This is a genomic window from Microbacterium sp. P26 (genome assembly GCF_023712585.1).
In the GTDB taxonomy this organism is placed as follows: Bacteria; Actinomycetota; Actinomycetes; order Actinomycetales; family Microbacteriaceae; genus Microbacterium; species Microbacterium algihabitans_A.
On record NZ_JAMAXZ010000009.1, the window covers coordinates 55,573 to 170,915 of the forward strand.

A 115,343-nucleotide genomic window follows, 5' to 3' on the forward strand; every position below is an offset into this window, starting at 1 on the left:
CGCGTGCCTCGGCCGCGCGTGCCTGTCTTCCCGCGCGTGAGGGGTCGAGAAGTGTCGCCTGGCGCACGCCTCGGCCCCGCGTGCCTGTCTTCCCGCGCGTGAGGGGGCAAGAAGTGTCGCCTGGAGCACGCCTCGGCGACATTTTCTGACCCCTCACGCGTTGACGAGGGCCCCGGACCGGAGTCCGGGGCCCTCGTCAACAGGGAGCTCAGGCCGTCTGGCCGGAGTGCTTCCCCTCGGCGACCTCTTCGACGAGCTTCGCGTTGAATGCGGGCAGGTCGTCGGGGTTGCGGCTCGAGACCAAGCCCTGGTCGACGTGCACCTCTTCGTCGACCCAGGTGGCGCCGGCGTTGCGCAGGTCGGTCTGCAGCGTCGGGTAGCTGGTGAGCGTGCGGCCCTTCAGCACGTCGGCCTCGGTGAGGATCCATCCGCCGTGGCAGATGACGGCGACCGGCTTGTGCTGGTCGAAGAAGCCGCGGGTGAACGACACGGCGTCCTTCACGATGCGGATGTCGTCGGCGTTCTGCACGCCGCCGGGGAGCACGAGCGCGTCGAAGTCGCCCGCAGAGGCACCGGAGACCGAGAGGTCGACCTTCTGCTCGTGACCCTTCTCGCCGCTGATGCTGCCGTCGTTCGGGGAAACGAGCACGGCCTCCGCGCCGGCGGAGGTCACGGCCTCCCACGGGCTGGTGAGCTCGCTGTCTTCGAATCCGTCGGTGGCCAGGAACGCGATGCGCTTTCCGCTGAGATCGGTCATGTCGAACGCCTCTCTTGTTGTCGATCGGGGGTGATCCCACGCTAGGAACGGCCGCCGCGGGCGAGGCGGGGGTTGCGGATGCCGCGGGGCGGCGGTAGTCCCGCGCGGCGGCCCTCGCGCTCTCGCGCAGGCGTAGGATCGAGCGCATGTCCGGTGAACTCACGTCCGACACGGCCGTCGCATCCAAGCCGCTGATCACGCTGCTGAACGCGCCCGCTGTCGAGACCGACGACGACAAGCCCTCCGCCTCGCAGTGCTGCGGCGGCGGCTCCTGCTCGATCTGATCCGGCGCTGACGCGGCAGCCCAGCCGCGGAAGTTCGTTGCGCTCCGTCGTGCGGACGGTTCGGCTCCCGCCTGACCGCGGCGACGCCAAGACGGGCCTGAGCCCGCCTCGAATCCGCCTTGGTGCGCAGTGGCCGGAGCACCTCCGTCTCCGCCTCGGTAGGCGATAGCCGAGCGTCCGACTCCTTCGCCTCGTTCCGCGTCAGGGCTCGGTGGCCGGTGCGCCGACCTCCTGCGCCCCCGCCTCAGTGCGCGATGACCGGAGCGTCCGACTCCTCCGCCTCCGCGGGCTTGCGGACGAAGCACGCGAGGACGACCGCGGCGGTGGCGATGACCGCGCCGACGAGGAACGACACGTGCACGCCCGACGCGACGGCGCCGGGCTGATCGGCGCCACCGGCGAGGGCGGTGCTCGAGAACACGGTCATGATCGCGACGAAACCGGCCGTGCCGGCGGCTCCTGCGACCTGCTGAGCCGTGCCCACCACGGCACTGCCGTGCGAGTACAGCCGACGGGGGAGCGAGCCCAGCGCCGAGGTCATCAGCGGGGTGAAGACGAGTCCGAGTCCGAGATTCAGCCCGAGGTACACGGTGACGATCCACCAGATGGGAGTGCTCTGGTCGAAGGTGAGTGCCATCGTCCACAGCACGGCAGCCGCGATGACCATGCCGGGGATGACGAGGGGGGTCGGCCCGAAACGGTCGAAGAGGCGGCCGACGATCGGCGCCATGACACCCATGAGCACGCCGCCCGGAAGCAGCATGAGGCCGACGGTGAGGCTGGAGAGGCCGAGTGCCTGCTGCAGGAAGATGGGCAGCAGGATGAGCGAGCCGAACAGCGCGGCCATCACGATCGCGACCAGCGGGACCGCGAGTCGGAACGACGGGCTCTGGAACACGCGGAGGTCGAGCAGGGCGGCATCCGAGCGCTGCAGTCGCAGCTGACGGATCACGAAGACGGTGACGAAGACGGCGCCGACGGCGAGGGGGATCCACACCGGGACGGACGCGTGTCCGGATGCCGATTCTCCGATCGCGCTGAGGCCGTAGACCAGACCGCCGAAGCCGATCGCCGACAGGATCACGGAGAGCACGTCGAATCGTGCGTCGGGACGGGTCTGGGTGACGTTGCGGACCCACCGAGCGCCGAGCGCGATGGCCACGAGGGCGATGGGGAGGATGAGCCAGAAGATCGCGTGCCAGGTGAGCGCGGACAGGATGAGGCCGGAGACCGTCGGGCCGACCGCGGGGGCGACGGCGATGACGATCGTGACGACGCCCATGACGCGGCCGCGCTTGTTCGCGGGGACCAGGTTCAACACGGTGGTGAACAGCAGAGGCATCATCACGCCCGTGCCCATCGCCTGGATGATGCGCCCCACGAGCAGCACCCCGAACGCCGGCGCGATCGCGGCGACGAGCGTGCCCACCGCGAACACCCCCATCGCGGCGAAGAAGACGTTGCGGATCGGGAAGCGCTCGAGGAGGAAGCCGGTCAAGGGGATGACGACGGCCATCGTCAACAGGAACGCCGACGTCAACCACTGACCGGTCGCGGCGCTCACGCCGAAGTCGGCCATGATCGCGGGGAGCGCCACCGACATCGTCGTCTCGTTGAGGATGACGACGAACGCGGCGACGACGAGGAGGGCGATCACCGGGCCGGAGCGGTGCGACGAGGCCTCCGGAGTGGGCGCGGAGTTGGGCCGAGAGACGGGGACGGTGCCGGTGGTGGCCATGACGAGGTCCTTTTCGAGACGGGGGGCTTCGTGGCGCCACGCGGGCGACTGCAGGGAGGGCAACGGCGGCCGCCGGTGGGATATTCCGACATCGAGACATTTCTCGTTCCGGACGCCGCGGCGGGCGCGCCGAGTCTATCGAGAGGCTCCGACATCGAGGCCTCGCGAGCCGGTGTCGGTGGTCGGACGTAGGCTGGCCCGCATGAGCATGGGCGGGATGAGCGGGAGCATGTTCCGCGGCGTGGACGCCGAGTCGCAGCGTCGCCGCAACGCGCAGGCACCGCAGGTCGCGAACCTCGGTCGTCGCGTGGTCGAGCTCTTCCGGCCCTACCGGTGGCGCATCGTCTGGACCGCCGTACTGGTGGTCGTCGGTGCCGCCGTGGCCGTGATCCCCCCGCTGCTCGTGCAGCGCATCTTCGACGACGCGCTCTTCCCCGTCGACGGCTCGAGTCCCGATCTGCGGCTGCTGGCGACGCTCGTCAGCATCATGATCGTGCTGTTCCTCTTCTCAGCGGGGCTCAACGTCGCCCAGACGTGGCTCACCGCCACGGTCGGCAACCGGGTGACGGGCGACCTGCGCACCCGTCTGTTCGACCACCTGCAGTCGATGGAGCTCGGCTTCTTCACCCGCACCAAGACCGGCGTCATCCAGTCCCGTCTGCAGAACGACGTGGGCGGGGTCTCGGGGGTGCTGACCAACACGGTCACGAGCATCCTCGGCAACGCGGTGACGGTGATCGCCTCGCTGGTGGCGATGATCCTCATCGATTGGCGCCTGACCCTCATCGCGGTCGCGCTCATGCCGTTCCTCATCTTCGTGCAGCGCCGCGTCGGGCAGGTGCGCGCGCGCATCGCCGGCGAGACGCAGGAGTCGCTGTCGGAGCTGTCGGCCATCACGCAGGAGACACTGAGCGTCAGCGGCATCCTGTTGTCGAAGTCGTTCAATCGCCAGCGCACCGAGTCGGCACGCTTCGACGCCGAGAACGACAACCAGGTGCACCTGCAGGTGCGTCGGGCCATGAGTGGTCAGGGCTTCTTCGCCGTCGTCCAGGTCATCATGTCGAGCGTCCCGGCGATCATCTACCTCGTCTCGGGCTACCTCATCGGCGGGGGCGCCGGAGCGATCACCGCCGGCACGATCGTGGCGTTCACCACCGTGCAGGCGCGCCTGCTCATGCCGCTCATGGGCCTCATGCGCGTCGCCCTCGACGTGCAGACCTCGTCGGCGCTGTTCGCCCGCATCTTCGAGTACCTCGACCTGCGTCCCGCGATCGTCGACGTGCCCGACGCGAAGCCGGTGTCGGCGGCGCCCGGGCCGGTCGGGCGGATCGAGTTCCGCGACGTCGAGTTCCGCTACCCCGACGCCCCCGAACAGGCGCGTCCGACGCTCGACGGCGTCTCGTTCACGGTCGAGCCCGGTCAGCACGTCGCCTTCGTCGGCCCGTCCGGTGCGGGTAAGACGACGATCCTGTATCTCACCCCGCGCATGTACGAGGCCAGCGGCGGGGCCGTGATGTTCTCGGGCGCCGACGTGCGCACCCTCGACCGCGCGTCGATCATCGACGAGATCGGCATCGTCTCGCAGGAGACCTACCTCTTCCACGCCACCGTTCGCGAGAACCTCCGCTACGCCCGCCCCGACGCGACCGACGACGAGATCGAGGCCGCCTGCCGTGCGGCGAACATCCACCACGTCATCTCATCGTTCGAGGCCGGGTACGACACGGTCGTGGGCGAGCGCGGCTATCGCCTCTCGGGCGGCGAGAAGCAGCGCATCGCCATCGCGCGCGTGCTGCTGAAAGACCCGCCGGTGCTGCTGCTCGACGAGGCGACGAGCGCCCTCGACACCGTGTCGGAGCGCATCGTCCAGGAGGCCCTCGAGACGGCGTCGCACGGCCGCACGACCCTGTCGATCGCGCACCGCCTGTCGACGGTGATCGGCGCGGATCAGATCCACGTGGTGGATGCCGGCCGCATCGTCGAATCGGGAACGCACAGCGAACTGCTGGCCCAGGGCGGCCTGTACGCGAGCCTCGCCGCCGAGCAGCTGGCCTCGTCGTTCGTGCTCGCGGAAGAGCAGCTCGACGCAGCGGGTCTCGCCCGCGCGGCCCTTCCCTCGCGCCGCGCCGACGAAGCTCCGGACTGACGCGCGGCAGGACCTCGCGTCGCGACCGGTCACGGGGGCTTCGACAAGCTCAGCCACCCGGGCGCGACCCCGGGTGAAGGCGGGACTCTGAGCCCGAAGGGGCCGCTGCGCGGGGGAGGACCCTGAGCTTGTCGAAGGGTCTGGGCCCCGCGGCGTGCGTCGTGTGCGCAACGGCGGGGGCTTTTCGCGGAGACGCCGGGTGTCGGCATCCGTTGTCGGTGTGTCGTCCACGGGGCCCGCCGTTGTGTACGAGGCAGAGACCTCGCGCCACGTCCGATCACGGTGGCTTCGACACGCTCAGCCACCTCGCGCGGGGGGCCCGCAGAGGTGTCTAGCGCGCGAGAATGCATCTCGCTGACAAGAGGGTGTCAGCCTGCAACCGACATGTCAGCGAGATGCAGTCTCGCGATCCCAAGCCCGGGCGGCGCAGGGCCCCGGCGCGCAGGGCCCCGGCGCGCAGGGCCCGGGCGGCGCAGGGCCCGGGCGGCGCAGGGCCCGGGCGGCGCAGGGCCCGGGCGGCGCAGGGCCCGGGCGGCGCAGGGCCCCGGCGCGCAGGGCCCGGGCGGCGCTCCGCCGCGCTTCAGCCGGGCAGCGTCGCCGTGAACGACTCGAGCGCGATGCGGTACGCCGGGTCGGGGTGCGTCCGGGCGAGGCGCTCGAGCGGCGGCAGGTCCAGCGTGCGGATCAGCGCCCCGCGTTCGCGCACGGCCGCGTCGGCTCCCGCGGCGCGCAGTACCGCGATCCCCTCGCCGAGGGCTTCGAGGTAGTCGCGCAGCACGTCGACCTCGCCGAGGCGCTGCGTGATCGAGCCGCCGTCGCGCCGCTGACGCCACTCGACCACCACGTCGGGGATCGTGTCGAAGGCGGGCGCCAGCGTGTACATGCGCTGCGCGAGCACCTGGTCTTCGTAGTAGCGGCCCTCGGGGAAGCGCAGGTCGTGCTCGCGCCAGAAGTGAGTGCGGCTGAGCTTCGACCACGCGACGATGTTCCCGGATGCCGCGGGGTGCTGCTCCAGCGAGACGCCCTCGCGTGCCGGGTCGGTGGCGGCCGTCACCCACGGCTGCACCTCGCTCGCGGTGTAGCCCGGGCCCTCGGCATCCGGACGCAGACGCACGTACGCGCCCACCACGAAGGCGCTGCCGGTGCGGTCGAGCGTGTCGGCCAGGCGCGAGAGGGCGTCGGGGCGCAGCACGTCGTCGGCGTCGAGGAACGCGGTGTAGGGCGCCTCGACGAGTGCGAGGCCGGAGTTGCGGGCGGCGCCGAGTCCGCGCTGCTCGTCGTGGCGGACGAAGCGGAAGCGCGGGTCGTCCGCCTCGGCGTCGGCGAACAGGCGGGTGGTGTCGTCGGTGGAGCCGTCGTCGACGAGCACGGCCGTCCAGTGCGGGTGCGTCTGCGCGCGGAGGGAGTCAAGGGCCTCCTCCGCGTACTCGGCGACGTCGAAGCCGGGGACGATGACGGTGACGGCGGTGGAACTCACCCGCGCGATCCTACGGCGGTGACGGCGGCGGCGACGGCATCCGCCACGTCGTCGAGAGAAGCGGTGAGGCCGTGCGGCAGCGTGAAACGCACGGCGGTGCGGGCGTCGTCGGGGGCGACGCCGATCGCGAGCAGCACGTGCGAAGCTTCGTCGCTGCCCGCCGCGCACGCGGATCCGCTCGATGACACGATGCCGTGCCGTTCCAGCTCGAGCAGCACGGTCTCGCCATTGGTGCCGGGGAACACGAAGCTCGCCGTGCCGGGGAGGCGATGCGCGGGGTGACCCGTCACACGGGCGGTCGGTACGAGGGCGAGCACGCGGGCGATGAAGGCGTCGCGCAGGGCGCCGACCCGGGCGGCCTCTTCGGCCCTCTCGGCTTCGGCGAGGGTGAGGGCGGTCGCGATCCCCACGGCTCCCGCGACATCGGGGGTGCCCGAGCGGCGGCCGCGCTCCTGCCCGCCGCCGTGCAGCAGCGGCTCGAACGGAAGGCGTCCGCGGACGGCCAGGATCCCCGTGCCCTTCGGGGCGCCGATCTTGTGTCCGGCGATGGTCACGGCATCCGCCCCCGTCCCCGACAGCGGCAACCACCCCGCCGCCTGCACGGCGTCGAGGTGCAGGGGCACTCCGCGGGCGTGCGCGACGGCGGCGAGCGCGGCGGCGTCTTGCACCGTGCCGATCTCATTGTTGGCGTAGCCCACCGACACGAGGGCGGTGTCGTCGCGCAGTGCCGCGGCGAGGGCATCGGGGGTCAGCGTCCCCGTCTCGTCGACGGGAGCATGGGTGACCTCGACGCCGTGCAGGCGCTGCAGGTAGTCGGCGGAGGCGAGGACCGATTCGTGCTCGATCGCGGTGGTGACGAGGTGCCGCCGGCCCGACCCCAGCACGATCCCCTTGATCGCAGCGTTGTTCGACTCGGTGCCGCCCGAGGTGAACAGCACGTCTCCGGGACGCATGCCCAGCACCGCGGCGACGCGGCGGCGGACGTCGTCGAGGGCGGATGCCGCGGCCTCACCCACCTCGTGATGGCTCGACGGGTTGCCGAAGTAGCGGGTGAGGTACGGGGTCATGGCCTCGAGCACCTCGGGGCGCACGGGGGTGGTGGCGGCGTTGTCGAGGTAGAGGCTCACGCCGTCTCGATGCGAATGTCGAGCCCGAGGTCGAGGGCGGATGCCGAGTGGGTGAGGGCTCCGACCGAGATGACGTCGACGCCGGTCTCGGCGATCGCGCGGACGGTCTCGAGCGTGACGCCCCCGGAGGCCTCCACCTGCGCGGCGCCGGCGATGCGGGCGACCCCGGTGCGCAGGTCGTCGAGCGAGAAGTTGTCGAGCATGATCGTGTCGACCCCGGCCGCGAGCACCGCGTCGATCTGGTCGAGGCGGTCGACCTCGACCTCGACGTGGGTGGTGTGGGGGAGCCGCGCGATGGCGCTCTCGAGGGCCTGAGTCACCGACAGTCCCTGAGCGGTGAGCACGGCGAGGTGGTTGTCCTTGGCCATCACGGCATCCGACAGCGAGAACCGGTGGTTGTGACCGCCGCCGTCGCGCACGGCCTGCCGCTCGATTGCGCGCAGGCCGGGCGTGGTCTTGCGCGTGTCGACGATCCGCGCGCCGGTGTGGGCGACCTCGGCGACGTAGCGGGCGGTGAGGGTCGCGATGCCCGACATGCGCTGCACGAAGTTGAGGCCGATGCGCTCGGCGGTCAGCACCGCGCGGGCGGGACCGGTGACCACCGCGAGCGTGTCACCGGGGGCGAAGTGCTCGCCGTCGGCGACGCGCTGCTCGACGGAGGTCGAGGGGTCGGTGAGGGTGAACGCGGCGGCGAACACCGCGGCTCCGCTGAACACGCCCTCGACCCGCGCGACGAGCTCCGCGCGGGCGACGGCGGTCTCGGGGATGAGCGTCTCGCTCGTGAGGTCGCCCCACGGGGCGTCTTCTTCGAGGGCGGCGGTGACGACTCGGTCGATGGCGGAACGGCTCAGCATGCGAGGACCTTTGAGGGGGAGGGGGCGGATGCCGCGGCGGCGATCGCGCGGGCGGATGAGGGGTCGCGCGGGTCGCCGTCGGTCGCGGGGGCCTCGACCGGAGCGGAAGCGGCGGTGGCGCGAGTGTCGGCGCCGGCCGCCGGGGCAGCGACCGAACCGGTCTCTGCGTCGGAGCGGAAGTGCGCACCCACGGATGCCGTGCGCCGCAGCGCTGCGTCGACCACGTGCGACGCGACGAGCAGGAGGTTGGCGTCTTCGACACCGAGGGCTGCGCCGGCGGTGCGCCACGCGGCGAGGATACCGGCGGCCCGGGTGAGACCCGCGGCGTCGCGCATGAGTCCGGCGTCGGTCCACATCAGTCGCTGGAGCGCTGCGCGCGTGAAGGGTGGGGCCGCGGCATCCGAAACCTCCCGAAGGGGGACGGGCGCGACGGCTGCGACGGACCAGACCGTGTCGCGAGCCACCGCCTCGCCGGCGCGCGCACCGAACACGGCGCCCTCGAGCAGGGAGTTCGAGGCCAGGCGGTTGGCTCCGTGCACGCCCGTGCGGGCGGTCTCGCCGACCGCGTAGAGCCCGGGCACGGTGGTGCGCCCGTCGAGGTCGGTCACGACCCCGCCCATCAGGTAGTGCGCCGCGGGGGTCACCGGGATCGGCTCGCGGCCCCAGTCGAGCCCCCGCTCGCGCACGGCGGCGTCGATCGTGGGGAAGCGCCGCGCGAGGCGCTCGCCGCCGATCGCGGTGGCATTCAGGCGCACCGGTCGACCGCCCTGCGCGGCCATCGCGCGCGCGTTGGCGCGGGCCACGACGTCGCGCGGGGCGAGCTCGCCGTCGGGATGGGCATCGAACGCGAAGCGGCGGCCGGAATCGTCGATGAGGGTCGCGCCCTCTCCGCGCACGGCCTCCGACACGAGGAACGGCGCACCGACGGCGAGGGCCGTCGGGTGGAATTGCACGAACTCGAGATCGGCCACCGCGGCGCCCGCGCGGATCGCCGCGGCGATGCCGTCGGCGGTCGCCCCCAACGGGTTCGTGGTGTGGGCGTAGAGCTGACCTGCCCCGCCGGTGGCGAGGATCACCGCATCGGCGGTGAGGCGCTCGCCGCCGTCGAGCTCGATGCCGACGACGCGGCCGTTCGCGAGCAGCAGGTCGCGCAGGAGCGCGTGCTCGCGCAGCTCGATGCCGGCGGCACGGACGGCCGCCCCGAGAGCCGCCTGGATCTCCGCTCCCGTCGCATCGCCGCCCGCGTGCAGGACGCGGGCCACCGCGTGAGCTGCCTCCAGCCCTCGCGAGAAGTCGCCGTCGGGGGCGCGATCGAATTCGACGCCCCGCTCGACGAGCTCGGCGATGCGGGCCGGACCCTCGCCGACGAGCACATTCACGGCATCCGGATCATTCAGTCCCGCGCCGGCCGTCAGCGTGTCAGCGGCGTGCGAAGCCACGGTGTCGGCGGGGGAGGTGACGGCCGCGATCCCGCCCTGCGCCCAGCGCGTGTTCGTCTCGGGGAGCGCGCCCTTGGTCACGACCGTGACGCGGCATCCGTTCTCCGCCGCGTGCAGCGCCGCCGTGAGACCGGCGATGCCGCTGCCCACCACGACGACGCCGGTCACTTCACCGCGCCGTTCGGCTTGGCCGCGAGCATGCGCTCGAGCGCGACGGTGGCGGGCTCGGCGACGTCGGCCGGGACCGTGATGCGGTTGACGACCTCGCCCGCGACGAGCGACTCGAGCACCCAGGCCAGGTAGCCGGGGTGGATGCGGTACATCGTCGAGCAGGGGCAGACGACCGGGTCGAGGCAGAAGATCTCGTGCTGCGGGTACTGGGCGGCCAGGCGCTGCACGAGGTTGATCTCGGTGCCGATCGCGAAGGTCGTGGGCTCGGTCGCCGCGGCGATGGCCTTGCGGATGATGTCGGTCGATCCCGCTTCGTCGGCGGCGTCGACGACGTCCATCGGGCACTCGGGGTGCACGATCACGCGCACTCCTGGGTGCTCGGCGCGGGCCTTGTCGATCTGGTCGACGGTGAAGCGGCGGTGCACCGAGCAGAAGCCGTGCCAGAGGATCACGCGGCTGTCTTCGATCACCTCGGCCGTCGAGCCGCCGAGCGGCTTGCGCGGGTTCCACATCGGCATCTGCTCGAGGGGCACGCCCATCGCCTTCGCCGTGTTGCGGCCCAGGTGCTGGTCGGGGAAGAACAGCACGCGACGACCGCGCGCGAACGCCCACTCGAGCACCGTCCGCGCGTTCGACGAGGTGCAGACGATGCCGCCGTGACGGCCGACGAAGCCCTTGATGGCGGCAGAGGAGTTCATGTAGGTCACCGGGATCACGGGGACCAGGCCCTCGGCATCCGGGGTCTCGAGGTCTCCGAGCACGTCTTCGAGCTGCTCCCAGCACTCCTCGACCTGGTCGATGTCGGCCATGTCGGCCATCGAGCAGCCCGCGGCGAGGTTCGGCAGGATCACGGCCTGGTCGGGGCGAGACAGCAGGTCGGCGGTCTCGGCCATGAAGTGCACGCCGCAGAACACGATCGCTTCGGCCTCGGGGCGCTCCTTCGCGGCGTTCGCGAGCTGGAACGAGTCGCCCACGTAGTCGGCGTGACGCACGACCTCTTCGCGCTGGTAGAAGTGCCCGAGCACGACCACCCGGTCGCCGAGCGTCTCTTTCGCCAGGCGGACGCGGGCGTCGAGCTCGTCGTCGGACGCGTCGCGGTACTCCTGCGGCAACTCGCCCTGGCGCGGCGCCCCCGTCGGGATGACGTCGCCCATCGACGAGCCGGGGCCGTAGCCGGGGCGCGTGTCGAAGTCCCAGGGGCCGACGGCGAGGTCGGTCGTGCAGGTCGCATCGGTCGAGGCGCCCGAGACGATCGCCTGGATCGCGTGATCGACGCTGGGGTCGATCGCGGGGCGGGGCTGCAGGGTGAGAGGCGTGGCGGACATGGGCGTTTCCGATCAGTGACGGGACGGGAGCGGGCCGCGGTCGGCCAGCTCCACGTCGCGGTTGTAGCGGTAGAGGCGGGCGGGTCGGTGGCTTCCGGTGCGGAAGCGCTCGGTCGGGATGAGGGTGTCGGACGTGTCGACCTGCCGGCGGAAGTTCGCCGGGTCGAGGCGCTTGCCGAGGATCGACTCGGTCACCTCGCGCAGGTCCGCGAGCGTGAACTCGTCGGGCAGCAGGCCGTGCGCGATGCGGCTGTAGCCGACCTTGTTGCGCAGGCGCCACAGCGTGTACTCGACGATGTCGTTGTGGTCGAAGGCGAGGGTCGGCAGGTCGGTCGCATCGAACCACTCGACGTTCTCGGGGGCGTCACCCTCGCGGGCGTGCGCGGCGACCTGGGCGTCGACCTCGTCGGAGCGCAGGAGCGCCCAGTACACGATCGAGACGACGCGTGTGGGGGAGCGGTCGACCGCTCCGAACGCGTACAGCTGCTCGAGGTAGCTGGGGGTGAGGCCGGTGGTCTCGGCGAGGGTTCGGGATGCCGCGGCGTCGAGCTCTTCGGTCGCGTCGAGCCAGCCGCCGGGCAGCGCCCACCGTCCGTCGAAGGGGTCGCGCGTGCGGCGCACCAGCGGGAGTGAGAGGACGGGCTCGTCGTCGGCGTCACGGCGCACGCTGAAGATCACGGTCGACACCGCGACGCGCACATCGGCGTCGCGGGACTCGGGCTGAGGGGTTCGTGTCATGGTGACCATATCTCCGGTGTCGATCTTAGTGTCGTTTCGACTCGAAGGGCGAATTGCGCGGCGGTGACGGGCGCGGGCGTGGGAGGGGAGGGGCGGGGTGCGCGGCGTGGCCCCGGGCCACCGCCCGGCCGCGCCGCCCGGCAGCACCGCCCGGCAGCACCGCCCGGCCGCGCCGGCCCGCGCGTCGAAAGCGTTCTCTCAGATGCGCGTCCTAGCCTCGAAGGGATTCAGGAGGTCCGGATGCCGATCGTCGACATCGCCCTGATCGTCCTGCTGGCGATCGCGCTCGTTTCAGGCCTCTCCCGAGGCTTCCTCGCCACCATCGGCTTCTTCGCCGGCCTCGCGCTCGGTGCGCTCGCCGCGTACTGGGCGACGCCGTTCGTCGGGCAGTGGGTCACCGACTCCTCGTGGCGCGGACCCGCGATGATCGCCGCGGGTACCCTCCTGCTGTTCCTCGGCGCGTTCCTCGGCGGCAGCGTCGGCAGCTTCTTCCGCCGCGGCGCCGACCGCATCAAGCTGCGCGTTCCCGAGCGGCTGCTGGGCGGGGTGGTCAACGTCGCCGCGGCCAGCCTCGTCATCTCGTTCGTCGCGGGCGCGCTCACTCCCGTGGGCCTTCCGGTCGTGTCGGCGGCCCTCGGCTCGTCGGTCGTCGTCCGCACGATCGACGACCTCACCCCGCCGCCGGTACGGACGGCTCTCGGCGACCTGCGCGGTCAGGTGTTCGCCGGGGGCATTCCGCGCTTCCCCGACCTCATCCAGATCGGGCCCGTGCCCACCACGCCCTCGATCGCCCTCGACGACCCCGCGCTCACGCAGGCGGCGCAGTCGGTTGCTCGCGTCTCGGGCACGGCCTACGCCTGCGGTGTCACCTCGAGCGGGTCGGGCTTCGTCGTGGCCGATGACCGCGTGGTCACCAACGCGCACGTGGTCGCGGGCGTCGACGCGCCCCTGGTCGAGTTGCCCGGCCAGCCGGCGCGCGAGGGCCGCGTGGTCTACTTCGACCCGATCGACGACATCGCGGTGGTCTCGGTCGACCAGCTCGACGCGCGGGCCCTGCCGATCTCGTCGGCGCTCGCCGTGGGGTCGGCCGCCGTCGTGCAGGGCTACCCCGGTGGCGGTCCGTTCACCTCGGGCAGTGCACAGGTGATCTCCGAAGGGACGGTCCCGGTCCCTGACATCTACGACGACAGCTCCGCTCCCCGTGACATCTACGCGATCGCCGGCATCGTGCGCCCCGGTAACTCCGGCGGGCCGTTGCTCACCACCGACGGCCAGGTCGCGGGCATCGTGTTCGCCCGCTCCGACACCGACGACAACGTCGGCTACGCCATGACCCCCGCCGAGCTCGAGCCGGTGATGGCCCAGATCGACGCGTTGTCGACGCCCGTGGCATCCGGGACCTGCACGCGGGAGTAGCGGCGCCGCGTCGCGCGGTGCACGACCCGGAGGTTCAGGCGGTCGCGGCAGCGGCGACGACTTCTCGCAGTTCGTCGCGCCCGCTCACGCCGAGCTTGCGGTACACGGCGGAGAGGTGGTTCTCGACCGTGCGGTGCGAGAGGCCCAGACTCTCGGCGATCTCGCGATTGCGGGCGCGGGTGGCCGCGACGCTGGCCACCGCCCACTCGCGCGCGGTGAGCAGGTCGGCGATGCCCGATCGCGCCGAGGGGGCGGGGGAGAGCACGGCGCCGACGCGCGTGACGATCACGCGGGCGAGACGGGCGGCGGATGCCGCGTCGGGGTGCGCACCGAGGGCGAGGGTCTGGCGGGCCGCGTCGTAGGCGGCCGCGAGGAAACCGGCCGTCTCGAGTCCCTGCGCAGCCGCGACGAGAGCGGAGGGATCGCCCTGCTCGAGCGCGTCTCCGTAGGCGAGGATGAGGCGCACGGTGGCTCCCGTGTGCCGGGCGGGCAGGCGGCGCAGCACCGCGCCTACCGCCGAGGGCTGGCCCATGCGGATGGCGCTCAGCGCCGACAGGGCGAGCCACCAGTCGTGGTGCCGCCCCTCGGCGGCCTCGACGGCGCGCTCGACCGCCGCGGCGGGCGACGGCTCACCGGCACGGAACGCGAGCCACGACTCGGCCTGGGCCGCTTCGAGGTCGGTGATGACGAGGGCGCGCATTCCGGGGGTCAGGCGGGCGAGGCACTCCTGGGCCTCGTCGGGACGGCCGAGCCACGCGGCGATCGTGGCGCGCGTGCCGATCGCGAGGCCTTCGAAGGCGAGCAGGTCGCGCCACGCAAGCTCGTGCGTCGCCTCGCGGGCGTGGACGAGGGCGCCGTCGGCGTCGCCCTGCATGAAGGAGGTCCACGCGACGCCGAGCGTCCAGATCCCGATCGCCTCGCTGACGCGGTGTCCGGCGTGCGCGCGGAAGGAGTCGCGCGCTGTCGCGAGGTCGCCGTCCGCGCAGTCGGCGAACGCCTCGGCGTAGTCAAAGAGCTCTTTCGCATGCCGGATGACGGCGAGTGCGGCCTGCGCGTAGGGGCGTCCGGTGGCGATCGCCGCGCGTGCCGTGGCCGTGTCGCCCGCGAGACACGCAGCGAGCGCGGCCGACAGCATCGGATCGAGCGACGCGACGGCCGCACCCGCGCTGTCTGGGCCGAGTCGACCGCCGGCGAGGGGGTCGCTCGGCAGGTCGCCGAGCATGATGCGCCACTTCGTCATGCTGGTGGACAGGAACGCCTTCGCCTCGCGGTCGTCGAGCCGCTCGAGAGCGTCTCCGGTCACGCGGTACGCGCGCGGCGGATCCTGCCGGCGCAGCGACCAGTACGAACCCGCGCGGGAGGCGGCGAGCGCGAGCGAGGCATCGTCGTCGGCGACCTCCACGGCTGACTGCATCGCCACATCGGCGTCGTCGTGCCGACCGAGCAACCAGAGCGACTCCCCGCGCAGGATCACCGCGTCGACCGGCACCGGCTCCTCGCGCTCGGCGGCCAGCTGCAGCGCGCGCGAGCCCAGCGAGACGGCGAGCGCGTGATGCCCCATCGCGGTGGAGGTGCGGGCGGCCCAGGCGAGCTCGGCGGTGGGCGGGGGCGTCTCGTCGTCGAGGGTGAGGACGACGCGCGTCACTCGGCTCTGCGCGTCGTCGTGACCGGCCAACCGTTCTGCGGCGCGGGCTGCGCGGGCGCGGCGCCGGTCGATCGGCATCCGTTCGGTGATCACCTCGCCCACGAGGGGGGTGACGATCCGCACGCGGTCGGGGGTGCCGATGGCGAGCCCCGCCTCGGTGAGGGCCGCGACGCTGCCTTCGGGGAGGGCGTCGCGGGGGAGGACGGTCGCGACCGAGAGCAGTGCGAGCGGTTCTCGATGCGCGTCGGCGACGAGATCCGCCCAGTCCGCGACGAGTTCGCGGAGGCGGTTCGGTGGCGCCGGGCGGCCCAGGTCCACGCCGAGCGGCGTCGGGCGGGCAAGTCCCGAACGCAGCGACTGCTCGGCGAGAAGCGCCAGGAACAGCGGGTGCGTGCCGGCCCGATCGAGCAGGGCGACGAGGCTCGGGGCCGCGACGCGGCGGCCGACGACCCGCTCGATCAGCGCGACCGCTTCGTCTTCGGTCGGGGCCGGGACTCCGAGGCGTTCGAGCAGCCCCTCATCGCCGAGGCGTCGGAGGGCTGCGGGCAGGGGCTGGCCGATGCGGGCCGTCAGCAGCACCCGGACGCCGTACGAGCGGACGAGCTGGTGAACGGCCGCTGCCGAGACCTCGTCGAGCCAGGCGGCTCCGTCGATCAGGAGGACCGTGGTCTTCGCGGTGCCCGCGAGTCGGGTCGTCACGCGCTGCAGGCGGTGCGCGGGCTGCTCGTCGACATCTCCGCCGGGCTCGCGCGAGACCAGGGGGAGGAGGGCGGCGAGCGGGATGCCGCTGAGCTCCGGCATCGCCGAGGTGCGCACGACATCGAAGCCTCGTCCTTCGAGCAGGTCGGCGATGCGCCCGACCAGGCGCGTCGCGCCGGCGCCGGGAACCCCCTCGACGAGCCAGGCGCGGCCTCGACCGGCGACGATGTCATCGGCGAGGAGGGCGGCCCGGTCGCCGCCGGGGGCACCCGCGCTCATCACGTCGATCAGTATGCCGTGCGGCGGAGGACGGTCGGCGCAAAGACGGCCGGTTCGCGTTGAAACCCCGTCACCCAGAGGGCCACCCACCAGTAGGTGGATTCCACCTAGGGGTTGACAGTCCGCCGCCAGCGAACATGAGCACATGTTCTTGGGTGCCTTGCGTGATTCCGGTCGAGCCATCGCGTCTTCCTGGTGGCGGCTGCTTCTCGTCCAGGTGCTCGTGGCGTTCGCCGCCGGTACAGCCCTGCTCGCGCTGAGCGTGTCGGCGCGGGCCGGAGCGACCGGGGTCTTCGCGTGGATCAGCGCGGATCCCGCGGCCAGCGACGACCGCGTCTCGGCCGCGGGGTTCGCCCTCGCTCTGCTGGTGGCGGCGATCGGGCTGCCGCTCTTTTCGGCGGGGACGGCCGCCCTCATCGTGCTGGTCGACGAGGGCGCGGCATCCGGGGACCCCCGCCTCGCGAACGCTCTCGCGCGAGGAATCCGCTCCGCGGTGCGCGCGGTCGCCGCCCTGGTGCCCGCCGTGGCGGCCGTGGTCGTCGCGTTCGTCCTGGCCCCCGTGATCAGCGCCGTCGGTCTCGTCGGACTCGTGGTCAGCGGCGCGGTCTTCGCCGTGCGTCGCCGCACCCGGCCGCAGGCGCGGTGGGCGTGGCGCGCGTGGACGATCATCGCGGTTCCGTTCGGGGTGCTGTGGTTCGTGTTGCCGCCGGCGATCCTCGCGGTGCCCGCGGCCGTCCTCGATCGCGCGTGGCCCCGCGTCGCCCTCACCCGTGCCGCGCAGGCCTCGCGCGCTCGCCGGGGCATCGTCCTCGCCGTGTGGGTGCTGTCGGTCGCGCTCTTCGCCGGGGCGCTCCTGCTCACCGCGACCGCCGCCACGCCGGGAGGCTCGGCCCTGGTCTCGTACGCGACCGGCATCGCGCAGCTCGTGCTCGCGCCCCTGCCCGTGATCGCGGCGACCGTGCTCTACCGGCGTGCGGGCGGGCCCCGGCCCGCTCCGGCGTCGGCGCTGAAGTCGTCGGCTCCGTCTCTGCTCGCCGCGCCCTCCGGGGTTCTCGCGCGGGTGGCGACGGTGACGGTCGTCGCCCTGCTGCTGCCCCTCGGCGTGGTCGCGTCGGGGAGCGCGGCGTCGGCCGCCGGCACGACCGCGGCCCGTGAGGTGTTCGTCGTCACCTCGGATGAGGACACGACGGATGCCGCGGCCCTCGCCGCCCAGCAGGACGCGTGCACCACCGGCTCGGGCGCGTGCACCTTCCGCGCAGCGGTCGCCGTCGCCGAGTCGCTGGCGCGCGCGGGGGCTCCGCGGGCGACCGTGCGCTTCGACGGTCCGCGCACGATCGCGCTCTCGGCCCCGGTGCGCTTCGAACCCGACACGGCGCCCTCGACCGGCGGCGGCGGCGACAACCCCGGCGAGGAGACCCCGCCGGGCGAGACGCCTCCCACCGAGCAGCCTCCCACCGAGCAGCCTCCCACCGAGCAGCCCCCGACCGAGCAGCCCCCGACCGAGCAGCCCCCTACCGAGACGACCCCGACCGAGCAGCCCCCTACCGAGACGACCCCGACCGAGCAGCCGCCGTCGGAGACCCCGCCGACCGAGCAGCCGCCGACCGAGACCCCCGCTCCGCTCGACGAGCAGCCGCAGAGCGACGAGCAGCCGCAGAGCGACGAGCAGCCGCAGGCCGACGAACGCCCGCAGGGCCGTGCCGTCGACGCGGTCGTGGGGGCACCGGCATCCGTCTCCTCCGCTCCCTTCGCCGCGGTGACCGAGGTGCGCGGCCTCCTCACGATCGAGGGCGCCGGATCGATCCTCGACGGGCAGAACCGGACGCAGATCCTCCGGGTCGCGAGCGAGAAGTGGGACCTGAGCGTCTCCGACCTGACGTTCCGCGACGGGGCCTCCGCCGATTTCGCGGGCGGTCTGCTCGCCGGGGTGGCGCAGACGACCCTCGTGCGCACGGTGTTCCGCGGCAACTCCGCCCCCTACGGCGCGGGCGCCCTGTTCACGCAGCGTCTCACGGTCGATGCGAGCGCCTTCTTCGGCAACTCGGCGACCGGGTGGGGCGAGACGACGTGGGGCGGAGCGATCCGCGCCGCGGGCGACACCCGCATCACCAACACCACGTTCTCGGCCAACCGCATCGGCGACAGCGTCGGCGCGTCGCGCAACCAGGGCACCGACGTGTACGCCGAGACGGCCATGACCGTGGTCAACTCGACCTTCGTCGACTCCGTCGGCGGATCGCTGACGAGCCCGAACGGCACCTCGACCGTGCGCAACTCGGTCTTCTCGGTCACCGACGGCATCACCCCGGGGCTCGCGTGCTCGGGGAGCCCGTTCGTGCTGTCAGACAACCTGCACCAGCAGGGCGACGGCAGCTGCGTGACCGGCGACACGCACGCGCGCCTGCCCTACACGATGCTCGGCCAACTCGATGAGACCGGGCCCGTGCCGTTCTACCCCCTGCGCCTGACCGCAGACAACGGAGCCCTCGGCGCGGGAGCGGACTGCCCCTCGAGCGATGCGCGCGGCAACGCCCGCCCGGCTCAGGGCTGCGACCTCGGTGCGGTGCAGGCCGACGGCGGCTCGAGCCTGCGGGTCACCGCGACCGCCGACGAGCAGGTCGGCGCCCGCGCGACCTTCCGCGCCACCGTCGCCGGTGTCTCCGGCGCCCAGCCGCGCGGGCAGGTCACCTTCACCATCGGCGACCGCACCGTCGGCCCCCTCGAGCTCACCGAGAGCTCCGCCCCCGCGCAGCACGGAGTCGACACCGCCGTCGCCGTCGTCGACGATCTCCCCGTCGGCAGTGCCGTCACCTGGTCGGCCGCCTTCACGGGGGCCGACGGGTTCCGCGACAGCGTCTCCACCGCGCAGAGTCTCACCCTGACCCCCGTCGGCACCTTCGTCACCCTCACGTGCGCCGCCGCGAACGGCACGGGCGTGTGCGCGGGCTCGGACTGGCCGGTCGCGAGCGGCGCCACGCTGCAGCTCGACATCGCCGTGTCGGACACCCGTGCGGGCACCGTGGTCATCGCGAGCGACGCCGCGGGCACGACGACCCTCGGCGACCGGGTCGCGACGGTGGACGGTCGGGCGAGCATCGGCATCCGCTCCTCCGCTCTCCCCGACGGTCGCACTCCGCTCTTCGCCGTGTTCACCAGCGACGACGGCCGTGTGCAGGGGGCCTCGCTCGCCGGCCCCGCGGCGACGAAACGCGCCGCGGCCACCGTCGAGGTGAAGCTGAACGCCGCCCAGGCGACCTGGGGCGACGCGAAGACCGCGCGCGCCACCGTGACGGTGACGGGAACGGGCGCGACGCCCACCGGAACCGTGTTCGTCAACGGCGCCGGCACGATCGCCCTCGACGCGACCGGTCGCGCCGACGTCGACCTCAGCCTCGCCCCCTTCGCCACGACCTCGTTCACCGCGCAGTACAGCGGTGACGGCGTCTACGCTCCGGTCACCTCCGCTGCGGCAGGGCCGTTCCGTTTCACCCCCGCCGACGTGAGCGTGCGCATCACGGGCACCCAGCCCGCGTCCCCCGTCGTCGGCAGGCCTTTCGTGGTCCTGGTCGAAACCGAGTCGGTGGCCCCCAGCACGACGGTCCACCCCCTCGGCGACCTCACCCTGCTCGTCGACGGAGCGCCGGTCCCGGGCGCGACGGCCACCAGCGGCGGCGGCGGAACCGGCCCCCTGACGACCTGGACCGTGACCCTCCCCGCCGACGCCCTCGGCACGGGCGAGCACACTCTTCGCGCGGTCTTCCGCGGCGGAACGGGATTCACGGATGCCGAGAGCACCACGGTCTCGAGCAGCATCGGGCTCGCCGGCACCACCACGACCCTGGTCGCGACCCCCGATCACGTCGCGTTCGACGGCACCATCACCCTCCGCGCGACGGTGACGGCCGCGGGCGATTCCCGCACCCCCGCCGGCGAGGTCGTCTTCTCGCGCGGCGACACCGTGCTCGGCACCGTCGCGCTCGCCGGGTGCGAGACACCCGCGGGCTGCGCTCAGGCGTCGCTCGGGGTGGCCGCCTCGACGATCGACGTCGGTGATCGCACCGTCACGGCGCGCTACGTCGGCGGCGATCTCTTCGCCCCCTCGGTCACGGCGCCCGTCGCGGTGACCGTGACGCCGGCCGCTGCCGTGGTGCAGCTCAACCTGCCGCGCGAGCTGGCCTTCGGCGTCGGGGGCGGTTTCACCGTCTCGGTGGCGGCCGGCGCGACGCGTCCCGCTGCCGGAGTGGTCACGGTGACCGCTCTCGCGGCCGACGGCTCGCGCCTCGACCTGGGCACCGTCTCGCTGCGCGACGGTGTGGGAACCCTCACCCTCGTCCCCGGTGCGCTCCCCGTCGGCTCCTACACCGTGACCGCCGCGTTCGCGGGCGATGCACGCTTCGCGGCGGCGAGCGCCGACCGCCCGCTCGCCGTGAGCTCGGCGAAGACCGTGATCGGCCTCGACGCCTATGTCGACCGGACGCTCACCTGGGGCGGGACGCATGATGTCGGCGTCACCGTCTCGACGACCGGTCGGCTCGGACCCGAGGGCGAGGTCGTCCTGCGCTGGCGCGGACACGAGGTCGGCAGCGCGACGCTCAGCTCCGCCGACGACGCGGGAGGGGGCCGCCGGCACGTCGTGGTCACCGCGCACTTCGATTTCGACCCCGACGCGATCGGCTCGGGCGCCCTGACCGCGGTGTTCCGCGGCGCCGACGGCTTCGCGGGGGCGTTCCCCGGTGAGGGCGGCAGCCCGGCCGACAGTCAGTCGATCTCGGTCGTCCCGATCGACGCGGTGACCGGCATCACCAGCAGTATCGCCTTCGGGCAGCGAGCGGATGCCACGGCCACCGTCACCGTGCCGGGTACCGCCCTCGTGGCGCGGGGCACGGTCACCTTCACCCTCTCCGCGCCCGGTGTCGCCGATCGTTCGGCCACGACGTCGCTCACGGACGGTCGGGCCTCGCTGCACGACACCGAGCTCGGCGGCGTCGTCGTGGACCGCGCGGGCTTCTGGGTCGTGTCGGTGAGGTACAACGGCCCGATCGGCGATGCCCGCTACGTCGCCCGCGCTCCGGGTGATTTCGCCTTCGTCTCGGTCAACCTGCACTCGACCTCGGCCGTCGTCACGGCGACCCCGACCGCCTCGAGCGTCGAGGCGCGCGGCGTCCTCTCCGCCGATATCCGCGTGACGGCCCCCACCTCTCCCGGCGGCACGGTGCGACTGCGCAGCCAAGACACCCGCGTCGAGGGTCCGGCCGTCGCCGTGGTGAACGGCGTGGCACGGGCGACCTTCCCGATGCCGGCCGACTGGGCCGACAGCGACCGCGCCTTCGTCGCCGAGTACTCGGGTGATTCGGCGCTGTCGTCGGCGACCTCGGCGGCGTTCACGGTGCGCGTGGTCCCCACGGCCACTCGTGTCGTGGTCGAGGCGACCGATCCACTCGCCCCTGTCGCGCTCGTCGGGTCGACGACGTCGTTCACCATCCGTACCTCGGCCGGTTCGGCGCCGACCCCTGAGGGCTTCTTCACCCTCTCGCGCGACGGTCGGGAGTTCGCCCGGGCGCCCATCGGCGCGAACGGGGCCACGCGCGTGAGCACGACGGTGCGCGAGGCCGCCAGCGGTCCGATCACGGCGACCTTCACCCCGCTCGAGGCCGGGTACGCGCCGAGCACCGGCACGACCTCGCAGGACTGGGCCCTGGCCCCCGTCACGGTCACCGTCCGCAGCGACGGCGCCACCGTGGGGCGGTCGGCCGCGGTGTCGGCATCCGTCGCCTATGACGCCTCGCGCTACCCGACGCTCGGCCTCGAGGGTCTTCCCGCGTCGGCTCCGAGCGGGACCGTCCTGCTCGACGCCGGATCGGGCATCCGCTGCACGATGGATCTCGTCCCGGATGCCACCCGCCCCCACGCCTCGACGGGCTCGTGCGACCTGCTGTTCCGCACGGCCTGGCACCACCCGATCACCGCGACGTACACGGCGGCGAACGCGTGGGAGTCCCGCAGCGTGCCCGCGATCGTGGTCGTCACGACCGGCCAGACGGCGGTGAGCCTGTCGGCTCCCACCGACGCGTGGGTCGGACTCTCGACGATCCCGGTGCGCTGGAGCGTCGCCGGACCCGCCGCGGGCACCGTTTCGGTGCTGCTCGCCGGCACCGAGGTCTGCACCTCGGCGGCGATGAGCGGCTCGTGCTCGGTCGCATTGCCGGCGTCCGCCGAGGCGGGCGCGGCCCTCACCCTGCGGTACCGCGGGGGAGGCCTCGACTGGTCGGATGCGGATGCCACCGTCCAGAACCAGGTCGTCGCGTGCGTCCCGACGCCCGCCACCGACGTTTCTCCGTCGGGGACGGGGACGGTCACGCTGCTGACCGCGCCGACCTGCGGAGCCGGCGCCGGCTACCGCGTCGACACCGACGTGCTGGTGCAGGCGACCACGCCCGACGACTCCGTCGTGACCGGTCTGACCCTCGACACCGTGCCGGTCGCCGACGTCGCGACGGGAGGGACCACCGCCCTGACCACGCTGCGTCTGCCGCTGCGCGTGATCGACGGCTCCACGCCCCTGCGCTCGCGTCTGCTGGCGACCACCGGGGCCCGATGCGTTCCCGTGGGCATCGGCACCTCCGGACTCGACGATCGACTGCTCGCCGTCAACATCGTCGAATGGATGCCGCAGGCCGACTGCGGTCGCGAGACGCGCGTCGCCGACGGTCGGCCGGTGGCGATGCTGCGGGTCGGCTCCGACTTCACGGTGTCGCTGCGCACCGACCGCATCCCCGCGCACACCAAGCTGCTCACCTGGGAGCAGACGGCGGGGACGCAGCGCAGCTTCCCCGAGGGCGATGCCGCACGCGCGTCGACCTGGACCGTGCGCGTGGCCGCCGACACGAAGGACGTCCGCGCCCTGTTCGGGCCCGTCTGCTACGGCCTGCCGACGGTGGTCCAGCCGACGAACGGACGGATCACCCTCACCCCGCCGGCGCAGAACTGCGGCGATCCGTACACCGGGCTGAGCGGATGGCTGCGGGGGACCACGGTCTCGGGAGAGCTGCAGGATGCCACCGCGGGCACCCGCACCTACTTCGACGGGTGGGCGGGTGACACCTCGCGATTCACCGATGTGAGCTCTTCGTCGCGCACGACCACCCACGCGCTGCGGTTCACCGTCTCGGAGCGGCCCTTCACGATCGCGGCGACCTACGCGGCCTGCGTGGCGCTGAAAACCGACGTGATCGGCAAGAGTCTCAACGGTCGGCCGCCGGGGATCGTCTCGGTCGCCACCGAGTCGAACTGTCCTGCGGGCACGGGCACGAAACAGGACTGGTGGTCCCGCGACAGTGCCGGCGGCGGGGAACGCTGGTTCCGCAGCGGAACGAGCGTCACCCTCAGCTCCACCCTCGCGGCGAACTCCCCGAAGGCGACCTCGTTCCTCGGCTGGACGGGGATCACGGGCGGCGACGCCGCGCAGGCGACGACCACCACGACCCTCACTTCCGACGCGACGGCCGTGGCCGCCTTCGGCAACCGGCAGAACTGCATGCCGGTGCGCATCCAGACCGCTCCGGCGGGAGCGCTGAACGTCGCGGTCGACTGGGGGTCTGACGGCAACGTCTGCGACCCCACCGGCTCGCGTCCGCTTTCCGACGGGCGTTACGACCAGGGCACCGGCGGCGCGCTCCTGAATGCGGTGACGTCGCCTGCGAGTCCTCTGGCGGAGGGAGCCGACATCGTCTGGGCGTGGTCGGCCCAGCAGGCACCGGCGCCCGGGGAGGCGCCCGCCGCCCTCTCCAGCCTGTGGGAGGAGACCCCCGCGCTGCAGCAGGGTGTCTACGGCACGGTGAACGCGGTCGCCTACGCCTGCAACCGCGTCCTGGTGGACGCGTCGGTGCGCGCCCCCGACGGCACCGTCGTCCGCGACGCCGGGGCGAGCAACATCGCCCCCGCGGGGGACACGAAGCTCAGCGGCTTCGTCGGACTCCCCGCCGCCGACTGCTCCGTCGGCGCGAACCCGCGATCGGGGCGGTCGGGGTACTCCTGGCAGGTGGGCACCCCGCTTCTGCCCGTCGTGCTGGCCGACTCGGGGGCCTACCGCTTCACCGGGTGGAGCGGAGACGTCACCGGAACCGGCGACACCCCCGACCAGCCCCTCGTGCTGGGCGGTGTGCCGCAGCCGGCGAGCGGACTGCAGTTCCACCACCGCATCACGGCGAACTTCACCGCGATCTGCCACCGATTGACGATCGGATCGGATGCCGCGCAGCTGAAGGTGCACACCGCGCCCAACTGCCCGGGGGTGGACGCCTCGCAGAACATGTACCTCGGCAACACCTCCGTGGTGGTGCAGGCGGTCGACGGCGACGCGTTGTTCCGCCACTGGGTCAGCGGATACGACACGGTCTCGACGGCCGACGGGCACTGGGCGACGGTGAAGATGACCGACGACCGCACGGTCATGCCCTACTTCTCCTCCAAGTCGCCGGGTGAGGTGGTCAGCTCGGTGGCGACCGCGGTGGGCGATTACGCCGCGGTGTCGTCGAAGAAGCTGATCGGCTTCGTCAGCGCCGGGGCTCTCGCCTTCGTCAAGACGCTCACCGCCCCGATCGCGGCGGTCGGGACGGCGCTGGGCGGGCTCGCCGACATGTTGGAGTACTTCAACGTGCGCGGCTCGTTCGTCGACGGGCTGCACGACACGGCGGCCGTGGTCGAGTCGATCCTCGCGATGGTTTACTCGCCGATGGAGTGCATGACCCAGTGGTCGTCCGGCGGAACCAACAGCATGTTCTACGGCATCCAGAACGTCGTGGGCGGGATGGCGGTGGGCGTGCTGACCGCCGATGCGGCGGGTGCGGCGAAGACCGTCAAGACGGCCGAGAGCAAGTTCGCCGCCGCCGTGGATCAGGCGAAGAAGATGAAGGCGGCGGCGGATGCCGCGAAGGAACGAGCCGAGCAGACCCAAGACGTCATCGACGCCGCGCGCGCGGCCTCGGCATCGGTCGACAACGACACCGCTGGCCTGGAGAGCACCGCCTACGAGGCGTGGGGGACGCAGAAGGGGGCATCGGTGTTCTCATCGTGCATGTCGTCGACGATGGGTGCCGGGCTCGACCGGCTGTCGGGGCGATAGCGCAGCCTTCGCAGACCTGGTCGCCGTCCTCGCCCTCGCGGGTGGGGGCGGCGGCCCCCGACCAGGGCAGCGTCTGTGCGTCTCCCGCGGTGCGCCGGCGCTCCGCTAGGCTGACCCCACAAGTCCACACCGGCCCCATGATCGATGCGGGAGAGCTCCGGCGAACGCAGCCGGGCACCGAAGGAGCAAGCCTCCCCGCCAATCTCTCAGGTACGCGTACCGCGTCGATCGGGCCACTCTGGAAAGAGGTTCGGGATGCCACGTCCCCGAGCCCGCCGACGGTGAAAGCCGCGCGAGTCGCGCGGTGAAACTCTCAGGCCCATGACAGAGGGGGAGTTCTTCAGGCGCCGCCCGGCGTCTGTCCGTCATCGCGAACGGCAGAACTCATGACCGAAACCCCCGCTCCACCGCGCACGTCGCCGCTGAACGATCGGCACGAGGCCCTCGGCGCCTCGTTCACCGACTTCGGCGGCTGGAACATGCCCGTGCGCTACACCTCCGACCTCGCCGAGCACCGCGCCGTGCGCGAAGCCGCGGGGCTGTTCGACATCTCGCACATGGCCGAGTTCCGCGTCGAGGGCGAGGCCGCGGCCGCGTTCCTCGACCACGTGCTCGCCGGGCGCTTGTCGACCATGAAGATCGGCAAGGCGAAGTACTCGCTCGTGCTCGCCGAGAGCGGCGGCATCGTCGACGACGTGATCGTCTACCGCCTGGGGGAGCAAAGCTTCCTCGTCATCTCCAACGCCGGCAATCGGGATGCCGTGGCCGCGGCGTTCGACCTGGCTCAGCGCACGTGGGTCCCCGCGTCGGACGCTTCGACAGGCTCAGCGACCGTCGCTCGCGGAACCCTCACGGTCGCCGACGTCACCGACGACTACGCCCTCATCGCCCTGCAGGGGCCCGAGGCCCGCGGCATCCTGAGTTCCACCCCGGGTGTCGAGATCACCGGCACCGCCCTCGACGAACTGGGCTACTACGCCTGGACCGAGGGCACCTTCGACGGGGCGCCGCTGTTCGTCGCCCGCACCGGGTACACGGGTGAAGACGGCTACGAGCTCATGATCCCCACCGCGCAGGCGTCCGCCCTGTGGGACGCCGCGCTCGCCGCGGGCGCCGACCGGGGCCTCGTGCCGTGCGGTCTCGCCGCGCGCGACACCCTGCGCCTCGAGGCCGGCATGCCGCTGTACGGCCACGAGCTCTCGCGCGACATCGTCCCGGCGCAGGCGGGTCTCGGCCGCGTCGTCGCCGTCGACAAAGAGGCGTTCGTCGGCAAGGACGGCCTGTCGTCCGGTCCCGCCGACGCCCCCGTGCTCGTGGGTCTCGTCTCGGAGGGCCGCCGCGCGGGCCGCGCCGGTTATGCCGTGCTGCACGGCGACGACACCGTCGGCGAGATCACCAGCGGCGCCCTCAGCCCCACCCTCGGCCACCCCGTGGCCATGGCGTTCGTCGCACCCGCGGCATCCGCCATCGGAACCGAACTGTCCATCGACGTGCGCGGAACCCGCATCCCCGCGACCGTCACCGCCCTTCCCTTCTATCGGAGAAACGCATGACCGACCTCACCGCCCTCAGCTACACCTCCGAGCACGAGTGGATCGCCCTCGAGGGCGACATCGCCACCGTCGGCATCACCGACTTCGCCGCCGACAAGCTCGGTGACGTCGTCTTCGTCGAGCTGCCCGGCGCCGACTCGGCCGTCTCGGCCGGTGACGTCTGCGGCGAGATCGAGTCGACCAAGTCGGTCGGAGAGCTCTACGCGCCCCTGAACGGCACGGTCGTCGCGGTCAACGACGCCGTGGTCGACGACCCCTCGCTGGTCAACGCCGAGCCGTTCGCCGGCGGGTGGCTCATCAAGATCCGCGTCGAGGGCGACCTTCCCTCCGACCTGCTCGACCGCGCTGCCTACGAGGACCTCACCGCATGAGCACTCTCCTTGCTCCCCGCACGGACGCGGGCACCCCGGCCGCCTTCACCGACCGCCACATCGGCATCGGGCCCGACGCCCAGGCGCACATGCTCGAGGTCGTCGGCCACGACAGCGTCGAGGCGCTCGTCGAGACCGCGGTCCCGGCCTCGATCCACGTGCGGGCCCGCGCCACCAGCGCGATCCCGACCGCGGCCACCGAGGCCGAGGCCCTGGCGGAACTGCGGGAGCTGGCATCCGCCAACCGCTCCGCCCGCCCCATGATCGGTCTCGGCTACTACGACACCTTCACGCCGTCGGTGATCGCGCGCAACGTCCTCGAGAACCCGTCGTGGTACACGGCGTACACGCCGTACCAGCCCGAGATCTCGCAGGGCCGGCTCGAGGCGCTCATCAACTTCCAGACGATGGTGACCGACCTGACCGGTCTCGCCACGGCGAACGCGTCGATGCTCGATGAGTCCACCGCCGTCGTCGAGGGCATGCTCGTCGCCCGCCGCGCGTCGAAGGCCAAGACCGACCTCTTCCTGGTCGACGTCGACGCTTTGCCGCAGACCAAGGCGCTGCTGCACCACCGCGCCGCGGCCGTCGGCATCCGCATTCTCGAGACCTCGTTCGAGGGCGACCTGCCCGAGGCGTTCGGCGCGTTCGTGCAGTACCCCGGCGCGACCGGTCGCATCTGGGACTTCTCGGCCGTGGCCGAGACGGTGCACGCCGCGGGTGGTCTCGTCGTGGCCGCCGCCGACCTGCTCGCCCTGACCCTGCTGCGCTCGCCCGGCTCGCTCGGCGCCGACGTCGCAGTGGGCACGACGCAGCGCTTCGGCGTGCCGCTCGGCTTCGGCGGACCGCACGCCGGCTACATGGCCGTGCGCGCGGGCCTCGAGCGTCAGCTGCCCGGTCGCCTGGTCGGCGTCTCGCAGGATGCCGTGGGCGCCCCCGCCTACCGCCTGTCGCTGCAGACGCGCGAGCAGCACATCCGCCGCGAGAAGGCGACCTCGAACATCTGCACCGCCCAGGTGCTGCTGGCCGTCATGGCGGCGATGTACGCGGTCTACCACGGGCCCGACGGGCTCCGCGCGATCGCGACGCAGGTCGCGCGCAAGGCCGACGCCTTGGCATCCGCTCTCCGCTCCTCCGATCTGACCCTCGCGAGCGACGCCTTCTTCGACACCGTGCGCGTGCACGTGCCGGGGCGGGCGCAAGACGTGGTCGACCGCGCCCGCGAGCGCGGCTACCAGCTGCTCTGGGTCGACGACGCGACGGTGGGCGTCTCGGTCGATGAGACGACGACGGATGCCGATGTCTCGGCCATCCTCGACGCCTTCGGTCTCGCCGCGGAAACGCTCCCCGAGGGCGAGGCGCTGCGCGGGATCGATGCGGCCCTGCACCGCGACGACGAGTTCCTCACGCATCCCGTCTTCCACGCGCACCGCAGCGAGACGGCGATGATGCGGTACCTCAAGACCCTCGCCGACCGTGACTACGCGCTCGACCGCGGCATGATCCCGCTGGGTTCGTGCACGATGAAGCTCAACGCGGCCACCGAGATGGCGGCGGTGTCGTGGCCGGAGTTCTCGCGCGTGCACCCCTTCGCGCCCGAGGCCGACGTGCACGGCTACCTCGAGATGATCGAGCAGCTCGAGCGCTGGCTGGCCGAGGTGACCGGCTACAACGCGGTCTCGCTGCAGCCGAACGCGGGTTCGCAGGGCGAGCTCGCGGGGCTCCTCGCGATCCGCGGCTACCACCTGGCGAACGGCGACACCGAGCGCACCGTGTGCCTCATCCCGTCTTCGGCGCACGGCACGAACGCCGCCTCGGCGATCCTCGCGGGCATGAAGGTCGTCGTCGTCGCGTGCGACGAGGCCGGCAACGTCGACCTCGGCGACCTGCGCGCGAAGATCGCGCAGCACGCGGCGGAGCTCTCGGCTCTGATGATCACGTACCCCTCGACCCACGGGGTGTACGAGCACGACGTGCTCGAGATCACGCAGGCCGTGCACGATGCGGGCGGCCAGGTGTACGTCGACGGCGCCAACCTCAACGCGCTGCTGGGCTTCGCCCGCTTCGGCGACCTGGGCGGCGACGTGTCGCACCTCAACCTGCACAAGACGTTCGCGATCCCGCACGGCGGCGGAGGACCCGGTGTCGGCCCGGTCGCGGCGAAGGCGCACCTCGCGCCGTACCTGCCCTCGCACCCGTTCTCGCAGCGCGCGGACCACGCCGGTGGCGTGTTCGACGGGGGACCGGTCTCGGCCGCGCCGCACGGCTCCGCCGGGATTCTGCCGATCTCGTGGGCGTACGTGCGCATGATGGGCGCCGAGGGCCTTCGCCAGGCGACGGCCGCGGCGGTGCTCTCGGCCAACTACATCGCCACGCGCCTGCGCGAGCATTACCCGGTGCTGTACGCGGGTGAGGGCGGACTCGTCGCACACGAATGCATCCTCGACCTGCGTCCGCTCAAGGAGCAGACCGGTGTCACCGTCGACGATGTCGCCAAGCGTCTCATCGACTACGGCTTCCACGCCCCGACGATGTCGTTCCCGGTCGCCGGCACCCTGATGGTGGAGCCGACCGAGAGCGAAGACCTCGCCGAGCTCGACCGTTTCGTGGATGCCATGATCGCAATCAAGCACGAGGCCCTCGCGGTCGCGGCGGGGGAGTGGCCCGCCGACGACAACCCGCTGGTCAACGCCCCGCACACCGCCGAGACGGTCGTGGTGGGCGAGTGGGAGCACCCGTACTCGCGCGAGACCGCGGTGTACCCGGTGCGCTCGCTGATCCGCGGCAAGTACTGGCCCCCGGTGCGCCGCATCGACCAGGCCTACGGCGACCGCAACCTGGTCTGCTCGTGCCCGCCTCCGGAGGCGTTCGCCTGACCCGCGAACGGCGTCGACTCCCCGGCATCCGGGGTCGGCGCCGCGCGGGGTCGGCGGGGTCCGGCGGGGTCGGCGGGGTCCGGCGGGGTCCGGCGGGGTCGGGCGGGGTCGGCGGGGTCGGCGGGGTCGGGCGGGGTCGGGCGGGCCCTCCGCGGGCCTGTTGGCCCCGCGAGACTGCATGTCGCTGACAACTCCGTTGCAGCCTGACGCAGGTTTGTCAGCGAGATGCAGTCTCGCGCTTGATTGCGCCGAGGCCCGGGGCCGCGAGATGTCGCGCTGCCCCGCGCACCGCCGCCCCGCGCACCGCTGCCCCGCGCACCGCCGCCCCGCGCACCGCTGCCCCGCGCTGCACGCGCGCCGCCTCGGGCCGCATTGCGCCCCACCGGGCGTCGAGACTGCATGTCGCTGACAACTCCGTTGCAGCCTGACGCAGGTGTGTCAGCGAGATGCAGTCTCGCGCTTCGATGACCCCCGAAGGACGCCCCGAAGCGAGGCCAAACGGCCCGGATCGGGGGTGTGCACGATCGGTACTCCGGCGCCCCGCAGCATCGCGCGCAGGGAGTCTCCCTCCGCGACGTCGTCCCACGTCCAGTGCACGACGGTGCGAACCCCTGCGGCCAGAAGGCGTCGATCACGTTTCTCGCGTGCCCGAAGCGCCTCCAGCGGATCGCCGAAGCGTCCGTCGTACTTGTGATGACCGTCCGATTCTCCGGCGACCCTCTGTTCTGGCCACCAGAGATCGACGCGGTCCGGCCCGTCGTCCGTTCCCGGAAATCGCTCCTGCAGTTCGGGAGCCGGAAATCCCAGCCACTCGGTCGAGGCCCTGCTGATCGACTCGAGAACGGACTCCGCCGCCGGTTCAGCGCGATGAAGCGCCCACCTCGCTTGTCTCCTGCCGCGAGCCGATGATCGTTCCTCGTTCAGCACGACGAGGGCGAGCTCACGCAGCGTGGGGTCGCGGCGCACCGTCGCGTCGGCGACCGCCAGTGCGAGAGCCGGATGCCGTGAACGCGCGATGTCGATGCACGTGTCGGCAAGCGATGTCATCCGGATGCCGTCGACCTCAGCGAACGTCCGATCCGGGGCTGCCGTCGTGTGCACGCGCACCCCGCCCGAGCGCCGAGAGGTCGCGCCGTGCTCGGCGAGGACGTGGATGTCATGGTCGCCACCCACCACCGGAAGCCCCAGAAGGACGGCGGCCGACTCGAGACAGAACACATCATCCGGATGCCACATCGCGTGCGCCTGCACACGGAGCCCGTACCGCTGCCATGGCGCCAGGGCGTTCCATTCATCGCGCCGGGCGTACACGCCCCGATTGAGACGGAGCACCTCGCCCCTTCGCCGGCTCCGCGTCGAGTGCACCAGAGTGCCGGCGGGGAGCAACGTCGCGGGGAGCTCGAGAGAAGACATGAGATCCACCGTGCTCGCGCGACGCCGTCCCCGGGGCACGCGACGAGCGATCCGTGGAGAACACCGCGCACCGGCATCCGGTGCAGAAGGCGCACGATGATCGACTGCCCTGGCTGCACGCCGGAGAGGCCCGCTGTCGGTCGTCGTCTCGCACGCCCACGCGTGCAGGTCGCGCGCCCTCGCCCCACATGCGCCGAGACTGCATCTCGCTGACAACGCCGTTGCAGCGTGACGCGGGTTCGTCAGCGAGTTGCAGTCTCGCGCGAGATCGGCACCCCGCGAACCATCACGCCCGGCGGTCGCGGTCAGAGGCGTGCCCGCGCGTAGACCCGCCGAGACTGCATCTCGCTGACAACGTCGTTGCAGCGTGACGCGGGTTCGTCAGCGAGTTGCAGTTTCGCGAGAGATCGGCACCCCGCCAACCATCACGCCCGGCGGTCGCGGTCAGAGGCATGCCCGCGCGTTGACCCGCCGAGACTGCATCTCGCTGACAACGTCGTTGCAGCCTGACGCGGGTTCGTCAGCGGGTTGCAGTTTCGCGAGAGATCGGCACCCCGCCAACCATCACGCCCGGCGGCCGCGGTCAGAGGCACGCCCGCGCGTAGACCCGCCGAGACTGCATCTCGCTGACAACGCCGTTGCAGCGTGACGCGGGTTTGTCAGCGAGTTGCAGTCTCGCGACAAATGAGACCCGAAATCGGCGCGCGCACAGGGCCGACCCCCACCCGGCGGGCCCGAGGAGATCCCCAGGGGGCCTTTAGTAAAGTGCCCCTGTGCACCACGGGCTGAACGACGTTCCTCGACCGAATCGACGACGCCGCGGAGTCGGCGGCCTGCTCGCGATGGCCGCAGCCGCCGCCGTCGTGCTCGCCGGGTGCTCCGCGCCTGAGACGAGCCCCGCGCCGCGCGAGGAAGAACCCACCACCCTGACCCTCGGTGTGGTCGGCTCGCTCACGAGCTTCAACGCGGCCAGCGCCACCGGCGACACCGACGCGAACCGTGCCGTCGCAGCCCTCCTCGACGAGAAGCTCGGCTCTCTCGACGGCAACCTGCAGGTCGTTCCGAACGACGGCCTCGGCCGCATCACCCGCGTGCAGGGCGACCCGCTGAAGGTCAGCTACGAGCTCTTCAGCGACCGCGTCTGGTCCGACGGCACGGAGGTCAGCCTCGACGACCTGCTGTTCGGCTGGGCCGTGTCGTCGCACTACTTCGACGACGCCACCTACGACGCCTCGGGACAGCTGGTGTCGGGCACCCGCTACTTCGACACCGCGACACCGGCCGATCCCAACGCCGCGACCACGCGGCCGAGTCTCGACCGCGCCAACGACACCCTGACCCTCACCTACGACCAGCCGTTCGCCGACTGGAACCGGCAGTGGCTGCTCGACCGGCCGATCCACGTGGTCGCGCAGCGCGCGGGCGTGAGCGTGAAAGACCTCGTGACGGCGATCATGACGACCCCCGCGGGCGACCCGGCGGCACCGCGCGAGCCGAACCCGGTGCTCGCGGCGGCCGCGAAGGTGTGGAACACCGGGTTCGACGTGGCGCCCGGCACGACGCCCGATCCCGCCGGCGTCGTCTCGTCGGGACCGTGGAAGGTCAGCGCCATCACCGCCGACACCCTCGAGCTCGCGCGGCGCGACAGCTATCAGGGCGGTCACTTCCCGGGGCTCGAGAGTCTGAAGGTCCGCTTCTTCGCCGACCGATCTGCGCAGCTCTCCGCCGTCGAGGCGGGGGTCGTCGACGTCGCGAACGTCGGTGACATCGACGCCACCGAGCTCAAGACGCTCACCGATGCCGGGCTGCAGGTCAGCACCGGACCGACCACGCAGACCCTGCAGCTGCGGTTCGCCGACGGCACGGCATCCGCCCTCCGTCGGGCCACGACCCTCTCGCTCGATCGCTCCGCGATGGTCAAGGACGTGCTGGGCGACGTGCGCCCCGACGCGCAGCCGCTGCAGTCGTTCCTCTCGTCGCCGGCGACCGGCCAGCTCTACAACGACCTCGTGTCGGGCAACGGCGCTCCAGGAACCGGGAGCGACGTCGACGGAGCCCGCTCGGCGCTCGACGACCGCGCGGCCGTGCTGCGCGTCGCCTACGACAGCACCGATGAGGTGGCGTCGAGGGTGTTCGCGCGTCTCGTGACGATGGCGGCCAAGGCGGGCATCGCGGTGCGCGCGGCGGCGGCCGACGACGTTCCGGATGCCACCTTGGCCTGGGTGGGCGAAGACGAGAGCCTCTACCGCTCGGCGCGCGACCGCATCGCGGAGGGAGTCGACGGCGAGAACACCGACGAGCTCTTCGACGAGCTGACCGTGCACACCGATCCGGTCGACGTGCTCTCCGAGGCCAAGGAGATCGACCGCTCGCTCTTCACCGCCTTCGCGGGCGTGCCGTTGCTGGAGCGCACGGGTGCCGTGGTCGCCGCGGCCGGCGTCGGGGGAGTGGCCTACACCTCCGAGCCCGACGGCGTGCCCCCGGCGTTCTGGACCTGGTCGCCGCCGCAGGGCTGAGCGACGTTCCCGATGCCGGGAGCCCGGCGTCCCAGACGCGTCCGCCGTGTGCGCAGAGGGGGGTTCCGGATGCCGAGCCCCGGCGTGTCCGTGCCGGTTCGGGGCATCAGCTCGACGGCGTCGGTGCCGGCGTGGGTGCGAAGATCCCCGGCCACCAGGCCGCGGCGAGCGGGTAGCCCACGAAGGCGACGATGTCGATGATCGTGTGCGCGATGACGAGCGGCATGACGCGCCCCCAGCGCTTGTAGCACCAGCCGAACACGAGCCCCATCACGACGTTGCCGAGGGCCGAGGGCCAGCCCTGGTACAGGTGATAGCTGCCGCGGAGCAGGGCCGTCGACACGATGATCCCGGTCCACGACCAGCCGAGGCGGCGCAGGCGATCGAAGAGGAAGCCGAGGAAGATGACCTCTTCGGTGAGGCCGGCGCGCAGCGCCGCCAGGATCAGGAGCGCGATGACCCACCACGACGAGTCGAGCGGGGCGGGGACCACCGCGATGCTCTGTCCGATGGAGCGGCCGATCGCGTAGACGCCGATGCCGGGTGCCCCGATGACCACGACGAGCAGGACTCCCCGCAGGAGGTCGCCGCCGAAGCGGCGGAAGTCGAGTCCGATGCGACGCAGCGCGTTGTTCGCCGGCTCCCACAACAGGTAGACGGCGAGGGCGACCAGGGCGAGCGAGAAGAAGATGTCGAGGAACTGGTAGATCGCGTCCCACAGCGGCTCGGCACTGCGCGACGGGTTCAGCTGCGTCTGCTGCTGCGAGATCGGGGCGCGGGTGGCTGCACGCACGAACGACACGACCGAGTAGATGGCCGACTGACCGACGCTGACGAGCAGCACGATCGCGATCTCCCAGCCCAGACGCCGGCGGTTGTACCGGTCGGCGGGGGAGAGGGCCGGAGGATACATCCAGTCGGCTGGACCCTTCGACCGCCCCGGCTTGTCAGATTGCTCCATCGAAGCCCTTTCGAGTAAATGCTGTGTAACGTTTTTCAGTGAAGTTTGGGGCACCTGGGTAAACGTGCCTAGTGTGTTCTCATCCTGCCCGACGGATCTTCCCTTCAGCTTGTGCTGCCTGGAAGCGCTGCCAGGGCGATGATCATCCCTTCCCTGGAGGAACTGTGAAGCGCAACAAGATTGCCCTTTCCGGTCTCGCCCTGCTGGGAGCTGTCGGGCTTATGCTCGCCGGCTGCGCAGGCGGAGACACGGACAGCGGCTCTGCATCCGGCAGCGGCGACGCGTCGGCGATCATCCGGACGAACGGCTCCGAGCCGCAGAACCCGCTGATCCCCACCAACACCAACGAGGTCGGTGGCGGAAAGATCCTCGACTCGATCTTCGCGGGCCTGGTCTACTACGACGCAGACGGCGCCCCGGTGAACGACATGGCCGAGTCCATCGTCACCAACGACCCCCAGAACCTCACGGTCACCCTGAAGAAGGGCCAGAAGTTCACGGACGGCACCGAGGTCAAGGCCGACAACTTCATCAAGGCCTGGAACTACGGCGCTCAGCTGTCGAACAACCAGCTCAACAGCTACTTCTTCGAAGACATCGTCGGCTTCAGCTACGACGCTGACTCCGAGCTCACGGGTCTGAAGAAGGTCGACGACTACACCTTCACGATCGAGCTGTCCAAGCCCGCCGCCGACTTCGCGCTGCGCCTCGGCTACTCGGCGTTCTTCCCGCTGCCCGACTCGGCCTTCGCCGACATGGCCGCGTTCGGTGAGAACCCGATCGGCAACGGCCCGTACAAGCTCGCCAGCGACAGCGCGTGGCAGCACAACGTGCAGATCGACCTCGTCAAGAACGAGGACTACCAGGGCGGCCGCACCGTCGCCAACGGTGGTCTGACCGTCGTCTTCTACGCCTCGCAGGACGCGGCCTACGCCGACCTCCTCGGTGGCAACGTCGACGTGATCGACGCGATCCCGCCGGCATCGCAGGCGACCTTCACCTCCGACCTGGGCGACCGCGCGGTCAACCAGCCGGCGGCCGTGTTCCAGTCGTTCACGATCCCCGAGCGCCTCGCGCACTTCAGCGGTGAAGAGGGCAAGCTGCGTCGTCAGGCGCTGTCAATGGCCATCAACCGCGACGAGATCACCAAGACGATCTTCCAGGGCACTCGTACGCCCGCCAGCGACTTCACGTCGCCGGTCATCAACGGTTGGTCCGACTCGCTCGAAGGCTCCGACGTGCTCAAGTACGACGAGGCCAAGGCGAAGGACCTGTGGGCCCAGGCCGACGCCATCTCGCCGTGGACCGGCACCTTCCAGATCGCGTACAACGCCGACGGCGGACACCAGACCTGGGTCGACGCGGTGACCAACTCGATCAAGAACACCCTCGGTATCGACGCGTCCGGCGCGCCGTACCCGACGTTCAAGGAAGCCCGCTCGGCCATCACCGACCGCAGCATCCAGACCGCGTTCCGCACCGGTTGGCAGGCCGACTACCCCGGTCTGTACAACTTCCTCGGACCGCTGTACGCGACCGACGCCTCGTCCAACGACGGTGACTACTCGAACCCCCAGTTCGACCAGCTCCTGAGCGACGGCATCGCCGAGACCGACGTCGACACCCAGAACCAGGACTTCCAGAAGGCCCAGGAGATCCTCCTGCAGGACCTCCCGGCCATCCCGCTCTGGTACTCCAACGTGACCGGTGGCTTCGCCGAGGGCGTGAACAACGTCAAGTTCGGCTGGAACTCGGTTCCGCTCTACTACGAGATCACGAAGTAACCCTTCCGATCTCTGGCCGCGAGGCGGTGACGGATTCGTCACCGCCTCGCGGTCTGCCAGCCAGGCCTCATCACGACGTGTGATAAAACGGCACGGGCCCTTTCGCGGCCCTGCCCCCCACGAAACGTCGGATGAGGCGTTTCCCACGTTCGAAAAGAGAGCGGATGCTCGGCTACATCCTCAGACGTCTGCTGCAGGTGCTTCCCGTGTTCTTCGGGGCCACCCTGCTGATCTACTTCATGGTCTTCGCCATGCCGGGAGACCCGATCCTCGGGCTCTTCGGTGACAAGACCCCCGCCCCGCAGGTCGTCGAAGCCTTGCGGGCCCAGTACCACCTGGACCAGCCCTTCATCGTCCAGTACTTCCTCTACATCGGCGGCATCTTCCAGGGTGATCTCGGAACCACGTTCTCGGGTCAGTCCGTCAACGAGGTCCTCGCGCGCACGCTCCCCGTGACGGCGCGTCTGGCGATCATGGCCCTGGCGATCGAGTTCGTGCTCGCCGTCGTGGTCGGCACGATCTCGGCCATCCGCAAGGGCAAGCTGTTCGACAACGTCGCGCTGATCATCGCGCTGCTGTTCGTGGCGCTGCCGATCTTCGTGGCCTGCTTCCTCGCGCAGTACTTCCTCGCGGTCCAACTCGGCTGGTTCCGCCCGACGGTCGGTGCCCAGAACAACTGGGGCGATCTGATCCTGCCGGCCATCGTGCTGGGCTTCAGCCTCTTCGCCACGAGCATGCGCCTGATGCGCGGGTCGGTCATCGACACGCTCAACCAGGACTGGGTGCGCACCGCCTACAGCAAGGGCCTCTCGCGTCGCCGCGTGATCCCCGTGCACGTGCTGCGCAACTCGCTCATCCCGGTCATCACCAACTCCGCGACCAACTTCGGCGTGCTGCTGGTCGGCGCGACCGTCACCGAGGGCATCTTCAACATCCCCGGTGTCGGTAACACGCTGTACCAGGCCACCATCCGCGGAGAGGGCCCCACGGTCGTGTCGTTCGTGACCGTCTTCGTCATCATCTACGTGCTGGTCAACCTGGTCGTCGACCTCCTGTACGGCCTTCTCGACCCGAGGATCCGCTATGTCAAGTAGTCAGTTCCCGGCGCCGCACTACGTCGCGCCGATCAAGACCGAAACGATCTCCGTCGACGCCGTCCGCGTGGCGGCGCGCAAGAGCAACCTGTGGCTCGACGCGTCGCGCGACCTCCGCCGTCGGCCCACCTTCTGGATCGCCCTCGCCGTCATGTTCGTCGTGATCCTCATGGCGATCGCTCCGACGCTGTTCACGCAGGTCCCCCCGAACAACGACTGCCAGCTGTCCAACAGCAACGGCGGACCGCAGGCGGGTCACATCCTGGGCTTCACGTTCCAGGGCTGCGATACGTTCTCGCGCATCGTCTGGGGTGCCCGCACCTCGCTGTCGGTGGGTCTGCTGGCCACCGCGATCGGCACGATCATCGGCCTCATCATGGGCGCACTGTCGGGCTTCTACGGCGGATGGCTCGACGCGGTGATCTCGCGCGTCGGCGACATCTTCTTCTCGATCCCCTACATCCTCGCGGCCATCGTCGTGATGAGCGTGTTCTCGCAGTACCGCAACGTGCTGACCCTCGCTTTCGCCATCGGCGGGTTCGCGTGGGCCTCCACGGCTCGCGTGGTGCGCGCCGAGGTGCTGCGCGTGCGCCAGGCCGACTACGTCGCGGCCTCGCAGGCGCTGGGGCAGACGAAGTTCAAGACGCTGCTGACCCACGTCATCCCGAACGCCATCGCGCCGCTGCTCGTGGTCACCACGATCAGCCTCGCCGCGGCGATCGTCGCCGAGGCGACCCTGTCGTTCCTCGGCGTCGGCCTCGGCGGCAGCACCATGTCGTGGGGCAACGACATCAGCCAGGCGCAGCAGTCGCTGCGCGTGGCACCCGCGGCGCTCATCTGGCCCTCGGTCGCCCTGACGGTCACGGTGCTGGCGTTCATCCTGCTGGGCGAGCTCATCCGAGACGCCATCGACCCGAGAGCGAGGGCCCGCCGATGAGCGACGCCACCATGACGCCTCTGCTGTCCATTCGCGACCTCAAGGTCGCCTTCGAGGGCGAGGGCGGATCCCGCCAGGTGCTCCACGGCGTGAGCCTCGACGTCTTCCCCGGCCAGACCGTCGCCATCGTCGGCGAGTCGGGCTCGGGAAAGTCGACGACCGCGTCCGCGGTGATCGGCCTGCTCCCCGGCACCGGTCACGTCACCGGCGGCAGCATCACGCTCGACGGGCGCGAGCTGACCGACCTGAGCGCGACGCAGTTCGAGTCGGTGCGCGGCAAGGACATCGGCTACGTCCCTCAGGACCCGATGTCGAACCTCAACCCGGTGTGGAGCATCGGCTTCCAGGTGAAGGAGGCGATCCGTGCGAACGGCATCGCCACCGGTCGCAAGGAGGTCGAGAAGCGCGCGATCGAGGTGCTGAAGCAGGCCGGCCTCGCCGACGCCGAGCGTCGCCTGCACCAGTACCCGCACCAGTTCTCGGGCGGTATGCGCCAGCGCGCGCTCATCGGCATCGGCCTCGCGGCCGACCCGAAGCTGCTGATCGCCGACGAGCCGACCTCGGCCCTCGATGTGACCGTGCAGCGCGTGATCCTCGACCACATGGCCTCGTTGACGCGTGAGCGCGGCACCTCGGTGCTGCTCATCACGCACGACCTGGGACTCGCCGCCGAGCGCGCCGACACCATCGTCGTGATGAACCAGGGCGAGATCGTCGAGTCGGGTCCCAGCCGCGAGATCCTCGAGAACCCGCAGCACCCGTACACGCAGCGCCTCGTCGCCGCCGCGCCCAGCATCGCCTCGCAGCGCATCCAGGCGAAGGTCGCAGACCGCGGCATCCTGCGCGAATCCGACATCGACGCCCCGGCGACCGTCAAGGTCACCGACCTGGTCAAGGAGTACAAGATCCGCCAGGGCGGGTTCCGCAGCGAGCAGTTCCGCGCCGTCGACGGGGTCTCGTTCGAGATCCCGCGCGGCAAGACGCTGGCTCTGGTGGGGGAGTCGGGCTCGGGCAAGTCGACGATCGCCAAGATGGTGCTCAAGCTCGAGGAGCCCACGTCGGGCTCGATCGAGGTCGACGGGGTCAACACCGGCAAGCTGAACGCGAAGGACACCTTCAACCTCCGGCGCCGCATGCAGCCGGTGTTCCAGGACCCGTACGGTTCGCTCGACCCGCTGCGCAGCATCGGCAACCTGATCGCCGAGCCGCTCAACATCCACAAGGTGGGCGACAACGCCTCACGTCGCGCCCGCGTGGAGGAGCTGCTCGAGCAGGTCGCCCTGCCGCAGGAGCTTGCCTCGCGCTACCCCAACGAGCTGTCCGGCGGGCAGCGTCAGCGTGTCGCCATCGCGCGCGCCCTGGCGCTCAAGCCCGACATCCTCGTGCTCGACGAGGCCGTCTCGGCCCTCGACGTGCTGGTGCAGGCGCAGGTCCTCCAGCTGCTGGCGGAGCTGCAGTCCGAGCTCGGTCTGACCTACCTGTTCATCACGCACGACCTCGCCGTCGTCCGCGTCGCCGCCGACCTGGTGTGCGTCATGGAGCGCGGCAAGCTCGTGGAGCAGGGCACGGTCGACGAGATCTTCGCGCAGCCCTCGCAGGAGTACACGCAGCGTCTGCTCGACGCGATCCCCGGCGCCTCGCTGTCGCTGGGTGGCGCGTGACGCGCGACGAGCGATTCCGGGGCACGGAACACCCGCGGGTGTTCCGTGCCCCGTCCGCGGTCGTCGGGCTCGTGCTCGGGGCCGCGCTGGCGGTCGTCCTTCTCGGCGACGCCGCGATCCGGGCGGGCATCGGCGAGATGCTGCTCATCGCCCCGTGGGTGCTGTTGGCGCTCTGGGGCGTGTACGCCCTGCTGTTCGCCCCGCACGTGCGGATCGATTCGAACGGCATCCGGATCCACAACCCGCTGCGTGTCAGCGACATCGCCTGGGCGCGTGTCAGCGACATCGACATGCGCTGGCAACTCGAGGTGAAGACCGACGAGCCGCGGGTCTACAAGGCCTTCGGCGGGCCCGTCGCGGGCCGCCCCGGTCGACCGCCGCTGCGCCGCGGTGACGACGACCGTGCGCGGCGCGAGCCGCCCGCCATCCGCGACCTCCAGATCATCCAGGACGCGTGGGAGTCGGCGCGTCCGACCGCCCCGAAGGACGGCGTCGTCCGTCGTTTTTGGGACATACCCTCGGCGATTTCCCTCCTGGTTCTGATCGTCTGGGTTATTATCGCTTTGTTCATTTCCGGCGGTATCCGCTGAGCGCAGTGCTGCGCTCGAGCCAGCCGCTCGTGACAAACCGCCATGTAAGGGGTTTGTTACGTTCGTGAAAAGTGTGTTCCCCCGGCACACCTTCTGCGAAAAGCCGACGTAGGGTCGCTGAAGATCCTTAGCCAGGCGAAAGAATCGGCGGGGGATCTCGAAGGCGAGAGGACCACCATGATGCACACCCCTGAGACGTTCCGGACGGGCATTCGCGCGTCATGACGTTCTACGTTCTGCGCCGGTTCCTGAACTACGCCGTTCTCAGCCTGCTCGCCACGTGCCTCGCGTACGTGCTCGGCAGCGCGCTGCTGCGGCCCCAGGACCGCTTCTACGGCATGAACCCGCGGCCGCCCCAGGAGTCGATCATCGCGAGCCTCGACGCTCTCGGGGCCAACCCCGACGTGCCGATCATCGTGCGCCTGTGGAACTGGCTGGTGAACCTGTTCACCAACTTCTCGCTCGGCACCACGATCGGCGGCCAGGACGTCATGACCGAGATCGCCACGCGCGCCGGCACGAGCCTGCGCCTACTGTTGATCGGCTCGATCCTCGGCGCCATCGTCGGCGTACTCATCGGCGTGTGGGGGGCGGTGCGCCAGTACCGCGCGAGCGACCAGGTCACGACCTACGCGTCGTACCTCGTGTTCGCGACCCCGACGTTCGTGATCGGCGTGCTGCTGATGATCGCGGCCACCGCCTTCAACAACGCCCTGGGCACCCAGGTGATCCGCTTCACCGGCGAGTACACCGCGGGAGTCGAGGGCTTCGGACCGATGCTGGCCGACCGTGCCGTGCACCTGCTGCTGCCCACGATCGCCCTCGTGCTCATCAGCGCCGCGTCGTTCTCGCGCTACCAGCGCAGCATGATGCTCGACGTGCTGGGGGCCGACTACATCCGCACCGCCCGCGCGAAGGGCCTGCCGCGCACGCAGGCGTTGTTCCGCCACGGCGTGCGCATCGCCCTCATCCCGATGTCGACGTTCTTCGCCTACAGCTTCGGCACCTTGATCGCCGGGTCGGCGATGCTCGAGATCGTCTTCTCGTGGCGCGGCATGGGGCAGTTCCAGCTCAACGCCGTGACGCAGCAGGACATCAACGCGGTCGCCGGCTCGACGCTCTTCGTCGCCGTTCTCGTCCTGCTTTCTTCGACCCTGTCCGAAGTGCTCTACGCAGCCCTCGACCCGAGAGTGAGGAGCTGACATGACCATGCAGGAAGACGCCCTCGACGGCACCCTCGTCGCCACCAGCCCGGTCACCCGCGCCCGCAAGCCGCTCTCGCGCGGTGCGCTCGTGCGCGCACGTCTGCGCAAGATGCCCCGCTTCTGGGTGGGCGCGAGCGTGCTCGTGTTCATCGTGCTCTGGGCCTTCATCGGACCCCTGCTCTCGCCCTGGGACGCCACCCAGCGCGACTTCCTCAACGTCGGCCTCGGCCCGACGCAGCTGCACTGGTTCGGCACCAACGGCATCGGGCAGGACATCTACGCCCAGACGCTCGTGGGCCTTCAGAAGTCGCTCATCATCGGCGCCCTCGCGGGCGTCGGCGCGACCCTGATCGCCGCGGCGGTGGGCTCGGTCGCCGGCTACCTCGGCGGCAAGATCGACGCCGTCATCGGCTGGATCATCCACCTGCTGCTGGTGGTGCCCTCGTTCTTCATCCTCGTGCTGCTGAGCCCGCTGACGCGTGGCCTGTCGTGGCTGGCGCTGACCTTCTTCCTGGCGGTGTTCAGCTGGATGATCCTCGCCCAGGTGGTGCGCAACCAGACCCGGTCGCTGCGCAACCGCGACTTCGTGCGGGCGGCGCGCTACATGGGCATGCCGACCCGGCAGATCCTCGGCCGCCACATCATCCCCAACATCGCGTCGCTGCTGATCATCGACGCGACCCTCGGCATCGTCGCGGCCATCATGGCCGAGACCTCGCTCAGCTACTTCGGCTTCGGCGTGCAGGCGCCCGACGTCTCGCTCGGCACCCTGCTGTCGGCGGGAACCTCGGCCGCCGTCACCCGCCCGTGGCTGTTCGTGTACCCCGCCGGCGTGCTGATCGTGCTGCTCCTGGCCATCAGCCTCATCGGCGACGCGCTGCGCGACGCCATCGACCCCACTTCGGGAGCGAACCGTGACTGACACCCGTTCCGCCACCCTGCTGTCCTCGACCGGACGCCAGCCGCTGCTGTCGGTCCGCGACCTCAGCGTGACCTTCCCCCAGCGCGAGGGCAACGCCGTCCGCGCCGTCCGCGGCATCTCCTACGACGTGCACGAGGGCGAGTTCCTCGGCATCGTCGGAGAGTCCGGTTCCGGTAAGAGCGTGTCGTCGCTCGCGGTGATGGGACTGCTTCCCTCGAACGCCCGCGTCGAGGGCGACATCGTCTATGACGGCCGGTCGCTGCTCGCGATGAACGACGGGCAACTGTCGAAGATCCGCGGTGCCGAGCTGGCGATGGTCTTCCAAGACCCGCTGTCGGCGCTCACCCCGGTCTACACGGTGGGTGACCAGATCTCCGAGGGCCTGCGACTGCACGACAAGGCGCTGTCGGCCCAGGCCGCGCACGCCCGCTCGGTCGAGCTGCTCAAGCTCGTCGGCATCCCGGATGCCGAGCGTCGGGCCCGCGCGTACCCGCACGAGTTCTCGGGCGGTATGCGCCAGCGCGCGATGATCGCCATGGCCATCGCCAACGACCCGCGCGTCATCATCGCCGACGAGCCCACCACGGCGCTCGACGTGACGATCCAGGCGCAGATCCTCGACGTGCTGCAGAAGGCGCGCGAGGTCACGGGCGCCGCCGTCGTGCTCATCACGCACGACCTCGGTGTCGTGGCCGGTCACGCCGACCGCGTCGCGGTGATGTACGCGGGCAAGCTCGTCGAGCGCGGGTCGGTCGACGAGATCTTCCACGACCCGCACATGCCCTACACGGTGGGCCTGCTGCGCTCGGTGCCCAACATGCAGACCGCCGGCTCGCAACGTCTCGTGCCGTTGGAGGGACGCCCGCCGTCCCTCGCGAACCTGCCGAAGGGGTGCCCCTTCGCGGCGCGCTGTCCGATCGCGATCGACGCCTGCAACGACATCGAGCCCGAGCTCGCGATGCACGGCACCGACCCCGACCACGTCTCCGCCTGCATCCGCGCCGACGAGATCGCCTCCGGCGCCCTCGCCCGCCCTGAGATCTTCCCCCGCCCCGAGGCGCTGGGCGAGATCCCGCCGCTGCGTCCCGACGTGACCCCGGCGGTCGAGGTCACTGATCTGACCAAGCACTTCCCGTTGATGAAGGGCTCGGTCTTCCCGCGCCGCGTCGGCACGGTGCGCGCCGTCGACGGCATCTCGTTCTCGATCCAGCCCGGTCGCACCATGGGCCTGGTGGGGGAGTCGGGGTGCGGAAAGACGACGACGATCCTCGAGATCATGGAGATGGTCGCCCCCCAGAGCGGCAGCATCCGCATCAACGGCACCGACGTGGCCACAGTGAGCCGCAAAGACAAGGCGACGCTGCGCAAGGGCATCCAGATCGTCTTCCAAGACCCGATGGGCGCGATCGACCCGCGCTTGCCGGTGGGCGAGGTCATCACCGAGCCGTTGCTGGTGCAGGGCGTGCCCCGTGCCGAACGCGACCGCAAGATGACCGAGCTGCTCGAGCTCGTCGGCCTCGACCCCAACATGTCGGACCGCTATCCGCACGAGTTCTCGGGCGGTCAGCGTCAGCGCATCGGCATCGCCCGCGCCCTCGCGACCGACCCCGCCGTCGTCGTGCTCGACGAGCCGGTCTCGGCCCTCGACGTCTCGATCCAGGCCGGTGTCATCAACCTGCTCGAAGACCTCAAGGAACGCCTTGGACTGTCGTTCCTCTTCGTCGCGCACGACCTCGCCGTGGTCCGTCAGATCGCCGACGACGTCTCGGTCATGTATCTCGGCCGCATCGTCGAGCAGGGTCCCGTCGACGCGGTGTTCGACGACCCCCGGCATCCGTACACCAAGGCCCTCATCTCGGCCGCGCCCATCCCGGATCCGCGCATCGAGCGCGCGCGCACCCGCATCCTGCTCGACGGCGACCTGCCGAGTCCGACGCAGGAGATCTCCGGATGCCGCTTCCGCACGCGGTGCCCGCTGTACCGCCTGCTGCCCGACGCCGACCGGCGCCGGTGCGACTCCGACGACCCCGGTCTGCGCTCTTCGGCGCGCTCCGAGGTGGCGTGCCACTACGCCGAACGCTCCGACCTCGTCCTCGAGACGGCGTCGGTCGCGTCCCCCCGAACGTCTTCGATCGACGGCACCACGTCGGCGGAGACCCTCCCCGATCACCAACGAGAGGACTGATCACATGAAGATCCGCAAAGCGAAGGGGCTCGGCGCCCTCACGCTGCTGAGCGTCGCCGCCCTGGCGATCGCCGGCTGCGCGCCGGGCAACACGGCAGCTCCGTCCGCCAACCCCGAAGACCAGAACTCGCTGCCCTCGACCGCGTGGGTCCGCGCCGACGCCGGCGACGTGCAGGACGGCGGCACCCTGACGCTGGCCGTCGACTCGATGCCCGTCAACTGGAACAACTTCCAGATCGACGGCAACGAGGCCAACACCAACGACATCATCTCGGCGATGCAGGGTGGCCCCATCAAGATCGACGAGTCGGGCAAGCCGGTCGTCAACGAGGACTACGCCTCGTCGGTCGAGCTGACCAACGAGAGCCCCCAGACGGTCGAGATCAAGCTGAACCCGGATGCCGTGTGGGAGGACGGGACGCCCATCACCGTCGCCGACTACCAGGCGACCTGGAAGGCCAACAACGGCTCGAACCCCGAGTACGTCGTCATCTCCACCACCGGCTGGGACCAGATCGAATCGGTCGAGCAGGGCACGGACGAGTTCGACGTCATCATCACGTTCTCGTCGGTGTACGCCGACTGGCAGGGTCTGCTGGGTCAGATCCTCCCCGCCTCGGCCGCGAGCGACCCGAACACCTTCAACACGGGCTACCTCACCACGGCCCTCCCCTCCTCGGGTCCCTTCCTGCTGGGCTCGTTCGACTCGACGGCCGGCATCGCCACCCTCGAGCGCAACCCCAAGTGGTGGGGCCAGGCGCCCAAGCTCGAGACGATCGTCTACCGCGCGGTGAGCCAGGACCAGCAGGGCACCTCGTTCAGCAACGGTGAGATCGATGCGCTGAACATCAGCGCCAACGCCGACCTCTACCAGACCGCTCAGAACGTGCAGGGCGCAGAGATCCAGGCCTCGAACGGTCTGACCTGGACGCACATCACCATGCGCGCCTCCGACGGTCCGCTGGCCGACGTCAACGTCCGCAAGGCCGTGGCATCCATCGTCAACCGCGAGCAGATCGCCAACACGGCGAACTCGCCCGTCGGCGTCCCCGCCATCACGCAGGGCAGCTACGTGTTCATGCCCGGTCAGGACGGCTACACCGACGAGGCGCTGCCCTACGACACCGACGCCGGTGCCAAGTACCTCGAAGACGCCGGCTACACCAAGGACGGCGACTCCTGGGTCAAGGACGGCACCCCGCTGAAGTTCTCGGTCACCGTCCCCGCCGACACCGCCACGAACATCCAGCGTGCCGAGCAGATCCAGGCCGACCTCAGCGAGTTCGGCATCCCGGTCGACCTCAACACCGTGCCCGTGGGCGGCTACTTCAGCGACTACATCATCCCCGGTGACTTCGAGATGGTGACGTTCTCGTGGCGCGGTACCGCGTACCCGATCTCGTCGAGCGAGTCGCTGTTCTCGCCCGTCGACTCGGCGCAGAACTACACCGGCATCACCGACCCGCAGCTGGCGGACCTGTGGCAGAAGGCCAACACCGACCTCGACCCCGACTCGCGCCTGCAGACGGCCGAGGAGATCGACAAGGTGCTGTGGTCGTACGTGCCGATCATCCCGATCGCGCCGCTGCCCAACGTCTACGCCGTCAAGCAGGGTCTCGTGAACTGGGGCGCCACCCAGTTCGAGACCGTCGACTGGACGATCGTGGGCTTCCAGAACAGCTGACGCACGTCGTGAAAAGGGGGGGCGGGGTCCTGCGGGATCCCGCCCCTTTCGCGCGTCCGGGCCGTTCCTGAACGTCAGCTGCCGGGAGTGTCGGCGCGGGCCGGTAGACTAGAGACGCCCGATTCCGGGCACCACCCCGAATTTTCCTGGAGACCCTCCATGGCGCACGCCCTTCGTCCTGACCTCCGTAACGTCGCGATCGTCGCGCACGTCGACCACGGCAAGACGACTCTCGTCGACGCCATGCTCCGCCAGACCGGCTCGTTCGGCGACCACGCGCACGTCGAAGAGCGCGCGATGGACTCGAACGACCTCGAGCGCGAAAAGGGCATCACGATCCTCGCCAAGAACACGGCGATCACCTACAACGGTGTGCACACCGAGGTTCCGGTCACGATCAACGTGATCGACACCCCCGGCCACGCCGACTTCGGTGGCGAGGTCGAGCGCGGCTTGTCGATGGTCGACGGCGTCGTGCTGCTCGTGGACGCGTCCGAGGGCCCGCTGCCCCAGACGCGCTTCGTGCTGCGCAAGGCCCTCGAGGCCAAGCTCCCCGTCATCCTGCTGGTCAACAAGACCGACCGCCCCGACGCGCGCATCGCCGAGGTCGAAGAAGAGGCGCACGACCTGCTGCTGGGCCTCGCATCCGACCTCGTCGACGACGTGCCCGACCTCGACGTCGACGCCTTGCTCGACGTCCCCGTCGTGTACGCCTCGGGCCGCGCCGGCGCCGCGTCGCTCAACCGCCCCGACAACGGCTCGCTGCCCGACAACGAAGACCTCGAGCCGCTCTTCGGTGCGATCCTCGAGCACGTTCCGGCTCCCGCCTACGACGACGAGGCCCCGCTGCAGGCCTGGGTCACCAACCTCGACTCCTCGCCGTTCCTCGGTCGCCTCGCGCTGCTGCGCGTGTTCAACGGCACGCTGAAGAAGGGTCAGACCGTGGCCTGGGTGCGCGCCGACGGCACCACCAGCAACGCCCGCATCACCGAGCTGCTCAAGACCCGCGCCCTCGAGCGCTACCCCGCCGAAGACGCCGGCCCCGGCGACATCGTCGCCATCGCCGGTTTCCCCGACATCACCATCGGCGAGACCATCGCCGACCCCGACGACGTGCGCCCGCTCAAGGCGATCACCGTCGACGACCCGGCCATCTCGATGACCATCGGCACCAACACCTCGCCCCTCATGGGCAAGGTCAAGGGTCACAAGCTCACCGCCCGCATGGTGAAGGACCGCCTCGACCGCGAGCTCATCGGTAACGTCTCGCTCAAGGTCGTCGACATCGGACGCCCCGACGCGTGGGAGGTCCAGGGCCGCGGCGAGCTCGCGCTGGCCATCCTCGTCGAGAACATGCGTCGCGAGGGCTTCGAGCTCACCGTCGGCAAGCCCCAGGTGGTCACCAAGCGCGGCGAAGACGGCAAGCTCAAGGAGCCCTTCGAGCACCTCACCATCGACGCTCCCGAAGAGCACCTCGGTGCGATCACGCAGCTGATGGCCGCCCGCAAGGGCCGCATGGACAACATGACGAACCACGGCACCGGCTGGGTGCGCATGGAGTTCGTCGTGCCCTCGCGCGGTCTCATCGGCTTCCGCAGCGAGTTCCTCACCATCACGCGCGGCACCGGCATCGCGAACGCGATCTCGCACGGCTACGACGACTGGGCCGGCTCGATCACGACCCGTCAGAACGGCTCGATCGTGGCTGACCGCATGGGTGTCGTCACCCCCTTCGCCATGATCGCCCTGCAGGAGCGCATGAGCTTCTTCGTGCAGCCCACCGAAGAGGTCTACGAGGGCATGGTCATCGGCGAGAACTCGCGCGCCGACGACATGGACGTCAACATCACCAAGGAGAAGAAGCTCACGAACATGCGTTCGTCGACCTCCGACTCCTTCGAGTCGATGACGCCCCCGCGCATCCTCACGCTCGAGGAGTCGCTGGAGTTCGCCCGCGACGACGAATGCGTCGAGGTCACGCCCGAGAAGGTGCGCATCCGCAAGGTCGAGCTCGACGCCACCGCGCGCGGTCGCTCCGCCTCGCGTCTGAAGCGTCAGGACGCCAACGCGTAAGCATCCCCGTCCCGAACGGCCCCGCCCAGCCTCGTGCTCGGCGGGGCCGTTCGCGTTTCGGGCGGGGGTGCCGGGTTGCCCGGCGCAGGTGGCTGAGCCTGTCGAAGCCGCCGGTCTCGCGGCTCAGGTGGCTGAGCTTGTCGAAGCCTCCGGTCCCGGCGCAGGTGGCTGAGCTTGTCGAAGCCTCCGGTCGCGCGGCGTAGGTGGCTGAGCTTGTCGAAGCCTCCGGTCCCGGCGCAGGTGGCTGAACGTGACGCAGCCCCCGGTCCCTTCGACGGGCTCAGGGACCTCCGCCGGTCGCGCGACGCGACCTCACCCCTGGGCGGCGGGGGCCGGCGCGCGCATCACCTTCGCGAGCGCCTTGCCCTTCGCCAGTTCGTCGACCACCTTGTCGAGCAGGCGGATGCGGTACATCAGCGGGTCGTCGATCTGCTCGACCCGCACTCCGCACACCACGCCGGTGATCTCGGACGCCTGCGGAGTGAGGCGCGCGTCGTCGAAGAACTCGCGGAAGGTTGTCGTCCCCCGGGCATGACGGGCGAGCTCCGCCTCGTCGAACCCGGTCAGCCAGCGGATCACGGTGTCGAGCTCGTCGACGGTGCGCCCCTTGCGCTCGACCTTCGCGACGTACAGCGGGTAGACCGACGAGAACGGCATGTCGAAGATCCGGGACATGCCTGCACGATAGCTTCGCCGCCCGCCGCTGTCGACGCGGGCTTCGCTCGACGGCGGCGGATTCGAGACCTCTCGCGCGTCCAGAACACTCCGCTGGCCGCTGACCCCAGACGGGCGCGGCGTGTTCTGGACACTCAACGAGGGGGCGGGGCGTCAGCGCGACTCGACCACGCACACCGCGCTCATACCGGGCGTGAGCGCTTCGAACACATGCGGGGCGTCGCCCGGGTACGACAGGTAATCGCCCGGCGAGAGCTCGAAGGGGTCGTCGGCCGGGCCGACCATTCCGCGCCCCGATACCATGACCAGGTGCTCGATCGTGCCGCGCGGGTGCGGGTCGGACCGTCGCGGCGTGCCGGGCTCGGCCGACAGCAGGTAGATGTCGCGGCGGGCGTGCGGCGGGCTCGCCGACAGCAGCACGGCGATGTAGTCGGATGCCGACGAGGCCACGGCCGTTCCGGCTTCGCCCGCGCGGATCAGGGTGGGGGAGTGCACTCCCTCGTCGACGAAGTCGGCGAACGGGATCTCGAGGGTCGACGCGAGAGCCCACAGCGTCTCGACGCTGGGATTGCCGCCGCCGTTCTCCAGCTGCGACACGGTCGCCTTCGCCACGCCGGCGCGCCGCGCGAGCTCGCTGACGCTGAGGTCGCGCCTCTCGCGCTCGCGCCGGAGGGTGGTCGCGATGCGGTCGCCGAGCTCGGTCATGCGTTCATTATGCTCACCGATTGTTCGACTTGACGAACGACGGTCCGATCGTTCACGATGATGTCCATGCGTTCGATTCACCGAACACCCGAGGGGGTGGCCGCCCGACAGGGGCTCGCCGTGGCCCTCGCCACGAGTGCCTACGGTGTCTCGTTCGGCGCCGTGTCGGTGGCATCCGGACTCGACGTGTGGCAGACGTGCGTGCTCAGCCTGCTGATGTTCACCGGCGGCTCGCAGTTCGCGTTCGTCGGGGTGATCGCGGCGGGAGGACTCGCAGCCGCCCCCGCAGCCATCGCGTCGTCGGTGCTGCTCGGTGTGCGAAACGCCGCGTACGCGATGCGCATGGCGCCGGTCGTCGGTGGGGGAGGGTGGCGCAAGGCCGCCGCGACGCAGTTCACGATCGACGAGTCGACGGCGGTCGCCCTCGCCCAGACCGAGCCGCGTGCGCGTCGGACCGGATTCTGGGTCACCGGCGTCGCGATCTGGATCGGCTGGAACCTCTCGACCCTGCTCGGCGCGCTGCTGGGCGACGTCTTGGGTGACCCGCGCACCTACGGCCTCGACGCCGCAGCCGCCGCGGCCTTCCTCGCCCTGCTCTGGCCGCGTCTGCGCGGACGACAGCCCCTCGCCGTCGCTGCGGGTGCCGCCGCCGTGGCGGCGCTGCTCACCCCGTGGCTCATGCCCGGCATCCCGGTCATTGCCGCGGCCGGCGTCGCGATCGCGGTCGGACTGTTCGACCGGCGCCCCGCAGCGGCGCCGTCAGAGGGGCGGATGCCATGACCCTGTGGACGGCCGTGCTCTTGGCATCCGTCATCTGCGCCGCCCTCAAGGCCACCGGCTATCTGCTGCCCGCGCACTGGCTCGACAAGCCCCGCCCCGCCCGCATCGCCGACCTGCTGACCGTCGCGCTGCTCTCGGCCCTCGTCGTGGTGCAGGCCCTGGGTGCAGGTCAGGCGATCGTCGTCGACGCGCGGGTGCCCGCGGTCGGCGTCGCCGCCCTGCTGCTGTGGCTGCGCGCCCCATTCCTCGTCGTGGTGGTGGGCGCGGCGGTGACGGCCGCGCTGCTGCGCCTGTGGGGCTGGGCGTCCTGAGCCTCGGGTGGCGCATAGCCCGCGCTCCTAGACTGACCCGATGGGTTCCACTGTGCTTCGGATCGTCGGCTGGGCGGTCGCTCTCCTCGTCGGCGCCTTCTACGGAGCGGCCGGAACCGTCGGGCAGGCGTTCATGCTCGGCCCTGTGCCGGTCGGCCTGGTACTCGCGACGATCGGCAGCGCCGCGCTGCTGATCGCTCTGCGCACGCTCACCGGCGACCGCGTCAACGCGCTGTTCGGAGGCCTGGGCATCACGGCGGCGACCTTCCTGTTCTCGCAGGTGGGGCCTGGCGGCTCCGCGATCGTCGCCGCACCGACCCCGGGCACCGAGTGGGTTCCGCTGCTGTGGACGATCGTCGGCCCCGCGCTGATGGCGCTGGTGGCGTTCTGGCCCGACCTGTCGCACCTGCGTGCGCCGGCGGCCTCCGCCCAGTCCTGAAGGCGGGCGCGCGTGGGTCCGGTCCCTTCGACAGGCTCAGGCACCTGGGCGGCGGATCATAGGTCAGCGGCTCGGCGGCGAGGCCGGGTGCCCGGTCGCGATTAGACTGAGCGGGTGACTTACGTGATCGCCCTCCCGTGTGTCGATGTCAAAGACCGCGCCTGCATCGATGAGTGTCCTGTCGACTGCATCTACGAGGGTGAACGATCGCTCTACATTCACCCCGACGAGTGCGTCGACTGCGGTGCGTGCGAGCCGGTCTGCCCCGTCGAGGCCATCTACTACGAAGACGACCTTCCCGAAGAGTGGTCCGACTACTACAAGGCCAACGTCGAGTTCTTCGACGACATCGGCTCGCCCGGTGGCGCCGCCAAGGTCGGCGTGATCGCCAAGGACCACCCGGTCATCACCGCGCTGCCCCCGCAGGCGCACTGACCCGTGGGCGTCGCCGACCTCGCCGACTACCCGTGGGACGCGGTCGCCCCCTACGCGGAGCGCGCCCGACGCCACCCTGACGGCATCGTCGACCTGTCGATCGGATCGCCCGTCGATCCCACGCCGCAGGTCATCGCTGAGGCTCTGGCCGACGCGACCGATGCGCACGCCTACCCGCAGACCTCGGGCACCCCGGCTCTGCGCGAGGCCATCGCCGAGTGGTACGAGCGCCGTCGCGGGGTTCCCGGCCTGAGCGCGGCGAACGTGCTGCCGACCGTCGGCTCGAAAGAGCTGGTCGCCCTGCTGCCGCTGCTGCTCGGCCTCGGCCCGGGCGATACCGTCGTGCACCCGCGCGCCGCGTACCCGACCTACGAGGTCGGCGCGCGTCTCGTCGGCGCCGAGCCCGTGGCATCCGACGACCCCTCCTCATGGCCTGCGAACGCTCGGCTGATCTGGATCAACTCCCCGGGCAACCCCGACGGACGCGTGCTCTCGACGGACGAGTTGGCGGATGCCGTGGCGCGAGCCCGCGAAATCGGTGCGGTCCTGGCATCTGACGAGTGCTACGCGGAGCTCGGGTGGGACGCCCCGTGGGATCAGCAGCCCGTACCGAGCGTGCTGGATCCTGCCGTCGTCGGCGACGACCTCACCGGCGTGCTGTCGGTGTACTCGCTCAGCAAACAGTCGAACCTCGCCGGGTACCGCGCAGCCTTCCTGGCCGGCGACCCCGCGCTTGTCGCGCGCCTGCTGACCGGGCGCAAGCACCTCGGCCTCATGCCTCCCGCCCCCGTGCAGCGAGCGATGACCGTCGCGCTCGGCGACGACGAGCACGTGGCCGCGCAGCGCGAGCGCTACGCCCGCCGTCGTGCGGTGCTCAAGCCCGCGATCGAGGCCGCCGGCTTCACGATCGACCGCAGCGAGGGCGGCCTGTACCTCTGGGCGACCGAGGGGCGCGACGCCTGGGAGAGCCTCGACCGGCTAGCCGATCTCGGCATCCTCGTGGGGCCGGGGCACTTCTACGGCACGCACTTCCCGCAGCACGTGCGCTTCTCGCTCACCGCGACCGACGAGCGCATCGCGGCCGCGGCGGAGCGCCTCGCGCGCTGAGCGTCCGGCGTCCTGAGCGCCTCGCCCGCTGAGCGCCTCCCGGGCGGGGTCGGCGCGCGCGACACACGCGTGCGGCGAGGGGTCCGCCTCGGTCATTCGGGCCGCTGATCAGGAGGATCCCTCCATTCGATGGGGTCATCCTTTGGCGGTGTCATCTGTACGCCCCCGGGCCTACTAGGCTGTAAAAGCACTGTGTGGGGGCCATCTCTCGCACGCCGTGCCGACCCGGATGCCATACCCGTGGCATCCACCGGTCGAGAAGACCGCGGGTGCCCCCGCTCCCGCGATCTAACCCAAGGGCGACCAGAAATCGCAAGGAGGCGCGGTGAGCGACGCGGGCACGCAGCAGGACAAGGCCACTCTGACGGTAGGGGGCTCCACCGCCGAATTCCCGGTCCTGCGAGGCACCGACGGCGTCCCGAGCATCGACATCGCGTCGCTGACCAAGCAGACCGGGCACACCACGCTCGACTACGGCTTCGTCAACACGGCGTCGACCAAGTCGGACATCACCTACATCGACGGCGACCAGGGCATCCTCCGCTACCGCGGGTACCCCATCGAGCAGCTGGCGAAGAACAGCACCTACCTCGAGGTCGCGTGGCTGCTCATCTACGGCGAGCTCCCCTCGGCATCCGAGCTGGCGTCGTTCGACGAGCGCATCCGCCGTCACACCCTGCTGCACGAAGACCTCAAGAGCCTCTTCTCGGCACTGCCGCCGACGGCTCACCCCATGTCAGTGCTGTCGGCTGCGACCGCCGCCCTCTCGACGTATTACGAGTCGGAGTCCGACCCGCACAACCCCGAGCACGTCGAGCTCAACACCGTGCGCATGCTCGCCAAGCTCCCCGTGATCGCCGCGTACGCGCACAAGAAGAGCATCGGGCAGGCATTCCTCTACCCCGACAACTCGCTGTCGTTCGTCGACAACTTCCTCAAGCTCAACTTCGGGGTGCTGAGCGAGGGCTACCAGGTCAACCCGGTCATGACGAAGGCGCTCGACCTGCTGCTCATGCTTCATGCCGATCACGAGCAGAACGCCTCGACCTCGACCGTGCGTCTGGTCGGCTCGACCGGCGCCAATCAGTTCGCGTCCATCTCGGCCGGCATCCAGGCCCTCTCGGGCCCGCTGCACGGTGGAGCGAACGAGGCCGTGCTGCAGATGCTCGGCCGCATCCGCGACTCCGGCGAGAGCGTCGAGCGCTTCGTCGAGCGGGTGAAGAACAAAGAAGAGGGCGTCAAGCTCATGGGCTTCGGCCACCGGGTCTACAAGAACTACGACCCGCGCGCCAAGCTCGTCAAAGAGGCGGCCGACGAGGTGCTCGAGGCCCTCGGCGTCAGCGACCCGCTTCTCGACCTCGCCAAAGAGCTCGAGCAGATCGCCCTCGAGGACGACTACTTCAAGGAGCGTCGCCTGTACCCGAACGTCGACTTTTACACCGGCGTGATCTACAAGGCGATGGGCTTCCCCACGCGCATGTTCACCGTGCTGTTCGCCATCGGGCGTCTGCCCGGCTGGCTCGCGCAGTGGCGCGAGGCCATCACCGACCCGCAGACGAAGATCGGCCGCCCGCAGCAGCTGTACACGGGTGCCGCCGAGCGCAACTACCCCGGCGTCTGATCCGGCCAGAAACGCCCCGTCCCTCTCGCGAGGGGCGGGGCGTTTCGCCGTGTGCGGCGGGTGTGTGTCCCACTTCGTGCTGTCTGGGGCGCCGCCAGGTAGCCGATTGTGGGACATGGTCTGCGCACACGGGGACATGGTCGGTGAGGGCGGTTTGACCTGTACCCATGTCCCACTTCGTGCTGTCTGGGGCGCCGCCAGGTAGCCGATTCTGGGACATGGTCTGCGCAGATGGGGACATGGGGAGCGCCGGAGAGGCCGGATGCCAGGCGCCGATGCCGACGCCGATGACGCGACCAGTAGGGTCGGGGCATGCCGCGTCTGTTGGTCCGTCGTCCGTCGCCCCGCCTCGCCGAGGGCGAGCTCACCCACCTCGACCGCGTGCCGGTCGATGCCGATCTCGCGCTGAAGCAGTGGCGGGCATATGTCGATGTCTTCCGCACCCGCGGGTGGGAGATCGTCGAGATCGACCCGGCCGACGACCAGCCCGATGGGGTGTTCGTCGAGGATGCCGTGGTGATGTTCGGCGACCTCGCCGTGCTGTGCCGGGCCGGCGCGGCCTCGCGGCGGGGCGAGGCGGAGAGCGTGCGCGCCGGGGTCACGGCATCCGGAATCGCCCTCGAAGAGATCGCGGAGCCCGGAACCCTCGACGGGGGCGATGTGCTCAAGGTCGGCCGGACCGTCTACGTGGGCGCGTCGTTGCGGACGAACGCCGAGGGCATCACTCAGCTGCGGGCTCTGCTCGAGCCGCGGGGGTGGGAGGTGCGCGAGATCCCTGTCACCAAAGTGCTGCACCTGAAGTCGGGGGTGACGGCGCTTCCCGACGGCACGGTCGTGGGTTTCGAGCCGCTGGTCGACGATCCGTCGCTGTTCCCGGTCTTCGCGGGCGTCCCCGAAGAGCACGGCACGGCTGTCGTGGTGCTCGACGACGACACGGTGCTGATGTCGTCGGACGCCCCGGCGACGGCCGAGGAGCACCGGTTCCGCGGCCTCGACGTGGTGACCGTCGACGTGAGCGAGTTCGAGAAGCTCGAAGGGTGCGCGACCTGCCTGTCGGTGCGGGTGCGCGACTGAGATGGAGGCCGACGAGGTCGAGGGCGGTCCCGGGTGGGTGATCGGGGCGGACCTGCGTCCGCGCATCACGGATGCCGAGGCCTTCCGACGCGGCATGACCGGTGACCCCCTGGCCGATGTCGTCGAAGCGCTGTGGAGTGGCGACCCCGGACGAGCGCTCCGACTGCTGGGCCCGATGACCACGCTGCGGGCCCGCGCCCTGCGTGCTGACTGCCGCTCCGCGCTCGGCGAGATCGCCGCCGCGCGGGCCGAGTACGACGAGCTGGTGCGCGAGACGGAGGGCACGAGTCGTGAGGCCGTGATGCGTCAACACCGCGGCAAGGTGCTGCTCGCCGCGGGGGAGACCGAGGCGGCGATCGACGACTTCGCCCGCGCGCTCGATCTGCGGCGCGACGGCGACCCTGCCCTGCGCGCATCGTCGGAGCAGGCGCTGCGCGCGGCTCGGCGGCGCCTTGACGAGGGGTGAATCGAGCGGCGTGTGTGGTCGCCCACGCCACGCATGAACGCGATCCGCGCGCATGAACGCGTGCAGATCGCGTTTATGCGCGCGAGAAGCGTTTATGCGTGCGGGAGGGGCGGGGCCTTCGCAGCGCGGACCGGATGCCCGCCCCGCCTCAGGCGTGCAGCGCCTCATTCAGCGTCACGCCGACGCCGGCGCGGGCCGAGGCCTCGACGGCGCCGGTGAGGGAGTTGCGGCGGAACAGGATGCCGTCGCGGCCCGACAGCTCGCCCGCCTTGACCGTTTCGTCGCCGACGCGCACCTTCGTACCCGCGGTGACGTAGAGGCCGGCCTCGACGACGCAGTCGTCGCCGAGCGAGATGCCGATGCCGGCGTTCGCGCCGAGCAGGGTGCGGGCTCCGATCGAGACACGGTGTGTGCCGCCGCCCGAGAGGGTGCCCATGATCGAGGCGCCGCCGCCGATGTCGGTGCCGTCGCCGATCACGACGCCCTGCGACACACGACCCTCGATCATCGAGGAGCCGAGGGTGCCGGCGTTGAAGTTGACGAAGCCCTCGTGCATGACGGTCGTGCCGGGGGAGAGGTGCGCGCCCAGGCGCACGCGCGAGGCGTCGGCGATGCGCACGCCCGCGGGCAGGACGTAGTCGGTCAGGCGAGGGAACTTGTCGAGACCCTGCAGCTGGATGCCGTGACGCTTCAGCTGCGGCAGCAGGCGCGCCGCGTCGTCGGGGTGCACGGGGCCGGCGTTGGTCCATGCGACGTTGGGGAGGTGGCCGAAGATGCCGTCGAGGTTGATCTCGTTGGGTCGCACGAGTAGGTGCGACAGCGCGTGCAGGCGCAGGTAGGCGTCGACGGTCGAGGTGGGCGCGGCATCCGCGTCGATCTCGAGCGTGACGGTTTCGACCACGACGCCGCGACGCTCGTCCGGACCGGCCGACGACTCCAGCGCCGCAGCCTCGGCGGCGAGGTCGTCCGCAGCGCCCAGGCGGGGGCTCGGGAACCAGGCGTCGAGCACCGTTCCGGCGGTGGCCCGCGTCGAGAGTCCGGCAGCACTGATGCGTCGTTCGTTGCTCACGGCTCCAGGCTACCGGCGGCATCGCGTGTGAAAGGATCGGGGCATGGCCGCGCTCGATCTGACCTCCTCCTCCGTCGCCCTCACGCGGGCCATCTGCGACGTCCACAGCGAGTCGGGCGACGAGACGACCCTGGCCGACGCGATCGAGGCCGCGGTGTCGGCCTACCCCCACCTCGAGGTCATCCGCGACGGCGACACGATCGTCGCGCGCACGAACCTCGGGCGCGAGCGCCGCGTCGTGATCGCCGGGCACATCGACACCGTTCCGATCAACGCCAACCTGCCCGTGCAAGACCGCGAGATCGACGGCGAGGCGTTTCTCTGGGGCCGCGGCACCGTCGACATGAAGGCCGGTGTGGCCGTGCAGCTCAAGCTCGCGGCCGAACTCTCGGCACCCCCGGTCGACATCACCTGGATGTGGTACGACCACGAAGAGGTCGACTCCTCGCTCAACGGCCTCGGTCGCCTCTCGCGCAACCGCCCCGACCTCTTCGCCGGCGACTTCGCGATCCTCGGAGAGCCGAGCAACGGCGAGGTCGAGGGCGGCTGCAACGGCACTCTGCGCGCGCTCGTGCGCACCGACGGGGTGCGCGCGCACAGCGCCCGTTCGTGGATCGGCGAGAACGCCATCCACAAGGCGGCGCCCATCCTCGCCCGCCTGGCCGAGTACCGTGCGCGCGAGATCGAGGTCGAGGGCCTGGTCTACCGCGAGGGACTCAATGCCGTGCGCATCTCGGGCGGGGTCGCCGGCAACGTCATCCCCGACGCCTGCGAGGTCGAGGTCAACTACCGGTTCGCGCCCAGCCGCGATGCCGCGGGTGCCGAACGGGTCGTGCGCGACGTGTTCACCGGCTTCGAGGTCGAGATCGTCGACGTGGCCGAGGGCGCGCGCCCGGGGCTCGACGCGGCTCTGGCGAAGGAGTTCGTGGATGCCGTGGGCGCCACGCCCAAACCGAAATACGGCTGGACGGACGTGGCCCGGTTCTCGGCTCTCGGCATCCCCGCCGTCAACTACGGCCCCGGCGACCCGCACCTCGCCCACCACGACGAGGAGCGCGTTCCGCTCGCCCAGATCGACGCCGTCGAGAGCGGCCTCCGCGCCTGGCTGAGCGGGTCGTGACCGCCGAGGCCACGGCATCCGCTCCCGTCCGTCGATGGGAGCGCCTGCCCGTGGCGGCGCGCATCGCGATCGTCTACGTCGCCGCGCGGCTGGTGACCACCGGCTTCTTCCTGCTCGCCTCGGCGCTGTCGGGTCCGGGCTCGCGGTACGGCGTGGCGCCTTCTCTCGGTGAGCTCTCGCTCGGCTGGGACGCGCAGTGGTACTGGCTGGCCGCGGTGTCGGGATATCCGGCCGACCTGCCGATCACCACGACCGGCCACGTCGCCGAGAACGCCTGGGCGTTCATGCCGCTGTACGCCTACTTCGCGGCGGGCCTCGGAACCCTGCTCGGGTCGTGGGGCGCGGGCGCCGTCGCCATCTCGCTCGCCTCGGGTTACGGCGCGTGCGTCATGCTGCACGCGCTGCTGCGCGATCGCATCGGCGGGTCGGCCGCGATGTGGGCGGTGGTGTTCTTCGCGAGCGGGCCGCTGGCGGCGATGTTCCAGGTGGGCTACGCCGAGGCGCTGTTCCTCTTCCTGCTCTTCGCAGCGCTGTGGTGCGTCCAACGGCGTCGCTGGGGCTGGCTGTACGTGCTCGTTCCCGCGATGGGGTTCACCCGCCCCGGCATCCTCGCGTTCGCGCTGTTCCTCGGGCTCTACGGCATCCACCGCTTCCTCCGCCGCCGTACCGATGCCCTGCCGACGCGCGAGATCGGGCACATCGTGGCGCTCGGCGCCGTCTCGACGGTCGTCGGTTTCGCGTGGCAGACGATCGCGGCGGTCGTCACCGGACAGCCGGGGGCGTACCTCTCGACCGAGCTGGCCTGGCGACGCAACTGGATCCCCGGCGACGGCGGCACCTTCGTCCCCGTCGAGGGCTGGGTGCAGGGTGCTGGCTTCTGGTTCACGCAGTGGGGTCTCGGTCCCGTGGCGGGATACGTCTTCCTTGCGCTGCTGGTGATCGCGGTCGTGCTCGCGCTCGTCACGCTGCCGCAGGTGAAGGCCCTCGGCATCGAGGTGCGGCTCTGGTCGGCGAGCTATCTCGTCTACCTCCTGCTGGTGTTCTTCCCGCAATCCAGCATCTTCCGGCTGCTGCTGCCGGTGTCTCCGCTGGTGGGAGCCCTTGCCGTTCCGCGCTCGCGTGCGTGGCGTGCGGGCGTGCTCGCGGCGGCGCTGCTGGGGCAGTGGTGGTGGATCTACAACATGTACGCACTGGGCAACACGTATTGGCAGATCCCCTGACGCGCATCGCCCTGTGCGTTACCCGATAAACTGAGTGCAAGACCAACGAGGAAAAGGGGGCCGCGATGGCAGCCATGAAGCCGCGTACCGGCGACGGACCGATGGAGGCCGTGAAGGAGGGCCGGTTGATCATCGTGCGCGTGCCGCTCGAGGGCGGTGGGCGACTCGTCGTCTCGGTGAATGACGCCGAAGCGAAAGAGCTCTACGACGTGCTCGGTGGTGTCGTCTCCGCCTGACGACCATCCGTTCGCGAAGGCCGGTCCCCTCGGGGGCCGGCCTTCGTCGTTCGCGGCGCGGCCAGGTTCCTGAGCGTGTCGAAGGGCCCGGGACCCGACGAAACGCCTCGGCCGTTCGAGGCCCAAAAGATCCGGGTTACGGATGCCGTGGCATCCGCCCCTCGTCAGACCTCGCTGGGTCGCGTGGTGAGCTGCAGGAGACCTTCGCCGGTGGTCGACAGGGCGCCGATGACCGCGGGGGAGGACTGCACCTCTTGGATGAGCGAGCGGTAGGCCGTGGTGATCGCGTCGCGACGCACCGGGTCGGCGACCGCGCCGTGCGACAGGACGCGCGGGATGAGCACGGTTCCACCGGCGCGCACGAGACGCAGGCCGTGCTCGACGTACTCGATCACGCCCTCCGGGTCGGCGTCGATGAAGACGATGTCGTACGACGCCTCGTTCATGCGCGGGAGGACATCGGATGCCCGGCCGGTGATGAACCGCGCGCGAGCGGGGGCGATGCGCGCGTCGGCGAAGGCCTGACGGGCGGCGCCGAGGTGCTCGGGCTCGCTGTCGATCGTCGTGATCGTGGCGCGCGGCGAGCCGTGCAGGAGCCACAGGCCCGAAACGCCGCCGCCGGTGCCGACCTCGACGATGTTGAGGGCACGCGACGCCGCCGACAGCACGGCCGTCTGGGCGCCGATGGCGGGGCTGATGGGCGCCGCGCCGAGCTCGAGTGCGTGGGCCCGGGCGCGAGCGATGTGCTCGGGCTCGACCGTCGACTCTTGCACGAACCGCTCGTTCGCCTCATGACCGCTCACGTGGACCTCCTTCTCTCAGGCTAGACGGCCGGGGGTGCCTCGACCTCCAGGCGCGGCCGGTAATCTGGACGCATGTTCTTCGGCCTCACGATCGAGAAGCTGATGCTGATCGGCGTGATCGCCGCCCTGCTCGTCGGCCCCGAGCGACTTCCGCGGTACGCCGAGGCGCTCGCGAAGTTCACCAAGCGCGCGAAGGAGACCCTGCAGGGTGCCCGCACGCGCATGCGTGACGAGATGGGCCCCGAGTTCGACGACGTCGACTGGAAGAAGCTCGACCCGCGTCAGTACGACCCGCGCCGCATCATCCGCGAGGCGCTGCTTGACGACACCCCCACCGCGACCATGCGCGCGGCCGGTGCCGCCGCCCTCGCGGCCCGAGAGAAGCCCGACACGACGCCGTTCGTGGCCGGTGAGCGACCTCCGTTCGACGACGAAGCGACCTGACGCGCGAGGTCCTCGAGGCGGCGGAGGTCCCTGAGCGTGCCGAAGGGACCTGGCGTGCGCGGGTTGCGGTGGCTTCGACGGGCTCAGCCACCTGGGTTGCGGAGGTCCCTGAGCTTGTCGGAGGGACGGACCTGGCGCGAGGCTCCGGTGGCTCCGACAGGCTCAGCCACCTTGTGCCGGGCCTGCGCGGGTTGCGGTGGCTTCGACAGGCTCAGCCACCTCGGTGCGACGGCCTCAGCCACCTGGGCGGCCGCGCGCGTCAGACGCTGAGGCGCAGCGGCTTGCCCGAAAGCCCACGCGGGCGCACGGCCAGGGCTGCGGCCGCAGCGTCGATCGCGCGAGCGGCCGGGTCGCCGGGATCGGCGAGCACGACCGGGCGGCCGTCGTCGCCACCGGTGCGCAGCGCGGTGCTGAGGGGAACGGATGCCAGCAGGGGCACCTCGACGCCGTCGCTCGAGAGTGCGCGGGCCACCTCTGCTCCGCCGCCGGAGCCGAACAGGTCGAGCACGGTGCCGTCGGGGAGGGTCAGTGCGGCCATGTTCTCGATGACCCCGATGGGGCGCTGGCCGGTCTGACGCGCGACGAGTCCCGAGCGCACGGCGACCTCGGCCGCCGCGGCCTGGGGCGTGGTGACGACGAGCACGTCGGCGTGGGGGAGCAGCTGGCCCACCGAGATCGCGACGTCGCCGGTGCCGGGCGGCATGTCGAGCAGCAGCACGTCGAGGTCGCCGAAGAACACGTCGGTGAGGAACTGCTGCACGGTGCGGTGCAGCATGGGCCCGCGCCACGCGACCGCTCCGGCCGCTTCTTCACCGGGTCGGCGCAGGAACATCCCGATCGAGATGACCTTCACGCCGTAGGCGACCGGCGGGAGGATCAGGTCGTCGAGCTTGGTCGGCGCGGGCGGCAGCCCGTCGGCGTCGACGAGGCCGAGCAGACCCGGGATCGAGAACCCGTGCACGTCGGCGTCGATCAGACCCACGCGCAGCCCGCGCGCGGCGAGGGCGACGGCCAGGTTCGCCGTGACGGTCGACTTGCCGACCCCGCCCTTGCCGCTGGTCACGGCGATCACGCGGGTGAGCGAGTCGGGGCCGAAGGGCATCTCGCGCTTCGCCCGTCCGCCGCGGAGCTTCTCGGTCAGCGCCTTGCGCTCGTCGGGCGACATCACACCGACCCGCACGTCGACCGCGTCGATGCCGTCGACCGAGGCCGCGGCATCCGCCACGTCTCTTTCGATGCGGTCGGCGGCCGGGCATCCGACGATCGTCAGCGCGATGCCCACCTCGGCCGTGGTGCCCGAGACGGTGATCTCGCGCAGCATGCCGAGCTCGCCGAGCGGGCGCCGAAGCTCCGGATCGGTGACCGCGGCGACGGCGGAACGGACCCGCTCGGCGAGGACGATGCTCACGAGCCGGGCCGCGCGGGCTCGGAGTGCGTTCCGCGGCGGGTCTCGCCCCGAGCGGCATCCGTCCGCCCCGAATCGGAGCGCGCGGTGTCGTCGTCGTCGAGACGCTCGAGCGCCGCCTTCAGCTCGGCGCGCAGCGTGTCCTTCGTGATGACCTCGTCGGTCAGATCGCGCACGGCCATGCGCAGCGCTACGATCTCGCGGGCCAGGTACTCGGTGTCGGCGAGGTTGCGCTCGGCACGCTGACGGTCCTGCTCGATCTGCACGCGGTCGCGGTCGTCCTGACGGTTCTGCGCGAGCAGGATCAGGGGAGCGGCGTACGACGCCTGCAGAGAGAGCACGAGGGTCAGGGCGGTGAAGCCGATCGCCGCCGAGTCGAAGCGCAGCTCGTCGGGCATGAGCGAGTTCCAGCCCATCCACAGCACGCAGAACAGCGTCAGCGACAGCAGGAACGTGGGCGTGCCCATCGCGCGGGCCACCCACTCGGTGAAGCGGCCGAAGCGGTCACGAGAGGGCTGCGGTGCCCGCGGGGCGAGCACGCCGGTGCGGCCGCGGGGCGCATCGAGGGCGGGGGTGCGGTTGTTGCGTGCCATCAGCGCCTCCTCGGGGTCTGGGGGATCTGGGTCGGAATGCTCGACGTGTGCGTGGGTCTGATCGTCGCCTTGGGTTTCGGATCATCGCTGTCGTGCGTGCGCCAGTCGTCGGGCAGCAGGTAATCGAGCACGTCGTCGACGCTCACGCAGCCGACGAGGCGGTGCGCCTGATCGACGACCGGCAGCGACACGAGGTTGTAGCTCGCGAGCAGGCGCGCGACCTCGGCCGCGGTGGCGTCGGCGGGCACGGGCTCGAGCGTGTCGTCGATGATCGCGCCGAGGCGCTCGTGCGGGGGGTAGCGCAGCATCCGCTGGAAGTGCACGGTGCCCAGCAGGCGCCCGGTGGGCGTCTCGTACGGCGGGAGGGTGATGAACACGGATGCCGCGAGGGCGGGGTGCAGCTCGTGCCGGCGGATCAGCGCGAGGGCCTCGGCCACCGTGGCATCGGCCGACAGCACGATGGGCTCCGGCGTCATGAGGCCACCGGCGGTGTCGGGGCCGTACTGCAGCAGGGCGCGCACGTCGTCGGCCTCTTCGGGCTCCATGAGTTCGAGCAGCTGCTCGGAGCGCGACTCGGGCAGCTGGCCCAGCAGGTCGGCGGCGTCGTCGGGCTCCATGGCGTCGAGGATGTCGGCGGCGCGCTCGTCGCCGAGCTGCTCGAGGATGTGCACCTGCTCGTCTTCGGGCATCTCTTCGAGCGCGTCGGCGAGGCGGTCGTCGCTGAGCTCTTCGGCGACCTCGATGAGGCGCTCTTCGGGTAGGTCGAGCAGGGTGTTCGCGAGGTCGGCCGGCTTGAGCTCGGAGTAGGTCGCCACCAGCTGCTCGGCCGACTGGGCCTCACCGGGGGCCTGGTTCTCGCGCACTTCGGTCCACGCGGCGAAGGTCGTCGCGCCCTTGGCGAAGGGCGACGCGCTCGTGCGGGGGCGACGCAGGAACAGCTGCCCCACGTCCCATTCGCCGAGGCGGTTGCGCTCGATCGCGACGTCTTCGATGACCGCGGTGCCCGAGCCGTCGACGAGGCTCACGCGGCGACCGAGCATCTCGGCCATCACCCGCACCTCGCCGCCGCGCTGCTGGAAGCGGCGCACGTTGATGAGGCCCGTCGTGATGACCTGGCCCGACTGGATCGAGGTGACGCGTCCGATGGACACGAACACATGTCGACGGCCGGGGATCTCGACGACGAGGCCCACGACGCGCGGCGCCGCCGACGCGCGGTAGATCACCACGACGTCGCGCACCTTGCCCAGACGGTCTCCCGCCGGGTCGAACACCGTGCAGCCCGCCAAGCGGGCGACGAAAACCCTTTGCGTGCTCACCGGTACAGCGTAGTCCGCGCCTCGTCTGCAACACCTCGGGAACGGTCAGGCGCGCGTGACAGGATGGTGAAATGAGTATGTTCGCGCAGCGTCCGGGTGCCGGACGCGACGAGGTCGGCGACAAGATCGCCTCGTTCCCCACCTATGAGCAGGCGCAGAAGGCGGTCTCGTCGCTGATCGCCGGCGAGGTGCCCGCGCGCGACATCGTGATCGTCGGGTCGGGCCTGCGGTCGATCGAACGCATCACCGGCAAGCTCGGCTATGCCACCGCCGCCCGCTCGGGTGCGCTCAACGGCCTCATGCTCGGTCTGCTCTTCGCCTTCATCTTCGTGCTGGGCACCCCGACGGTGCAGATCTCGGCCTTCATCGGCGTGCTGCTCGTCGGCATGGCGCTCGGCATGCTGCTGAGCCTCGGCACGTACTCGATCGTGCGCCGCCGCCGCGACTTCGCCTCGGTCATGCAGGTCGCCGCCGACCACTACGACGTGTGCGTCGCATCCAGCAGCGCGCAGAAGGCCCGCGGGATCGTCGGGCCGACCGGCTCGGGTCAACGCACCGTGGTCTCGCGTCCGACGTCGACGGATGCCGCTCCGCCCCAGTACGGCGAGCGTGTGGCGCCCGGCTCGCACGCCCCGTCGGCTCCTCCGCGTCCGCCCGTGCCCTCGTCGACGCCCACGCACGACGACGAGCCCCCGCGCTATGGCGAGCGGATCACGCCGAAGCCCCCGGTGACGCAGCCGCGCCCGAGCGAGCCGCGTGCTGACGAGCCGCGGGCTGAAGAGCCGCGCCGGGCCGAGCCGCGCCGGGCCGAGCCGCGCCCGGCCGAGCCGCGCCCGGCAGAGCCGCGCACTGACAAGCCCCGCTCTGACGAGGCGCGTGCCGAGGAGCCGCGCCCGGCCGAGCCGCGCTCGGCAGAGCCGCGCGCTGACGAGGCGCGTGCCGACGAGCCGCAGGGCGAGCAGCCCCGCGAGGCCGCGCCCGACGGCTCCCACCCGACCGAGCGGTGACGCCCGAGCCCGCGCCGGTCGCCGCGCCGGTCCGCATTCCGGTCGCCCTGCCGACCGGGGCGACGGAGGTGTCGGGCTTGTGGTCCGCGGCATCCGGAACCGATGCCGTGGTCGCCCTCGCCCACGGCGCCGGTGCGGGCATGAACCACCCGTTCCTCGCGGGTCTCGCCGATGCGCTGGCCGCCGCGGGAGTCTCGGTGCTGCGCTTCGTCTTCCCCTACGTCGAGGCGGGGAGACGCATGCCCGGGCCCGCGCCGCACGCGGTGGCGACGTGGACCGGCGTTGAGGCCTGGCTCGCCGCGAACGCTTCGGGCCCGTACGCGGCCGTGGGAAAGTCGTACGGCGGGCGCATGGCATCCGTGGCCACGGCGGAGGGCGTGATCGCTCCCGCCGGTCTCGCCTACCTCGGGTATCCGCTTCACCCGCCCGGGCGGCCCGACAAGCCGCGCCGCGAGCACCTGCCCGCCGTCGCCGTTCCGCAGCTGTTCGTCGAGGGCGAGAACGACCCGTTCATCGATCCGCGGGCGCAGTTCGACGAGGTCGTGGCCTCGTGCCAGAACGCCACGGTGCACTGGATCGCCGGCGGCAACCACTCGTTCGAGGTGAAGGGCGCGCGGCGCCCGGCCGATGAGATCGGTGCGGCGCTGGCCCCGGTCATCGCGGAGTTCGCGCGCTCGCTCTGACGCGCTGGACGTCGGCGCTCCGCCGCGGCGGGCGTAACGCAGGAGTTTCGACGTCGGTGCAATGCACGACTCCAGCAATCTCGCGCCGGGGAGGGCGCGGAGGCCGCTGGTGCGTCGAATCTCCGGAGTTGTGTCCGGGCCCCGCGCCCCTGACTCCGCCCGGCGCCGACCCTGACGCCGCCCGGCGCCGCCCGGCGCCGCGCCTTGCCGCGGCGGGCGTAACGCAGGAGATTCGGCGTCGATGCAGTGCACAACTCCTGCAATTTCGCGCCGGGGAGGGCGCGGAGGCCGCTGCTGCGTCGAAATCTCCGGAGTTGTGTCCGGGCCCCGCGCCCCAACTCCGCCCGGCGCCGCGCCCTAACTCCGCCCGGCCCCGCGCCCTGACTCCGCCCGGCGCCGACCCTGACTCCGCCCGGCGCCGACCCTGACTCCGCCCGGCGCCGCGCCTCGTCGCGGCGGGCGTAACGCAGGAGTTTCGGCGTCGGCGCGGTGCACGGCTCCTGCAATTTCGCGCCGGGGAGGGCGCGGAGGCCGCTGGTGCGTCGAAATCTCCGGAGTTGTGTCCGGGTCCGCGTCGCCCCTGCCGGGTGCCGCGGAGAGTCGCAGCTTCAGGCGTCAGCGCCCCGGAGTCCGTCCGGCGCCGCGCGGGGGTTTCACGGGCGCGAACGTAACGCAGGAGTTTCGGCGTCGGCGCGGTGTACGACTCCTGCAATTTCGCGCCGGGGAGGGCGCGGAGGCCCCGCGTGCGTCGAAATTTCCGGAGTTGTGTCCGGGTCGCCCCTCCGCTGCCGCCCGGCGCCGCCCCCGCCACAGCCTCGCGTCGCGCCGCATCACGCCCCTCCGCGTCAGCGCCCGGCCGCGTAGCCCTGCGCCCCGCGGGGGTTCGCCGCGGCCCACAGCACGCCGTCGGCTCCGCGCCCGACGGCGGTGACGCGGCCGAGGGCCCAGTCGCCCGCCCGGCGCACCCGATGCCCGCGCTTTTCGAGAGCCTCGATGACCTGCTCGCCCAGCCGGTCCTCGACGGCCACCCCCGCGGGCACCCACGTGCGCGGCCAGAACGAGTCGATGAGCGCGGTGATATTCAGGTTCGGCGCGTCGATCGCCTGCTGAGCGCTGTATCCGCCGACGAGCATGCGCAGCAGCACCGTGAGCTGCCACTGGTCCTGCTGGTCGCCGCCGGGGGAGCCGATCGCGATCACCTCGTCGCCGCGCGACACCAGGGTCGGGGTCAGCGTGGTGCGCGGGCGGCGGCCGGGAGTCAGCGAGGCCGGGTGCCCCGGCACCAGCCACGTCGCCTGCAGGCGCGTGCCCAGGCAGAAGCCCAGCGACGGCACGGTCGGAGACGACTGCAACCAGCCGCCCGACGGGGTCGCCGAGATGACGTTGCCCCACCGGTCGATCACGTCGAGGTGGCACGTGTCGCCGCGGGTCTGCCCCGATCGGTCGACCGTGGGCTCTCCGGTCGAACCGTCGGTGCTCGCGTGGTCGGTGCGCAGCGGCGGGAGCACCGGGTCGCGACCCTCGGGGGATCCCGGATGCCACGCGGCCGAGGCCTCGCGCCCGATCAAGGCCCGCCGGGCGGCGATGTAGTCGTCGGCGAGCAGGGCGTCGATGTCGACGGCTCCGCCCGCGTCGCCGAACCACGCGTCGCGATCGGCGTAGGCGAGCTTCTGCGCCTCGAGCAGCAGGTGCGCTCCCTCGATCGACGACGGGTCGAGGTCGTCGGCGTCGTCGATCAACCGAAGGGTGTGCAGCAGAGCGGGTCCCTGGGTCCAGGTTCCGGCCTTGAACACGTCCCACCCACGGAAACTCGTCGACACGGCGGGCTCGAAGGACGCGCGCCAGGTGGCCAGATCGTCAGCATCCAGGATGCCGGGATGATCGGCGCCGTCGGCGTGCCGGTGCGGCTGCGCGATGAAGGCCGCGGCCTCGGGCAGCACGGTGGTCATCCAGTGCTCACGGGCCGCGTCGATGCGCGCGGCACGGTCGTCCGCCCGCCCCGGGGCGCTTCGCCTGGGCGTGTCCGAGGCGTGCCCGCCCGACGCGTGGCCGCGCGACGCGCGCGTGTCAGACACGTGGCCGTCCGACGTGTGCCCGCCCGACGCGTGGCCGCGCGACGCGCGCGTGTCAGACACGTGACCGTCCGACGTGTGCCCGCCAGACGCGTGCCCGCCCGAAGCGTGGCCGCGCGACGCGCGCGTGTCAGACACGTGACCGTCCGACGTGTGCCCGCCAGACGCGTGCCCGCCCGACGCGTGGCCGCGCGACGCGCGCGCGTCAGACACGTGACGGTCCGACGTGTGCCCGCCAGACGCGTGCCCGCCCGACGCGTGGCCGCGCGACGCGCGCGTGTCAGACACATGACCGTCCGACGCGTGGCCGCGCGACGCGTGCGTGCCTGACGCGTCGCCGCCCTGCGCTCCCTCGCCCCGCGCCCCCGCCGCGACCAGTCCGTCGAGCACGTCGGCGTACGCCGGGTTGCGCACCAGCGAGTCGGCGGCGGGAGGCGTGCCCTCCGGCATCCACCGCTCCGCCGAACTCGGCCAGTGGTCGCGGAACAGCTCGGCGACCCGGGCGATCGTCGCCGCGGCCCCCGCCACGAGCGGGTGCCCATCGCGGGCGTACCCGGTCGCGTAGGCGAGCACGTCGCCGAGCTCCCACGTGCCGTGATCGCGCAGCAGCAGCAGCCACGCGTCGACGGCTCCCGGCACGGCGGCGGCGAGACCTCCCGCTCCGGGCACCAGGTCGAGGCCACGGCCGCGGAAGTGCTCGATCGTCGCGCGCGCGGGCGCCGGGCCCTGGCCCATGAGCACAACGGGTTCCGCCGCGCCCGCGGGCCGGATGAGGGCGACGAGGTCGCCTCCGGGGCCGTTCAGGTGCGGCTCGACGACGTGCAGCACGAACGCCGCGGCGACCGCCGCATCGAACGCGTTGCCGCCGCGCTCGAGCACGGACTGCGCCGTGGCGGTCGCCGTCCAGTGCGTCGAGGCCGACATGCCGAACGTGCCCCGCAGGGTCGGCCGGGTGGTGAACGCTGCCACCGGCGCGAACGTCATCGCTTGAGCCGGGCGATCCACTCCTCGACCTCGTCGGCCGTGCGCGGAATGCCGGCTGAGAGGTTGACGGGTCCGTCGGCGGTCATCACGATGTCGTCCTCGATGCGCGCGCCGATGCCGCGGTACTCCTCGGGAACCGTGAGGTCGTCGATCTGGAAGTACAGGCCGGGTTCGATCGTGAAGACCATGCCGGGCTCGAGCAGTCCGTCGTAGTACATGTCGCGCCGTGCCTGCGCGCAGTCGTGCACGTCGATGCCGAGGTGGTGGCTCGTGCCGTGAACCATGTACCGGCGGTGCTGGCCGCCGTTGTCGGCGTCGAGTGCCTCTTCGGCGGTGACGGGCAGCAGGCCCCATTCGGCGACGCGTGCGGCGATGACCTCCATCGCGGCCTCGTGCAGGCGGCGGAACGGCACGCCCACCTTGGCTGCGGCGAACGAGGCGTCGGCCGCCTCGCGCACGGTCTCGTAGATGCGGCGCTGGATGTCGGTGAAGGTACCCGACACCGGCAGCGTGCGGGTGATGTCGGCGGTGTAGAGGCTGTCGACCTCGACGCCCGCGTCGAGCAGGATCAGATCGCCCGGCTTGACGGGTCCGTCGTTGCGCGTCCAGTGCAGGTAGCAGGCGTGCGGACCCGAGGCGGCGATGGTGTCGTAGCCGACGCTGTTGCCGTCGCTGCGGGCGCGCTGGTGGAACACGCCCTCGACGATGCGCTCACCGCGCGGGTGCTCGATGATGCGGGGGAGCTCGGCGATCACGTCGTCGAATCCACGGCCGGTGACCTCGACGGCGAGGGCCATCTGGGCCAGCTCGTACTCGTCCTTCACCAGGCGCAGCTCCGAGACGAAGCGCGTCAGCTGATCGTCTTCGCCGACGGTGCGGTCGTCGTCGCCGGCGACGAAGTCCGACAGGTGTGCGGTGGCCAGGCCCAGGTCGGCGGCCACGCCGTCGAGCGCGGGGCGCGGGCCGATCCAGAACTCGCCAATCGAGGCATCCGAGTAGAACTCCGACGTCGTGCGGTCGGCACGCTCGCGGAAGTACAGCACGGCCTCGTGTCCCTCGTCGCGCGGCTCGAAGACGAGCAGGGCGTCGGGCTCGGCGTCGCTGCCCCAGCCGGTGAGGTGCGAGAAGGCCGAGTGGGCGCGGAAGGGGTAATCGCAGTCGTTGCTGCGCTGCTTGAGGCCTCCTGCGGGGACCACGAGACGCTGGCCGGGGAAGGCCGCCGAAACCTTCGCGCGTCGGCGCGCCGTCCACGACGCCTGCTCCCGCGGCTCGGGGAGCGCGGCGGGGTGCTCGGCCCAGCCCGTCGAGATCGTGTCGAGGAAGCCGCGGGGGAACGGCGCCTTGCGGTTGCTGGGGGCGTCGAGCTTCTGCTCGTCTGCCTGGGGCTCGGCGGTCGTGGCGACGGCGGTCTGCGTGGCGGTGTCGGTGGAGGAGGGGGCGTCCATCGTTCCAGTCTCGCACCGCCGCGCGCGTTGTGCACGGATGCGCGGCCGTGGTGAGAACGCGGCGCCGGGCGGGTGGCATCCGGAGCCTCGTGCGAGGGCGGGTCGCCTCAGCCGCCGGTGCGCTCGAGCTGCACGACGATCGGACGGTGATCGCTGCCCGAGCCGTCGAGAGTGCGCATGACGACGGAGCCCGACACGGCCCAATCGGGGGTGGCCATCACGTGGTCGATGGGTGCGCCCAGCAGGGCCGGGGCGTTCGTGGGCCAGGTGCCGACGCCGCCGTTTCCGCTGTCGGATGCCGTGTCGTGGCAGCGACCGAGGGTGCCGCCGTCGACGCCCATCCCGGTCATGTGGTCGAGCGTGGCGTTGAAGTCACCGGCGAGGATGACGTTGTCGCTCGCGCACTGATCCGCCAGCCACTGCAGGTCGCTGCGCCACTGCGTCATGTACTCCTCGCGGGGGGCGACGGCGTGTGCGGCGACGATGATCGGCCCGTTTCCCGAGACGGGCATGGCGACCGCGCTCGGCACGGTCGAGGTGTTGCTCGAGCCGTCGAGCGACGACTGGATCACCGAGTAGTCGCCCAGCTCGGGCTTGATGAGCACGGTGGTCGAGGTGGCATCCCACCCCGTGATGCCGTACTCGCCGTACTCGGCGTGGTGCGCCCACATCGGCTGCCCCATGTCGCGCATCAGCTTCGCGACCTCGGCGCCGGTGTCGATGGTCGTCTCGGGCAGGGTCACCACGTCGGCCTGCATGCCGACGGCGAACTGCGCGATCGATTCCGCCGAGGTCGCCGAGCCCGCGGTGTTCCAGGTCATGACGCGCAGGCTGGTGTCGGTCTTGGCCGGCAGGGTCTCGGTGCCGAGGCCGCGCTGGTTCAGCAGAGCGACGTTGACGCCGCCCGAGACGCCGAAGATCAGCGCCAGCACGAGCGCGAGGGCGCGGATCGGCCGGATGAGCGCGAACAGCAGCATCAGCAGGGTCGCAGCCAGCAGCGCGGCGGCGATCGGGGCGCGGAACGAGATGATCTGGGCGAGCGGGAAGGTGCGCTCGAGCCCGAACGCCGAGGGCCACGTCAGCACTGCGGCGCCCGCCGCGAAGGCGAGCGCGACCAGGAGACCGAGCAATCGACGCACGCACCCGACCATAGGTGAGCCGTCTGGGAGATCGGCGGATGCCGCCCGGGTGGCACCCGAGTGCCGGGCCGCTGCGCGGGGTGCTTCGGAGGTTCGGGGCGGGATTCGCAGATTGGGGCGCGACATATCCGCCCCGAACTGCAGAACCTGCCCCGAACCGCGCCGCTCGCCCGTCCCGCGCCGCTCGCTCGTCCCGCGCGTCGAGGGCGGGCGCGATACGCTCGACGGGTGCCGCAGCATCGTCGATTCGAGGGACCGACCGACCTGCACCTGCACTCGTCGCACTCCGATGGCACCGAGCCCCCGGCCGAGGTCATGGCCGCGGCGCACCGGCACGGTCTGCACACCGCGGCGCTCACCGACCATGACACGACGTCGGGGTGGGCCGAGGCCGCCGAGGCTGCGACATCTCTCGGCATGACGTTCGTGCCGGGCATGGAGCTGTCGGCCCGACACCGCTGGCGCAGCGTGCACCTGCTCGCTTACCTCGTCGATCCCGACGACGCCGACCTGCGGGCGATGACCGATCGCATCCGTTCATCGCGTCTGGACCGCGCGCAGATCATGGCCGAGCGCATCTCGCACGACTACGACATCGCGTGGGACGACATCGTCGCCCAGACCACCGACGGCGCCACGGTCGGCCGCCCGCACATCGCCGACGCGCTCGTCGCCCGGGGCATCGTGGTCGATCGGACCGAGGCGTTCGCGAGCATCCTTCACCCCTCGGGCGACTACTACGTCGCGTTGTACGCGCCCGATCCCGTCACGGCGGTCGAGCTCGTCGTCGGCGCGGGCGGAGTGCCGATCATCGCCCACCCGGCCGGCCGCGCCCTGCTCCCCGACAGCGTGTTGACGGCGATGCTCGATGCGGGCCTCGCCGGCTTCGAGCTGCACCACCGCGAGAATCTCCCCGAGCCCACGGCGCTGCTCGCCGACCTCGCCGCCGAGCGCGATCTCATCGTGACCGGCTCGAGCGACTACCACGGTCTCGGCAAGCCCAACATGCCGGGCGAGAACACGACGGCCGACGACATGGTCGCGCGCATCTTCGCCCTCGGCCGCGGCACGGCACCGGTCTTCCCCTAGGCGGCGGCGCTCCCGGCGCAATCCAGATCCCGGATGCCGGGACCCCGCCGCCACGCGAGACGGCGCCGACCCCCGCGGTGGGGATCGGCGCCGTCTCAGCGTGCGTCGCTCAGGAGACGGGGGCCGTGGGGGCGCCCGACGAACCGCCGCTGCGGCGGCGACGGCGGCGACGCGGAGCCGCGTTGCCGTCGTGGTGCTCCTTGCCCGCACCGTCGTGCGTGCCGCCGCCGCCCTCGGAGCGGTCGGCTGCGCCGGCGTCGGTCGAGGTCGCGCCACCCGTCGCCGAGTCGCCACGGCGGCGACGACGCGGACCGCGGGAGCCCTCCGCATCCGGAGTCTCGTTCTTCTTCTCGACCTGCTTGGGCGCGACGGCCTTCGGCGCGGTGACGAGGCGACCCTTGGTGCCCTCGGGGATGTCGAGGTCGGTGTACAGGTGCGGGCTCGACGAGTAGGTCTCGGTGGGCTCGGGCTGGCCGAACTCGAGGGCGCGGTTGATGAGCGCCCACTTGTGCAGGTCGTCCCAGTCGACGAACGTGACCGCGATGCCGGTCTTGCCGGCGCGGCCGGTGCGACCCGCGCGGTGCAGGTAGGTCTTCTCGTCGTCGGGGATCGTGTGGTTGATCACGTGGGTGACGTCGTTGACGTCGATACCGCGGGCGGCGACGTCGGTCGCGATCAACACGTCTTTCTTGCCGGCCTTGAACGCGGCCATCGAGCGCTCGCGCGCTTCCTGGCTCATGTCGCCGTGCACGGCGGCGGCGTTGAAGCCGCGGTCGCCGAGCTCATCCATGAGCTTCTGCGCGGCGCGCTTGGTGCGCGTGAAGATGACGGCCTTCTCACGACCCTCCGACTGAAGGATGCGGGCGATGACCTCGTCTTTGTCGAGCGAGTGCGCGCGGTAGACGAGGTGCTTGATGTTCGCCTGCGTGAGGCCCTCGTCGGGGTCGTTGGCGCGCATGTGGATGGGGTTCGACATGAAGCGGCGGGCGAGCGCGACGATCGGTCCGGGCATCGTCGCCGAGAACAGCTGCGTGTGACGCACCGGCGGGACCTTCGAGAAGATCTTCTCGATGTCGGCGAGGAAGCCGAGGTCGAGCATCTTGTCGGCCTCGTCGAGAACGACCTCGGTCGCGTGCGACAGGTCGAGCAGGCGCTGGTTGGCGAGGTCGATGAGGCGACCGGGGGTTCCGACGACGATCTGCGCGCCGGCCTTGAGCTGGTCGATCTGGCCCTCGTACGCCTTGCCGCCGTAGATGGCGACGACGCTGGTGGGGCGGTTCGAGGTCAGCATGTCCATGTCTTCGTAGACCTGCACCGCGAGCTCGCGGGTGGGGACCACGATGAGGGCCTTCACGCCGGGCTCGGGGGTGGGTCCGAGGCGCTGCACGACGGGGATGCCGAAGCCGAAGGTCTTTCCGGTACCCGTCTTGGCCTGACCGATGATGTCCTGGCCGGGAAGGCCGAGGGGGATCGTCTGCTCCTGGATGGGGAAGGCATCGGTGATGCCCTTGGTCGCGAGGGCGTCGACGATGTCCTGGTCGACGCCGAGATCGGCGAAAGTCGTCATAGTGCGTGCCTGTTCCGGCGGCGAGAGACCGCCTGGGGGAGTCGTATCCACGCCGTCACTCGTCCACAGGCGCGGGGTCCCGATCCATCGCCGGGACTCCTCCACTCTACCCGGCGTGTCTCGCGGGCCCCCGACGCCTAGGCTGTGGTCTGTGTTCGAGTGGTTCCGTCGTCGTCAGCGCCCGGTGGGCCGCACGCTGCAGTTGCGCTCGCGCGGAGACCTCGGCGAGGCCATGCGGGTCGACTTCGCGGAGCTCGCTCCCGAGGTCGAGACCTTCCTCGGACAGGCCGCCTATCTGCAGCTCGGTTTCTTCGAGACGCTGAGCGAGCTGATCGCGCTGACGCCCGAGCTCGCCGAGAAGGAGTCGCTGTCGCGCGCGGCCGGCGCGGCGCTGATCAAGCATCAGGAGCTCGTCGCGGTGATCCGCGAGCGTGGGGCCGATCCGACGCAGCTGATGCTGCCGTTCCGCGAGTCGCTCGACGCGTTCCGCCGCAACACGCACGGCATCCGCCCGCAGGAGACCATGCTCACCGTGCACATCACGGCGGGCATGCTCGACGACTTTTATCTCGCGCTGTCGTCGAGCTACGGAGAGACCGGCCGTCGCGTCGCGCGCATCCTCCAGGCCGACGACGACCGTCAGGCGATCGTCGACATCCTCGGCCAGACGATCGAGAGCGACGAGGAGTGGCGCTGGCTGCTCGCGCTGTGGGGCCGTCGACTCGTCGGAGACACGCTGCTCGTCGCCCGCGCGGCGCTGCGCCACGGCCACCTCGACAGCGCCGAAGAAGCCAAGGTCGAACCCGTCTTCAGCGAACTGATGGGTGCGCACGCACGGCGCATGGATGCCATGGGGCTCGCGGCCTGAGAGCGGAGTGGCTCTGCGGGTCGGGGCGTGGCCCCGTCGTGAGGCGGAGTCCTTCTCTCAGCGGGTTCGGCGCCGATCTCGCAGCAGCTTCGGCTCAGGCCCCACGCCGGGGGCTTTCGTCAGCTCAGGCGGCCAGGCGCACGCGGTCGGCCTCGTCGCGAGCGAGGCGAGCGCGGCTGACGAGAGTGACGAGCACGACGCTCGTGAGCGCCGGCGCGAGCACGGCGACGATCCACAGGATCGGGGAGTCGACGCCCAGACCCGCCCAGGTGAGCGCCGTCCAGACGACGGCCGCGGCCGCAGCCCCGGCGAGGGGCGCGAGCGCCGCTCCGCGCAGCGAGCGGTGCGGCAACGCGACGTGCGCCGCGAGGCCGACCACCGCTCCGAGGATCACACCGAGCAGGATCTGCACGGTCGTGGGATCAGGCGACGAAGCCGACGCGGCGCGACTCTTCGGTGCCGAGCTCGACGAAGGCTAGGTTGGCGGTGGGGACGAGGTAGGAGTTGCCCTTCACGTCGGTGAAGGAGACGTGGCTGGCCGAGTTGTCGAGAGCGGCGGCCACGGCCGACTTGACGGCGTCGGAGCTCTCGTTCGTCTCGAAGTTGAGCTCGCGGCCGGTGTTGGTGATGCCGATGCGGATCTCCACGATGCGTCCTTTCCCCGCGGGCCGCGGTCGGCCCGGCGCGTGATTCGACTCTAGGGCAGGGTTCCGACACCGCGTCCCGGAGCGGGCCCCGCTTCGCGGACGGCGAACGCGCGGATGCTCGGGGCCGTTCCCGGCGGCCTCCGGGCGTCGCGCGACCCGATGTCGGAGGTCGCGTTTAGCGTGGAGACATGCAGATCCCGGATGCCGCTGAGCTCGATGCCTCCGCCGTCGACGGGCACGCGCTCGACGACGATCAGCGCGCAGTCGCGGCGTGGGCGCCCGAGGCGAGCGGCGTCGTGGTGGGGGCGCCGGGGTCGGGCAAGACGACCGCTCTGCTGGCGCGGGCGCGCGGGCTCGTGGCATCCGGAATCGACCCCGATCACCTGCTCGTGCTGACGCCGACGCGGCCGGCGGCGACGGCCCTGCGCGACCGGCTCGCGCTCGCGGTCGGCCAGGCCACCGCCGGTGCGCTCGCGCGGTCGTTGGCGTCGTTCGCCTTCCAGCTCGTGCGCGGAGCCGAGGTGCGCCGCGGGGGCGAGCCTCCGCAGTTGCTCACCGGCGGCGACGAAGACCAGATCATCCGCGACCTGCTCGACGGCGACGCCCTCGACGAGGCCGAGGGGCACTCGCGCTGGCCGGCCTGGCTCGGGTCGGCGATCCGCGCGACCCGCGGGTTCCGTGGTGACCTGCGCGCGTTCCTGGCGGAGTGCACCGATCTCGGAGTCACCTCCGCCGACCTCGCCGAGCTCGCCGTGCAGCACGAGCTCCCGGTCTGGGCCTCGCTCGCGTCGTTCGCCGACGAATACCGCGCGGTGCGCGCGGCCATGCGCGGCGCGCACCGCGACGCGGCCGACCTGGCGCGCGAGGCGGTCGCAGTTCTCGACGAAGCGCTCGTCGATCGCGACCTGCTCGGCCGTTTCGCCTCGCTGAAGTGCGTGCTGGTCGACGACGCGCAAGAGCTCACCTCCGGCGGAATCGACCTGCTGCGGGCCTGTCGGGCGCTCGGCATCGGGGTCGTGGCCTTCGGAGACCCCGACGTGGGGTCGGGCGCGTTCCGCGGCGCGACCCCCGAGAACTTCGCCCGGCTGGCGCGTGAACTCGGCACGACGGTGGCGCTCGGCACCCCGCATCGCGGCACCGCCGAACAGGTCGACCTCGTTCGGCAGGTCGCGTCGCGCATCGGCGCGGCCGGGGTCGTCGCGCATCGCCGAGCGCCGCTCGGCGCGCCGGTCGAGGGTTCGGTGCGCACCTACCTGTTGCGTTCGCCCGCCGAAGAGGCCGACGCCATCGCGCGCCTGCTGCGCGAGCGTCACGTGCTCGACGGCGTGCCGTGGGGGCGGTGCGCCGTGATCGCCCACGATTCCCGACAAGTCGCCACGCTTGAGGCCGAGCTGTCGGCGCGGGAGGTGCCGGCTCGGGCCAGCGGTCCGGGTCTCGCGCTCGGCGTGCAGCGTCCCGTGCGCGATCTGGTCGCGCTGGTCGAGCTCGGCATGCGCGACCCCGAAGAGTGGGCTCCCGAGCAGGTGGTCGACGCACTCCTCGGCACGTTCGGCGGGCTCGACCCCATCGAGCTCCGGCGCCTGCGCACGGCACTGCGTCACGACGAGGTCGGGGCCGGGGGAGTCCGCTCCGCCACCGAACTGCTGGTCTCAGGGGTCCGCTTCCCTCTCGAGCTCGAGACCATCGACTCGCGCGAGGCCCGGCGGGCTGTGCGGTTGGGCGAGACGCTGGCCGCGCTCCGGGCTCAGGCCCTGCAGCGCGCGACGGCGCACGAACTGCTCTGGACGGCGTGGGAGCGAAGCGCGCTCGCCCGCACGTGGCGCGAGGCCGCCCGCGGTCACGGGCCCGTCGCCGAGCAGGCCGACCGCGACCTCGATGCGATCGTGGCGCTGTTCCAGGCCGCCAAGCGCTTCACCGAGCGCGAGCCCGACGGCGAGGCGTCGGTGTTCCTCCGCGGCGTGCTCGACAGCGACGTGGCCGAAGACCGCATCGAACAGCCCGCGGTGCTCGACACCGTGCGCGTGCTGACGCCGGCCGCGGCCGCGGGAACCGACTTCGACACCGTCGTGGTCGCCGGAGTCCAAGAAGGCGTGTGGCCCAACACGCGCCTGCGCGGCGGGCTCCTCGAGACCTGGCGTTTGGCCGACGCCGTGCAGCACCCCGACCTGCCGGCCGCCGGCATGCTCGATCGGCGCCGCGCCGCCATGCACGACGAGCTGCGGCTCTTCGTCCGCGCGATCAGCCGCGCCGACGCCCGGCTCATCGTCACCGCGGTCGACGACGACGACACCGGCCCCAGCGTGCTGTTCGAGATGCTGCCGGCGCCCCAGCCCGCGGCATCCATCCCCGAGCACCCGCTGTCGCTGCGCGGACTCGTCGCGCGCCACCGCCGCTCGCTGACCTCTGCGCGTGTTCCCGCGACCGAGCGCACGCACGCCGCCGGTCAGCTGGCGCTGCTGGCCGCCGCCGGAGTCGCGGGGGCCGCTCCCGAGCAGTGGTACGGCGTCGTGGCGCCGAGCTCATCGGCCCCGCTGCGCGACCTCACGCGCGAAGACGTGCGCGTATCGCCCTCGCGCCTCCACGCGCTCGAAGAGTGCCAGCTCGACTGGGTGATCGCCGACCTCGGCGGCGACCGCGGCGGCACGACCGCCGGAATCGGAACGATCATCCACGCGGCGCTCGAGACCGCGGCCTCGTCATCCGAAGAAGACCTGTGGGCCGTCGTCGACGAGCGCTGGGGCGAGCTGGTGTTCGACGCCGCGTGGCGCGAGAAGGCCGAGCGCACGCGTGCGCGCGACCTCGTGCGACGCCTCGCGACCTACCTGCGGCGCTTCGACGACGCCGGCGGTCGGCTCGTGGGTGCTGAGCGGCACTTCGAGGTGCCGATCCCCATTCCAGATGTCGGCGGGCAGCGCGCCGACGGTGTCGACGACGGCCCGGCCGTGCCCGACGGTGCCACCGTGCACGGCGCCGTGCTCAGCGGTGACATCGACCGTGTCGAGGTGACCCCGGCCGGAGAGGTCGTGATCGTCGACCTCAAGACGGGTAAGAACGAGCCGCAGACAGACCTCAAGGTCGCCGACAACCCGCAGCTCGCGGCTTACCAGTTGGCATTCTCGTCGGGGGCGATCGAGCAGGTCGAGGGGCTTCCCCCCGGCGGGGCCAAGCTGCTCGTGCTGCGCCCGAGCGCGGCGAAGAAGGACTACGCCGAGCCGACGCAGCCGCCGTTCGACGACGCGCAGCGCGAGGAGTTCGTCGGGCGCGTGCAGCGTGCGGTCGACGTCATGCGCGGCACGAGCTTCGCGGCACCGTACGAAGTGCACTGCCGCGACGAGTTCTCGTACGGGCTTTGTCGCATCCACACGGTGTCGGCGGTGAGCGCGTCGTGACCACGTTGTCCGCCGCGACGATCGCGGCCGCCCTCGGCCAATTCCCCCCGACCCTCGAGCAGACGGCCGTCATCGAGGCGCCGCTCGAGCCCGCCCTCGTCGTTGCCGGTGCCGGCAGCGGCAAGACCGAGACCATGGCCGGCCGTGTCGTGTGGCTGGTCGCCAACGGGCTCGTGCGCCGCGACGAGGTGCTGGGCCTGACCTTCACGCGCAAGGCCGCCGGAGAGCTCGCCGAGCGCATCCACCGGCGTCTGCAGCGCCTGTCGGAGTTCGAGGCCCGGGGGCTTCTGCCCGCACTTCCCTCCCTGCACGAGGCGGGACGCCTCGCGGTGTTCGCCGAGCTCGCGCAGCTCGAGGGCGCCAGCGCCGACGCCGCGCGTCGCGAAGCCCTCGACGCGTTGGCCGCCGAGGTCGGCGCGGGCGAAAGCGTGCCCGACGACGGCGACCAGCTCTTGCACCGTCCGACGGTGTCGACCTACAACAGCTTCGCCGACGCCATCGTGCGCGAGCACGGCCTGCGCATCGGGCGCGACGCCGAATCGGCGGTGTTGTCCGAGTCGGCAGCGTGGCTGTTGATGCGGCGCGTGGTGTTCGCCTCCGACGACCCGCGTCTCGAGGAGCGCCAGGAGTCTCCGCGCACCCTCATCGACGCCGCGCTGCGGATCGCGCGCGACGGCGTCGACAACCTCGTCGACCTGGATCGACTCGCCGCCTTCCCCGAGGAGTTCGCGCGCATCACCGAACGCCCCTCGACCACCGCGCGCGTGACCGTCTACAAAGAGGTCGGCGACGCCGCGGCCAAGGTCTCGGCGCTGTCGCTGCTCTCGGCCCTCGCGGCCGACTACAACCGCGAGAAGGCGCGCTTGGGCGTCATGGACTTCGCCGACCAGGTCGCGGGAGCCCTGCAGATCGCGACCGAGCACCCGGCCGTCGTCGCCGAGCTGCGGGCCCGGTACCGCGTGGTGCTGCTCGACGAATACCAAGACACCTCGGTCGTGCAGACCGACCTGCTCTCCACGCTGTTCGGCGGCACCGGCGTCATGGCGGTGGGCGACCCTCACCAGGCCATCTACGCCTGGCGCGGGGCGAGCGCCGGCAACCTCGGCGGTTTCCCCGCCGCGTTTGCGCCCGAGGGCGGATGCCGCCAGTTCGCTCTGCTGACCAGCTGGCGCAACAGCGAACGGGTGCTCGACGCCGCCAACGCGGTGCTCGCCCCGCTCGCCGATCGGGCGGCCGTCGCGGTCGAAGAGCTGCGCTCCCGTCCCGGTGCGCCCCAAGGCGTGGTCGAGATCGTGTTCGAGAACGATCTCGACGCCGAGGCCGATCGCGTGGCGTCGTGGTTCGCCGGTGTCCGCGCCGCGCGCGCCGCCCAGGGCAAGGCGACCACCGGGGCGGTGCTGTTCCGCAGCAAGAAGCACATGGTCCGCTTCGGCGATGCGCTCGGACGCCGCGGCATCCCGCACCGCATCCTCGGACTCGGCGGTCTGCTCACCACCCCCGAGGTGGTTGACGTGGTGTCGACTCTGCGGGTGATAAGCGATCCCGAGGCCGGGTCGGCCCTGATCCGCCTGCTGTCCGGGCCCCGCTGGGCCATCGGACTCGCCGACCTTCGCGCCCTCGCGCAGCTCGCCCGTCGCCTCGCCACCCACGACGTGGCGCTGCAGCCGCTGGGGCCCGAGGTCGTCGACCGCCTCCGCTCGACGCCCGGAGCCGACCGCGCCTCGCTCGTCGACGCCCTCGACTTCATCGCCCGGCAAACCGACGGTCACGGCTGGCTCACCGACTTCACCCCCGAGGGGCGCGCGCGGCTGCGCGAGGCCGGAGCGGTGTTTGCCTCGCTACGGCGCAGCGTGGGGGCACCGATCCCCGAGTTGATCCGCCTGATCGAGGCCGAGCTGCGTCTCGACATCGAGCTCGCGGCGAATGAGTCGCGCGGCCCCGCGCGTATCGCGTCGGCTCAGCTGCGAGCGTTCGTCGACGAGATCCGCGGGTTCCTCGCCGCCGATGAGTCGGGTTCGGTCGCAAGTCTGCTCGCATGGCTCGACCACGCCGAGCAGGCCGACGAGTTCGCCCCGCGCACCGAGCCGCCCGAAGACGATGTCGTTCAGCTGCTCACGATCCACGGCTCCAAGGGGCTGGAGTGGGACGCGGTGGCCGTGGTCCGCCTCGTCACCGACGAGTTGCCGTCGCTCCCGCGCGACACCAAGGGGTGGTTGGGCTTCGGCATCCTGCCCTCGGAGTTCCGCGGCGATTCCGCGTGGCTGCCGGTCTTCGGCTGGCGCGGAGCCGAGACGCAGCAAGACCTGAAGGCCGCGATCGACGCCTTCGTGGCCGACAACCGCGCCCGCCAGCTCGACGAAGACCGCCGTCTCGCCTATGTCGCCTTCACCCGGGCGCGCGATCTGCTGATGCTGTCGGGGTCCAGCTGGTCGGGGACCAAGAAGCCTCGACGCCCCAGCGTCTTCCTCGACGAAGCGGCCGAGGCGCTCGCGATCGACCTCGAGGTGTCCGAGCTCGGAGACGACCCCTACGACGGCGAACGTCGGCTGCTGCACTGGCCGCTCGATCCGCTGGGGGCGCGACGCACCGCGGTGTCGGCCGCGGCGTCCGCCGTCGCCGCCGCGCGGGCCGAACCGGCCGCGACACCCGACGATGACCTCGAGCTGTTGCTCGCCGAGCGGGCCGATCGGCTGCGTCCGACGCACGCACCGGCCCCGACGCGCATCCCGGCGTCGCGGTTTAAAGACTTCGTCGCCGACTACAGCGGCACCGTCGAAGACCTGCGGCGCCCCATGCCCGAGCGCCCCTACCGGCAGACGCGCCTCGGCACTCTGTTCCACGCGTGGGTCGAGCAGCGCTCGGGTCTGGTGGGGGCGGGGGTCGGGCTCGACGACGACGGCCTATGGGATGACGATGATGTCGTGGGGGCTTCGGCGGCGGATGCCGTGGAACTCCAGCGACTGCGCGAGTGCTTCGAACGGTCGGAATGGGCCGGCCTCCGGCCGCTCGAGGTCGAAACCGAAATCGACTTCGTCACGACGCGTCTCGACGGACGCGAGCATGTCGTCATCTGCAAGCTCGACGCCGTCTACCGACGCGGCGATCGCTACGAGATCGTCGACTGGAAGACCGGTCGCCCGCCCTCGTCCGAGGCCGAGCGTCGGTCGCGCATGCTGCAGCTCGAGCTGTACCGCGACGCGTACCACGCGAAGCACGGCATCGACATCGACCTGATCGACGTCGCGCTGTTCTACGTCGGCGACGAGCTGGTGCTGCGCGGCTGAGGTGCTCGGGCGATGCTCGGTGCATTAACACGACGTCGCTCCGTGCCATGGTACCCGGAGACCGGGTGAAGTATCAGCCTCGAACGGTGTAGCGCGAAGGGCGACGCGGCACGACGCTCAGACGCGCGCGCACGAGACGCCCGACGGTTCAGCGCTCACCGGGTTGAAGTCGCCGCGAGCACCACTCCGCCTCGCGGCGCGGGTGAAGTCGGTGCCTTCGTCGGGCGTGCGACAGCGCGCCCCTCAGGCGTTGTCGCCCGACACGCCCCAGCGGCGCAGCGCAGCGCGGCTCGCGCGGGCGGCATCGGCCTCGTCGTCCACGTGGGCGTCGTCGTGCGCGGCATCCGCCCGCTCCTTCCGCCCCTCGGCGCCGCCATCGAGCGGCAGGCCGTCGAGACGGTCGGTCGACGACTCGTCGTGCGCACCGGCCGAGGCGGCGTTCTCGCTATCGCGCGCGCCGAACGAGGTGGCGTCCGACACGGCCGGACGAGCTTCTTCGGGCTTGCCCCACAGCGACGTCGCGGCGGTGTCGCCGCGCAGCGCCGGTCCGTGGACGGGGTCGTAGCGGCCGTCCCATCCGTTCAGTTCGAGCGGGGCAGTGGCTTCGGGGTCGTCCTCGCGTGCGGGGAGGTCGTCGATGCGGATCGGGCCGGAGTCGTCATCCGATTCCTCGGCGTGCGCCAGGGCGTCTGCGGCGGCCGCGCGGTCGCGTTCGGCAGACAGGTACAGCGACAGCGCCTCGGGGTCGTAGGCGTCGGTCTGCATCGAGGTGTCGACGCCGTCGGACGGGGAGACCGCGGGCGAGCTCTCGACGAGAGCCATCGCGTCGTCGATGTCGCTGCGGGTGTCGGGCACGATCTGGTCGCCGCGCACACCGTCGGCCAGCGCCGTCAGCAGGGCGACGGCGTCGTCGATGACGTCGGTCTCGCCGGCGTCGTGCCCGTGCACGAGCCAGCGCGCGAACTCGAGCTCGGCGTAGAGGCGGGCGCGTTCGCGCAGCAGGGGGTCGGGGGAGCGGTCGCCCGCGGCGGCGTATCCGGCGTGCACGTCGTCGGCGGCGAGCGGCGCGGATGCCAACCAGCGCAGGTCGACGGCGGGATCGCCGACGCTGAGGCCGGCCCAGTCGAGAATGCCGACCACGTGCGGGATCTCGTCCTCGTCGTCGGCCAGCACGATCGAGGTGCTCGTCGCGCCGCCGAGAACGACGGCGGATTCGAAGCGCCACAGATCGTCGACGTCGAGCGCGCGGCGCCAGCGCATCATGAGGTCGTCGCTGACGCGTCCGGTCGAGTCGGCGCGGTCGAGCAGGCGCTTCACGTCGTCGCGGACCTGCTCCGGCGAGCGCACCGGCAGTCCGTCGGTCCGCACGATCGAGACGGGCAGCGCGTGCACGGCGGCGAGGGCGCCACCGATCGCGGGTGCGTAGCCCGGTCCCTTGGGGAGGTGCGCCGGGTCGATGCGGTAGCCGCGAATGCGGTCGACGACCAGCACGCGCTGGATGCCCGAGCCGCTTTCGCCGACGACCTCGGGCACGGCGAACGGCAGCAGGGCGCGCACCCCGGCGGTCAGGGCGTGCAGGGCCCGCGCCTCGGCGGCGAGCTCGCCGGCGGTGTCGTCGTCGGTGGGCATGCGCACGATGAGCTCACGCCCGTCGGCCGTCCGGGCGAGCGCGGCGTCGAAGCGACCGGCCGTGTTCTCGGTCAGCGCACTGACGCTCGTGAAGGCGGTGCCGGGAAGGGCCGCCGTCGCCGACGCGGCTAAAATGAGGGGCGAGCGTGCCATGCCCCCAGGGTAGGTCGGGCCCGTGCTCACCGGCCCGCGCCACGCCCTTGATGGGGGGAGGTCGAGCCCTCGACCCTCCGCTCGTCCCAATCGTTCGGGCTTCTGCTCGTGCTCGCACTGGAAAGAAGTGTTCGATGTCGCTTCCCGCGTCTTCGTCGTCGCAGAACCCGCCCTCGTCGAGTGCGGCCGACAGCGGGCCGAAGGACACCTCCGCGGATGCCGCTGACCTCGTCGTCGACCGCGCCGGCGCCGAGCGCGACCAGCCCGGCTTGCTCGAGAACCTCGCCGCGGACCCCCGCACGCTCGTGCTCGCCGTGCGCCGCGACGCTGCACCGCTGATCGACGGCCGTCTCGCGTTGGTGTCGTTCGCCGACCTCGCCTCATCGGCCGCCGGGCCGCAGCAGCCCACCGAGCCCGCGGCATCCGCCCCGTCGCCGCATCCGGCCGATCCCGCGGCATCCGCCTCCGCCGGGTCCCCGCAACCCGCCGAGCCGACGGCATCCGCACCGTCGCTGCAGCCCGCCGAGCCCTCCGCCCCGGCCGAATCAGCGCGCCTCGCCGAGCACACGGCATCCGCCCCCGCCCCGTCAGCTCGCCTCACCGAACCCGACGCAGCAGCCCCCCACGACATCCCCGGCATCGCCCACTGGGCGTTCCTCGGGCGCACGCCCGACCACCGCGCGGTCCTGCTCGCGGTCGTGGCCGACGGCGCGGGTGACGAATTGGTTCCGGATGCCGACTGGGCGCCCCTCCGCGCCGCGGGCGGCGACCTGCCGGCCGGTGAGGCCAAACTGCTGACCACCGCGGTCGCCCTGTCGGGGTGGCTGCGCGATGCCGCGTTCTGTCCCGCGTGCGGCGCGCTCACCGAACTGCGCCAGGCCGGCTGGTCGCGGCACTGCCCGGTGTGCGGACGCGAGCACTTCCCGCGCACCGATCCGGCGGTCATCGTGCTGCTGACCTCTGCCGAGGGCGACCGCGTGCTGCTGGGCGCCAACGCCGCGTGGGGCGGCGACCGGTACTCGTGCTTCGCCGGGTTCGCCGAGGCGGGGGAGTCGCTCGAAGACGCCGTCGCGCGCGAGGTGAACGAGGAGTCGGGCGTGCGCCTGCGCGAGATCGTGTACCGCGGGTCGCAGGCGTGGCCGTATCCGCGGTCGCTCATGCTCGGGTTCCGCGCGGTCGTGGTCGACGAGGTCGAGGCCCTGGCCGACGGCGAGGAGATCGTCGAGGTGCGCTGGTTCACCCGGGAAGAGATCGGGTCGGCGCTCCGTGGTGAGAGCGCGGTGCACCTTCCGGGGGCCGCATCGATCGCCCGCCGGTTGATCGAGGACTGGTACGGAGAGACCGCGTGACCGGGCCTCTCGACGGACTCGACGAGCACCAGCTCGAGGCGGCGCGGGCGCTGCGGGGTCCGGTCTGCGTGCTCGCGGGCGCCGGCACCGGCAAGACGCGCGTGATCACGAGGCGCATCGCCCACGGCGTCGACACGGGCGCGTACTCGCCGCAGCGGGTGATGGCGGTGACCTTCACCGCGAAGGCGGCGGGCGAGATGCGAGGACGCCTGCGTGCGCTTGGCGTGTCGGGGGTGTCGGCGCGCACGTTCCACGCCGCAGCCCTCGCCCAGGTGAACTTCTTCTGGCCCACGCTCGCGGGCGATCAGGCTCCGTCGATCATCGACAACAAGGTGCGCATGCTCGCGCACGCGGCCGACGGCGTCGGACTGAGTCCCGACACGGCGACGCTGCGCGATGTCGCTTCGTCGATCGAATGGCGCAAGGTGACGCTGCGCTCGATCGAGCAGTACGCCGCCGACCGCCCCGACGGCGTGGGGCGTCTGGGCGTCGACCAGGTCGTCGCTCTGCAGCGGGCGTACGAAAAGCTCAAAGACGAGCGTCGGCAAATGGATTTCGAAGACGTGCTCCTCACCTGCGCCGGCATGATCGAGGCCGAGCCGCGCGTGGCCGCCGCCGTGCGCGAGCAGTACCGGCACTTCACGGTCGACGAGTACCAGGACGTCTCGCCGCTGCAGAACCGCGTGCTCGAGCTGTGGCTGGGCGATCGTCGCGACCTGTGCGTGGTCGGCGACGCCAGCCAGACCGTGTACTCGTTCACCGGCGCCGACGCGCGCTACCTGCTCGACTTCGAGCGCACCCACGAAGACGCCCGCGTCGTGCGACTCGAGCGCAACTATCGCTCGACTGCTCCCGTTCTGGCGGTGGCCAACGACCTCATGCGTGGGCGGGCCGGCGCGCTCGAGCTCGTGGCCGCGACCGAGGCCGATACCCCGGTGCCGACGGTGCGCGGCTTCGACGATGACGAGGCCGAGGCCACGGCGGTCGCGCGATCGATCGCGGACTCGCTGTCGCGCGGGGTCGATCCGCACGACGTCGCGGTGCTGTACCGCTCGCACGCCCAGTCGGCCGCCCTGTTGAACGCGCTGTCGGCGGTGGGGGTCGCGGCCTCCGTGCTGGGCGGACGCAAGTTCTTCGACATGCCCGAGGTGCGGCAGGCCGTCATGGCGCTGCGTGCCGCCTCGGTCGCACCGATGGAGACCGGCTTCCTCGCCACCGTCCGCGATGTGCTGCGCAGCGTCGGCTTGACCGACGATCCGCCCGCCGCGGGTGGAGCCCTGCGCGAAGCGTGGGAGGCGCGCGCCGCTCTGCTGCGCCTGGCCGAGGAGGCCCCGGCCGGAACCGACCTGCGCTCGTTCACCGATGACCTGCAGGCCCGGGCACGCGACCAGCACGAGCCGACGACGCGCACGGTGACGCTGGCCACGCTGCACGCGGCGAAGGGTCTGGAGTGGGATCACGTGTACCTCGTCGGGGTCAGTGAGGGTCTGCTGCCGATCTCGTACGCGACCACCTTCGAGGCGGTCGACGAAGAGCGGCGTCTCGCGTACGTCGGGGTCACGCGTGCGGCGCGGACGCTGTCGCTGAGCTGGGCACGCGGTCGGGGGCGGATGGAACGCTCGCCGTCGCGCTTTCTTCGAGAGATCGGCAGCGGCAGTCTGCGCTCGGCCGATGCAGCCCCCAGGCCCGCCGGAACGAATCGACGCGCAGGTGCAGCGACCTCGTCGTCTGCTCGATCGGCGCGCTGACCAAGAAGCGCGCCGCCCGGGCCGCTTCGGCGGCCAGCGCCGGGTCGATCGCGGGTCGCGGCCGGCCGAGCAGTTGCGACGACACCGCCGGCCAGTGCGGATCCCCGCGCTGACTCTCGGCATCGAGGCACGACAGGCAGGCCGTGCGCCCCGGCGCGATGACCGGTCCGACCGTCGCCGACGCTCCGTCGAGCACGAGCGGCAGGTGGGTCACGCCGTCACGCGTGTACGCCGCGGCCCGCCGCGGATCGACGCGATGCGCCGCCAGCAGGATCACGCACGAGCCCGGTGACGCCCGCTCGCTGGATGCCCCCGCCCACGCGACGATGCGGGTGAGCGGTGGCAGTCCCGCGAGCACGGCCCGGCCGACGCGCGGGTGAAGGTCGTCGGCGATCTGCAGCACGAGCGGCGGCTCGTCGCGGTGCGGCACGAGCGCCGGCGTGACGGCGTCGAGCACCGCATCGGTCGCGGCATCCGACACCCCGTGCACCCGCGCGAGCGCCCGCAACTCCTCGCGGGTGGTGCCGTTCACGAGGGCGGCGACAGCGGCATCCGTCCACCGATCCGAGATCGGCAGGGTCGCGATCGCGCGCGGACCGAACTGCACGCTGCCGTCGTCGCGCCAGAGCGGGGGAGAGGCGGGGTCGAGTCGAAGCATGCCCCGATCCTGACGGGCGGAAAGACTCCGGATGCCGTTGTCCACAGCCCCCGACGTCGATCACGCCCCTGGGGAGAAGTGCACTCCGCAGCCCGAGCGACCCGCACACGGGCGTGCGACCGCCCGTCGACCGGCGAGCGTTCCGCGACGATCGGTCCGCGAGACTGCATCTCGCTGACAAACCCGCGTCAGGCTGCAACGACGTTGTCAGCGAGTTGCAGTCTCGCCGCGAACGGCAGTCCGCCGCGCGACCCCATGTCTCGGCGTGAACGGCAGGCCACGGCGCGACCCCGTGTCCGCGAGACTGCATCTCGCTGACAAACCCGCGTCAGGCTGCAACGACGTTGTCAGCGAGTTGCAGTCTCGCCGCGAACGGCAGCCCCCGCGCGACCCCGTGTCTCGGCGTGAACGGCAGGCCACGGCGCGACCCCGTGTCCGCGAAACTGCATCTCGCTGACAAACACGCGTCAGGCTGCAACGACGTTGTCAGCGAGTTGCAGTCTCGCGGCGAACGGCAGGCCGCCGCGCGCCCCCGTGTCTCGCCGCGAACGGCGGTCCGCCGCGCCGGCGCCGGTCGATGGACGGCGCATGGTCCGCGAGACTGCAGCTCGCTGACAAACCCGCGTCACGCTGCAACGACGTTGTCAGCGAATTGCAGTCTCGCCGCGAACGGCAGTCCGCCGCGCGACCCCGTGTCTCGGCGTGAACGGCAGGCCGCAGCGCGACCCCGATGCCGCGGACCCCGCCGCGACCCCGATGCCGCGGACCCCGCCGCGACCCCGATGCCGCGGACCCCGCCGCGTTCACCCGGCCCGCTGGTCACCCGGCCCGCTGGTCACACGGCCCGCTGGTCACACGGCCCGCTGGTCACACGGCCCGCTGGTCACACCGGCCGCTGGTCTCCCGGAGCGCCGTCCTCGTCGCCGTCCCGCGAGTCGCCGTCCCGCGCGTCGCCACCGAGCGCGTCGTCCGAGCCGTCGTCGGAGCGACCCTCTCGCAGGTCTCGCCGCAAAAGGCCCTCACCCGAAGCATCGCCCGAACCGGGCATCTCGCCCGACTCCTCGGCATCCGCCCCCGAATCCCGCCCACCTTCGGCTTCTTCGGCCAGCAGCTGAGCGAGCGCGTCGTCCATCTCATCGGCCGGCGCCGCCTCACCGCGCGACGCGGCCGTCACCCGCGCGATGAGCGCCGCGGGGTCGTCGATGTCTTCCGACGACGGCATGAGGTCGGGGTAGTCCCACAGCGCGTCGCGGCCCTCGACGCCCACGGCGTCGGTGACGGCGCGCCACATCGCGGCGGCTTCGCGCATGCGGCGCGGGCGCAGCTCGAGGCCGACCAGCGCGCCCAGCGCCTGCTCGGCGGGTCCACCGACGGCGCGGCGTCGACGCACGGCCTCGGCGATGCGTCCCGCCGACGGAAGCCGCGAGGTGGCGTCTTCGGTCACGACGTCGACCCAGCCCTCGATCGTGGCCAGCAGGTTCTCGAGCCGGGTCAGGGCCGCGGTCTGCTCGGGGCTGCGCTCGGGCAGCAGGGCTCCGCTCTCGAGCGCTCCGCGCAGTTCGTCGGGCTGCGAGGGGTCGAAGCGCGAGGCGAGCTCCTCGAGGGCGTCGGTGTCGACGCGGATGCCGTGGGCGAAGTCGCGCACCTGCGAGATGACGTGCAGGCGCAGCCACCTCGCGTGGCGGAAGAGGCGTGCGTGCGCGAGCTCGCGCGTCGCGAGGTAGAGGGCGAGCTGGTCGTCGGGGATCTCGAGGTCGCGGCCGAAGTCGGCGAAGTTCTGCGGCAGGATCGCGGCGTCGCCCTCGGGCATGATCGGGATGCCGACGTCTCCGCCCCCCACGACCTCGGTCGACAGGCGGCCGACGACGTGGCCGAGCTGCGTGGCGAAGAGCGAGCCGCCGACGGTGCGCATGAGGCGTCCGGCGCCGGCGATCATCTCCTGCATGTCTTCGGGGGCCTGCTGGCCGAGGGCTGCGGTGAGGGCGTCGGCGATGCTCGTGGCGACAGGTTCGGCGAGCTCCTGCCAGACGGGCAGGGTCGCGGTCACCCACGCGCCGCGCGTGACGGCGCGGGGAGGGCGGGGCAGGTCCGAGATGGTGGTGGCTTCGCCGAGCCACAGGGCGGCGAGCGTGAACGCCTGGTCGAGGTCAGTCTTCTGACCGGTCGTGACGCCCAAGCCGTCCTGGTTGGCGATGTGCAGGGCCTGACGCTCGGTGAGGCTCCAGTCGACGCCTTCCTGCGTGCCGGCGAAGGCGCCCTGCAGCTGGTTCATGACGGCCTGCAGCATGGCGGGGTCGATCTGCATGCCCGACAGGCGCGAGAGCATCTCGGGGTCGATGCCGCTGGTGTCGCCCGACATCAGGCGGCGCATGAGCTCCTGGAACTCTTCCTCGGGGCTCTGGTCGCCGCCACGGTCGTCGTCTGCCACTTCAGCCGCCTTTCAGCCAGGTCTGGGGAATGGTTCTCTACGCTAGTCGCAGGTTTCCCCGCATCTACCGGCCGGGCCCCGCGGCGCTTACGCCCCGCGCGAACGACCCCGGTCAAGGATTGAGCTTCGTGTCCCTTTTCGACGAGAACGTCCGCCTCGAGCCCGCGCCTCGACAGCCGTGGCGTCGCGGCACCGTCATCGGCGTGTGGTCGCTGACGGTGGCCGTGATCGTGCTGTTCGTGCTCACGTTCGTGCCTTCGGCCTACGTCATCCAGCAGCCGGGTCCGGTGTACAACACGCTCGGCACCTCCCCGAACGCCGACGGCGAGCAGGTGCCGCTCATCACCGTTCCGAACGAGCAGGACGACACCACCACCGGTCAGCTCGACCTGCTCACGGTGCAGGTCAGCGGCAACCGCGAGCGCACCCCGTCGTGGATCGAGCTCGCGATGGCGTGGTTCGACCGCTCGCGCGCGGTGGTGCCGATCGACCGCATCTTCCCCGCGGGTCAGACCACCGAGCAGCGCACGAGCGAGAACGCCGCCCTCATGAGCGACTCGCAGCTCGAGGCGAGCGCGGCGGCCCTACGGCAGCTCGGCTACGACGTCCCCGCCGAGATCGCGGTCGGCACGATCGACGACCAGGGCGCGGCGGCGGGTCTGCTGCAGCAGGGCGACGTGCTGGTCTCGGTCGACGGCACTCCGGCTTCGAACGTGGATGCCGTGCGCTCGGCCGTCCAGAAGGCCGCGGGCGCACCGGTCACCGTGGCCTACCAGCGCGACGGCGCCGACGCCACGGTGCAGATCACGCCGCAGCAAACCACGGTCGACGGCCAACAGCAGTACCTGCTCGGTGTCGGACTCATGCAGTCGTTCGACCTCCCCGTCGACGTCAAGATCCAGCTGAACGACGTGGGCGGCCCCAGCGCCGGCATGATGTTCGCGCTCGGCATCATCGACAAGATGTCTCCCGGCGACCTCACCGGCGGCCAGCACATCGCCGGCACCGGCACGATCGACGCCGACGGCAACGTGGGCCCGATCGGCGGCATCCGTCAGAAGCTCTACGGCGCGCGCGACGCGGGAGCCACGTACTTCCTGGCGCCCGAGTCGAACTGCAACGAGGTCGTGGGGCACGTGCCCGACGGCATCCGCGTCTTCTCCACCTCGACGCTGGATCAGTCGCTCACCGCCCTCGAGACGATCCGCGACAACGGCGATCTCGACGCTCTTCCGACGTGTGGTTCGGGATCGTAGCTTTCACGGCGAACCCCCGGAAGGCCGCGCCTAGGATGAAGGGGTGACCACGACCTCAGCGCCGAACCAGGCCACGCCGCCGAACCGCTCCCGACGGATCATCTCGATCACCTTGGCGGTGATCGCAGTGCTCGTCGTCGCGTTCTTCGTCTTCGCGAACCTCTATTCCGACTGGCTGTGGTTCTCGCAGCTGGGCTTCACCACCGTTCTCACCACCCAGTGGATCGGTCGCACGGTGATGTTCGTCGTCGGCTTCCTCGCGATGGCGGTGCCGGTGTGGGGCGTCATCCAGCTCGCCTACCGCCTGCGTCCCGTGTACGCGCGTCTGAGCTCGCAGCTCGACCGCTACCAAGAGGTCGTCGAGCCGCTGCGGCGCCTCGCCATGTGGGGAATCCCGATCTTCTTCGGCTTCTTCGCCGGCTTCGCCGCCTCTGCGCAGTGGGAAACCACCTGGCTGTGGTTCAACGGCGTCAGCACCGCGGTGACCGACCCCCAGTTCGGGCTCGACACGGGTTTCTATCTGTTCGGGATGCCGTTCTACGCGGCAGCGCTCGGTTTCGCTTCGGCCGTGGTGCTGGTGTGCCTGCTGCTCACCGCCGTCGTGTCGTACCTGTACGGCTCGGTGCGCGTCGGACAACGCGAACTGCGTATCTCGAAGGCCGCGCGCATCCAGCTCGCGATCCTCGCCGGCGTCTACCTGCTGCTGCAGGGCGCGAGCCTCTGGCTCGACCGCTTCCGCACGCTCGTCGAGCCGTCCGAGCGCATCACCGGCCCCGGCTACGTCGGCACCAACGCCGTGATCCCCGGCCAGACGATCCTCGCGATCGCCGCCGTCATCGTGGCACTGGCGTTCTTCGTCACCGCCTTCATCGGTCGCTGGCGCTACCCGCTGATCGGCACCGCGCTGCTCATCGTCTCGGCGATCGTCGTGGGTGCGGCCATCCCGTGGGCCGTCACTACGTTCCAGGTGCGCCCCAACGAACTCACGCTCGAGAGCCAGTACTACCAGCGCAACCTCGATGGCACGAAGGCCGCCTACGGCATCGACAACATCGAGAAAGAGAACTTCCAGGCCGAGACCGAGGCCGAGGCGGGTCAGTTGCGCAACGACGCCGAGTCCACCGCGCAGCTACGCATCATGGACCCGGCGATCATCGGCCCCACGGTCCGTCAGCTCGAGCAGTACCGCGCGTACTACCAGTTCAAGACCCCGCTCGACGTCGACCGATACACGATCAACGGGCAGACGCAAGACACCGTGGTGTCGCTGCGTGAGCTCAACATCGGCCAGCTCGGCGACGCGGCCTCGTGGCAGAACACGACCCTCGTCTACACGCACGGCTACGGCATGGTCGCGGCCGCCGGTAACGAACGCACCGCCGACGGCGACCCGGTCTTCCTCGAGCAGGCGATCCCGGGCACCGGCTTCCTCACCGATCTGAAGTACGAGCCGCGCGTGTACTTTGGCGAGAGCTCGCCCCAGTACTCGATCGTCGGCGCGCCGGAGAGCACCGATCCGGTCGAGCTCGACTACCCGCTGGGTGCCGACGGCGGCACCGAGACGCGTACGACGTTCCAGGGCGACGGCGGACCGAGCGTCGGCAACGTCTTCAACCGCCTGATCTATGCGCTGAAGTTCCAGTCGGAGCAGATCCTCTTCTCCGACAGCGTCAACGCCGACTCGCAGATCCTCTACGACCGCAATCCCAAAGACCGCGTGCAGAAGGTCGCGCCGTATCTGACGCTCGACAGCGACCCGTACCCCACGGTCGTCGACGGTCGCATCAAGTGGGTCATCGACGGCTATACGACGAGCGCGAACTACCCGTACTCGTCGAGCGTGTCGCTCTCGCGCGCGATCGCCGACTCGAACAACCCGGCCCCGACCTACGCGCTCGATGACATCAACTACATCCGCAACTCGGTCAAGGCCACCGTCGATGCTTACGACGGCTCGGTGAGCCTGTACGCGTGGGACGACCAAGACCCGCTGCTCAAGGCGTGGCAGAACATCTACCCGTCGACGCTCAAGCCGTGGAGCGACATGTCGGCTGATCTCATGAGTCACGTGCGCTACCCGACCGACCTCATGAAGGTGCAGCGCTCGATGCTCGGCGTGTACCACGTCGACGACGCGACGTCGTTCTACCGCCAGGACAACCGGTGGACCACGCCGAACGACCCGCAGGACCCGGCGACGTTCCAGCCGCCGTACTACCTGACGATGAAGATGCCCAACCAGGACGACCCGACGTACTCGATGTTCACGAGCTTCATCCCGGCGTCGCAGGGCGGTCAGGCGCGAAACGTGCTGACGGGCTATATGGCGGTCGACTCCAATGCGGGCGACCAGCAGGGCACCAAACGCGAGGACTACGGCAAGCTCCGCATGCTCGTGATCGATTCGACGACGACGGTCCCCGGACCCGGTCAGGTGCAGAACACCTTCGACTCCGATACCAACGTCTCGTCGCAGATCAACATCCTGCAGCAGGGGCAGTCGCAGGTGCTCCCGGGTAACCTGCTGACCCTCCCTGTCGGCGGCGGTCTGCTGTACGTGCAGCCGGTGTTCGTCCAGTCGTCGGGTGACACCAAGCTGCCGCAGCTGCGGCGCGTGCTCGTCGCGTTCGGCAACAAGATCGCGTTCGAGAACACGCTGAGCGAAGCGCTCGACTCGCTGTTCGGTGGTGACTCCGGAGCCAATACGGGCGACGAGACCGTCACCCCGACCGATCAGGGTTCGGGTACGACGGGCGGCTCGACCGGTGGCGGCACGGCCGTCCCGACGGGCGACTACGCCGCGGCCCTGCAGGAGGCGCGCGACGCGCTGAACGCTCGCCAGGCGGCGCTGACCAGCGGTGACCTTGCGGCCTTCGCCACACAGGATGCCCGCCTCACCGCGGCCGTCCAGCGCCTGCTTGACCTCGAGACGAACGGCCAGGGCGGCACGGCGACCACGTCGCCCACCCCGGCTCCGTCGGAGACCCCCGCGGGCTGACCCCCGCTCGACCGATCGCCGGCGTCCCGCACCCGCGGGGCGCCGGCGTCGTCGTCGTGGTGGCTGAGCTTGTCGAGGCCCGCGGCGCGCGCGCTCGACGCGCCACCGTGCCGCCAATGGCGCCGAGACTGCATCTCGCTGACAACTCCGTTGCAGCCTGACGCGGGTTTGTCAGCGAGTTGCAGTCTCGTCGACCATTGCCCTCGCTGTTGGTCGGCCCGGCGTCGGCGGGGGAAGAGCACGGCCCCGGATGCCGTTGCGGCAGAGCCACGCCCAGCCCCCTGTCGCGCTCCGCTCCTGGCGCCGAGACTGCATCTCGCCGACAACTCGGTTGCAGCCTGACGCGGGTTCGTCAGCGAGTTGCAGTCTCGTGTACCCGCGCCGCGGGCCACGCTCGTGCGTACCCGCGCCGCGGCCCACGCTCGTGCGTGCCCGCGCCGCGGCCCACCCTCGTGCGTGCCCGCACCGCATGCGCTCACGCGCTGATGAACCACCACCAGATCAACAACATCGTCGTGCCGAAGCCGGCGATCTGGTTGAGCCACAAGAAGCGGTTCCAGCCGGCGGTGGCGCGGTCGCTCTCGGCATCCGTCACGTTCCGGTACGGCCAGCACACGACGAGGTACGGCATCACCAGCAGCGCGGCCAGCGGCCCGGGCCACGCGGTGAACAGCATCGCCACCCCCGCGAGCGCGTAGCAGACCAGCGCGAAGCGCACCGTCCAGCGCGCCCCACGGGCGGTCGCGATCGATGAGATGTCGGCGGCGCGGTCGGCCTCGACGTCCTGCACGGCGCCGAACGCGTGCGAGGCGACGCCCCACAGCGCGAACGCGATGAAGACGAACACAAGCTGCCAGGTCCACGCGGCTCCGGCGAGCACCAACCCGTAGATCGCGGGCGAGAAGAAGTGGATGCTGCTGGTCATCGAGTCGAGGAACGGCCGTTCCTTCAACCGCAGCGGCGGCGCGGAGTAGAACACGACGAAGAACAGGCTCAGCGCGAGCACGAGCCACGACAGCGGCGACCCGATGATCACGAGGTACACCACGAACGGCAGGCACGACAGCGCCGAGGCCCACAGCGTGATGGGGTGCATGCGCTTGGCGAGCACGGCGCCGTGGGTTCCACCCTTGCGGGGGTTGCGCAGGTCCGACTCGTAGTCGAACACGTCGTTCACCCCGTACATCGCGAGGTTGTACGGCACGAGGAAGAAGATGATCCCGACGATCAGCGGCGCGTCGATCTGGCGCGTGGTCAGCAGGTAGGCCGCGGCGAAGGGGAAGGCCGTGTTGATCCAGCTGACGGGCCGTGACGACACGAACAGTTCGCGCACCACGCGTCCGGGGGTGAGAGCGGGGGTGGTCATGCGGCGTCCTTCGGGGCGTGGCGAGACGAGAGCAGGGTGAACAGCGACGGCACGAGGAACGCCGCGCACAGCGGGTAGGCGAAGTCCTCGATCGGCGCGAGTCCGAGCTTGAGTCCGCTGAGGTGCTCTTGAGGGTACGAGAACAGGTCGACGGCGATCATGAGGTTGTCGAACACGAGGGTGAGGCCCAGCAGCACGAGGGCGGTGAGGGCGGCGGATGCCATGCGCTCGCGGAACCGCGGACGCCGCGCCGTCGCCAGCGTCACGACCAGCGTGATCACCACGAACGGTACGACGATGAGCGGGTACGTCATGACGCCCCCCGCGCGTCGGTAGCCGCGGAGCCCGAGCCCCGCGCGTCCGACGCCGCAGAGCTCGACCCCCGCGCGTCCGAAGCCGCCGCAGCAGACCGCGCAGCAGACCGCCGCTCGAACACCGCGAACATCACGATCGCCAGGTAGCTCAAGAACAGCAGGAAGAACAGTTCCTCGAGCGGCAGGTGCGGGGCGAGCATCACGCCGACGAACAGCGGGCTCTCACCCTTCACGAACACGCCGGTCGCGATGCCGACGAGGTCCCACGCGAGGAAGAACACCGTGCCGCCCAGCACCGCCAGCGCGGTGCGGAGAGGAGCGACCCGCAGCGCGAGCGAGTACTTCCCGTCGATCAGCATCATGCCGATCAGCGAGAAGAGGATCGCGCCCAGGTAGATCCCCGGCACCTCAGACCGCCGCGTGCGCGGGTTCCGCCAGGGGGCCGGCGGTGGTGTCGCCGGTCATGCGCTTGACCACGAGCTCGGCCGAGATGAGGCACATCGGCAGGCCGATGCCCGGCAGCACCGAGGTGCCGGCGTAGAAGAGGTTCTCGACCTTGCGCGAGCGGTTCTTCGGGCGGAAGATCGCGCTCTGGTTGAGCGTGTGCGCGAGTCCGAGCGAGTTGCCGTGCCAGGCGTGCAGGTCTTCCTTGAAGTCCTCGGGAGCGATGGTCTTGCGCACCACGATGCGTTCGGCGAGATCCGGGATGCCGGTCCATTCGGCGATCTGCGCGATCACGCGGTCGGCGGCCTTCTCGATCCGCTCGTCGCCGGCGCCCGAGACGCCTCCGCGGCCGCTGTCGGGGTCGGCGGGCACGGGGACGAGCACGAACAGGTTCTCGTGTCCCTCGGGCGCGACGGAGTCGTCGGAGGCGCTGGGGCGGCAGATGTAGATCGATGCGGGGTCGGGGATCATCTTGTTCTCGCCGAAGATGGCGTCGAAGTTGGTGTGCCAGTCGTCGGTGAACAGCAGCGTGTGGTGCGTGAGCTGCGGCAGCTCGCCCTTCACGCCGAGCAGCAGCAGCAGGGCGCCGGGGCTGGGCACCTTGTCCTTCCACCAGCGCTCGGGGTACTGGCGGTCCTTCTCTTCGAGCAACTCGTTCTCGGTGTGGTGCAGGTCGGCCCCCGAGACCACGGCATCCGCGGCAATCACTCGACCGTCGGCGAGGCGCACGCCGCGCGCGAGGCCCGACTCGGTGATGATCGCTTCGACCGGCGTCGAGGTCTCGATGCGCACTCCGCGCTCACGCGCGAGCTTCTCGATGGCCTTGATGATCTCGGTCATGCCGCCCTTGGGGTACAGCACGCCGTCGCCCAGGTCGAGGTGGCTCATCAGGTGGTACAGGCTCGGCACCTCGAAGGGCGATCCGCCGAGGAACACCGCGGGGTAGGCGAGGATCTGCTGCAGGCGCGTGTTCTTGAAGTCGGTGGTGACGCGCTTCCACAGCGTGCGGGTGAGCAGGGGGATGAGCGTGGGAAGACGCTTCACCAGCGCGGGGTCGCGCAGGCCCTTGGTCGACGAGTACGGGTCGTAGAGGAACTTCGACGTCGACAGCTCGTAGGCGTCTTTCGCGGAGTCGAGGTAGGCGTCGATGTTGTCGCCCGAGCCGGGCTCGTGCTTTTCGAACAGTTCGCGCACGGCTTCGCGGCCCGACACGATGTCGATCGGCTCGCCCTGCCCGGGAGGGCCGTACACGCGGTATGCGGGGTCGAGGCGCACGAGGTCGAGCTCTTCCGCGGCGCTCGTGCCGAGCAGGCGGAAGAAGTGGTCGAACACCTCGGGCATGAGGTACCAGCTGGGGCCGGTGTCGAAGCGGAAGCCGTCGCTCTCCCACGAGCCGGCGCGCCCGCCGAGGGCGTCACGGCCCTCGAAGAGCTGGACGTCGTATCCGCGGTCGGCGAGCAGGGCGGCGGTTCCGAGACCGGCGATTCCGCCTCCGACGACGACGATGCGCTGGGCGCTCATGAGCGTGAACCTTTCGGGGGGCGACCAAGCAGGGCGCGGGCGGCGAGGGTGGCTTTGACACCGTCGGGAACGCGGACGCGGGGTGCGCCGGCGGGGGAGGAGCGCAGTCGCCGTGACAGCTCGGCGAACAGGTCGTGGGCCGTCGTGACCGCGGCGCGGCAGTCGGGCGGCAGGTGGGGAATGACGGATGCCGCGGCGGCGAGGTCGGCGTCGATGCGGTCGAGAACCGCGACCCGGCGTTCGTCGTCGGCCGCGCCGTCGAGGTAGTCGCGGCCGAGGCGGTCGGCGTCGTCGGCGAGGTCGCGCAGGAAGTTGACGTCTTGGAACGCCGCTCCGAGCCGGCGCGCGCCGTCGACGAGGTCGGCCGCGGGCTGCGCGGGGGCAGACATGCCGGCGTTGAGGAACACCTGCAGGCACATCAGCCCGACGACCTCGGCCGAGCCGTAGACGTAGGCGTCGTGCGAGAGGTCGTCGTGCTCGGCGGTGTCGATATCGGTGCGCATCGAGGTGAAGAACGGCGCGATCAGGTCGTCGCCGATGCCGCACTCCCGCGCGGTGCGGGCGAAGGCGTGCACGACGAGGTTCGCGCTGAACCCGGTCGCGATGGCATCCCGCACCTCCTGCTCGAGGCCGTCGAGCACCTGGCGCTCGCGCTCGGGCGACAGGCCGGCGTCGCGCGCGGGACCGTCGACGATCTCGTCGGCCACGCGCACGAGGGCGTAGATGTTGCGCACGTGCGGGCGCGGGCGGGGCCCGAGCAGGCGCGCGGCGATGCCGAACGAGGTGGAGTAGCGCTGGATGACGGCGGCTGCGGCCGCGTCGGCGGTTTGCGAATACAGTTCGAGGCCCGTGGGCGCGGTGCTCACGGAACGCGCTCCTGCACGGCGTCGACGAGTTCGAGCAACATCGCGCGGCACGCGGCCGGAAGAGTGGATGCGGTGACGATCGCCCGCGCTTCGTCGAGCGTCTCGCACACGAGGTCTTCGAGGCGGGCGCGGGCTCCCGAGGCCGACAGGGCGACCTGTGCGGCGCGAATCGCCACCGGACCCGTGTGGGCCTGGGCGAGTGCTTCGCTGACCTCAGGCCAGCTCTCGGTCTCGCGCGCGAGCGAGATGAGGTGGGTCTTCTTCGCCTCGCGCAGGTCGCAGCCCTCGTCTTTGCCCGAGGCAGCGGCCGTACCGAACGCGCCGATGAGGTCGTCGATCAGCTGGTAGCCGAGACCCAGGCGCTGGCCGAAGCGTTGCAGCGCGTGGCGCGTGGGGGCGTCGGCCTCGGCCATGACGGCTCCGGCTTCGAGCGGGGCCGAGAACGAATACACGGCGGTCTTGTCGTGCGTGGTGCGCAGCACGGTGTCGGGGTCGGCTTCGCCCGGCGACACGGCGTTCTCGACGTCGGCGAGCTCTCCGGCCGCCGACACGAGCACGGCCTCGTCGAACAGGGCCAGCAGCTCGGCGCGCAGCGTCGAGGGGATCTCGGCCAGGGCGATCAGGCGGCCGGCCTCGTGCAGCAGAAGGTCGCCGGCGAGGATCGCGGCGGCGTCTCCGAGCAGCGCCGCACCCGCGGCATCCGCCCCCTTGTCGCTGGCGCGCAGGCGGAACTCCCCGCCGACGTTGGGCACGCCACGGCGTTCGGTGTCGTGGTCGATGACGTCGTCGTGCACGACGAAGGCGGTGTGCAGCAGTTCGAACGCGGCGGCCACCTGATAGAGCGCGGGTAGCGCGATGTCGGGGCCGTCGAGCGTCTCGAACGCGGCCACCACCAGCAGCGGGCGGAAGCGCTTGCCGCCGTCCGTCGCGCGGCGGATGGCGGATGCCAGGGCCTGGGCGCCGTCGCCGAGTCGCTGCGAGCGCGCCTCGAGGCGAGAGAGCGCCGCGTCGATCTCGGCGTCGATGCCGTGACGGGCCACGGAGGTCGAGGCGAGGGCGATCATGACGCGCGCCTCACCGCTTGGGGTGTCTCGAAGAGGTGAAGCTGCTGCGCCTGCAGAACGAGCCACGGGCTGAACGCCCACGGCGTGGCCTCGAGCGAGGCGGCCAGCTCGAGCGGGTCGACCCAGCGATACTCGGCGACCTCGTCGGGGTTGGGCTGCGGCTCGGCGTCGGTGCGTGCGACGTAGACGGGGCAGATCTCGTGCTCGACGATGCCGCTCGCGTCGACCGCGCGGTAACGGAACAGGGGGAGTGCCAGCTCGAGGTCGCGCACGGCGAGACCCACTTCGAACTCGGCGCGGCGGTGCACGGCCGACAGCACGGGCTCGGCGGGGCCGGGGTGCCCGCAGAAAGAATTGGTCCAGACGCCCGGCCAGGTCTTCTTGTGCAGAGCGCGACGCGTGACGAGAACTTCTCCTGCTGCATTCACAACATGACATGAGAATGCGAGGTGAAGCGGGGTATCGATGTCGTGCACGCTAGCCTTGGGCGCCGTGCCGATTTCGTTGCCGAAGTCGTCCAGGAGGACGACATATTCGGTCTCGCTCATCGTGCCTCCTGTTTGCTAGTTTAGCTAGCGATGTGAGTCTGACTATACCTAGGGTGAAAGGGGGTGTCCACTGTGACGGATGCCGTGTCGACCTCTGGTACAAGGCCCGCGGTGATGCACACGCTCACCGCGGTGCAATCGCTCAGTGACGCTCTCGACCGCATGCACAGCGGCATGAAGGGCGATATGGATATGAATGCCAGCGACCTCGCCACGCTGCGCATGCTCACCATTCGCGAAAGACGCGGGCAGATTGTCAGCCCGCACGACGTGGCGACGCATCTGCGCATTTCGACCGCGTCGACCACCAAGCTCATCGACCGTCTCGTCGCGTCGGGTCATCTCGAGCGTCGGCCTCACCCCTCGGATGGCCGTGCCCGCGTGGTCGTGCTCACCGAGAAGTCGCGGCGCGAGTTCTTCCGGCACTTCGGCGGCCATCTGATGGCCATGGGCGAGACCGCGGCGGCGTTCGACGACGAGCAGCTCGAGACCATCACCCGCTTCATCGACGACCTCACCACCGCCATCTCGACGGACGACTGAGCCCCTCTCTGCGGCCGGTTCGGGCGTGCTCCGTTTCGCCCGTCTCAGGCTCAACCTCACCCGAGACCGGGGATCGGCCCCCGCGCGACCCGCACGCCAACGTCGTCGAAGGCGTCGCGCGGCCGCCCTCCGCGCCGCGCTGCCGCCCGCACCTCGGCCGGGGCATCCGACCAGCCGCCCCCGCGGAAGACGCGCGCGTCGCTCTCGCCCTCGGGGTCGTAGAGGTCGCTGCACCACTCCCACACGTTGCCGAGGGTGTCGAAGAGGCCGTGCAGGTTCGGCATCCGTCCCCCGACGTCGACGGGGCCGCGTAGGCCGTCTGCGGCCGTCCAGGCGATGTCGCGCACGGGGCCGTAGGCGGGCCCGGTGGCTCCGGCGCGGCAGGCGTACTCCCACTCGTCTTCGGTCGGCAGGCGGAAGCCGTCGGAGTCGGGATCGGGGCGCACCACCTCGCCGTCGAACGAGTAGACCGGGTCGAGGCCCTCCCACTCGCTCAGCGCGTTGCACAGGCGGATGGCCCGCAGCCAGCTGATCTCGGTCGCCGGATGCCGCGGACTGCGCGCCGGGATGCCGATGAGGTCGGCCACTTGCTCTTCGGTCACAGGGTAGACGCCGATCTCGAACGCCGCGACGACGATCTCGCGCCGCTCGACGCCCCGCAGGTCGCCGCGCAGCACGCTGCCGGCGGCGATGCGCGCCATCTCGACGTCGGTCACGCGCACACCGCAGACGGCGCCGGGAGGGCGGGGGAGCGGCGGTCGCGACGCGCGCGATCGAGGCGGGGGGAGAAGAGCATGTGCCCAGTGAAGCGGGCCGGAGGGCCGCATCGAGGTGGGTTGACGCGCGAGGCGAGACGCCGCGTGTGGCGAGCCGGGGGGCCGCAACGCTATCTGTGGGGCGCGAGGTGCGCGGTGGGGGGAGGGGGTGCAAGCCGGGGGGCCGCAACGCAGTCTGTGGGTGGGTGAAGCGGGGGAGCGTGCCGGGGGGCCGCAACGCAGTTCGTGGGTGTGGGTCAGTCGTCTTCGAACATGGGCTCCCAGCCGGGCTCGAAGGGGTCTTCGGGCAGGCCGGTCTCTCGTCCGCGGTTGTCGATGGCGTCTTGCCACCGGATGCCGATGTCTTCCGGTGCGGTGACCTCGAGGCACTCGGGGCACCGCCAGCACGCCTCGATGAGGGAGCCGAAGGGTTCGAGTGAAACGAGGCATTCGCCGCACTTGGGAGATGACATCCAGTCGTTCACGTCGATGACGCTAGCTTGGGCGTCTGGCTGCCGCGGGGGTGCCGGGAGCGGGTGAAGTCGGCGCGATTTTCGGACGTGTGGAGCGCCCATGGGAACGACGAAGGGGCCACCACCGACCTGAGTCGATGACGGCCCCTTCGTGAGGTGTGTCTTACGCGCCTTCGTTGCGACGACGCGTCTTGGTGACGACCAGCACAGCCGCACCGGCGAGCACGAGGGCTCCGCCGCCGACCCAGATGCCGAGCATCGAGTCGGTGTTCATGCCGGTCGCGGGAAGGGCGTTGCTGCCGCCGGCGTTGGTGCCGCCGCCGGTCGAGCCGCCGCCGGTGCCTGCACCGGTTCCGGGCGAGCCATCGGCACGAGCGCCCGAGGCCGCGAGGGTGTAGGTACCAACGGGGTTGGCGGGAAGGGTGACGACCGCGGTCGCGTTGCCCGAAGCGTCAGCCGTCTTCGTGACCGACGCCGACGAGACGGGCAGGTTGGCCGTGGCGATGTTGGCGCCCGTGACGCCAACACCGACGAGAGTGAAGGTGACGTCGGTATTGGGCTGGAAGCCGGCGATGTCCACAGCGCCGTCGGAGGTAATGGTCTGGGTGACGGTTCCGGGGCCGGTCGGCACGTATGCCTGAGCGACAGCCGGGGCTGCGAAGAGCAGCGCGCCGGCGAGAGCGAGAGATGCGCCCGCCTTCGTGATGTTGAGCTTCATGAGTGCCTGCTTTCGTTACCGGCGTGCCGGTGCTGAGATGGACCGCTCCGTATGCGTTGACCCTGTGGCGCGCAAGGGGTGGACAACGATGAAGCGACGAGTGAATGAAAGATCATTCTGAGTATTGCTTAGGTGCCCCCTGGAAGCAAACTGAGAGCGTTTCCGCAATGTAAACATTTCGCAAATGGAATGAGGCCTGCATTTCGCGGGTCGTCGCCGTCATTTGAGCGTCGCCGTTGCGAGGGATTCGCACGTGGTGGCGACCACCGGGCTGATGGATTGATCGGCCGTCGGGGTCACGATCGCTTCGGCGTCGGTGGCTGCCGAGGTCGTCTTTACGACTACTGAGATCGAGTCAGTCTGTCCCGGCTGGAGGTTCACCCCGTAGCTGAGCACCTCTCGCCCCTGAAGACCGGCTGAGGTGAAGCTGGCGCCGTTTGACGCCTGCGCCGACACCAGGGTGTAGCCCTGCGGCAGGTAGACGTTGCCGGTGACGGCCACGATTCCCGGCGCGACGCCGAACAGGCCGTTGGCGGTGACGTAGAGGGGGAGCGACGTCGCCGCGTCGGCAGGGGCGCTGCTCGTCAGATTGACGGTCAATGTGAGTCGACGGGTGGCTGCGTGGCCCGGAGTGCCGCACCCGCTCCACGCGAGTGACACGTCGGGCTTGAGGTAGTAGCTCATTTTCGAGCCGGCGGCGTCGCTGAAGTACACGCCGAAGCGCGCCGTGTCGTCATCGGTGATCGGCAAATTGCCGGCCATCGACGAACCGTCGAGAAGTGATTGCTCGTCTTCGTGCGCGCTCCACAGAAGGACGCGTCGTTCGTCAGCGCCTCGCGCGAGGGCCGTCAGAAGCCCGGTGCTCGAGCCGCGGCCTTCGATGAACGCGGTGAAGATCGATGCCGATGAGGCCGCGAAGAAGGGGTCCTGCGTGGTCGGGTCGGGGTAGCGCTTGTACACCTCACTCAAGAAGAGCGACACCGCATTGTCTGCGTTGATCGTCGACCCGTCGGGAAGCACGACGGGGCCCGTCGCTTTCAGGAGATAGGACAATACGACCGGGTCGATCGCGATGACGCCATCGACTTCATTACCGGTGAGCTGGCGATACATGTCGCGGGCGAGCGGTCCGTCGAAGGTGAAGTCAGGAATCTGCGTGAGGTTCTGGAAGTAACGCGCTGGTCGCGTGCCGTACACCGCCTGCACGTCCGCGGGCAAAGTGGTCACCGGCCCGCGTATGCCGGCGGAGAGTGCTGTGCCCGACTCCGTGCCGACCAGAGTAATGCCGCCGGCGTCTGTGCGCAGCAGAAGCGAGGTTCCCGCGATTCCTCCCAGTGATCGCATCTCGGCGTTGTTCTGGACGAGCACGAGGTACGACCGCGGACCCGATTCGCCGAGCATGCCCGGAAGAAGTTGCGTGGCGGTCGATAGCGCGTCGAGAGCGCCCGCCGCGCGGGAGAACAGTCCCTCTGATTGGTCGACGGCGTCGCCGAGCTTGCCGACGAGCGGAGTGCGGTTCACGTGCTTGATCGCAGTCAGCGCGTGATCCGCATGGGCCGCGGCCTGTTCAGCGGGCTCTTTTATCGAGCTGAGTGAACTCGTGTCGATGCGACCGTTTACGGGCTTGAGCGCGTCGAGCACCCCCGCCTGCGTTGACTCCGCCAGGGGCAGCACGCCGAGCCGAAGGAGTTCGTCGGCGGACGCGGTGACCGTGCTCACCGCCTCAAGTTGAGGTCCGATCCACGGAGTCTGGGCGACGACAGCCCAAATCGGGTCAGACGTCAGGTCGTGCGCTGCCCGCGTGTGATCGCTGAGGGCGCGCAAGCCGTCGACGGCCTGGCTCGGATCGCCCGTGAACGACGAGACGAGCTCGGGTGCCTTCGTGCGGATTTGATCGAGGTGAACAGCGGCAAGACCACCTCGAACCCCGACCCATCCGAACGCGAACACGCAGAGGATCAGGAAGCCGCCGAGCGCCCAGACGGCGATGCGCCCGATGGTGCGTGTGCGACGACCCCAGTTGGCGTCTGTCATGCGTCTCTTACCTTCGCCCGTCGCGCAGTATGGGTGCGGTCGGTTCCCGCTGCTGCGCTGAACTCAGTTCTCACGAAGGGTCTCGCGCGACGCGCGACGGGGGCCGAACCCCAGTTCCTCGAGCGACCCGTCGCCGCGAGTGGGGCGCGAGTCCGACTTCTTCGGGCGGGCCTGTCGCTTCGTTCCGCGGCCTTCCTTTTCCGGGGTTTCTCGGTAACCATAGCCATACCCGTAGCCGTAACCCGTGTAGTACGAGTCGGGTCCGCGGGTGGGAACCATCGACATCACAAAGCCGGCGAGCTTGGCCCCGACAGTGTTGAGTGCCTCGGTGGCACCGGTCAGCTGGTGCTTTGTGGTCTTGCCCGCGGCGACCACCATGAGGGCGCCGCTTGTCGCGCGCGCCAGAATGGCGGCGTCCGTGACGGGAAGCAGCGGAGGAGCGTCACAGAGTACGACGTCGAACTCGCGCTCGAGCATCTCGAGAAGAAGACTCATGTGCGACGACCCGAGCAGTTCGCTGGGGTTGGGCGGAATCTTTCCGGCCGGCAGCACGTAGAGGCTGCGATTACCCCAGGGCAACATGACTTCGTTGACCTGGGCGCGCCCGATGAGCACGTCGGTGAGCCCGGCGCCGCCCTCGATTCCAAGGTACTCGGCGACCTTCGGCTTGCGCAGGTCGGTGTCGATCAACGCGACGCGCTTGCCGGCGTCAGCTAGAGCGATGGCCAGATTGATGGTTGTCGTCGACTTGCCCTCGCTGGGGATTGAGCTTGTGACGACGAAGCTCGAGCGCCCACCCATGTCGAGGAACTGCAGGTTGGTGCGGAGCGCACGGAACGACTCAGCTCGCGGGCTGAGCGGGTCGGCGTGGACAATGAGCGGGCGCTCCTTGGCCTTCGTGTCGTAGGCGATGGCGCCGATGCTCGGGGCTCCGGTCGCTTGTTCGGCGTCGCGGGGGGTGCGCACCCGGTTGTCGAGGGCAGTCCGCAGCGCGGTGGTTCCGATACCTGCTGCAAGGCCGATGAGGGCGCCGAGCAGAAGGTTGAGCGGAATACTCGGGCTGGAGGGCGCCACAGGGGTCTGTGCGTCGCGCACTCGGCTGAGCCGCACCGGGCTCGATCCGTCGTCAGCCTCGGGCTCGAGCTTCGGCACGACGGTGGCCAGACTCTCGGCGATGGCATTCGCGATCGACGCAGCCGAATCCGCACTCGGATTCGACACGACCACAGTGATCAGGGTGGAGTTGAGAGCGGCCGACGCTTTCACGTCGCTCGAGAGCTGGTCGCTCGTCTGATCGAGGCCCAGCTGCGAGATCACGGGGTCGAGCACGATCGGCGTGTTCACGAGTCCGACGTAGGTGTTGATGCGCGCCTGCGTGAAGCTTGAACCCTGCTGCAGCTCGGCGGTCGTACTTCCGGCCTGCGTCGAAACGAAGACCGTGCTCGACGACTCGTAGATCGGCGTGCGGGTCACCGTGTAAACGGTGGCCGCAGCCAGCCCAAGGAGTGTTAGCGCGACGACAACGAGCCAATTCTTCCGAAGGATCCGGATGTAATCGCTGAGCTCCATGGTGCCTCTCGAAGATGCGCGAGCCACAGTCGGGTGCGCTCGGAAATCCTCCACAGTCTGACATACGGATTGTTTCTCACCGGTTTTCACCAGGCGTCCGGCTTGTGCATTCTGCGGAGTGTCATTGCGAGCGAACGGCTTGTACGGCTGAGACGCGAACATCACAGTAGGTTTGGCCGCGTGAGTGACGAATCCCGCGGCACATTGTCCGCGACTCCGCCGACGCGCGCATCGATGCGGTCCGAGAGAGGCACTGCTGCCGCCCCATCGGCGCAAGAAGGCTCCCGCCTCGACGTCGACTGGCGCTCGGGGGATCGTCCGATTCAGAGGGCGTCGATGAGCGCGCTCGCCGCCGTCCTGGTTGGCGGTGGACTTGGTGTGCTCGCCGCCGCCGTGGTGAACGGTCTCACCAACGGCATGTCCGGACTTGTTCCTACTGCAGCTCTGTGGACCGGCATGTTGGTGGCGGTCATCTTTTCGTTCGTGGTCCAGCGCACACCGGGACTGTTCCAACTGCGTTTCTCGGACGTCGTCTGGGGAATCGGCGGGGCAGCCTTGCTCCGCACCGTCGCCGGTCTGATCAGCGGCGCCACCGCTGCCCCCTTTCCTACGACGAATGGCGTCACTGTTTCGTTGTCGTCGTGGGCCCTGCAAGAGGGACTGCCGGCCGGTCTCATCGGTCCTGTCGTCGAGGAGATGTTCTTCCGCGCGGTACTTCTTGTTGCCCTCTATCGATTGCTTAGGCCGCGTGCCGGAGCCATAACGGCCGGCGCGGCATCCGCGCTGATCTCCGCCGGGTTGTTCGTTCTTCTCCACGCAGCCTTCGCGCCCCTGGCGCTTCCTGACTCGATTCAGCTCCTCGCGCTGGGCCTTGTCTGTTCGCTTCTCGTGCTCTTGACGGGGCGCATATGGGGAGCGCTTTTGCTCCACATCAGCTACAACGCGTCGTTTCTTCTGCTGGCAGTCGTGGGCTCACTGCTCGCCTGACGTAGGGGAACGTGTCACGCGCGTCGGGCGTGCCGAGTCGAGCGTCCGACGCGGCTAGACCGCTCTCACGTAGGTCTTGAGCGATTCCTCTGCGGGTGCGGGGGTGTAGCCGGTGTTTTCGAGGGTGGTGGTGTCGAGGATGCTGTTGCGGGGGCGGGGGGCGATGGGTCCGGTGGTGGTGGCGTAGTAGTCGTCGGTGCTGACGCCGGTGACGCGGGCGGGGTCGTGGCCGGTGAGGGCGAACACCTGTGCGGCGATCTGTGCCCAGGAGCGGGGTTCGCCGGTGCCGGTGAGGTTGTAGGTGCCGTGGGGGGGCGTGGGTGTGCAGGAGGTGGCGGATGCCGCGGGCGAGGTCGTCGGTGAAGGTGAGGCGCCCGATCTGGTCGTCGACGACGCGGGGGTCGATGCCGCGGGCGGCGAGGGAGGCCATGGTGCGCACGAAGTTGTTGCCGTCGCCGATGACCCAGCTGGTGCGGAGGATGTAGTGGAGGGGGACGGTGGCGACGAGGGCGTCGCCGGCGGCTTTGGTCTGCCCGTAGACGCCGAGGGGGCGCACCGGGTCGGTCTCGGTGTACGGGCCGGTTTTGGTGCCGTCGAAGACGTAGTCGCTGGAGACGTGGACGAGGGTGATGCCGTGGGTGGCGGCGATGCGGGCGAGGGCGGCGACAGCGGTGACGTTGGCGGCCCAGGCGTCTTCGCGGCCGTCGGGGGTTTCGGCGGCGTCGACGTTGGTGTGGGCGGCGGCGTTGATGATGGTGTCGTACTCGCGCCAGCGGCGGGCGGTGCCCAGCTCGGGTGAGGTGAGATCGAGATCCTCTCGGGTGGCGTACTCCATCCAGGGGTGCTCACCGAACTCCGCCCGCAGGGCCCGGCCCAGCTGACCGCTCGCGCCGGTGATGAGGGTTTTCTTCGGCGGCATCGGCACGACATCGGCCAGCCGCGGGTGTGCGAGGTCTTTCGCGCTCATCTCGGCGTCGGCGAGGGGGATGGGCCAGTCGATGGCGGCGGTTTCGTCGGCGAGGTTGAGGAAGGTGTAGGTCGCGTCGGGTGACCAGTGGTCGGTGACGAGGTAGGTGTAGGCCGTGTCGGGCTCGAGGGTCTGGTACGAGTTTCCGACGCCGCGCGGTACGAACACGGCTGTGCCGGGGTCGATGGTGGTGGCGAAGGTCGTTCCGAAGGTGGGTCCTTCTCGCAGGTCGACCCAGGCGGCGAAGACGCGTCCGGTGGCGACGGAGACGTATTTGTCCCAGGGTTCGGCGTGGATGCCGCGGGTGGTGCCGACGGCGTCGTTGAAGGAGATGTTGTTCTGCACCGGGCGGAAGTCGCGCAGACCGAGGGCGGTCATCTTCTCGCGTTGCCAGTTCTCTTTGAACCAGCCGCGGGAATCGCCGTGGACGGGGAGGTCGACGACCAGCAGCCCGGGTATTGCGGTGGCGCGGACGTTCAGCTCGTTGCCGAATGCGGTCACCGGTGTCACTGCCCCTTGCTGGCGTAGAAGGCTTCTACGCCGTCTTTGGCGGGGGCCCACCAGGCTTCGTTGTCGCGGTACCAGTCGATGGTCGCGGCAAGACCCGACGCGAAGTCGCCGTAGGTGGGGGTCCATCCCAGTTCGGTGCGCAGTTTGGTGGAGTCGATCGCGTAGCGCAGGTCGTGGCCGGGACGGTCGGTGACCAGGTCGTAGGCGTCGGCGGGGTGCCCGGTGATCTGGAGGATCATCTCCACGACGCTCTTGTTGTCTTTCTCCCCGTCCGCACCGATCAGGTAGGTCTCACCGATCCGACCTTTGTCGAGGATGGTGAGCACGGCGGAGGAGTGATCGTCGGCGTGGATCCAGTCGCGCACGTTCTCGCCCGTGCCGTACAACTTCGGGCGGATGCCGCGCAGCACGTTGGTGATCTGGCGGGGGATGAACTTCTCGACGTGCTGGTAGGGGCCGTAGTTGTTGGAGCAGTTGCTGATCGTCGCGCGGACCCCGAAGGAACGCACCCACGCCCGCACCAGCAGATCCGACCCCGCCTTGGTGGAGGAGTACGGCGAGGAGGGGTTGTACGGGGTGTTCTCGGTGAAACGGGCCGGGTCATCGAGTTCGAGGTCGCCGTAGACCTCGTCGGTGGAGATGTGGTGGAACCGTGTCTCGTGACGGCGTGCGGCTTCCAGCAGGGTGTAGGTGCCGATGATGTTGGTGTCCAGGAACGGACGCGGGTCGTGCAGGGAGTTGTCGTTGTGCGACTCGGCGGCGTAGTGCACCACCGCGTCCGCTTCCGCGACGAGGGGATCCACGACAGAGGCGTCGGCGATGTCGCCCACCACCAGTCGCACCCGCTCGGCGGGGAGGCCGGCGAGGGAGGCTTCGTTGCCGGCGTAGGTGAGCTTGTCCAGCACCGTCACGGTGTGATCGGTGTGCTCCACGACGTGGTGGACGAAGTTGGATCCGATGAACCCGGCACCGCCGGTGACGAGAAGGTGCGCCATCAGCGGCCTCTTTCCAAAATCTCCAGCAGGTACGACCCGTACCCGGACTTCACCAGCTTGTGCGCACGCTCGGCGACCTCGTCATCGGTGAGGAACCCCTGCCGCCACGCGACCTCCTCCGGCACCCCGATGCGAAGCCCCGTGCGCCGCTCCATCGTGCGGACATAATCCGCGGCATCCGTCATCTGATCGAACGTGCCCGTGTCCAGCCACGCCGTCCCCCGCGGAAGGACCTCGACCTGCAGCTTGCCGCGGCGCAGGTACTCGGCGTTGATGTCCGTGATCTCGTACTCCCCCCGGGGAGAAGGAGCGAGGTTGCGGGCGATGTCGATCACATCGTTGTCGTAGAAATACAACCCCGGGACGGCGTAGTTCGACTTCGGGACCGCGGGCTTCTCCTCCAGGGAGACCGCCTTACCGTCATCGTCGAACTCGACCACCCCGTACGCCGACGGCTCCGCCACCCAATACGCGAACACCGCTCCACCGTCGACGTCGGCGTACCGCTTGAGCTGCGTACCCAGGCCGGGACCGTACAGAAGGTTGTCGCCCAGGACGAGGGCGACCTTGTCATCGCCGATGAAGTCGGCGCCGATGGTGAACGCCTGCGCCAACCCATCGGGGGAGGGTTGCTGCGCGAACTGCAGGTTCACCCCGAACTGCGATCCGTCGCCGAGCAGCCGCTCGAAGAACGGCGCATCATGCGGGGTCGTGATCACCAGAATGTCGCGGATGCCGGCGAGCATCAACGTCGACAACGGGTAGTAGACCATCGGCTTGTCGTACACCGGGATCAACTGCTTCGACACGCCCAAAGTGATCGGATGCAAACGCGTGCCGGAACCCCCGGCGAGAATGATGCCCTTCACCCGCCTGATTGTGTCAGTCATTCCGTGCACGCCCGGACACGAAATTGACGGAGAAACATTTCGCAGCGAGAACGTCACGTCGCCGTCACCTGCCCGTCAGCGCCCGCCCCGGGCGTTCATTAGACTCCGCATATGGCTTCCCCTATCCCTCGCGTCGCCGTCGCCATCATCACAGGCGGGACCCGGCCCGGACCGCTGAGGGACCTCCTTCTTTCGCTAGGGCAGCAAGAGGGTCGCGGGACCGAGTTCGAACTCGGTGTTGTCGTCGTGGATAACGCCTCGAAGGCGATGGTCGAGGACTTCTCCTCGATCCTCGAAGGTATTGAAGTTCGCACCGTCCGGGAAAGCACGCCGGGAATCCCCTTTGCGCGTAACAAAAGCGTGCAAGAGGCTCAGGAATGGGGAGCCGATGTGATCGCGTTCGTCGACGACGACGAGCGCGCCTCGTCGGCGTGGGTATCCAATGCGCTCCGCGCCATGAACGAGCACAAGGCTGATGCGGTCGCGGGTAGCGTGACATATCGGTTCGCACGCGACATTCCTGCGTGGCAGCGGCTTGGAGGATTCTATGACGAGCCCAACTATACCTCTGGTGCTATTTTACCCTTTGCCCGAACCACAAATCTTTTTGTAAAGTCCCTTGCAATAAGCCAAGTTGGGCATCCTGTGTTTGATGAGAAGCTTCAGTTCACCGGGGGATCTGATGTCGACTTCACTACGCGTCTCGTCGCGACGGGAGCACGCTTGGTGTGGTCAACTGAGGCAGGCACTGAAGAAGACGTCCCGTTCGAGCGCTGCGAAGCGAGTTGGGTTCTCCGGAGATCGCTTCGTGTAGGCAACAACATCGGACGCAGAGCCGCAAAGCAGCGGGGCTTGAGGGGCGTGCTGACTTGTCTGGCGATGGGACTACCTCGAGTCGGAGTCGGATCGGTGAAGACCCTCCTTGGCTTCTGTACAGGGAGGGCCGCTTGGGCTGGACAAGGCATACGGACGGCCATCCGCGGAGTAGGGATGCTAAGTGCCCCGATGCTCAGCTATGAGGAATACAAGCGTTGAAAACGTCCGGCGCTGGCATGCGGGGCATCGCCACATTCCTTCTCGTTAATCTGCTGATTATTAGGTTTCTCCGACCAATCGTATCGGCGCTGACGTTTGTCAGCTTCCGCTTATGGATAGATTGGTTGTTGCTTGGCGCGGTCCTTATTCGTGGGAAATGGATCAGGCTTGTTGGCCTTGACGGCCTTGTTGTGCTGACTCTCGCAGCCATCGTAATCGTGCAAAACCTTGCCGACCATGGCATCGGCTCAAGCGGCCTGGAGGAAGCGCTGAGCATTCCCCTCGTGCTCGGTCTGCCGCTCTTTTACGCGATGCTCGCACGAAACCAGCATAGGCCAACGTGGATTCGATACCTCAAGAGAACGCTCGTTCTCCTTAATATCTACTTCTACGTGAACGCGGTTATCATCATCGGACAGGTCGCGGGAGTCATACCCATCGCCCCGCAGTTCATCGCCGAGAATCCGTCACTCATAGATCACATGACAGGCTTGGTCGGTCTCAATGGCGTGAGTACGCTGAACTTCATCTGGATTGCCACGATTGCAGGTAACGTACGATTTATCCGCGACTCGAAATGGCGGCTGGTAGCTGTCGTTACGCAACTGGCTTTGGCCAGCTGGCTTTCGGTGCTGAACGACAACAAGATGTTCGTTGTCACCGCAGGGCTGAGCGCGGCGCTCATGCTAGCGATAAACCTTCGAACGATACGGCGGTGGATACCGATTCTGCTTCTCGGGGCTGCATGTGTATTTCCGTTCCTGGTAGACCTCTTCGAATCACTCGGAAGAACCGAATCAGGTGTGAGCCTCGATTTGGCAAGTATTTTGCTATATGACCCGAATCTGATGCCCAATCCAAACAATGAGCGTGCCTACATCAACTTTCTCGCTTATCACTGGTACAATGGATTCGGAAACGGGGTCGGGCTGGGAGTCGCAAATGCGGAATCCAAAGAAATACATATTCATCTTGGAATAAATTCTGCTTCTTTGCTTCTCATTCAGGGCGGTATTCCCCTTTTAGTCGTGACCACCATGATTCTTTTCGTCGGGCTTCGCGCCATAGTCGGTCGTCGAGGTGTGATGGCCGTGCTTATGCTGGCGGTGTTCACAGTGATGCTGGTCTATGTCTCAAACCCGATTGCCGACCGATACACGCTAACGGCCGTGTGCATCTTTATGGCGTTCGTCTCCGCGAATCCACCTGATCCTCAACCGCGGCTAGCAACTCACGCCAATAAGAGTCAATCCACTCCTGCAGCGTCGCGGACGAGTCGGGAAAAGGCGTCGCAAACGCTCCATCTGAAATGACCTTGCTCACCCCCTGGGCGAGCGCATCGGACGAACCTGGCGCTACTTGAACAAGTTGCGTCTCGAGTATGTATGAAGGCATCGATAGATATGCCCGCGACTCTCGCGTGATCACAACTTTCCCAGCGGCAAGCCCCTGGAGCACCTTGTTGGGGATGACGGAGCCAGCCTTGCTGGAGACGCCGAAGACGCCGAGCACGATGTTGGCCGCATCAAGGTAGCTGGCTAGTCGGTCGGCGCTCATAGAGTCTAGGAACTGGATATTTCCCGGGGCGTCTTTCTCGAGCTTGAGACGAGCCGACCCGGAACCGATCATCGTGACTGAGGTGTCGAGCTGGCGGAATGCCTCGATGATGACTTCAGCTCCATGCAACGGGATGTAATTCCCATAGAAGAGGATCCGGGGCGCACTCGCACTTGTTTCGTGATGTTGCGGCGGTTGAGCCCACGCAGGCGCTTCAACGGGGAGGACCATAGCCGCGGAGCGCGTAAGCCGCGGTATTGCCTCGGCTCTGGGTTGGGTGTCTCGCACGACGATATCGGGCGCGATGGCGGCTAAGACGTCCATCGATCGATGTAGACGTGCCCTCAGAGACCCTGCCTCAATCTGCGCCCAATCTTCCACATTTGTCTCGTAAAGGCCAACAAAAAAGTCGTGGACGAATACCGCTCGATGCTTAGTCGCTATCCATCGAGCGAGGGGAGTGAACTGTGCTGAGAATTCGGCTAACCACACGACATCCGGAAGGAAGCCGTCGTGTACTACTGCTTTGGCCTGACATGCCAAGAGCTTGGCGCGCGCAAAATATCCGGTCTTTTCGAACGGGAACGCTATGACCTGGACATCGTGTCCAGCCTCCTCGAATCTTCGCCGGATACTTGCGTTTCTTGGATACCCAGTGTCGTGAACCGCCAGCATCAGGACTCTCATGATCGCGCGATCTCTAGTGACTGCCAGAATTCATTGAAATTAGCTCGGTAGGCCTGGGGAGAGTACTTTGTCTCGTAAGACACCCGGGCCATCGCCCCTAAGCTGGCGGCCTCGTCCAGGGTTGCGTTCCGCAATAGTTTCGACAACGCGTCTGTGTGCCCGTTATCGAATGTTCGACCGTTGACGCCATCTTGGACGATGTGGCCAAGACCTCCGGCAGAGGTGCCAATCACGGCCCTACCGA

General features: G+C 70.4%; 85 protein-coding genes, 2 pseudogenes and 1 riboswitch (1 of these 88 running past the window's edge). Of the genes and pseudogenes, 44 read left to right on the top strand and 43 right to left on the bottom strand.

The window, feature by feature from the left end; translation table 11 throughout:
* Positions 1–208: 208 nt before the first annotated feature.
* Positions 209–757, bottom strand: coding sequence for a type 1 glutamine amidotransferase domain-containing protein (locus tag M3667_RS15870; protein ID WP_144835217.1), 549 nt, complete (start codon positions 755–757; stop codon positions 209–211).
* Between the two features lie 146 nt (positions 758–903).
* On the opposite strand from M3667_RS15870, the gene M3667_RS15875 reads away from it, so the two are divergent.
* The gene (locus tag M3667_RS15875; protein WP_251509454.1) at positions 904–1,041 is read left to right on the top strand and encodes a hypothetical protein; all 138 of its coding nucleotides are present in this window, start codon (positions 904–906) and stop codon (positions 1,039–1,041) included.
* Between the two features lie 244 nt (positions 1,042–1,285).
* Here M3667_RS15875 and M3667_RS15880 read toward each other — a convergent pair whose 3' ends face one another.
* The gene (locus M3667_RS15880) at positions 1,286–2,779 is read right to left on the bottom strand and encodes an MDR family MFS transporter (protein ID WP_251509456.1); all 1,494 of its coding nucleotides are present in this window, start codon (positions 2,777–2,779) and stop codon (positions 1,286–1,288) included.
* Positions 2,780–2,987: 208 nt separating this feature from the next.
* Between M3667_RS15880 and M3667_RS15885 the strand changes: the two genes are divergently transcribed.
* On the top strand, positions 2,988–4,925 hold the full coding sequence (locus M3667_RS15885; RefSeq protein ID WP_251509594.1) for an ABC transporter ATP-binding protein: 1,938 nt from the start codon (positions 2,988–2,990) through the stop codon (positions 4,923–4,925).
* A gap of 580 nt (positions 4,926–5,505) precedes the next feature.
* On the opposite strand, the gene M3667_RS15890 is transcribed toward M3667_RS15885, so the two are convergent.
* The 6 genes from M3667_RS15890 to M3667_RS15915 are packed head-to-tail and all read right to left on the bottom strand — an operon-like array spanning position 5,506 to position 12,065.
* Positions 5,506–6,402 carry a glycosyltransferase family 2 protein gene (locus tag M3667_RS15890; protein WP_251509458.1) on the bottom strand — a complete coding sequence of 299 codons (897 nt, stop codon included), beginning with the start codon at positions 6,400–6,402 and terminating at the stop codon, positions 5,506–5,508.
* Entirely contained in the window at positions 6,399–7,529 is a 1,131-nt protein-coding gene (locus tag M3667_RS15895) for a cysteine desulfurase family protein (protein ID WP_308196482.1), read from the bottom strand. Before M3667_RS15895 ends, M3667_RS15890 begins: the two co-directional genes overlap by 4 nt.
* The gene (nadC, locus tag M3667_RS15900; RefSeq protein WP_251509460.1) at positions 7,526–8,383 is read right to left on the bottom strand and encodes a carboxylating nicotinate-nucleotide diphosphorylase; all 858 of its coding nucleotides are present in this window, start codon (positions 8,381–8,383) and stop codon (positions 7,526–7,528) included. Before nadC ends, M3667_RS15895 begins: the two co-directional genes overlap by 4 nt.
* On the bottom strand, positions 8,377–9,990 hold the full coding sequence (nadB, locus tag M3667_RS15905; protein ID WP_251509462.1) for an L-aspartate oxidase: 1,614 nt from the start codon (positions 9,988–9,990) through the stop codon (positions 8,377–8,379). The genes nadC and nadB overlap by 7 nt, the downstream gene beginning before the upstream one ends.
* Complete coding sequence (nadA, locus tag M3667_RS15910) at positions 9,987–11,318, bottom strand: quinolinate synthase NadA (RefSeq protein ID WP_251509464.1); 1,332 nt, start codon at positions 11,316–11,318, stop codon at positions 9,987–9,989. The genes nadB and nadA overlap by 4 nt, the downstream gene beginning before the upstream one ends.
* Positions 11,319–11,330: 12 nt before the next feature.
* The gene (locus M3667_RS15915) at positions 11,331–12,065 is read right to left on the bottom strand and encodes an NUDIX domain-containing protein (RefSeq protein WP_251509466.1); all 735 of its coding nucleotides are present in this window, start codon (positions 12,063–12,065) and stop codon (positions 11,331–11,333) included.
* A 231-nt stretch (positions 12,066–12,296) separates the two neighbouring features.
* Here M3667_RS15915 and M3667_RS15920 point away from each other — a divergent pair, with 231 nt between their 5' ends.
* The gene (locus M3667_RS15920) at positions 12,297–13,472 is read left to right on the top strand and encodes a MarP family serine protease (protein ID WP_251509468.1); all 1,176 of its coding nucleotides are present in this window, start codon (positions 12,297–12,299) and stop codon (positions 13,470–13,472) included.
* A gap of 34 nt (positions 13,473–13,506) precedes the next feature.
* Here M3667_RS15920 and M3667_RS15925 read toward each other — a convergent pair whose 3' ends face one another.
* Positions 13,507–16,095, bottom strand: a complete 2,589-nt coding sequence (locus M3667_RS15925) for a LuxR family transcriptional regulator (RefSeq protein ID WP_251509469.1) — start codon at positions 16,093–16,095, stop codon at positions 13,507–13,509.
* A 145-nt stretch (positions 16,096–16,240) separates the two neighbouring features.
* Between M3667_RS15925 and M3667_RS15930 the strand changes: the two genes are divergently transcribed.
* The 4 genes from M3667_RS15930 to gcvP all read left to right on the top strand — a co-directional run bounded on the left by M3667_RS15930 (position 16,241) and on the right by gcvP (position 30,016).
* A complete protein-coding gene (locus M3667_RS15930) occupies positions 16,241–25,216 on the top strand; it encodes an Ig-like domain repeat protein (protein WP_251509471.1) in 8,976 nt (2,991 codons plus the stop codon).
* Positions 25,217–25,353: 137 nt separating this feature from the next.
* Positions 25,354–25,448: riboswitch (glycine riboswitch) on the top strand.
* Positions 25,449–25,602: 154 nt separating this feature from the next.
* Complete coding sequence (gcvT, locus tag M3667_RS15935; protein ID WP_251509473.1) at positions 25,603–26,769, top strand: glycine cleavage system aminomethyltransferase GcvT; 1,167 nt, start codon at positions 25,603–25,605, stop codon at positions 26,767–26,769.
* Entirely contained in the window at positions 26,766–27,140 is a 375-nt protein-coding gene (gene gcvH / locus M3667_RS15940; RefSeq protein ID WP_251509475.1) for a glycine cleavage system protein GcvH, read from the top strand. The genes gcvT and gcvH overlap by 4 nt, the downstream gene beginning before the upstream one ends.
* Positions 27,137–30,016 (top strand): aminomethyl-transferring glycine dehydrogenase, encoded by a 2,880-nt coding sequence (gene gcvP / locus M3667_RS15945; protein WP_251509477.1) that lies wholly within the window; start codon positions 27,137–27,139, stop codon positions 30,014–30,016. Before gcvH ends, gcvP begins: the two co-directional genes overlap by 4 nt.
* 438 nt (positions 30,017–30,454) lie before the next feature.
* Here the strand turns inward: gcvP and M3667_RS15950 are convergent, their stop codons facing one another.
* Positions 30,455–31,429 carry a hypothetical protein gene (locus tag M3667_RS15950; RefSeq protein ID WP_251509479.1) on the bottom strand — a complete coding sequence of 325 codons (975 nt, stop codon included), beginning with the start codon at positions 31,427–31,429 and terminating at the stop codon, positions 30,455–30,457.
* Positions 31,430–32,202: 773 nt separating this feature from the next.
* On the opposite strand from M3667_RS15950, the gene M3667_RS15955 reads away from it, so the two are divergent.
* Complete coding sequence (locus M3667_RS15955; protein WP_251509481.1) at positions 32,203–33,945, top strand: ABC transporter substrate-binding protein; 1,743 nt, start codon at positions 32,203–32,205, stop codon at positions 33,943–33,945.
* 106 nt (positions 33,946–34,051) lie between these two features.
* On the opposite strand, the gene M3667_RS15960 is transcribed toward M3667_RS15955, so the two are convergent.
* A complete protein-coding gene (locus tag M3667_RS15960) occupies positions 34,052–34,858 on the bottom strand; it encodes a CPBP family intramembrane glutamic endopeptidase (RefSeq protein ID WP_251509483.1) in 807 nt (268 codons plus the stop codon).
* Between the two features lie 212 nt (positions 34,859–35,070).
* Between M3667_RS15960 and M3667_RS15965 the strand changes: the two genes are divergently transcribed.
* The 10 genes from M3667_RS15965 (at position 35,071) to typA (ending at position 49,041) form a co-directional block, all read left to right on the top strand.
* Complete coding sequence (locus M3667_RS15965; RefSeq protein WP_251509485.1) at positions 35,071–36,690, top strand: ABC transporter substrate-binding protein; 1,620 nt, start codon at positions 35,071–35,073, stop codon at positions 36,688–36,690.
* A gap of 164 nt (positions 36,691–36,854) precedes the next feature.
* Positions 36,855–37,784 carry an ABC transporter permease gene (locus M3667_RS15970; protein ID WP_144835187.1) on the top strand — a complete coding sequence of 310 codons (930 nt, stop codon included), beginning with the start codon at positions 36,855–36,857 and terminating at the stop codon, positions 37,782–37,784.
* A complete protein-coding gene (locus M3667_RS15975) occupies positions 37,774–38,721 on the top strand; it encodes an ABC transporter permease (RefSeq protein WP_251509487.1) in 948 nt (315 codons plus the stop codon). Before M3667_RS15970 ends, M3667_RS15975 begins: the two co-directional genes overlap by 11 nt.
* Complete coding sequence (locus tag M3667_RS15980) at positions 38,718–40,382, top strand: ABC transporter ATP-binding protein (RefSeq protein WP_251509489.1); 1,665 nt, start codon at positions 38,718–38,720, stop codon at positions 40,380–40,382. Before M3667_RS15975 ends, M3667_RS15980 begins: the two co-directional genes overlap by 4 nt.
* Positions 40,383–40,420: 38 nt before the next feature.
* The gene (locus tag M3667_RS15985; RefSeq protein WP_251509490.1) at positions 40,421–40,972 is read left to right on the top strand and encodes a hypothetical protein; all 552 of its coding nucleotides are present in this window, start codon (positions 40,421–40,423) and stop codon (positions 40,970–40,972) included.
* Between the two features lie 221 nt (positions 40,973–41,193).
* Positions 41,194–42,174 (top strand): ABC transporter permease, encoded by a 981-nt coding sequence (locus tag M3667_RS15990; protein WP_251509493.1) that lies wholly within the window; start codon positions 41,194–41,196, stop codon positions 42,172–42,174.
* 1 nt (position 42,175) lies between these two features.
* Positions 42,176–43,099, top strand: coding sequence for an ABC transporter permease (locus tag M3667_RS15995; protein ID WP_144835177.1), 924 nt, complete (start codon positions 42,176–42,178; stop codon positions 43,097–43,099).
* The gene (locus M3667_RS16000; protein WP_251509495.1) at positions 43,092–45,284 is read left to right on the top strand and encodes an ABC transporter ATP-binding protein; all 2,193 of its coding nucleotides are present in this window, start codon (positions 43,092–43,094) and stop codon (positions 45,282–45,284) included. The genes M3667_RS15995 and M3667_RS16000 overlap by 8 nt, the downstream gene beginning before the upstream one ends.
* A 4-nt stretch (positions 45,285–45,288) precedes the next feature.
* Positions 45,289–46,968: an ABC transporter family substrate-binding protein gene (locus M3667_RS16005; RefSeq protein WP_251509497.1), complete on the top strand. Its 1,680-nt coding sequence runs from the start codon at positions 45,289–45,291 to the stop codon at positions 46,966–46,968.
* Positions 46,969–47,127: 159 nt separating this feature from the next.
* On the top strand, positions 47,128–49,041 hold the full coding sequence (gene typA, locus M3667_RS16010) for a translational GTPase TypA (protein ID WP_144835173.1): 1,914 nt from the start codon (positions 47,128–47,130) through the stop codon (positions 49,039–49,041).
* 312 nt (positions 49,042–49,353) lie between these two features.
* On the opposite strand, the gene M3667_RS16015 is transcribed toward typA, so the two are convergent.
* Positions 49,354–49,716 (bottom strand): DUF2200 domain-containing protein, encoded by a 363-nt coding sequence (locus M3667_RS16015; RefSeq protein WP_251509499.1) that lies wholly within the window; start codon positions 49,714–49,716, stop codon positions 49,354–49,356.
* A gap of 153 nt (positions 49,717–49,869) precedes the next feature.
* Positions 49,870–50,421 (bottom strand): helix-turn-helix domain-containing protein, encoded by a 552-nt coding sequence (locus tag M3667_RS16020; RefSeq protein ID WP_251509502.1) that lies wholly within the window; start codon positions 50,419–50,421, stop codon positions 49,870–49,872.
* A gap of 66 nt (positions 50,422–50,487) precedes the next feature.
* Here M3667_RS16020 and M3667_RS16025 point away from each other — a divergent pair, with 66 nt between their 5' ends.
* The 8 genes from M3667_RS16025 (at position 50,488) to M3667_RS16060 (ending at position 56,654) form a co-directional block, all read left to right on the top strand.
* Positions 50,488–51,201, top strand: coding sequence for an AzlC family ABC transporter permease (locus M3667_RS16025; protein ID WP_251509503.1), 714 nt, complete (start codon positions 50,488–50,490; stop codon positions 51,199–51,201).
* Entirely contained in the window at positions 51,198–51,512 is a 315-nt protein-coding gene (locus tag M3667_RS16030; RefSeq protein WP_251509505.1) for an AzlD domain-containing protein, read from the top strand. Before M3667_RS16025 ends, M3667_RS16030 begins: the two co-directional genes overlap by 4 nt.
* A gap of 40 nt (positions 51,513–51,552) precedes the next feature.
* Positions 51,553–51,951, top strand: coding sequence for a histidinol dehydrogenase (locus M3667_RS16035; protein ID WP_144835164.1), 399 nt, complete (start codon positions 51,553–51,555; stop codon positions 51,949–51,951).
* A 114-nt stretch (positions 51,952–52,065) separates the two neighbouring features.
* On the top strand, positions 52,066–52,386 hold the full coding sequence (gene fdxA, locus M3667_RS16040) for a ferredoxin (RefSeq protein ID WP_055836218.1): 321 nt from the start codon (positions 52,066–52,068) through the stop codon (positions 52,384–52,386).
* A gap of 3 nt (positions 52,387–52,389) precedes the next feature.
* Positions 52,390–53,493 (top strand): succinyldiaminopimelate transaminase, encoded by a 1,104-nt coding sequence (dapC, locus tag M3667_RS16045; protein ID WP_251509507.1) that lies wholly within the window; start codon positions 52,390–52,392, stop codon positions 53,491–53,493.
* 325 nt (positions 53,494–53,818) lie between these two features.
* Positions 53,819–55,114 (top strand): citrate synthase, encoded by a 1,296-nt coding sequence (locus M3667_RS16050; protein WP_251509510.1) that lies wholly within the window; start codon positions 53,819–53,821, stop codon positions 55,112–55,114.
* Positions 55,115–55,426: 312 nt separating this feature from the next.
* Positions 55,427–56,188, top strand: coding sequence for a dimethylargininase (gene ddaH / locus M3667_RS16055; RefSeq protein WP_251509512.1), 762 nt, complete (start codon positions 55,427–55,429; stop codon positions 56,186–56,188).
* A 1-nt stretch (position 56,189) separates the two neighbouring features.
* Positions 56,190–56,654 (top strand): hypothetical protein, encoded by a 465-nt coding sequence (locus tag M3667_RS16060; RefSeq protein WP_251509514.1) that lies wholly within the window; start codon positions 56,190–56,192, stop codon positions 56,652–56,654.
* Positions 56,655–56,802: 148 nt separating this feature from the next.
* On the opposite strand, the gene dapD is transcribed toward M3667_RS16060, so the two are convergent.
* Complete coding sequence (dapD, locus tag M3667_RS16065) at positions 56,803–57,723, bottom strand: 2,3,4,5-tetrahydropyridine-2,6-dicarboxylate N-succinyltransferase (protein ID WP_251509516.1); 921 nt, start codon at positions 57,721–57,723, stop codon at positions 56,803–56,805.
* Between the two features lie 43 nt (positions 57,724–57,766).
* On the opposite strand from dapD, the gene dapE reads away from it, so the two are divergent.
* From dapE to M3667_RS16080, 3 genes are all read left to right on the top strand, one after another.
* Positions 57,767–58,843 (top strand): succinyl-diaminopimelate desuccinylase, encoded by a 1,077-nt coding sequence (gene dapE, locus M3667_RS16070; RefSeq protein ID WP_251509518.1) that lies wholly within the window; start codon positions 57,767–57,769, stop codon positions 58,841–58,843.
* Positions 58,840–60,063: a hypothetical protein gene (locus M3667_RS16075; RefSeq protein ID WP_251509519.1), complete on the top strand. Its 1,224-nt coding sequence runs from the start codon at positions 58,840–58,842 to the stop codon at positions 60,061–60,063. Before dapE ends, M3667_RS16075 begins: the two co-directional genes overlap by 4 nt.
* Positions 60,064–60,128: 65 nt before the next feature.
* Positions 60,129–60,299 carry a DUF3117 domain-containing protein gene (locus M3667_RS16080; protein ID WP_144835152.1) on the top strand — a complete coding sequence of 57 codons (171 nt, stop codon included), beginning with the start codon at positions 60,129–60,131 and terminating at the stop codon, positions 60,297–60,299.
* Positions 60,300–60,463: 164 nt separating this feature from the next.
* On the opposite strand, the gene M3667_RS16085 is transcribed toward M3667_RS16080, so the two are convergent.
* Positions 60,464–61,102, bottom strand: coding sequence for a class I SAM-dependent methyltransferase (locus M3667_RS16085; RefSeq protein WP_251509521.1), 639 nt, complete (start codon positions 61,100–61,102; stop codon positions 60,464–60,466).
* A 72-nt stretch (positions 61,103–61,174) separates the two neighbouring features.
* On the opposite strand from M3667_RS16085, the gene M3667_RS16090 reads away from it, so the two are divergent.
* Positions 61,175–61,546 (top strand): Sec-independent protein translocase TatB, encoded by a 372-nt coding sequence (locus M3667_RS16090; RefSeq protein ID WP_144835148.1) that lies wholly within the window; start codon positions 61,175–61,177, stop codon positions 61,544–61,546.
* A 259-nt stretch (positions 61,547–61,805) separates the two neighbouring features.
* Here M3667_RS16090 and M3667_RS16095 read toward each other — a convergent pair whose 3' ends face one another.
* Genes M3667_RS16095 through M3667_RS16105 form a run of 3 tightly spaced genes read right to left on the bottom strand, consistent with a single transcriptional unit; the run spans position 61,806 to position 64,863 of the window.
* Entirely contained in the window at positions 61,806–62,954 is a 1,149-nt protein-coding gene (locus M3667_RS16095) for an Mrp/NBP35 family ATP-binding protein (protein WP_251509523.1), read from the bottom strand.
* Positions 62,951–63,544, bottom strand: a complete 594-nt coding sequence (locus M3667_RS16100) for a DUF1003 domain-containing protein (protein ID WP_251509525.1) — start codon at positions 63,542–63,544, stop codon at positions 62,951–62,953. Before M3667_RS16100 ends, M3667_RS16095 begins: the two co-directional genes overlap by 4 nt.
* Complete coding sequence (locus M3667_RS16105) at positions 63,544–64,863, bottom strand: magnesium transporter (RefSeq protein WP_251509527.1); 1,320 nt, start codon at positions 64,861–64,863, stop codon at positions 63,544–63,546. The genes M3667_RS16100 and M3667_RS16105 overlap by 1 nt, the downstream gene beginning before the upstream one ends.
* 71 nt (positions 64,864–64,934) lie before the next feature.
* Here M3667_RS16105 and M3667_RS16110 point away from each other — a divergent pair, with 71 nt between their 5' ends.
* Together M3667_RS16110 and M3667_RS16115 are read left to right on the top strand one after the other, a co-directional pair.
* A complete protein-coding gene (locus M3667_RS16110) occupies positions 64,935–65,870 on the top strand; it encodes a general stress protein (RefSeq protein ID WP_251509528.1) in 936 nt (311 codons plus the stop codon).
* Complete coding sequence (locus tag M3667_RS16115; protein ID WP_251509530.1) at positions 65,867–66,553, top strand: alpha/beta family hydrolase; 687 nt, start codon at positions 65,867–65,869, stop codon at positions 66,551–66,553. Before M3667_RS16110 ends, M3667_RS16115 begins: the two co-directional genes overlap by 4 nt.
* An 845-nt stretch (positions 66,554–67,398) precedes the next feature.
* On the opposite strand, the gene M3667_RS16120 is transcribed toward M3667_RS16115, so the two are convergent.
* From M3667_RS16120 to M3667_RS16130, 3 genes are all read right to left on the bottom strand, one after another.
* Positions 67,399–69,609: a gamma-glutamyltransferase family protein gene (locus M3667_RS16120; protein ID WP_251509532.1), complete on the bottom strand. Its 2,211-nt coding sequence runs from the start codon at positions 69,607–69,609 to the stop codon at positions 67,399–67,401.
* Positions 69,606–71,054: an aminopeptidase P family protein gene (locus M3667_RS16125; RefSeq protein WP_251509534.1), complete on the bottom strand. Its 1,449-nt coding sequence runs from the start codon at positions 71,052–71,054 to the stop codon at positions 69,606–69,608. The genes M3667_RS16120 and M3667_RS16125 overlap by 4 nt, the downstream gene beginning before the upstream one ends.
* A 107-nt stretch (positions 71,055–71,161) precedes the next feature.
* Positions 71,162–72,193: an endonuclease/exonuclease/phosphatase family protein gene (locus M3667_RS16130; protein ID WP_251509536.1), complete on the bottom strand. Its 1,032-nt coding sequence runs from the start codon at positions 72,191–72,193 to the stop codon at positions 71,162–71,164.
* Positions 72,194–72,421: 228 nt separating this feature from the next.
* On the opposite strand from M3667_RS16130, the gene M3667_RS16135 reads away from it, so the two are divergent.
* Positions 72,422–73,282 carry a PHP domain-containing protein gene (locus M3667_RS16135; RefSeq protein ID WP_230704838.1) on the top strand — a complete coding sequence of 287 codons (861 nt, stop codon included), beginning with the start codon at positions 72,422–72,424 and terminating at the stop codon, positions 73,280–73,282.
* Positions 73,283–73,391: 109 nt separating this feature from the next.
* On the opposite strand, the gene M3667_RS16140 is transcribed toward M3667_RS16135, so the two are convergent.
* Positions 73,392–74,849 carry a DEAD/DEAH box helicase gene (locus tag M3667_RS16140; RefSeq protein WP_251509538.1) on the bottom strand — a complete coding sequence of 486 codons (1,458 nt, stop codon included), beginning with the start codon at positions 74,847–74,849 and terminating at the stop codon, positions 73,392–73,394.
* 151 nt (positions 74,850–75,000) lie between these two features.
* Here M3667_RS16140 and M3667_RS16145 point away from each other — a divergent pair, with 151 nt between their 5' ends.
* The gene (locus tag M3667_RS16145) at positions 75,001–75,717 is read left to right on the top strand and encodes a ferritin-like fold-containing protein (RefSeq protein WP_251509539.1); all 717 of its coding nucleotides are present in this window, start codon (positions 75,001–75,003) and stop codon (positions 75,715–75,717) included.
* Between the two features lie 124 nt (positions 75,718–75,841).
* Here the strand turns inward: M3667_RS16145 and M3667_RS16150 are convergent, their stop codons facing one another.
* Both M3667_RS16150 and M3667_RS16155 read right to left on the bottom strand, forming a co-directional pair.
* Entirely contained in the window at positions 75,842–76,129 is a 288-nt protein-coding gene (locus tag M3667_RS16150; protein WP_251509541.1) for a hypothetical protein, read from the bottom strand.
* Between the two features lie 10 nt (positions 76,130–76,139).
* Complete coding sequence (locus tag M3667_RS16155) at positions 76,140–76,364, bottom strand: DUF3107 domain-containing protein (RefSeq protein ID WP_144835131.1); 225 nt, start codon at positions 76,362–76,364, stop codon at positions 76,140–76,142.
* A gap of 188 nt (positions 76,365–76,552) precedes the next feature.
* Here M3667_RS16155 and M3667_RS16160 point away from each other — a divergent pair, with 188 nt between their 5' ends.
* On the top strand, positions 76,553–79,753 hold the full coding sequence (locus tag M3667_RS16160; protein ID WP_251509543.1) for an ATP-dependent DNA helicase: 3,201 nt from the start codon (positions 76,553–76,555) through the stop codon (positions 79,751–79,753).
* Complete coding sequence (locus M3667_RS16165) at positions 79,750–83,037, top strand: ATP-dependent DNA helicase (protein ID WP_251509545.1); 3,288 nt, start codon at positions 79,750–79,752, stop codon at positions 83,035–83,037. The genes M3667_RS16160 and M3667_RS16165 overlap by 4 nt, the downstream gene beginning before the upstream one ends.
* A 243-nt stretch (positions 83,038–83,280) precedes the next feature.
* Here M3667_RS16165 and M3667_RS16170 read toward each other — a convergent pair whose 3' ends face one another.
* Entirely contained in the window at positions 83,281–84,819 is a 1,539-nt protein-coding gene (locus tag M3667_RS16170) for a phosphotransferase (protein ID WP_251509547.1), read from the bottom strand.
* Between the two features lie 134 nt (positions 84,820–84,953).
* Between M3667_RS16170 and nudC the strand changes: the two genes are divergently transcribed.
* Together nudC and M3667_RS16180 are read left to right on the top strand one after the other, a co-directional pair.
* Complete coding sequence (gene nudC, locus M3667_RS17090; RefSeq protein WP_308196484.1) at positions 84,954–86,168, top strand: NAD(+) diphosphatase; 1,215 nt, start codon at positions 84,954–84,956, stop codon at positions 86,166–86,168.
* Positions 86,165–87,916 (top strand): ATP-dependent helicase, encoded by a 1,752-nt coding sequence (locus M3667_RS16180; protein WP_251509548.1) that lies wholly within the window; start codon positions 86,165–86,167, stop codon positions 87,914–87,916. Before nudC ends, M3667_RS16180 begins: the two co-directional genes overlap by 4 nt.
* A gap of 1,541 nt (positions 87,917–89,457) precedes the next feature.
* Here the strand turns inward: M3667_RS16180 and M3667_RS16185 are convergent.
* Complete coding sequence (locus M3667_RS16185) at positions 89,458–90,945, bottom strand: zinc-dependent metalloprotease (protein ID WP_251509596.1); 1,488 nt, start codon at positions 90,943–90,945, stop codon at positions 89,458–89,460.
* A 185-nt stretch (positions 90,946–91,130) separates the two neighbouring features.
* Here M3667_RS16185 and M3667_RS16190 point away from each other — a divergent pair, with 185 nt between their 5' ends.
* Together M3667_RS16190 and M3667_RS16195 are read left to right on the top strand one after the other, a co-directional pair.
* The gene (locus tag M3667_RS16190; protein WP_251509550.1) at positions 91,131–92,258 is read left to right on the top strand and encodes a S16 family serine protease; all 1,128 of its coding nucleotides are present in this window, start codon (positions 91,131–91,133) and stop codon (positions 92,256–92,258) included.
* A gap of 43 nt (positions 92,259–92,301) precedes the next feature.
* Entirely contained in the window at positions 92,302–95,256 is a 2,955-nt protein-coding gene (locus M3667_RS16195; RefSeq protein WP_251509551.1) for a UPF0182 family protein, read from the top strand.
* A gap of 475 nt (positions 95,257–95,731) precedes the next feature.
* Here M3667_RS16195 and M3667_RS16200 read toward each other — a convergent pair whose 3' ends face one another.
* From M3667_RS16200 to idi, 7 genes are read right to left on the bottom strand one after another with little or no spacing between them, the layout of a single operon-like run.
* Positions 95,732–96,622 (bottom strand): prenyltransferase, encoded by an 891-nt coding sequence (locus tag M3667_RS16200; protein WP_251509552.1) that lies wholly within the window; start codon positions 96,620–96,622, stop codon positions 95,732–95,734.
* On the bottom strand, positions 96,619–96,936 hold the full coding sequence (locus tag M3667_RS16205; protein WP_251509553.1) for a lycopene cyclase domain-containing protein: 318 nt from the start codon (positions 96,934–96,936) through the stop codon (positions 96,619–96,621). The genes M3667_RS16200 and M3667_RS16205 overlap by 4 nt, the downstream gene beginning before the upstream one ends.
* Positions 96,933–97,343, bottom strand: coding sequence for a lycopene cyclase domain-containing protein (locus tag M3667_RS16210; protein ID WP_251509554.1), 411 nt, complete (start codon positions 97,341–97,343; stop codon positions 96,933–96,935). The genes M3667_RS16205 and M3667_RS16210 overlap by 4 nt, the downstream gene beginning before the upstream one ends.
* 1 nt (position 97,344) lies before the next feature.
* Entirely contained in the window at positions 97,345–98,901 is a 1,557-nt protein-coding gene (gene crtI / locus M3667_RS16215; protein ID WP_251509555.1) for a phytoene desaturase family protein, read from the bottom strand.
* The gene (locus M3667_RS16220) at positions 98,898–99,767 is read right to left on the bottom strand and encodes a squalene/phytoene synthase family protein (RefSeq protein WP_144835114.1); all 870 of its coding nucleotides are present in this window, start codon (positions 99,765–99,767) and stop codon (positions 98,898–98,900) included. Before M3667_RS16220 ends, crtI begins: the two co-directional genes overlap by 4 nt.
* Positions 99,764–100,831, bottom strand: coding sequence for a polyprenyl synthetase family protein (locus tag M3667_RS16225; RefSeq protein WP_144835112.1), 1,068 nt, complete (start codon positions 100,829–100,831; stop codon positions 99,764–99,766). Before M3667_RS16225 ends, M3667_RS16220 begins: the two co-directional genes overlap by 4 nt.
* A complete protein-coding gene (gene idi / locus M3667_RS16230; RefSeq protein ID WP_251509556.1) occupies positions 100,828–101,379 on the bottom strand; it encodes an isopentenyl-diphosphate Delta-isomerase in 552 nt (183 codons plus the stop codon). The genes M3667_RS16225 and idi overlap by 4 nt, the downstream gene beginning before the upstream one ends.
* Positions 101,380–101,442: 63 nt before the next feature.
* Here idi and M3667_RS16235 point away from each other — a divergent pair, with 63 nt between their 5' ends.
* Positions 101,443–101,922, top strand: a complete 480-nt coding sequence (locus M3667_RS16235; protein ID WP_308196485.1) for a MarR family transcriptional regulator — start codon at positions 101,443–101,445, stop codon at positions 101,920–101,922.
* A gap of 56 nt (positions 101,923–101,978) precedes the next feature.
* On the opposite strand, the gene M3667_RS16240 is transcribed toward M3667_RS16235, so the two are convergent.
* From M3667_RS16240 to M3667_RS16260, 5 genes are all read right to left on the bottom strand, one after another.
* Positions 101,979–102,638: an SUMF1/EgtB/PvdO family nonheme iron enzyme gene (locus M3667_RS16240; protein WP_251509557.1), complete on the bottom strand. Its 660-nt coding sequence runs from the start codon at positions 102,636–102,638 to the stop codon at positions 101,979–101,981.
* A 296-nt stretch (positions 102,639–102,934) separates the two neighbouring features.
* On the bottom strand, positions 102,935–103,162 hold the full coding sequence (locus M3667_RS16245) for a hypothetical protein (protein ID WP_251509558.1): 228 nt from the start codon (positions 103,160–103,162) through the stop codon (positions 102,935–102,937).
* 151 nt (positions 103,163–103,313) lie between these two features.
* Positions 103,314–103,868: an LPXTG cell wall anchor domain-containing protein gene (locus tag M3667_RS16250; protein ID WP_251509559.1), complete on the bottom strand. Its 555-nt coding sequence runs from the start codon at positions 103,866–103,868 to the stop codon at positions 103,314–103,316.
* Positions 103,869–104,087: 219 nt separating this feature from the next.
* Positions 104,088–105,902, bottom strand: a complete 1,815-nt coding sequence (locus tag M3667_RS16255; RefSeq protein WP_251509560.1) for a DUF4012 domain-containing protein — start codon at positions 105,900–105,902, stop codon at positions 104,088–104,090.
* A 63-nt stretch (positions 105,903–105,965) separates the two neighbouring features.
* A complete protein-coding gene (locus M3667_RS16260; protein ID WP_251509599.1) occupies positions 105,966–107,471 on the bottom strand; it encodes a polysaccharide biosynthesis tyrosine autokinase in 1,506 nt (501 codons plus the stop codon).
* A 336-nt stretch (positions 107,472–107,807) separates the two neighbouring features.
* Between M3667_RS16260 and M3667_RS16265 the strand changes: the two genes are divergently transcribed.
* Positions 107,808–108,458 carry a CPBP family intramembrane glutamic endopeptidase gene (locus tag M3667_RS16265; RefSeq protein WP_251509561.1) on the top strand — a complete coding sequence of 217 codons (651 nt, stop codon included), beginning with the start codon at positions 107,808–107,810 and terminating at the stop codon, positions 108,456–108,458.
* A 54-nt stretch (positions 108,459–108,512) separates the two neighbouring features.
* Here the strand turns inward: M3667_RS16265 and M3667_RS16270 are convergent.
* From M3667_RS16270 to rfbA, 3 genes and pseudogenes are all read right to left on the bottom strand, one after another.
* Positions 108,513–109,926: pseudogene (locus M3667_RS16270) on the bottom strand (sugar nucleotide-binding protein).
* 5 nt (positions 109,927–109,931) lie between these two features.
* Positions 109,932–110,930: a dTDP-glucose 4,6-dehydratase gene (rfbB, locus tag M3667_RS16275; protein ID WP_251509562.1), complete on the bottom strand. Its 999-nt coding sequence runs from the start codon at positions 110,928–110,930 to the stop codon at positions 109,932–109,934.
* Entirely contained in the window at positions 110,930–111,799 is an 870-nt protein-coding gene (gene rfbA / locus M3667_RS16280) for a glucose-1-phosphate thymidylyltransferase RfbA (protein ID WP_154096754.1), read from the bottom strand. The genes rfbB and rfbA overlap by 1 nt, the downstream gene beginning before the upstream one ends.
* A gap of 132 nt (positions 111,800–111,931) precedes the next feature.
* Between rfbA and M3667_RS16285 the strand changes: the two genes are divergently transcribed.
* Positions 111,932–112,855, top strand: coding sequence for a glycosyltransferase family 2 protein (locus M3667_RS16285; RefSeq protein WP_251509563.1), 924 nt, complete (start codon positions 111,932–111,934; stop codon positions 112,853–112,855).
* Positions 112,852–114,168, top strand: a complete 1,317-nt coding sequence (locus M3667_RS16290) for a hypothetical protein (protein ID WP_251509564.1) — start codon at positions 112,852–112,854, stop codon at positions 114,166–114,168. The genes M3667_RS16285 and M3667_RS16290 overlap by 4 nt, the downstream gene beginning before the upstream one ends.
* A 46-nt stretch (positions 114,169–114,214) precedes the next feature.
* Here the strand turns inward: M3667_RS16290 and M3667_RS17150 are convergent.
* Together M3667_RS17150 and M3667_RS17095 are read right to left on the bottom strand one after the other, a co-directional pair.
* A pseudogene (locus M3667_RS17150) lies at positions 114,215–115,099 on the bottom strand (glycosyltransferase); the annotation flags it as partial.
* Positions 115,096–115,343, bottom strand: partial view of a glycosyltransferase family 4 protein gene (locus tag M3667_RS17095; protein ID WP_251509565.1) — the end only. It continues 853 nt past the right edge of the window; the window shows 248 of its 1,101 coding nt (coding positions 854–1,101); its start codon lies off the right edge, out of view — the gene reads right to left on this strand; it ends in the stop codon at positions 115,096–115,098. The pseudogene M3667_RS17150 and the gene M3667_RS17095, both read right to left, overlap by 4 nt.

Coding starts and splice junctions, on each gene's coding strand:
- M3667_RS15870 (WP_144835217.1), bottom strand. CDS start 757: ATGACCGATCTCAGCGGAAAGCGCATCGCGTTCCTGGCCACCGACGGA.
- M3667_RS15875 (WP_251509454.1), top strand. CDS start 904: ATGTCCGGTGAACTCACGTCCGACACGGCCGTCGCATCCAAGCCGCTG.
- M3667_RS15880 (WP_251509456.1), bottom strand. CDS start 2,779: ATGGCCACCACCGGCACCGTCCCCGTCTCTCGGCCCAACTCCGCGCCC.
- M3667_RS15885 (WP_251509594.1), top strand. CDS start 2,988: ATGGGCGGGATGAGCGGGAGCATGTTCCGCGGCGTGGACGCCGAGTCG.
- nadC (WP_251509460.1), bottom strand. CDS start 8,383: ATGCTGAGCCGTTCCGCCATCGACCGAGTCGTCACCGCCGCCCTCGAA.
- nadA (WP_251509464.1), bottom strand. CDS start 11,318: ATGTCCGCCACGCCTCTCACCCTGCAGCCCCGCCCCGCGATCGACCCC.
- M3667_RS15915 (WP_251509466.1), bottom strand. CDS start 12,065: ATGGTCACCATGACACGAACCCCTCAGCCCGAGTCCCGCGACGCCGAT.
- M3667_RS15920 (WP_251509468.1), top strand. CDS start 12,297: ATGCCGATCGTCGACATCGCCCTGATCGTCCTGCTGGCGATCGCGCTC.
- M3667_RS15925 (WP_251509469.1), bottom strand. CDS start 16,095: ATGAGCGCGGGTGCCCCCGGCGGCGACCGGGCCGCCCTCCTCGCCGAT.
- M3667_RS15930 (WP_251509471.1), top strand. CDS start 16,241: ATGTTCTTGGGTGCCTTGCGTGATTCCGGTCGAGCCATCGCGTCTTCC.
- gcvT (WP_251509473.1), top strand. CDS start 25,603: ATGACCGAAACCCCCGCTCCACCGCGCACGTCGCCGCTGAACGATCGG.
- gcvH (WP_251509475.1), top strand. CDS start 26,766: ATGACCGACCTCACCGCCCTCAGCTACACCTCCGAGCACGAGTGGATC.
- gcvP (WP_251509477.1), top strand. CDS start 27,137: ATGAGCACTCTCCTTGCTCCCCGCACGGACGCGGGCACCCCGGCCGCC.
- M3667_RS15950 (WP_251509479.1), bottom strand. CDS start 31,429: ATGTCTTCTCTCGAGCTCCCCGCGACGTTGCTCCCCGCCGGCACTCTG.
- M3667_RS15960 (WP_251509483.1), bottom strand. CDS start 34,858: ATGTATCCTCCGGCCCTCTCCCCCGCCGACCGGTACAACCGCCGGCGT.
- M3667_RS15970 (WP_144835187.1), top strand. CDS start 36,855: ATGCTCGGCTACATCCTCAGACGTCTGCTGCAGGTGCTTCCCGTGTTC.
- M3667_RS15975 (WP_251509487.1), top strand. CDS start 37,774: ATGTCAAGTAGTCAGTTCCCGGCGCCGCACTACGTCGCGCCGATCAAG.
- M3667_RS15980 (WP_251509489.1), top strand. CDS start 38,718: ATGAGCGACGCCACCATGACGCCTCTGCTGTCCATTCGCGACCTCAAG.
- M3667_RS15990 (WP_251509493.1), top strand. CDS start 41,194: ATGACGTTCTACGTTCTGCGCCGGTTCCTGAACTACGCCGTTCTCAGC.
- M3667_RS15995 (WP_144835177.1), top strand. CDS start 42,176: ATGACCATGCAGGAAGACGCCCTCGACGGCACCCTCGTCGCCACCAGC.
- M3667_RS16005 (WP_251509497.1), top strand. CDS start 45,289: ATGAAGATCCGCAAAGCGAAGGGGCTCGGCGCCCTCACGCTGCTGAGC.
- typA (WP_144835173.1), top strand. CDS start 47,128: ATGGCGCACGCCCTTCGTCCTGACCTCCGTAACGTCGCGATCGTCGCG.
- M3667_RS16015 (WP_251509499.1), bottom strand. CDS start 49,716: ATGTCCCGGATCTTCGACATGCCGTTCTCGTCGGTCTACCCGCTGTAC.
- M3667_RS16020 (WP_251509502.1), bottom strand. CDS start 50,421: ATGACCGAGCTCGGCGACCGCATCGCGACCACCCTCCGGCGCGAGCGC.
- M3667_RS16025 (WP_251509503.1), top strand. CDS start 50,488: ATGCGTTCGATTCACCGAACACCCGAGGGGGTGGCCGCCCGACAGGGG.
- M3667_RS16030 (WP_251509505.1), top strand. CDS start 51,198: ATGACCCTGTGGACGGCCGTGCTCTTGGCATCCGTCATCTGCGCCGCC.
- M3667_RS16035 (WP_144835164.1), top strand. CDS start 51,553: ATGGGTTCCACTGTGCTTCGGATCGTCGGCTGGGCGGTCGCTCTCCTC.
- ddaH (WP_251509512.1), top strand. CDS start 55,427: ATGCCGCGTCTGTTGGTCCGTCGTCCGTCGCCCCGCCTCGCCGAGGGC.
- M3667_RS16060 (WP_251509514.1), top strand. CDS start 56,190: ATGGAGGCCGACGAGGTCGAGGGCGGTCCCGGGTGGGTGATCGGGGCG.
- dapE (WP_251509518.1), top strand. CDS start 57,767: ATGGCCGCGCTCGATCTGACCTCCTCCTCCGTCGCCCTCACGCGGGCC.
- M3667_RS16080 (WP_144835152.1), top strand. CDS start 60,129: ATGGCAGCCATGAAGCCGCGTACCGGCGACGGACCGATGGAGGCCGTG.
- M3667_RS16090 (WP_144835148.1), top strand. CDS start 61,175: ATGTTCTTCGGCCTCACGATCGAGAAGCTGATGCTGATCGGCGTGATC.
- M3667_RS16100 (WP_251509525.1), bottom strand. CDS start 63,544: ATGGCACGCAACAACCGCACCCCCGCCCTCGATGCGCCCCGCGGCCGC.
- M3667_RS16110 (WP_251509528.1), top strand. CDS start 64,935: ATGAGTATGTTCGCGCAGCGTCCGGGTGCCGGACGCGACGAGGTCGGC.
- M3667_RS16120 (WP_251509532.1), bottom strand. CDS start 69,609: ATGACGTTCGCGCCGGTGGCAGCGTTCACCACCCGGCCGACCCTGCGG.
- M3667_RS16125 (WP_251509534.1), bottom strand. CDS start 71,054: ATGGACGCCCCCTCCTCCACCGACACCGCCACGCAGACCGCCGTCGCC.
- M3667_RS16140 (WP_251509538.1), bottom strand. CDS start 74,849: ATGACGACTTTCGCCGATCTCGGCGTCGACCAGGACATCGTCGACGCC.
- M3667_RS16160 (WP_251509543.1), top strand. CDS start 76,553: ATGCAGATCCCGGATGCCGCTGAGCTCGATGCCTCCGCCGTCGACGGG.
- M3667_RS16170 (WP_251509547.1), bottom strand. CDS start 84,819: ATGGCACGCTCGCCCCTCATTTTAGCCGCGTCGGCGACGGCGGCCCTT.
- nudC (WP_308196484.1), top strand. CDS start 84,954: ATGTCGCTTCCCGCGTCTTCGTCGTCGCAGAACCCGCCCTCGTCGAGT.
- M3667_RS16185 (WP_251509596.1), bottom strand. CDS start 90,945: ATGCGCCGCCTGATGTCGGGCGACACCAGCGGCATCGACCCCGAGATG.
- M3667_RS16200 (WP_251509552.1), bottom strand. CDS start 96,622: ATGACCACCCCCGCTCTCACCCCCGGACGCGTGGTGCGCGAACTGTTC.
- M3667_RS16205 (WP_251509553.1), bottom strand. CDS start 96,936: ATGACGTACCCGCTCATCGTCGTACCGTTCGTGGTGATCACGCTGGTC.
- crtI (WP_251509555.1), bottom strand. CDS start 98,901: ATGAGCGCCCAGCGCATCGTCGTCGTCGGAGGCGGAATCGCCGGTCTC.
- M3667_RS16225 (WP_144835112.1), bottom strand. CDS start 100,831: ATGATCGCCCTCGCCTCGACCTCCGTGGCCCGTCACGGCATCGACGCC.
- idi (WP_251509556.1), bottom strand. CDS start 101,379: ATGAGCGAGACCGAATATGTCGTCCTCCTGGACGACTTCGGCAACGAA.
- M3667_RS16250 (WP_251509559.1), bottom strand. CDS start 103,868: ATGAAGCTCAACATCACGAAGGCGGGCGCATCTCTCGCTCTCGCCGGC.
- M3667_RS16255 (WP_251509560.1), bottom strand. CDS start 105,902: ATGACAGACGCCAACTGGGGTCGTCGCACACGCACCATCGGGCGCATC.
- M3667_RS16260 (WP_251509599.1), bottom strand. CDS start 107,471: ATGGAGCTCAGCGATTACATCCGGATCCTTCGGAAGAATTGGCTCGTT.
- M3667_RS16265 (WP_251509561.1), top strand. CDS start 107,808: ATGAGCGCGCTCGCCGCCGTCCTGGTTGGCGGTGGACTTGGTGTGCTC.
- rfbB (WP_251509562.1), bottom strand. CDS start 110,930: ATGGCGCACCTTCTCGTCACCGGCGGTGCCGGGTTCATCGGATCCAAC.
- M3667_RS16285 (WP_251509563.1), top strand. CDS start 111,932: ATGGCTTCCCCTATCCCTCGCGTCGCCGTCGCCATCATCACAGGCGGG.